Raw genomic sequence first — 113963 nt, forward strand, 5'->3', positions numbered from 1 at the left:
CACCGCCGGTCACATTGCCTACTTCGCAGCGCAGGTGCCCGGCAGCGATCCGCTGCTGTTCTGCGGCGACACCCTCTTCAGCGGCGGCTGTGGCCGTCTGTTCGAAGGCTCGCCGGCGCAGATGCACGCCTCGCTGCAGTCCCTGGCGGCGCTGCCGGGCCGGACACGCGTCTGCTGCGCCCACGAGTACACGCTGTCCAACCTGCGCTTCGCGCGTGAGGTGGACCCGTACAACACGGCGCTCGCCACCTACAGCGCCTGGTGCGAGGCCGAGCGCGCCGCCGGCCGGCCGACGCTGCCGGGCCGCATCGGCACCGAGGTCCACATCAACCCTTTCCTGCGCTGCACCGAACCCGCGCTGCGCGACGCCGCCCGGCGCCACGCGCCCACCCAACTCCCGACCGCGCCCAGCCCGGTCGATGTCTTCGCCGCCTTGCGCGAATGGAAGAACGGATTCCGATGACGCTCTCAAGCCTTTCACGCCTTTCTCCCCTGCTGCTGGCCGCCTTGCTCGCCGCCTGCGCCACCACCACCCCACCCATGGAAGCCCCCGCTTCCGACACCCCGCCCTCCCCGCCCCCTGTCGCCACCGAAGCTGCGCCCGCCGCCGCGCCTGCCGTGGCCACGGCGCCCGTGCGGGTCATGGCCGCCGAGCTGCTGGAAGACAACCTGCGCCCCGGCGAGAAGATCGACCTCGACGCGCCGGACGCCAGCGCCGACCTGTGGGTCCGCCTGCGCCAGGGCTTCCAGCTGCAGGACCTCGACGACGACTGGGTGCGCAAGGCGGAGGCCTGGTACAGCGCGCGGCCCGACTACGTCGAGCGCATGACGACGCGCGGCAGCCGCTACCTGTTCCATATCGTCGACGAGGTCGAGAAGCGCGGCATGCCGGCCGAGCTGGCGCTGCTGCCCTTCATCGAGAGCGCCTTCGTCACGCACGCGGTGTCCACGGCCAAAGCCACCGGCATGTGGCAGTTCATGCCCGCCACCGGCCGCGACTTCGACCTCAAGCAGAACATCTTCCGCGACGACCGCCGCGACGTGCTGGCCTCCACCCGCGCCGCGCTCGACTACCTGGGCCGGCTGCACAAGCAATTCGGCGACTGGCACCTGGCGCTGGCCGCCTACAACTGGGGCCAGGGCAACGTGCAGAAGGCCATCGCGCGCAATCAGAAGGCCGGCCTGCCGACCGACTACGCCAGCCTGAAGATGCCCGACGAGACGCGCTACTACGTGCCCAAGCTGCAGGCGGTGAAGAACATCGTCCTCAACCCCGACCGCTATGCGCTGTCGCTGCCGGCCGTGGCGAACCACCCGTACTTCCTGAGCGTCAAGATCGAACGCGACATCGACGTCGCGCTGGCCGCGCAGCTCGCCGGCCTGACGCTGGACACCTTCCAGCAGTTCAACCCGCAGATGAACAAGCCGGTCATCCTGGCCGCCGCCACGCAGCAGGTTCTGCTGCCCTACGACCAAGCCAGCGCCTTCGCCGAGAACCTGGCCCGCCACACCGGCCCATTGGCCACGTGGACCGCCTGGGTCGTGCCCAAGACGATGAGCCCGGCCGACGCCGCCAAGCGCACCGGCATGGCCGAATCGGCGCTGCGCGAGATCAACCGCATTCCGCCCAAGATGCTGGTCAAGGCCGGCTCGACGCTGCTGGTGCCGCGCGCGCCGCATGTGCATGACGACGTCTCCGAGCGGCTGGCCGACTCCGCGAGCCTCAGCCTCGCACCCGACGCGCCGCCACTGCGCCGCGTCACGCTGAAGGCCGGCAAGGGCGACACGGTCGCCGCCATCGCGGCGCGCTACAAGGTGCGCAGCGAGCAGGTCGCGCAGTGGAACAAGGTCGGCAGCTCGGCCCGCTTCAAGCCGGGCCAGGCGGTGGTCGTCTACACGGCGTTCAAGCCGACGGCTGCGCCGGCCAAGACGACCGTCGCGACACGCGCCGTCGCCAAGAACGGCAAGGCCACGGTCCGCGCCGCCAAGCCGGCCGTGCCACGCAACCTGGCGAAGGACCGCGGCGGCAAGGGCCGCAACGTCGTCGCGTCCGCCGCCCCGTGAACGTTCAGCCGACGAAGAACAGGGCTGCGCTCACACCCAGGCCGGCGATCCACAGCAGCGAACGCAGCGAGGCCTGGTCGGCAAGATACAGGCCGATGTAGGCCAGCCGCGCGGCGATGAAGCCCATCGCCAGCGCGTCCACCGTGGCCTGCGCGGCCTGGTGCTGGTGGGCGACGAACAGGCCGGCCAGGAAGATGGGCAAGGCCTCCCAGCTGTTGGCCTGCGCGGCGTTGGCGCGCGCCTGCCAGCCCTGCTGCCTGGCCAACCATTCGCGCGGCGCGTGATTGTCGAAACCGCCGTCACGGCGCCGTTTGCCGAAGCCCTTGGACTTGGCCAGGCCGGCGCACACGATGGGCAGCACGCAGGCCACGAGCAGGCAGAGTTGGGCGATCGTCATCGGCGGGTTTCCTTCAGCGCCTGTCGCTGAGTGCATGGGCGATGGTGCCCAGGTCCACGTATTCGAGCTCGCTGCCCACCGGCACGCCGCGCGCCAGCCGGGTGGACTTGATGCCACGCGCGCGCAGCGCTTCGCCCAGCACATGCGCCGTGGCTTCGCCCTCGGCGGTGAAGCTGGTGGCCAGGATGACCTCCTCGACGCCCTGCTCGCCGGCCCGCGCGAGCAACTCGGCCGCGCCGATCTCGCGCGTGCCGACACCGTCCAGCGGGCTCAGCCGGCCCAGCAGTACGAAGTAATAGCCGCGGTAGGAGGCGGTGCGCTCCAGCGCCGCCTGGTCGGCCGGCGTCTCGACGACGCACAGCAGGCCGGCGTCACGCTCGGGGTCGGCGCAGACGCTGCAGACCGGCGTCTCGCTGAAAGTGTGGCAGCGCTCGCAATGCTTGATGCGCTCAGCCGCCGCCGTCAGCGCCTCGGCCAGCCGCGGCAAGGCGAGGCGGTCGTGCTGCAGCAGGTGGTAGGCCATGCGCTGCGCCGACTTCTGGCCCACGCCGGGCAGGCGCTTGAGCGCCTCGATGAGCGCATCAAGAGCGGTCAAAACGGAAATTTCATGCCCGGTGGCATGGGCATGCCAGCCGTCAGCTTGCCCATCTTCTCGGCACTGGTCGCCTCGGCGCGGCGGGCCGCGTCGTTGAAGGCGGCGGCGACGAGGTCCTCCAGCATGTCCTTGTCATCGGCCAGCAGGCTGGGGTCGATGGTCACGCGGCGGACCTCGTTCTTGCAGGTCATGACGACCTTGACGAGGCCGGCGCCGCTCTGGCCTTCGACCTCGATGGTGGCGAGTTCTTCCTGCGCCTTCTTCAGGTTGTCCTGCATCGCCTGGGCCTGCTTCATCAGACCGGCGAGTTGGCCTTTCATCATGATCGTGTCCTTGTCTAGGGAGAGGGAGTCAGCGGCTGCACGGAGCCCGGCAGGATGCGCGCCGACGGGAATTGGGAAAGCAGCGTCCGCGTCATCGGATGCTGTGCGGCCAGGTCCTCGGCCGCGCGCTGCTGCGCTTCGGCGCGCGCCACCGTGCGCAGCGCGATGGAGTCTTCGGCCACGCCGGCCTGGATGTCCAGCCGCGCGCCCAGCGCCGCTTCGAGCTTGGCGACGAGCGCCGGCTGGCGCAGCGATTCGCGCTCGACGCGCAGCGTCCAGACCTCGCGGCCGTCCTCACGGCGGCACGACAGCGCCTGGGCCTGGCGCGCCAGTTCGCCGGTCATGCCCGGCAGGTTGAGCGCGGCGATGCGCTCGGCCCATTGCGCGCCCTCGGGCGTCTCGCGCAGCACGGCGCGACGCGGTGCCTCGGGCTCGCGGGCGGCGACAGCCGGGGCGGGCGCGTCGTCGGCGTCCATCCACGGCGGCGGCGCGTCGTCCGGCGGCGGGCCGTCGCCGAAGTCGGCGTCTTCCTCCGTCGCCGCGTGCTCCACGGGGCGGGGACGGAGGCGCTCGCTGAAGCTGGACGCAGCCGGCTCGGCCGCGCGCGGCGCAGGCGCCGGGGGCTTGGCGGCCGCGACCGGCGGCGCAACGGGCTGGGCCACCGGCGCCGCGACCACAGCGGCGGCGACCGGCGCGGGCGCCGGCACCGGCGGCGCCATCTTGGGCAGCGGCACGGCCACCACGGCCTTGGCCACGGCCTGGGGGCGCACCAGCGCCGCAGCCTTCACGGGCTTGGGCTGCGTGCCGGCCGGGCGAAAGGCCAGCATGCGCAGCAGCACCATCAGCAGGCCGGCGTATTCGTCCGGCGCCAGATGCAGCTCGGCCCGGCCGTGCAAGGCCATGCTGTACATCAGCTGGATCTCGTCGGCCGGCAGCTGCGTGGCCAGGCGCTTGATCTCGGCGGTCTCGGGGTCGGCGTCGTCCAGCGCGGCGGGCGCGGCCTGCGCCAGGGCCATCTGCTGGAGCAGCGTGGCCAGGTCCTCCAGCGTGCCCGCAGCCGACAGGCCCGCGCCGCGCAGCGCATCGGCCTGGGCGACGACGGCCTCGCCGCTGGCGGCGGACAACGCATCGACGATGGCGACGACATGGCCGCGGTCCACGCTGCCCAGCATCTGGCGCACGCCGGCCTCGGACAGCGAGCCCGCACCGAAGGCGATGGCCTGGTCGGTCAGCGACAACGCATCGCGCATCGAGCCGCGCGCCGCGCGCGACAGCAGCCGCAGCGCGCCGGGCTCGGCCGGCACGCTCTCGGCGCCCAGCACATTGCCCAGGTGCATCTGCACGTCGGCCGCCGCCATCGGCCGCAGGTTGAACTGCAGGCAGCGCGACAGCACGGTGACCGGCACCTTCTGCGGATCGGTCGTCGCGAGCACGAATTTCAGGTAATCGGGCGGCTCCTCCAGCGTCTTCAACATCGCGTTGAAGGCGGTGTTCGACAGCATGTGCACTTCGTCGATCATGTAGACCTTGAAGCGCCCGACGACCGGCTTGTAGACCGCCTGGTCCAGCAGCTGCGAGATCTCCTCGACACCGCGGTTGGACGCGGCGTCCAGCTCCACGTAGTCGACGAAGCGGCCGGAGTCGATGTCGCGGCAGGCGTTGCAGACGCCGCAGGGCTGGGCCGTGATGCCGCCCGTGCCGTCAGGCCCAACGCAGTTCAGGCTCTTGGCCAGGATGCGCGACACCGTCGTCTTGCCCACGCCACGCGTGCCGGTGAACAGGTAGGCGTGGTGCAGGCGGCCCTGCGTCAGCGCGTTGGCCAGCGCCTGCACGACATGCTCCTGGCCGACAAGCTGCTCGAAACTCTGCGGACGGTATTTGCGGGCCAGGACCTGGTAACTCATGGCCGGGATTCTATGGGCCGGCCTCCCACGGATAATCCCGCCCCATGACCTCGCAAGCACCCCTCACCTACGACCAGGCCGGCGTCAACTACGACCTGATCGACCCGCTGAAGATCACCGCCCAGCGCGCCGCCGCCGCCACCGCCTCCCACCTCGCCGGCCACGGCTTCAGCGAAGTGAAGGCCTCGCGCGGCGAGTCGGCCTATGTCGTGGACGTGGGGCCGTTCTACATCGCCTCCATCGTCGAATGCCTGGGCACCAAGACCCTCGTGGCCGACGAGATGGCCAAGCTGACCGGCAAGAGCTTCTTCGCCGGCATCGCCCAGGACACCATCGCGATGGCCGTGAATGACCTCATCACCGTCGGCGCGACGCCGCTGGTCGTGCAGGCCTACTGGGCCGCGGGCGGCAGCGACTGGTTCGGCGACGCCCAGCGTGCGCAGGCCCTCGTGGCCGGCTGGAAGGCCGCCTGCGACACCTGCCAGGTCGCCTGGGGCGGCGGCGAGACACCGGCGCTCGCGGGCATCGTCGAGGACGGCCGCATCGACCTGGCCGCGTCCTGCACCGGCCTCATCAACCCCAAGGAACGCCTGTCCGTCGGCGACAAACTCGGCGCCGGTGACGCCATCGTGCTGCTGGCCTCCAGCGGCATCCACGCCAACGGCCTGAGCCTGGCGCGCAAGCTGGCCGAGCGCCTGCCCCAGGGCTACCTGACCGAGATCGAGCCGGGCGTGACGTATGGCGAAGCCCTGCTGGCGCCGACCGCGCTGTACTCGCCGGTGACAGAGGCGCTGTGGAAGGCCGGCATCGCACCGCACTACTGCGCCAACATCACCGGCCACGGCTGGCGCAAGCTGCTGCGCCACCCGAGCGCGCTGACCTACCGAATCCACACCGTCCCGCCCACGACGCCGGTGCTGGCCTTCATCCAGAAGGAAGCCGGCCAGGACGATCGCGAGGCCTATTCGACGCTGAACATGGGCGCCGGCTTTGCCATCTTCGTCAAGGCCGAGGATGCCGAGCGCACCGCGCAGGTGGCACGCGACTGCGGCGTTGAAGCCTGGGTGGCCGGCACCGTCGAGGCGGGCGAGAAGCAACTGCTGATCGAGCCGCTGGGCATCCGTTTCAGCGAAGACGACTTGGCCTTGCGCTGAAATGTCCGGCTCGCACGTCCTGCGGGCCGAGCGCCGGGCCGCTCCCAAGCCGGCCCGCCATGGCGATGTGCTTGCCGGTCAATCCGGCAAGCATCGCCGTCCCCTCGGGGGACCGACCGGGATCACCCGCGTTCAGCGCGGCGAGACCGGGCGAGGGGCTTAAATGACGTGGTTCTACACGCAGATGGTCCAGTGGCACGTGCTGCTGGCCTGGTGCAGTGTGGCGCTGTTCTTCACGCGTGGTCTGCTGTTCCAGTTCGGCACGCCGCGCCTGCAGGAGATCGCCAAAGACGCGCGGCTGATGGTGCTCGTCTTCGGCGTCAACGCCTGCCTGGTCGTCACGGGCCTGAGCCTGTGGGGCTCCATCGGCTACCACCCGGTGCGTGACAGCTGGCTGGGCATCAAGCTGGTCGCGCTGGTCGGCTACATGGCCTGCGGCCACTGGGCGATGACCCAGGCACGCCTGCATCTGCTGGGGTATTTCACGGCACTTGCGCTGCTGGGCCTTGCGATGGACCTGTCCTACAGCCGCAGCTTCCTGGGCGGTTAGAATCACGCTCGACGGGCCTCCCCGCATGGAAGCGCGCCCAACCGGGTCAGGTGGGGAACCAAGCAGCCCTAAGCGTTGCAACCAGTGCCGGGGGTAAGGCTCGTCACCCTCCCCTCACTACAGGCCACCGGCCGGTCGCGGGATCGCTCCCGAGCCGGCCCGCCTGGCGATGTGCTCGGGGCTCAATGCCCTCACCACCGCCTTCGCCTGGGGACCGGCCACGGTACTGCTTGGACGCGGCGCCTTACCCGCCCGGTGATTTCGGGATGTCGGTCGAGCGCACCGTCAGCGTCTTCAGCTGGCCACCGCCTCCCACGCTGCCTTCCACCACGCCTTCACGCACGCGGCGTTCGCACAGCGCGCGGTCTTCGCCGTTCTGTGCTTCGCAGCGCTTGAGCGCGTTGGCTGCCCATTGCTCGGACCGGTCACCCGGCGAGACCAGCTTGCCCTGCCGCGCCTGCGCATAGGCGGCACCGGCTTCACGCAGGCAGACGTTGCGCGGCTGGTTGGACTTGCCGGTCATGCAGTCGGCCTTCTCACGCTCGTACTGCAGGCGCAGCGGGTCGACATTCTTGGCGGCCGGGGCCGCCTGGGCGCTGCTCAAGGCGAGCAAGGCGGTGCCAAGCAAGGCGGCAATGCGACATCGATGGCTGTTCATGGCGATCTCCTTCATGGATGCGGCTTCAGCCGCGGGCCCGGACAGGCTGGTTGTCGTTCGAGATGTAGACCTCGACGCGGCGGTTCATTGCGCGGTCTGACGTGCTCGAGTTGCTGGCCACCGGATATTGCTCGCCGTAGCCGCGCGTCTCGACGCGGGCGAGGTCGACACCACGGGCGCGCAGCGCTTCGGCCACCGCCTGCGAGCGTCGCTGCGAGAGCGTCAGGTTGGCCTGGTCGCTGCCGACGCTGTCGGTGAAGCCCTCGATCAGCACACGGCGGTCGGGGTGCTGGTTCAGGTAGTTGGCGAGCTTGCCGATGGCGTTCTGCGCGGCGGGCTTGATCTCGGCGCGGCCAAACTCGAACAGCACGTCACCCAGCGTGACCAGCATGCCGCGGTCGGTCTGGCGGGCCTGCAGATCGGCCAGTTCCCTTTGCAACGCGGCGGCCTGGGCCTGCGCTTGCGCAGCGTCGGCCTGGGCGGCGGAGGCCTGCGCGCGTGCCGCGTTGGCATCGGCGCTGGCATTGGCGGCCTGGGCCTGGGCGGAGCTCGCGCGTGCTGCGGCAGCATCAGCGCGGGCGCGTTCGCGGTCCGCCTCGGCGGCCTTGATGGCGTCCTCATCCGTCTGCGCCTTGGCCAGGGCCAGCGCGGTGCGTGCCTGCGTCGATGCGATGTAGGCGGCCGAGTCGATGTCGGCGGGGGACTCGCGCTTGGCGCTCAGCTCTTCGGCGCGTCGCAGCGAGTCCGCGGCTTTCTTCACTTCGAGCGAGGCGTACTTCAGCGCGCCGGGGTCGGCCTCGGCGCTGCGCACGGTGGCGCGCGCCTGCTGCAACGCGGGCGTGACAGTGGGCGCGCTGGCGCAGCCCGCCATCAGGGCAGCGGCGGCAGCAAGCGCGGTCAGGGAGGAGGCGATTCGGATGGAAGGCATGGCAGTCGGTCCTTTCGATCGAGGATCAGGAACGGTTCAGCTGGGTCTGCAGCTGCTGGATGCTCTGGCGCACCTCGGCCAGCGCGCGGCTGGAGCGCGCCGAGCGCGCGGTCGCCTGAGCCAGCGCCGCGTCGGCGGCCGCTTCGTCGGCCAGCTGGCGCGCCTGCACGTAGTCCTTGCGGGCCATGGCCTGGTTGGCGCGGGTCAGCTTGTCGCGCGCCGTGGCCAATTCGGCCGGCGCCTCTGCGGCGTTGCCGGTGGCCTGGTCGACGGCGGAGTTGGCCACGGCCATCTGCTCCTTGGGCGCATCCGGCGAGGCACATGCCGCCAGGGCCAAGGCAGCGGCGATGGAAAGGACGGTCCTGCCGTTGAACGAATCAGAATTCATACGAACTCCTGTGGTTTGGTGGGCCTCGACGGCGCAGGGGCGCCACGGCGAGCCCGGGTTTATTCAGGATGCCAAACCAGTATTCGCCACGGGGGTCGCAAGCCCAGTCGGAGGGCCGGTGCGGCTGCGGTCAGCGTGCCGCCTCAACGGTTGTCGGAGACGCCCTACACCCTGCAGCGGCGTGCTCGCCGGGTCAGCCGGCGGCCTGGCGGAAGGCCATCACGGCCTGGTTGCGCAGCGTGCGCAGCAGCGAAAGCTGCCTGTCGTCGAGCTGCACGGCGCCGGCCTCGGCGTGGTCGGCGTATATGAGGCCGAGCGGCGCGCCCTTGAGCATCAGCGGCAGCAGCAGGAAGCTGCGCGCCTGCATCTCGCCCTTGAACCATGCCGGCAGCCGCGCGGTGATGTTGGCGGCGCGGGCGTCCTGGATCAGCGTGTCGGCGCCCTTCAGGCAGACGGCCGCGAGCAGGTCGGGCGGCTGGCCGGTCAGGTCCACGCGCAGCAGCGGCGCGAGGCGCTCGATGTCGTCGCCCACGCCCAGGCGGCCGGTCAACGTCTGGCCGCGCGCGTCGCGCAGGCAGAAGATGACGCGGCGCAGGCCCAGCGCGCGGTAGATGGTCTCGAGGATCATGCGCAGCACGGCGTTGAGCTGGAAGCTGTTGACCATCGCGTCGGTGATCTCCTGGATGCCGGCGGCCAGCAACTCGCTGGCCTGTGCCGCGTTGGGCGGCGCGCCGGCTTCGGTGCGTTCCAGCACCTGTGTGGGCGCCAGCTCGTGCGCCGTCAGCGAGTCGTGCACCGACGGTGTCAGCGGCGCCAGCAGGCGCTGGGCGCGCGAGTTCTGCGGCAGATTCAGGTCCAGCGCGACCGTCATCTGGGCGAGATGCTGGCGCGCGGTGTCGGCGGCCTGCTCGAAGGTCTCGGCCGAAACGCCCAGCGCCCGCGCATGCCGCTGCGCCAGCGCGCGCACCTTGGCATGGGCCTGCTCGGGCGGCGTATGCAGGATGAGGTCGGCCATGTCGTTGCTCGCGCGGGCCAGCCAGCGCTGGCGCTCGGCGCCGTCCTCGATGCGCTTGGGCGGCGCCTCGCCGACGGGGCGGCGCATGGCGCGCTGCAGGCTTTCCGGCAGGCCCCATTGGCGCGCAACGCCCAGGCCCAGCGCCTCGTAACTCATGCCCAGCACCTGCGCCGAGGCAGCCGCCTCGCTCAGCGGCGGCGGGCCGTCCTCGACCACGCTGGCCAGGCGCCGCACAGCCTCGGCTTCCTCGGGGAAGTAGAACTCGGTCAGCGTGCGGCCGAGGTGGTGCAGCATCGCGCCGAGGAACGCCTCCTCGGCGTCGCGCGCATTCGCGCACAGCTCGCGCGCCAGCGACGCCGCCATCAGCGAGCGCAGGAAATCCTCGCGCAGCCGCTGGGCATGGCCCTTGTTCTCCATGCGCTCCAGCAGCACCAGCGACAGCGCGAGGTTGCGGATGCCGGCAAAGCCGATCAGCGCCACCGCGCGCGAGATGGTGCTGATGCCACCCCCGCCGGCATGCCGGTAGGCGGCGGTGTTGACCAGGCGCAGCAGCTTCTGCGTCAGCGCCACGTCCTTCAGGATCTCGTTGGACAGGCTGGCCAGGCTCTCGTTCTCGGAGTGCGTCAGGCGCTGGATGCGGCCGATGGCGTCGGACAGCGCCGGGAAGTCGCTCTTGTGGCGCATGCGGCGCAGCAGGAAGTCCAGCACCGGCGCGTCCTGCGCCTGCGCATCGGGCAACGCGACAGGGCGCAGCCAGGCGGCCAGCGCGTCGCGCATGAGCACGGCGCTGGGCCAGCGGGCGGCAGGCTCGCGGGCCAGGCCGCGCTGCACGATGGCGCGCAGCGCGTCGTCGACGGACGCGTCCAGGCCCGAGGGCAACACCAAGTCGGTCGTCTGCACTCGCTGGACGGCGCGCCAGGGGTCGGGGTCGTGGTTCAGGCGCTGGCCGGACAGCATCTCCGCCAGCATGACGGCGGCGGCGAACACGTCCATCTGCGGATGCGCCGGCGCGCCGCGGGCGGCCTCGGGCGAGATGTAGCCGGGCGTGCCGACGATGCGCTCCGGCGCCTGGCTGCCGGGCGACACGCGCGCGGCGATGCCGAAGTCCATCACACGGGCCCGGCCGCGGGCGTCGAGCAGGATGTTGCTGGGCTTGAGGTCGCGGTGCACCAGGCCCGCGGCATGCGCGGCGACGAGCCCGTCGAGCACGTTCAGCATCAGCGTCACCGCCTCGGCCGCGGTCGGCTTCGGGGCGGCACGCAGGCGCTGGCTCAACGTGCCGCCGCTGACGTACTCGAAGACGAGATAGGAGTGGCCGCCCTGCGTGTCGGCCTCGAAGACCGGCACGATGTTCGGGTGGGTCAGCCGGCTGACGGCGCGGGCTTCGTGCAGCCATTCGTCGACGCTGCCGGGTTCGGCCGCGGCCTTCAGCAGCTTGACGGCGACTTCGCGGTCCAGCAGCGGGTCATGGGCCAGCCAGACGGTCGCCTGCGCGCCCTCGCCGAGGCGCTGGAGCAGGCGGAAGCGGCCGAGCTGGGGAGGCAGGTCTTCGGCCATGGTCAGGAACCACTGCGTCCGGAAAGGCGCTCGCGCAGCGAGCCGGGCGAGGTGGGCGCCGCATCGGTGCGTTCTGGCGCGGTCGCCGGCCGCTGGGCGCCCGGGTTGAGCGCCTCCGTGACGTCGCGCAGGCCGATGCCCAGCGCCTTGGCATAACGCCGCGTCGCGGCCTCGACGCCCTGGCGGCGTTTGGCTTCGGGCAGCGCCAGCGCGTCGATGAGCTCGTTGGCCAGGCTGCAGGTCAGGCGGATGGCATCCGCGTCGCTGCGCGCGGCATGCACGACGGCGTCCAGAGGCTGGCGGCGGATCATCTGCAGTAGCTCGTCGCCCAGGCCCCAGTGGCGTGCCACGGCCGCGCCCAGCGCGTCGAGGTCGCAGCCCAGCACCGCGTAGGCAGCCGCCTGCTCGCTCATCGCGGCGGGGTTGGGCAGCTCCTCGGTGGGTTCAGGCGGCAGCATCAGCTGGCGGATCTGCTGCGCGTCGTCAGGGAAGTGGTACTGCAGCAGCAGCCGGCCGAGGTTCTGCATCACCGTGATGAGCTGCACGACCTCGGCGTCATAGCCCGCGGGGCGCAGCGCCTGCGCGACCTGGCCCGCCTTGGTCACGCGCGCCATCAGCTGTCGCAGCATCTCGGCCGCCATGGGCTGCAGCGGCCCGGGCCAGGGCTTGAGCCCGTTGGCAGCCAGCTGCACGCCATCCAGGCCCAGCATCTGGATGGCACGCTGCATGTTCAGCACGGTCCCGCCGCCATCCGCGGAATGATGGCCGCTCTGCCGCAGCGCGTTGTTGACGCGGCGCACCAGCTCCAGGCTGAGGGCCATGTCCTTGAGCACCAGCTCCGACAGCGCACTGGCATGCTGGGCTTCCAGGCCGGAGCCGGCCGTGAAGCGGTGGATGCCGGTCGCCATGGTCGGCAGGTGGCCGATGCGCTGCAGCTTGTCCAGCAGCAGCACGATGGGGCCGCCGTCGTCCTGGGAAGCGGCCTGGCGCCAGCCGTCCAGCGCGCGCAGGAAGCTGCGCGCGAGGTGATAGCGCTGGCGGGCCTGGCGATCGGTGGCGCGGTTGCAAATGGCGCGCAGCGGGTCGGCGATGGGGTGTGGCGTCTCCCACCCCAGGCGCACGATCTCGCGGCCGATGGGTTGCATCTGCTGCACGACGGCCTGCAGGTCGCTCTCGTCCAGCACCAGCCTGCCGCTGAGGACGCGGTTGAGGAGCAGTCCGACGCACAGCACGTCCTCTTCGGCCGATTCGCGCACCGCGCGGCGTGTCACGGCGTTGTAGTCGACGGTGGCCGGGAAGACCTCCTGCGCCACTTCCAGGCCGATCAGCCGCACCTTGTCGCCCGCGTCGATGACGAGGCTGGTGGCCTGCAGGTCGCGGTGGGCATGGCCGGCCTCGTGCGCGAAGGCCAGGCCTTCGAGCAGCTGGGCCACCCAGCCGGCGGCGTCCAGCGGCAGCGGCGCGGGCTGGCGCGCCAGGCGCTCGTCCAGCGTCTCGCCGAGGCTGCGGTCATAGGCCACGTACGGCCAGCTTTCGACCTGGCCGACCTCGAACACCGGCGCAAGGTTGGGATGCTGCACCCGCGCGCCGGCCTGCGCCATGCGCAGCCAGTGCTCCAGCGCCGGCGCGCTGTTGGGCTTGTCGCGCGGCATGCACAGCATCAGCTCCTGGCCATGGCGCGCATCGAAAACGCGCCAGATCAGGCTGCGTGCGCTCTTGGACAGCAGCGAGCGCAGCTCGAAGCGGCCGAAGCTTCTCAGCGGCGTGGCGGTGGGCGGGGTTTCGGGCACGGTGCGGGCGAGGTCGGCGCAGTTACAGATGTAATCCGCATTGGACTCCACGCCGGCACCCCGCAAAGGGCGGTGCAGACCCTTAATTGCGAGGGATTTCGCCGCAATCCAGGTCTTGCGTGGAGCAGCTCACGGTCTGGCCGGTGTCAGCCGGGCCGGTTGGCCCTGGACGGCTTCAACCCGTCAGCTGACTCCACACTTTGTCGAGCCGCTTCACGCTCACCGGCTGCGGCGTGCGCAGCTCCTGGGCGAACAGGCTGACCCGCAACTCCTCGAGCTGCCACCGGAAGTCGTCCAGCCGGGCATCCCGCACCCCCTTGAGCTCGGCCAGCCGGCGTGTGTAACGCTGCTCCAGCGGCCTGATCTCGCCCATCAGCTTGGCGTCGCGGGCCGGGTCGGCGCGCAGCTTGTCCAGCCGCGCGGTGACGGCCTTCAGGTAGCGCGGCAGGTGTTGCAACTGGGCCCAGGGCGTGTCGAGCGCGAAGCGCTTGGGCACCAGGCGTTGCAGCTGCGCGGCGATGTCGTCGGACACGTCCTTGGCCGGGCGCGCGTCCTTCAGCTTGCGGGTCGCATGCGCCAGTTCCTGCAGCACGGCGTGCACCGCACGGGCCACCTCCTGCGCGATGAGGTTGAGCCGGCTGCGGCCTTCCTCGATGCGCTTCCTGAAGGAGATCGGGTCGGTCGGCAGCGGGTCGCCCAGGAAGGCACGCTCCAGGGCCACGCCGATGATCTGGTCGCGCAGGTCCTCGGCCGTGCCCAGCGCCATGAACAGCACCGACATGCGCTGCAGGTCGGGGATGTTCTTCTCCAGGAACTTGAGCGGCTCCTTGAGCTGCAACGCGATCAGCCGGCGCAGGCCGGCGCGGTGCTTGGCGGCGGCCACCTCGGGCTCGTCGAACACCTCGATCTCGACATGCGCGCCCTTGTCGATCAGCGCGGGGAAGCCGATCAGCGTCTGGCCGCCCTTGCGCACTTCCAGCAGCTCGGGCAGTTCGCCGAAGGTCCAGTCGGTGTAGGCCTGGCTGGCGTCGCGCGCCGGCTCGGGCTTCTTGACGACCTCGGCCCGCACACCCTTCCCTGCCACCGGCGCGGGTCCCGGCTGGGGTGCTTCGGCGGCCGGCAGCTTCAGCGCCGAGTCATTGGCAGTTGGCAGCCTGAGGGCTGCCAAGGCCTGGAAGGCCGAGCGCGCCTGCCCGCCCAGCTCCGCCTTCAGTGCCGCGAGCTGCCGGCCCTGGCCCAGCTGGCGGCCATGCTCGTCGACGACGCGGAAGTTCATGAACAGGTGCGGCGGCAGCTGCTCCAGCTTGAAGTCGTTGCGCTGCACGGCAAGCTGGCTGCGGTCCTTCACGGCCCTGAGCAGCGTGTCCACCAGCCCCCCCTGGCAGAACGGCTGCAGCTCGACGAACTCGGCGACGAAGTCCGGCAGCGGCGTCAGCCGGGCGCGCGGCTTCTGGTGCAGGCTCTTCAGCAGCGCCGTCACCTTGGCCGCCAGCATGCCGGGCACCAGCCACTCGGCGCGTTCCTCGCTGACCTGGTTGAGCGCAAAGATCGGCACGGTCACCGTCAGGCCGTCGCGCGCGTCGCCGGGCTGGTGCAGGTAGGTCGCAGCGCAGTCCACGCCGCCCAGGCGGATGACCTTGGGAAAGGCCTCGCTGGTGACGCCCGACGCCTCGTGGCGCATCAGCTCGTCCTGGCTGAGCTGCAGCAACTTGTCGTCGCTCTTGCTGGCCTCGCGCCACCACTTCAACAACGTGGCGCCGGAGAACACGTGCGCCGGCAGCTTGTCGTCGTAGAAGGCGTAGATCAGCTCGTCGTCCACCAGCACGTCCTGGCGGCGCGACTTGTGCTCCAGCGCCTCGACCTTGGCGATCTGGCGGCGGTTGTGGCCGATGAAGGGCAGCTGTCTGACGAGGTCTTCCGGCAGCTCGTCGTCGACCAGGCCCTCGCGGATGAAGATCTCGCGCGCCGCCTTCGGGTCCACGCGACCGAAGTTCACGCGCTTGTTGCTGTACAGCACGATGCCGTACAGCGTCGCGCGCTCCAGCGCCACGACCTCGGCGGCCTTCTTCTCCCAGTGCGGCTCCAGCAGCTGGGTCTTGATCAGGTGGCCGGCGATCGGCGGCAGCCACTGCGGCTCGATGTTGGCGATGCCGCGGCCGTACAGGCGCGAGGTGTCCACCAGCTCGGCCGCGACGATCCAGCGGCCCGGCTTCTTGCTCAGGTGTGCGCCGGGGTGGCGGTAGAACTTGATGCCGCGCGCGCCGAGGTACCAGTCCTCGTCGTCGCTCTTCTGGCCAATGTTGCCCAGCAGGCCGGCGAGCATGGAGAGGTGGATCTGCTCGTAGGTCGCGTCGCTCTGGTTCAGACGCCAGCCCAGCTCCGCCACCACCGTGTGCAGCTGCGAATGCACGTCGCGCCACTCGCGCACGCGGCGAGGGCTGACGAAGTTCTCACGCAGCAACTGCTCGTGCTTGCGGCTCGAAATCTTGTGTTCACCGTCACCGCCCCGGCTCTCGCCCAGCCACTTCCACAGCTTCAGGTAGCCCATGAACTCCGACTTCTCGTCGTCGAACTTCTTGTGCTTTTCGTCGGCGGCCTGTGCCTGCTCCTGCGGGCGGTCGCGCACGTCCTGGCCGCTCAGCGCCGATGCGATCACCAGCACCTCCGTCAGCGCGTCGCGAGTGCGCGCCTCCAGGATCATGCGGCCCACGCGCGGGTCCAGCGGCAGCCGCGACAGCTCGCGGCCCAACGGTGTCAGTTCGTTGTTGTCGTCGGTCGCGCCAAGCTCGGCCAGCAGCTGGTAGCCATCGGCGATCGCCTTGGGCCGGGGCGGCTCCAGGAAGGGAAAGCGCTCGACCTCGCCCAGGTGCAGCGCCTTCATGCGCAGGATCACACCCGCCAGCGACGACCGCAGGATCTCCGGGTCGGTGAACTTCGGGCGCTCGTTGAATTCCTTCTCGCTGAACAGGCGTATGCAGATGCCGTTGCTGACCCGCCCGCAGCGGCCCGCGCGCTGGTTGGACGCCGCCTGGCTGACGTTCTCGATCAGCAGCTGCTCGACCTTGTTGCGGTAGCTGTAGCGCTTCACGCGCGCCAGGCCGGGGTCGATGACGTAGCGGATGCCCGGCACCGTCAGCGACGTCTCGGCCACGTTGGTCGCCAGCACGATGCGGCGCTGGCCATGCGGCTCGAACACCTTGTCCTGCTCGGCCTGCGACAGCCGCGCGAACAGCGGCAGCACCTCCACGCCGGGTGGGTGGTGCTTGCGCAGCGCCTCGGCCGCCTCGCGGATCTCCCGTTCGCCAGGCAGGAAGACCAGCACGTCCCCGCCACCCTCGCGCCACAGCTCGTCCACCGCGTCGGTGATGGCGTTGTTCAGGTCGTACTCGCGGCTTTCCTCGAAGGGCCGGTAGCGCTGCTCGACCGGGTACAGCCGGCCGCTCACCATCAGCACCGGCGCCGGGCCCTTGGCCGACTCGAAGTGCTTGGCGAAGCGGTCCGCGTCGATGGTGGCCGACGTGACGACGATCTTCAGATCGGGCCGGCGCGGCAGCAGCTCGCGCAGATAGCCGAGGAGGAAGTCGATGTTGAGGCTGCGCTCGTGGGCCTCGTCGATGATGATGGTGTCGTAGGCGCGCAGCAGCGGGTCGCTCTGCGTCTCGGCCAGCAGGATGCCGTCCGTCATCAGCTTGACCGACGCGGTCTTGGCCAGCCGGTCCTGGAAGCGAACCTTGTAGCCCACCACATCACCCAGCGGCGTCTTCAGCTCCTCGGCGATGCGCTTGGCCACGCTGCTGGCGGCGATGCGCCGGGGCTGCGTGTGACCGATCAGCCCGCCGCCATTGACGCGGCCACGGCCCATCGCCAGCGCGATCTTGGGCAGCTGGGTGGTCTTGCCGGAGCCGGTCTCGCCGCAGACGATGACGACCTGATGCTCGGCCATCGCCTGCATGATTTCGTCACGGCGCGACGAGACCGGCAGCGATTCCGGAAAGGAAATGGAAAGAGCCGGCTGAACCGGCCGGCTCTCAAGGGATTCGGAATTCATTGGGGCTGGATTGTCCCGCAGCCATGGACAATCCGTTCCATGACCGGCCTCGTCTTCCCACACACCTTCGTGCCCTGGTTCCGCTCGGTGGCGCCGTACATCCACGCCTACCGGGGCGAGACCTTCGTCGTCGGCATGCCGGGCGAGCTGGTTGCCGCCGGCAAGCTGAACGCCTTCGTGCAGGACCTGGCCATCCTGCACGCGATGGGCATCAAGATCGTGCTGGTCCACGGCTTCCGCCCGCAAGTCAACGAGCAGCTCATCGCCAAGGGCCAGACGCCCCGCTACAGCCATGGCCGTCGCATCACCGATGCCGTCGCACTCGACTGCGCCCAGGAAGCCGCCGGCCAGCTGCGCTTCGAGATCGAGGCCGCGTTCAGCCAGGGCCTGCCCAACACGCCGATGGCCAACGCGACGGTGCGCGTGTTCTCCGGCAACTTCTTGACCGCCCGCCCGGTCGGCATCGTCGACGGTGTGGACTTCCAGCACTCGGGCCTGGTGCGCAAGGTCGATGCGGCCGCCATCCAGCGCGCCATCGACATCGGCGCCATCGTGCTGCTGTCGCCCTTCGGCTTCTCCCCCACCGGCGAGGCCTTCAACCTGAGCATGGAAGACGTCGCCACGTCGACCGCCATCGCGCTGCAGGCCGACAAGCTGCTGTTCGTCTGCGAAGTGCCCGGCGTGCCCGAAGACCCGACCGACCCGGAAAGCCCCATCGACACCGAGCTGGCGCTGGCAGACGCCGACCGCATGCTCGCCAAGGCGGGCCCGGCGCCCGAGCCGACCGACGTGGCCTTCTACCTGCGCCACTGCGCCGAAGCCTGCCGCGCCGGCGTCGAGCGCACGCACATCATCCCGTTCGCGGTCGACGGCGCGCTGCTGCAGGAGGTCTACACCCACGACGGCATCGGCACCATGGTCGTCGACGAGAAGCTGGAGAGCCTGCGCGAGGCCAGCTCGGACGACGTGGCCGGCATCATCCAGCTCATCGAGCCCTTCGAGCGCGACGGCACGCTGGTCAAGCGCAGCCGCACCGAGATCGAACGCGACATCGAGGCTTACACGGTCATCGAACACGACGGCGTCATCTTCGGCTGCGTGGCCCTGTACCCGTATGTCGAGGCCCGCACTGCCGAAATGGCGGCGCTGACCGTCTCCGCGGAGGTGCAGGGCCAGGGCGATGGCGACCGGCTTCTGAAGAGAATCGAACAACGCGCCAAGGCCATGGGGCTGGACAGCATCTTCGTGCTGACGACGCGCACCATGCACTGGTTCATCAAGCGCGGTTTCCAGCAGGTCGACCCGGAATGGCTGCCGGAGGAACGCAAGCGCAAATACAACTGGGACCGCCGCTCGCAAGTGCTGGTCAAGAGATTCAATTGAGCCGATACCCCCGCCGCGCTAAAGTGCCGGCCGATTTTTCGTTTTTGTGATCCAGGAGAGCCGTCATGCCCCGCATCGTCCAATGCGCCTATCTGAAGAAGGAAGCCGAAGGGCTGGACTTCCCCCCCTACCCGGTGCATACCGAACTCGGCAAACGAGTCTGGGAAAACGTCAGCAAGGAAGCCTGGGCTGCCTGGATGAAGCACCAAACCATGCTGGTCAACGAAAACCGCCTCAACCTCGCCGACCAGCGCGCCCGCCAATACCTGATGCGCCAGGCCGAACAGTTTTTCTTCGGCACGGGTGCCGAAGCGGTGGCGGGCTACGTCCCGCCGGCGAACTGAGCGGAGCTCGGTGAAAAACTTGGGGAGCGCTCATTTGCGCACAGCGCAAGTGATGCGATCACAACAATTCTTCTTCGGCACCAGCGCCGAAGCGGTGGCGGGCTACGCCCCACCACCGGCCTGAAATAACGCCGCCGCCAGCACGTTTCGCGCTGAATACTGCAAGGGCCGGGACGTGCGTCGCCGGCCCTTGCAGTATCTGCACGCCGCAGCGCGCCGTGCGCCGGGCAAGCGCGAAGGCAGCGGGCCGAATAGTCAAATGGCCGCAGCCCAAAGGAAACTCGTCGCAGCCGGCCAACGAAAACTCTTGCATTTACCCCCTCCGTCGCGATTTAATTCAGCCACGGAGATATTCGAGGCATCCCGCCCGAAGCCTCCAAGGCCGCGGCGGCAATGCCGCGCGTCTCCCAGCTCAAATCGCACGAGGAATCGCAGCATGTCCAATCTCAAGGAACTTCTGGCCCAACGCGCCGCGCTGGATGAACAGATCAATCAAACCAAGGAGAGGGAACGCAGCGAGGCCATTGCCAAGGTCAAAACCCTGATGAGCGAATATGGCCTGTCGGTCGCCGACCTCAGCGTGCGCACACCCAAGCCGGCCAAGGTCTCCAAGGTTGCTGCCAAGTATCGCAACCAGGCCACCGGTGAAACCTGGAGCGGCCGCGGCCTGCAACCCAAATGGCTGAAGGCGGCGATCGCCGGCGGTGCCAAGCTGACCGATTTCTCGGTCTAATCCTTCCGCTCAAATCGGCGCGCGTTTCGGCGGGCGCCCCCCACAAATCAGGGCCATCTTCGGGATGGCCCCTTTCGTTTCTGGCGAGGCCGCCGCCTAAACTCGGCCGCATGCCTTTCGTCATGCCGTCCGAACCGCTCGCCGCCGAGTTTTGCGGGGATCGGGTTGCGCGCAAGGGAGACGAAATTCCGGCCGTGGCGACCCGCTTCGCCCGTCCGCCGCAGCCGTGCCGCGTGTCGTTCAATGCACACGGGCTCGGCTGAGCGATGGATCTGCACTCCAGCATCGGCGACACGCCGGAAGCCCGCACCTCCACCAGCCTGGTCGCCGGTCCGCCGCCGTCGACAACGCTGCCGCCCGGCCCGCGGCGCATCCGGCACCGCCAGCAGTGGCGCCGGCTGCGCCGTGTCGGCCTGGGGGCGCTGGCTGGGCTTGGCAGTGGGCTGGTCGCCGCCTGGACGCTGGCGGCCGACGCCCTGCCGCCCACATGGCGGCTGCCCCAACCCCTTAGCGCGGCGCCGGCGACCGATCTGTTCGTTCCGCTGCTGCTGGCCGCCCTGGGCCTGCTCGCGTTGTGGCGGCTCAGCACCTGGGTGCTGCCGCTCGTCATGGCCGGCATGCTGCTGGGCTGCGGGATCGCGCTGGTGGTCGACGCCCGCCTCGGCGCACTGGATCTGCTGGCGTCCGCCCCGCTGCTGAGCGCCCTGGCGCTGCCGCTGCTGGGCGGCGTGCTGAATCGCGGCCTGCTGCGCCGCCTCGCATTGAGCGGGCGGCTCGCCAACCGGCGCGAGATCGCCGGCTTCGCCCTGCTTGCCGGCCTGGTGGCGCCGTTGCTCGCCGGCCTGAGCGCGTTCGCCGTTCTGCTGGCCATCGGCTCCACCCCGGCCGGTGCATGGGCCGGCGCGCTGGGGCTGGCCGGCGCCTGGGCCCTGGGCCTGGTCAGCGCCGGCACCGCCTTGCAAGCCAGCTCGCAGCGCCCACGCCGCGGCGAGCGCTGGGCCGCCCGCATGCTGGCGGTGGCGGCCCTGGCAGCCCAGGCGGGCCTGACCTGGATGCCAGACGCCGCGGCCGCGCTGCTGGCGCCGCACCTGTTGCTCTGCCTTCACGCGCTGCAAGCCTCACCGCGCCACAACGCCCGCCTGGGCGTGGGCCTGCTGGCGCTGTGGGCGCTGTGCACGCCAGCCACGCTTCAGGGTTACGCCGTGGGTGCGCTGCTGGCGCTGCTGCCGCTGGCCGTCATCGCGCTGAGCCGCCATCGGCTGCGCGACCGCGACGGCTGGCGCAGCGCCGTCGACGCGCAAGGCCTGGCCCTGGCCGAGTGGCGCCTGCCCGAGGGCCGCATCCATGCCTCGGCCCGCTGGGTGGCACTGACGACGCCCATCGACCCGCATGCCGAAGCCGGCAGCGGCCCGCTGGACTGGCTGCGCTTGGCCCACCCGCGCGACCGCGAGGCCGCACGGCGCACGCTGCGCGAGTTCCTCGGCGCGCCGGGGCGCAGCCAGCTCGGCCTGTCGCTGCGCCTGGCGGCCGACGGCGGCGACTGGCGCTGGCACGAGCTGCAAGCCCATGTGCCGCAGCGCGACCGCAAGGGCCGCGCGCGTGTCCTCATCACGACGTTGGCCGACATCAGCTGGCGCCACATGGCCGAGGAACGCGAGCGCATGTCGGCCACGCTCTTCCAGCAGGCCATCGAGGGCCTGGCCGTGGTCGACGTGCAATGGCGCATCGTCGAGGTCAACCCGGCCTATTGCGAGATCCTGCACACGTCGCGCGAGAGCCTCATCGGCCGACTGGCCGCGCCGCTCAGCGTCGCCAACCTGCAGCGCAGCGGGCATGACCCGGCCGCGCTGCAGGCCGACGTCAATGCCGGCCTGGCCTGGAGCGGCGAGTTGCAGGCCGAACTGGAGGACGGCGGCCGCCACGTCTTCGCCGCCCGGCTCAGCCCCGTGCCGGAACCCGACGGCGCCGCCCCGCGCTGGCGGCTGCTGGGCATCACCGACCTGGGCGAGAGCCTGCGCCAGCAGGAGCTGCTGCGGCGCAGCCTGCGCTACGACGCCGCGACCGGCCTGCCCAACCGCGACGAGTTCATGCGCCAGATGCCCCATGCCCTCGGCGCCGCCAACCGCGATGGCTTCAAGCTGGTCGTCGCCGTCATCGACCTGGACGATTTCGCGCGCGTCAACGCCGAGCACGGCCAGCTCGTGGCCGATGCCGTGCTGCTGCAGCTCAGCGGCCGGCTGCAGGCCACGCTGCGCGGCGCCCGCGGCGCGTGGCCCGACACCGCCGACCACCTCGCCCGCCTGCACGGCGACGAGTTCGCCGTGCTGATGCGGGTGCAGACGCCTGCGGAGGCCCAGCGCGCGGTCGACCGCCTGCTGTCCGTGCTGTCCATGCCCGTGGCCGTGCGCGAGAGCCGCATCGGCGACGGCCTGGCGCTGGAGATCAGCGCCAGCATGGGCGCCACGCTCTACCCCCAGGACGACGCCGACCCGGAGACGCTGCTGCGCCATGCCGGCCACGCGCTCTACCGCGCCAAGCACGCCGGCCGCGGCCGCATCCAGTTCCACGACCCGACGCTGGACCAGCGCGACGAGGCCGGCCTGATCGCGCTGGCGCGCCTGCAGCAGGCCCTGGACGGCGATGAGCTGCTGCTGCATTACCAGCCGCAGATCGACCTGCGCACCGGTCAGGTCATGGGCGTGGAGGCCTTGCTGCGCTGGCAGCATCCCGAGCGCGGCCTGCTGGCGCCCGCGCACTTCCTGCCGCTGATCGAGAACAGCGGGCTGGCGGTGCAGATCGGCGACTGGGTCATCGAGCGCACGCTGGCGCAGGCCGCGGCGTGGCGGCGCGAGGGCCTCAACGGCGGCCGCGGGCTGCCGGTCAGCGTCAACGTCGGCGCGCGCCAGCTGAGCCGCCACGATTTCCCGCAACGCCTGCAGGAACTCATCCAGCGCCAGCCGCCCGAGATCGCGCACCTGCTGCACCTGGACGTGCTCGAAGCCGATGCGCTGGTCGAGACCGCCGCCACGCAGTCGTTGATCCAGCGCTGCCTGTTCCTCGGCGTCGGCATCGCGCTGGATGACTTCGGCGCCGGCTATTCGCGGCTGTCGTCGCTGAAGCGGCTGCAGGTCGACACCCTCAAGCTGGACCGCAGCTACGTGCAAGGCATGCTGGGCGACGCGCAGGATCTGTCGCTGGTCGAGAGCGTCATCGGCCTGGCCCGCAACATCGGCTGCGCCGTGCTGGCCAAGGGCGTCGAAAGCCGCGCCCACGCCCGCGAGCTGTTGCGCCTGGGCTGCCGCCTCGGCCAGGGCAACGGCATCGCCGCGGCCATGCACCCGATGGCCCTGCCGGGCTGGGCGGAAACCTTCGCCCACAGCGACTGGGTGGGCCAGTTGCGCAGCCCCTCACAGGCGCCTCTTTAAACTGCGCGGGTGATCCCACCCGGCTTTATCCATGACCTGCTCGCCCGCGTCGACATCGTCGAGGTGGTCGGCCGCCATGTCGAGCTGAAGAAGGCGGGCATCAACCACAAGGGGCTGTGCCCCTTCCACGGCGAGAAATCGCCCAGCTTCATCGTCAGCCCCAGCCGCCAGACCTACCACTGCTTCGGCTGCGGCGTGCACGGCAACGCCATCGGCTTCCTGATGGAGCACACCGCGGCGACCTTCGTGGAGGCGGTCGAGGACCTGGCCCAGCAGGTCGGCATGCAGGTGCCTCAAGACGAACGCAGCCCCGAGCAGCGCGAGCGCGCCAAGGCCGAGAAGCAAAAACAGCAGAGCCTGACCGACGTGCTGGCACGCGCGGCGGACTTCTACAAGGCCCAGCTGCGCAAATCACCGCGCGCGGTCGAGTACCTGAAGGGCCGCGGCCTGACGGGGCAGATCGCCGCCCGTTTCGGCCTGGGCTATGCACCGGAAGGCTGGCGGTCGCTGGCCAGCGGTTTCCCGTCCTACGACGACCCGCAGCTGGTCGAGTCGGGCCTGGTCATCACGCCCGACGTCGAGCCGGGCGAGGATGCGAAGCGATATGACCGCTTTCGCGACCGGATCATGTTCCCGATCCGCAACGTGCAGGGCGAGGTCATCGGCTTCGGCGGCCGCGTGCTCGACAAGGGCGAGCCCAAGTACCTGAACTCACCCGAGACACCGGTCTTCAGCAAGGGCCGGGAGCTGTACGGGCTGTTCGAGGGCCGCCAGGCGATGCGCCAGCGCGGCTATGCGCTGGTCGTCGAGGGCTACATGGACGTCGTCGCACTGGCCCAGCATGGCTTCGGCAATGCCGTCGCGACGCTGGGCACGGCCTGCACCGCCGAGCATGTGCACAAGCTGTTCCGCTTCACCGAATCGGTCGTCTTCAGCTTCGACGGCGATGCCGCCGGCCGCCGCGCCGCCGTGCGTGCGCTGGAAGCCGCCCTGCCCCATGCCACCGAGACGCGCACCGTCAAGTTCCTCTTCCTGCCGACCGAGCACGACCCGGACTCCTACGTCCGCGAGCTGGGCGCCGACGCCTTCGAGCGCTGCGTCGAAACCGCCGTGCCGCTGTCGCGCCAGCTGACCAACGTGGCCGCCGACGGCTGCGACCTCGGCACCCCGGAAGGCCGGGCTCGCATGCTCAACCAGGCCCGGCCGTTGTGGGCGCTGCTGCCCGAGGGCCTGCTGCGCCGCCAGCTGCTGGGCGAGATCGCGCGCCAGGGGCAATTGCCCGAGGCCGAACTGCAGTCGCTGTGGCTGGGCGAGCCCGCCGCCGCACCGGCCGCGGCTGCGCCCGCCGCACCCAAAGAGCGGCCGCGCTGGCAGCCCAAGGCCGAATGGAAGGGCAGCAAGGGCGACTGGAAAGGCAAGCGGCGCGACGAGGAGCCCCGCCCTGTCGGCCCGCGGGCGGCGCCGTCGACGCCCACCGACAATGCCGTGCGCCTGCTGCTTCAGCACAACGAGCTGTGGGAAACGCTCACCGACGAGGATCGGGGCTTGTTGCACGAATTGCCCGGCGTGCACGGCGAACTGGTCCACTGGCTGGAACGCCAGCTGACCCATCACGGCGTGACGCCCTGGGCCGCAGTGGAAGCCGGGCTGGCCGCGGCAGGGCTGGCCGGCGCCGCTGCGCAGGTCATGCGCTCGGCCCGCGAGCTGGGCGCCGAGGCCGACCCCGCCCAGGAGCTTGCCGCGCTGCTGGTGAATCTTTGGATCGCCCAGATCGAGGCCGAGATCGCGGCGCTTCTGGCCCAGTCGCCGCTGAACGATGCCGATTTGCTCCGCTACCGCCAGCTGCGCACCCGGGCCGACGCCCTCAAGGGACGACCGGGCGCCAAAGCAGCCTGAAGGGATTTCCTGAAGCCGATTTTTGACCTCTCGATGAAACTGGCAGATAATCTGCCGTTTTCCGCGCGCGTCAACAAGAGTGACGGCAGAGAGATGCCGGACCCGGCCACCCAGCGACACTGGGCAACTCGTTCAAGAGTTTTGATGGCCAAAACATCCGCCAGCTCTGCATACCAAACGATCACGCCAGCTTGTTCGCGCCACGCCAGGGTCCCTCGCTCGAATTTGGAGTGATACCCGGTGACGAAAGCCACCGCCCCCAAGCCCCGCCGGTTTTTGCAATCGAGCCCGGGCTGGCCGCGGTGGCTGCTGCATTTCTGAATTGACCGCGCAAACCCTCGAAGGACCTGCATGACCGCCAAGAAGACCGCGACCGCGACCAAGGCAAGCCCCGCTCCGACCGAAGAGCTCAAGAAGAAGACCGCCGTGAAGGCTGCAGCCGAAGCGCCCGCCAAGACCGCCAAGGCGGCGGCCAAGCCGGCCGCGAAGACGGCCAAGGCGGCCGTGGCCGAGGACGACAAGCCCAAGCGCGGTCGCAAGCCCAAGGCCGAGACCGAGTCCAAGAAGGGCGGCAAGAAGGACGTCGAGGAAGACGTCGACCTGTCCGACGTCGACGCCGAACTGGAGGGCGAGGAGCCCGAAGTCGAGGAGGTGGCCGCGGTCGAAGAGGAAACCGTCAAGGCCAAGCCGCTGCGGATGAAGGTCAGCCGCGCCAAGGAGCGCGCACTGATGCGCGAGTTCGGCCTGGAAGAAACGGCGCTGACCGAAGAGGAAGCCCTCAAGCGCCGCACCGAGCTGAAGACCCTCATCAAGATGGGCAAGACGCGCGGTTTCCTGACGCACCAGGAAATCAACGACCACTTGCCCGAGAAGCTGGTCAGCGAGGAAATCCTCGAGGCCATCATCTCCATGCTCAACGACATGGGCATCGCGGTCTACGAGCAGGCGCCCGACGCCGCCACCCTGCTGATCCAGGGCAACACGACCGCCACGTCGACCGAGGAAGAAGCCGAAGAAGCCGCGGAAGCCGCGCTGTCGACGGTGGACTCGGAGTTCGGCCGCACGACCGACCCGGTGCGCATGTACATGCGCGAAATGGGCACCGTCGAGCTGCTGACGCGTGAAGGCGAAATCGAGATCGCCAAGCGCATCGAAGGTGGCCTGCAGGCCATGATGCTGGCGATCTCGGCCTCGCCGACGACCATCGCCCACATCCTTGAGTTCGCGACCAAGATCCGCGCCGGCGAGATGCAGATCTCCGACGTCGTCGACGGCTTCGTGGCCGAGGACGAGGCCGACGACTACGTGGCCGAGGAGGACTTCGACGAGTTCGACGAGGAAGACGACGACGACGGCAACGGCGGCTCCAAGGCGCTGACCAAGAAGCTCGAAGAGCTGAAGAACGCCGCGCTGGTGAAGCTTGACTCGATGTCCGCCGCCTTCGACAAGATGCGCAAGGCCTTCGAGAAGGAAGGCTACAAGTCGCCGGCCTACAACAAGGCCCAGCAGGCGATCAGCGCCGAGCTGATGACCATCCGCTTCACCGTCAAGACGATCGAGAAGCTGTGCGACATCCTGCGCAGCCAGGTGGACGACGTGCGCCGCTACGAGCGCGAGCTGCGCAAGATCGTGGTGGACAAGTGCGGCATGCCGCAGGAACACTTCATCAAGACCTTCCCGCCCAACGCGCTGAACCTGAAGTGGGCCGAGAAGGAAGTCGCCGCCGGCAAGCCGTACAGCGCCATCCTGGCGCGCAACCTGCCGCCCGTGCAGGAGCTGCAGCAGAAGCTGACCGACATCCAGGCCAAGGCCGTGGTGCCGCTGGACGACCTGAAGGACATCAACAAGAAGATGAACGAGGGCGAGAAGGCCTCTCGTGACGCGAAGAAGGAAATGATCGAGGCCAACCTGCGCCTCGTGATCTCCATCGCCAAGAAGTACACCAACCGCGGCCTGCAGTTCCTGGACCTGATCCAGGAAGGCAACATCGGCCTGATGAAGGCGGTGGACAAGTTCGAATACCGTCGCGGCTACAAGTTCTCGACCTATGCGACGTGGTGGATTCGCCAGGCCATCACGAGGAGCATTGCCGACCAGGCCCGCACCATCCGCATCCCGGTTCACATGATCGAGACGATCAACAAGATGAACCGCATCTCGCGCCAGCACTTGCAGGAGTTCGGCTTCGAGCCGGACGCGCCGACGCTGGCCGAGAAGATGGAGATCCCGGAAGACAAGATCCGCAAGATCATGAAGATCGCCAAGGAGCCGATCTCCATGGAGACGCCGATCGGCGACGACGACGACAGCCATCTGGGCGACTTCATCGAGGACACCAACAACACGGCGCCCATCGAGGCGGCGATGCAGGCCGGCCTGCGCGACGTGGTGAAGGACATCCTCGACTCGCTGACGCCGCGCGAAGCCAAGGTGCTGCGCATGCGCTTCGGCATCGAGATGCAGAGCGACCACACGCTGGAGGAAGTCGGCAAGCAGTTCGACGTGACCCGCGAGCGCATCCGCCAGATCGAGGCCAAGGCGATCCGCAAGCTGAAGCACCCGAGCCGTTCGGACAAACTCCGCACGTACTTGGACAACCTGTAAAGGTTGGACAAGGACGTGGCCGCCGAAGGCGGTGCGGGCTGCACTGCAGCCCGCACGGAGTTTGCGCCATGGCTCGCGCAGCGAGGCGTGGCACAAGCTGCGCGCGAACCGATACAGAGGCCGGCTCAACCCGGCCTTTTTTACGCCGATAAACTTCTGACATGACCGCGATCCGCGAGCGCACCGTCCTCTTTGCCGACCTGCGCGGCAGCACCGGCCTCTACGAGTCCCTCGGCAATGCCGAGGCCAGCGCCATGGTCACGCAGACCGTCGGGCAGATCAGCGAGGCCGTGCTGGAAGGCGGCGGCCAGCTCATCAAGACGCTGGGCGACGGCCTGATGGCCGCCTTCGAGGCGCCGCGCGACGGCGTGCGCGCCGCGCAGCGCATGCAGGAGATGCTGGAACGCACCGTGCAGCGAGCCCGCCGCCAGAGCAACCCGGCCATGCTGGCCCTGCGCCTGCAGGTGGCGCTGGCGCGTGGCGAGGTGGTGGAACTCAACGGCGATTGCTTCGGCGACGCCGTCAATGTCGCGGCCCGCTTGATCGACCATGCCGGCGACGGCGAGATCCTCATCACCGCCGAGGTGCTGGCCGGGCTGCACCACGCGTCCAAGGGGCGCTTTCGCAGCCTGGACCGCATCTCCGTGCGCGGCCGCGTCGAGCCGGTGCATGTCTACCGCATGGACGCCGCGCCGCTCGTCGGCGCGGACGCCACGGCGACGCAGTTCGGCGAGCCGATGCGCTCGGTCGAACCCGACGGCATGCGCCTGATCTGGCAAGACCTGGACCGCGTGTTCGACATCGACGCCATGCCCATCGTGCTGGGCCGCAGCGTGCAGGCCACCTACTGCATCACCGACGCTCGCGTATCGCGCTCGCATGCCCGCATCGACTGGCAAGGCAGCAGCTTCGAGCTGACGGACCTCTCATACAACGGCACCTATGTGCGCTTCGGCGATTCGGGCGAGTTGCTGAGCCTCAAGCGCGGCAGTTGCACGCTGCATGGCTCGGGCGTCATTGGCCTGGGCGGGCTGCCGACGGACGAGCAATCGCCGATCGTGCGGTTCGAGGTGCTGCACTTCGCCGACACCGAGCCGCAGCCCTTCGGCGGCCCGCGCTCCCGCCGCTAGGAATGGAGCCCCTCGTCCAAGGAGTACCTTGGCCGGTCCCCGACAGGGACGGCAATGCCGGCCAGGTTGACTGGCAAGCACATCGCCATCCCGGGCCGGCTTGGGAGCAGCCCGGCGCTCGGCCCGCAAATCTCAGGCACCGCCGCTGACATGCCCTTTCTTCCCGAACCGCCGCATCGCCACGGCGCCGCGCCCGCTGGCCCGGACACCGCCGTGCTGCTGTGCAACCTCGGCACGCCCGACGCCCCCACGGCCGCGGCCTTGCGCCGCTACCTGGCCCAGTTCCTGGCCGACCCACGCGTCGTCGAGATCCCCAAGCTGGTCTGGCTGGCCATCCTGCACGGCATCATCCTGCGCGTGCGGCCGGCCAAGTCGGCCGCCAAGTACGCCACCGTCTGGACGCCCGACGGTTCGCCGCTGAAGGTGTGGACCGAGAAACAGGCCAAGCTGTTGCAGGGCTACCTCGGCGAGCGCGGGCTGCGCGTGCGCGTGGCCATGGCCATGCGCTATGGCCAGCCGGCCATAGCCGCGACGCTGGATGCGCTCAAGCGCGAAGGCGTGCGCCGCGTGCTGGTGCTGCCGGCCTACCCGCAGTACTCCGGCGCGACGACGGCCAGCGTCATCGACGACGTGGCGCGCTGGGCGCTCCAGACCCGCCACCTGCCGGAACTGCGCTTCATCAACCGCTATCACGACGACACGGGCCACATCGCCGCCCTCGCCCAGAGCGTGCGTGAACACTGGCAGCGCGAAGGGCGCGGCGACAAGCTGGTCATGAGCTTCCACGGCATGCCCGAGCGCACGCTGCACCTGGGCGATCCCTATCACTGCGAATGTCTGAAGACCGGCCGCCTGCTGGCCGAGGCGCTGGGCCTGAAGGACGGCGAGTGGCTCGTCACCTTCCAGAGCCGCTTCGGCAAGGCCAAGTGGCTCACGCCCTATACCGAACCCAGCCTCGTCAAGCTCGCCCAGGGCGGCCTGAAGAGCGTCGACGTCATCTGCCCCGGCTTCGCGGCCGACTGCCTGGAGACGCTGGAAGAAATCAACCAGGAAGCGCGCGCCGCCTTCCTGGGTGCGGGCGGGCCGCGTTTCGGCTACATCCCCTGCCTGAACGACCACCCGGCTGGCATGCGCGCCCTCGCGGCCCTCGCCGAACGCCATCTGCAGGGCTGGCCGACGGACGCGCCCCACCCCGACACGCTGGCGCTGCAACGCCAGCGTGCCATGGCAGCGGGTGCGAAGGAATGAGCGAGGCCCCGGCCAGCATGCGGCTGGATAAATGGCTGTGGGCCGCGCGCTTCTACAAGACCCGCGCGCTGGCCGTCGAGGCGATCAACCTCGGCCGCGTTCGCGTCGGCGGCCAACCGGTCAAGCCGGCGCGGGATGTGAAGGTGGGCGACGTGTTGAGCATTCGCGTCGGTACGCTGGCGCGCGAGGTCTCGGTCCTCGGCCTGTCCAACCAGCGCGGGCCGGCACCCCAGGCCCAGGCGCTCTATGCCGAGACCCAGGCCAGCATCACCGCCCGCGAGGCCGCCGCCGAGGCGCGCCGCCTGGCCCCGGAGCCGGCGGACAGCATCGAGCAGGGCCGCCCCACCAAGCAGGATCGCCGCCGTCTGGCCGAGTGGGACCGCTGGTCGGCGTCGCTCGACGATGAAGACCCGGGTTGACCCGGATAATTCGTTTCCCAATCCCCCTCTTGAAACCGGGACATCGCGCCCCACGTCGACGCGATCCTGCCCATTCATGCCATGACGACCGAAAACTCCCTGCCCCCTGATGCGGCCGGCGCCACCGAGCCCACGGCCGCCGAACTGAACCCCGAAAACAAGATCGCCGAGCTGGAAGGCCGCCTTGCCGAGATGAGCGACGCCTACCTGCGCGCCAAGGCCGAGGTCGAGAACGTGCGCCGCCGTGCCGATGAAGACATCGCCAAGGCCCGCAAGTTCGCGGTCGAGAGCTTTGCCGAAGCCATGCTGCCGGTGATGGACAGCATGGAGGCGGCCATCGCGACGCCCGACGCCAAGGTCGAGACGGTGCTGGAAGGCGTGCACGCCACGCGCCGCCAGCTGGCCAGCGCGCTGGAGCGCAACAAGGTGGTCGAGATCAACCCGTCCGCCGGCACCAAGTTCGACCCGCACCAGCACCAGGCCATCTCCGTGGTGCCGGCCGAGCAGGACGCCAACACCGTGGTCACGGTGCTGCAGAAGGGCTTCCTGATCGCCGACCGCGTGCTGCGGCCCGCGCTCGTGACGGTTGCCGCGCCGAAGTAATGCACATGGCGCCGCGCCCTTGAAACGGCGCCAGTTATCCACAACTCGAACACATCCAACAAATTCTTCAGGAGTTCCAAATGGGAAAGATCATCGGCATTGACCTGGGCACCACGAACTCGTGCGTGGCCGTCATGGAAGGCAACACCACCCGCGTCATCGAGAACGCCGAGGGTGCCCGCACCACGCCGTCCATCATTGCCTACCAGGAAGACGGCGAGATCCTCGTCGGCGCCTCGGCCAAGCGCCAGTCGGTGACCAACCCGAAGAACACGCTGTACGCCGTCAAGCGCCTGATCGGCCGCAAGTTCTCCGAGAAGGAAGTGCAGAAGGACATCGACCTGATGCCCTACACCATCGCCGCCGCCGACAACGGCGACGCCTGGGTGGAAGTGCGCGGCAAGAAGTTCGCGCCGCCCCAGGTCTCGGCCGAAGTGCTGCGCAAGATGAAGAAGACCGCCGAGGACTACCTCGGCGAGGAAGTGACCGAGGCCGTCATCACGGTGCCGGCCTACTTCAACGACGCCCAGCGCCAGGCGACCAAGGACGCCGGTCGCATCGCCGGCTTGGACGTCAAGCGCATCATCAACGAGCCCACCGCTGCGGCGCTGGCCTTCGGCCTGGACAAGCACGGCAAGGGCGACCGCAAGATCGCCGTCTATGACCTCGGCGGCGGCACGTTCGACGTGTCCATCATCGAGATCGCCGACGTCGACGGCGAGATGCAGTTCGAAGTGCTGTCGACCAACGGCGACACCTTCCTGGGCGGCGAGGACTTCGACCAGCGCATCATCGACTACATCATTGCCGAGTTCAAAAAGGACCAGGGCGTCGACCTGACCAAGGACGTGCTGGCCCTGCAGCGCCTGAAGGAAGCCGCCGAGAAGGCCAAGATCGAGCTGTCCAACTCGTCGCAGACCGACGTCAACCTGCCCTACATCACGGCAGACGCGACCGGCCCCAAGCACCTGAACGTCAAGCTGACCCGCGCCAAGCTGGAGTCGCTGGTGGACGAGCTGATCGAGCGCACCATCGCCCCCTGCCGCACGGCCGTCAAGGACGCCGGCGTGGCGCTCTCCGACATCGACGACGTCATCCTGGTCGGCGGCATGACCCGCATGCCCAAGGTGCAGGACAAGGTCAAGGAGTTCTTCGGCAAGGAGCCGCGCCGTGACGTGAACCCCGACGAGGCCGTGGCCGTCGGTGCTGCCATCCAGGGCCAGGTCCTGGGCGGCGAGCGCAAGGACGTCCTGCTGCTGGACGTCACACCGCTTTCCCTGGGCATCGAGACCCTGGGCGGCGTGATGACGAAGATGATCAAGAAGAACACGACCATCCCGACCAAGTTCAGCCAGACCTTCTCCACCGCCGACGACAACCAGCCGGCCGTGACGATCAAGGTCTACCAGGGCGAGCGCGAGCTGGCCCAGGCCAACAAGTCGCTGGGCGAGTTCAACCTCGAAGGCATCCCGCCGGCACCGCGCGGCGTGCCGCAGATCGAGGTCAGCTTTGACATCGACGCCAACGGCATCCTGCACGTCGGCGCCAAGGACAAGGGCACCGGCAAGGAAAACAAGATCACCATCAAGGCCAACTCGGGCCTGAGCGAGGCCGAGATCGAGAAGATGGTGAAGGACGCCGAGGCCAACGCGGCCGAGGACAAGAAGAAGGTCGAGCTGGTGCAGGCCCGCAACCAGGCCGACGGCATGGTGCATAGCGTGCGCAAGTCGCTCTCCGAGCACGGCGACAAGCTGGAGGCCGACGAGAAGGAGAAGATCGAAGCCGCCGCCAAGGACCTGGAAGAAGCGATCAAGGGCGACGACCAGGCCGCCATCGAGGCCAAGACCGAGGCGCTGATGACCGCCAGCCAGAAGCTGGGCGAAAAGATCTACGCCGACCAGCAAGGCGCCCAGGCCGCTGCCGCAGCGGCGGCAGGAGCCGGGGGTGCCGAGCAGCCCCAGGCGGCGCCGCAAGGCGAAGCCAAGCGCCCGGCCGATGACAACGTCGTGGATGCCGAGTTCAAGGAAGTCAAGGACAGCAAGTAAGTCCTCCATGACCCCAGCCCGGGACCGCATCCGCGCGCCCGGGCTTTTCCCTTGAAAGACGATCATGGCTTCCACGAAGCGCGATTACTACGAAGTCCTCGGCGTCGCGAAGAACGCGTCCGACGAAGACATCAAGAAGGCCTACCGCAAGCTGGCCATGAAGCACCACCCCGACCGCAACCAGGGCGACGGGGCGAAGAAGGCTGAGGAAAGTTTCAAGGAGGCCAAGGAGGCCTACGAGATGCTGTCCGATGCGCAGAAGCGCGCGGCCTACGACCAGTACGGCCACGCCGGCGTCGACCCCAACATGGGCGCCGGCCGCGGCGCGGGCCCCGAGGGCTTCGGCGGCTTTGCCGAGGCCTTCGGCGACATCTTTGGCGACATCTTCGGCGGCCAGGGCGGGCAGCGCCGCGGCGGCGGCCAGCAGGTCTACCGCGGCAGCGACCTCAGCTACGCGATGGAGATCACGCTGGAAGAGGCCGCGCGCGGCAAGGAAACGCAGATCCGCATCCCGAGCTGGGAGAACTGCGAGACCTGCAGCGGCACCGGCGCCAAGCCCGGCACCAGTGCCAAGACCTGCGGGTCATGTGGCGGCTCGGGCACGGTGCACATGCGCCAGGGCTTCTTCAGCATCCAGCAGACCTGCCCGCATTGCCACGGCAGCGGCAAGATCATTCCGGACCCCTGCATGACCTGCAACGGCCAGGGCAAGGTCAAGAAGCAGAAGACGCTGGAGGTCAAGATCCCCGCCGGCATCAACGAGGGCATGCGCATCCGCTCCGCGGGCAACGGCGAGCCTGGCGTGAACGGCGGCCCGGCGGGTGATCTCTACATCGAGATCCGCATCAAGCAGCACGACCTCTTCGAGCGCGACGGCGACGATCTGCATTGCACGATGCCGGTCTCCATGGTCACCGCCACGCTGGGCGGCAACATCGAGGTGCCCACGCTGGGCGGCAAGGCCGAGATCGAGCTGCCCGAGGGCACGCAGCACGGCAAGACCTTCCGCCTGCGCGGCAAGGGCATCAAGGGTGTGCGCTCCAGCTATCCCGGCGACCTGTACTGCCACATCGCGATCGAGACGCCGGTCAAGCTCACCGAGCATCAGAAGAAGCTGCTCAAGGAGTTGGACGAGTCGCTGAAGAAGGGCGGCGAGCGCCATTCGCCCAACGCGAAGAGCTGGACCGACCGGGTCAAGGACCTGTTCAAGTAAGGCCCTCCTCCGCTCACAGCCGAGCCGCGGCGCCCGCAAGGGGCCGCGGCTTTTCTGCGTTTGGCGTGCCCGGTAGGAAAGGCGCCTGCGTCACAAATCACGGAAAGCGTCGCCACCGCGCGTCAAACCGCGCACCATTCTGGACTGTGCCGCCCTAAAGTCCGCCGACTGTCACACCGATGACTCATAAGTGATTGACTCCATCAGCCTCCAGATCAGAGTTCACGACATCGCGTCGGAATGGGAGGCTGCATGTACCTGATGGATCCCACCATCCAGGACGCGTCGGCGTTGATCATCGACTGCAATGCCACCTCGCGCAGCCTGATGTCTGCGCAGCTGCGCGACCTCGGCGTCGGCACGGTGCGCCAGACGCCGCGCGTGAAGGACGCGCGCGTGATGCTGGAGCACCAGACCTTCGACATCGTGCTGTGCGACTACCACTTCGACGCCAGCGACAGCTCGGGCCAGGACCTGCTGGATGAGCTGCGCCGCGAAGGCCTGCTGCCCTACGCCACCGTGTTCGTCATGGTGACCAGCGAGGCCACCTACGCCAAGGTCGCCGAGGCCGCCGAGGCGGCGCTGGATGCCTACCTGGTCAAGCCCTACACCAGCGCCAGCCTGGCCGAGCGGCTGGCCAGCGCGCGCCAGCGCAAGCGCGTGCTGAAGGAGATCTTCGAGGCCATCGAGGCGCAGGATTTCGAGACCGCCGCCAACCTCTGCATGGCGCGCTTCGAGGCCAAGGACAGGTACTGGCTCTACGCCGCCCGCATCGGTGCCGAACTGCTGCTGCGCCTGAAGCGCTTCGGCGATGCCAAGGTGCTGTATGAAGCCATCATCGCCGCCAAGACCGTGCCGTGGGCGCGGCTCGGCGTGGCCCGTACCGAGGTGGCCAGCGGCAACCTGCAGGGCGCGCGGCGCACGCTGGAGAACCTGATCGGCGAGCTGCCCGACTACGCCGACTCGCACGATCTGATGGGCCATGTGCAGATGGAGCAGGGCGAGCTCCGCGAGGCCCTCAAGACCTACCAGACCGCCGCGACACTGACGCCCGGCTGCCTGCTGCGCCTGCAGCGCTGCGGGTCGCTGGGCTTTTACGCTGGCGAGCGGGCCGAGGCGCTGAAGATGCTGGAGCGCGCCATGTCGCAGGGGCTGCGCTCCAAGCTGTTCGACATGCTCAGCGTCGTGCTGATCGGCCTGATGCGCTTCGACAACAAGGACCACAAAGGCTTCAAGTACGCGCACGACGCGCTCATCGCGACGCTGGAGCGCACGCCAGGGTCGATCCGGCTGCAGCGTTTCGACCTCGTCTTCCGCGGCCTGGCCTTCCTGCTGGAGCGGCGCGTCGGCCAGGCGCTCGTTGTGGCACGCGAGTTCACCGAGCACGCCGGCAGCGGCAGCTTCGACCTGGAAGCCGCCTCGCTGCTGACGGCGCTGTGGCTGCGCCTGTCCAGCCAGGAGGTCGAGCTCGACGAGATGATGCCCGTGCTGCGCGAGCTGGGCATGCGCCACTGTGCGACCAAGGCCAGCACCGAGATCCTCGTCGCGATGACCGAAGGCCACGCCGGCGCGGCCGAGCAGTTCCGCGACTGCCATCAGCAGGTCTTCAGCGTGGCCGAGACGGCGATGCGCCACTCCATGCGCGGCAGCGCCAGGACCGCCGTGGAACTGCTGATCCAGCAGGGCGAGCGCACGCGCAACGCCAAGCTCATCGACATGGCCGGCCTGGTACTCAAACGCCATGCGGAGAAGATCGACGGTGCCCAGGCGCTGGCCGAGCAGATCGAAGTGCTGCATGGCCGCTACGTGAAGCCGATGACGGGCGCACCGGGCAAGGCCCGCGCGACCGGTGGCGTCGCGCTGCGTGCCGCGGCACCGGCGGGCGCCGAAACCGCCTGAGCGACTGCGCCACACCGCGCCGCGCCAGCGGCGCGACGACAATGCGGGCCGCCGCCCTCGCCTCTTTTTTTCTCGATCCCATGCCCCTGTTCAAGCGCTTGCTGGCCTGGTTCCAGCCCGACACCTCGCGGCCCCTGACCCAGGCCTGGCTGGCCGCCTTGTGGATGGGCCTGCTGGCCAACTGGCCGCTGTGGAAGCAGCTGCACTCCCTGCCCGGCGTGGGCCTGGGCTTCATGCTGGCCTTCGCGGGCATGGTCACGGCGGCCACGGGAGCGGTCCTGAGCCTGCTGGCCTGGCCGCGCGTCATCAAGGGGGTGCTGGCCTTCCTGCTGATGGCCGGCGCCGCGCTGGCTTACTTCATCGGCACCTACGGCATCGTCTTCGACCCCACGATGGTCACGAACATGGTGCAGACCGACGTGCGCGAGACGCGCGACCTGCTGAGCTGGCGGCTGCTCGCCAGCCTGCTGCTGCTGGGCGCCTTGCCCGCCGGCTGGCTGCTGCGCCGGCCGCGGGCACCGGCCCAGGACGTCGCGAGGCGGCTGGGCGGCAACCTGGCGTCGTTCAGCCTTGCGGTCGTCGCGATGGTGTTGCTGGCGCTCAGTGTCTTCGCCACGCTGTCGTCGACGATGCGCAACCAGAAAAGCCTGCGCTACATGGTCACGCCGTTGAACGCGGTCTACTCGGTCAGCGCCGTCGCCGCGCGCAGCCTCGCCGGGCCCAAGGGCCCGCCGGCCGTGCTGGGCGCAGACGCCCACCTGCTGCCGCGCGCCGACGGCGGCAAGCCGCCGCTGCTGCTGCTGGTCGTCGGCGAGACGGCGCGCGCGATGAACTTCAGCCTGAACGGTTATGCGCGGCCCACCAACCCGGAGTTGGCCAAGCTGCCCGTCACCAGCCTGTTCAGCCTGCGCCAGGTCACGTCCTGCGGCACCGCCACGGCGGCGTCGCTGCCCTGCATGTTCGCGCCCCAGGGCCGCTCCGCCTTCGACGCCGACAAGCCGCAGGAAAACCTGCTGGATGTGCTGCAGCGCGCCGGCCTGGCGGTGCTGTGGCTGGACAACCAGAGCGGTTGCAAGGGCTTGTGCGACCGCGTGCCCCACAGCTTCACGGCCAAGCTGCCCGAGGGCGCCGCGCCAATGCCGGCAGGCCTGTGCAGCGGCGAGGAATGCTTCGACGAAGCGCTGCTGCATGAACTCGACAAGCGCATCGCCGCGCTCGACGCCCAGCGCCTCCAGCGCGGCCTGGTGCTGGTGATGCACCAGATGGGCAGCCATGGCCCGGCCTACTTCAAGCGCTCGCCGCCCGACCTGAAGCCCTTCCAGCCCGAATGCCGCAGCAACGAGCTGCAGCAGTGCCCGCGCGAACAGGTCGTCAACGGCTACGACAACACCCTCGTGACGACCGACCGGCTGCTGGCGCGCAGCATCGCGTGGCTGCAGGCGCAGGCCACGCACTTCGACACCGGCATGCTTTATGTGTCGGACCATGGCGAATCGCTGGGCGAGAACGGCCTCTACCTCCACGGCATGCCCTATGCGCTGGCGCCGCGCGAGCAGACGCATGTGCCGATGATCCTGTGGCTGCCCGAGGGCGGTGCGCTCGCCGCGTCGCTGAAACCCGGTTGCCTGGCTGGATTGCGCGACAAGCCGGCGTCCCACGACAACCTCTTCCACACCGCGATGGGATGGGTGGGCGCACGGGCGGACGTCTACAGGCCTGAATGGGACCTGCTGGCGGGCTGCCGGCGCTAGTTCCTGCGCCGCCTGTTTGCGCGCAGATGTCGGGTTATGGCGGGTTCCCACGTTTCAAAGGAAGGGGCATGGACCCGGGCAGACAGCCGCGGGCCGTGGCCCTCGCTGCCTTTCCATCCGCCGTGAGCACCCGACGCTGACCTCCTGGAGGGCGGCGCATCAGGAGAACTGATATGGACAGCACTTCCGATCACGCGTCATCGTCCTCCAGTGACAGCCGCCGTCTTGCGCAGGCGATGGGGCCCGCCTTCGGCCCCATGGACTCCCTCAACCCGGGCTCCCATGCTGACGGCCGGGTCACCCTGCCGAGGGGCCTGGACGCCAGCCGGTTCGGTGAACGGCTGATCGCCGCCATGCAGTTGCGCGGCAACTTCAAGGCCACGGCGCTTGCCTGTGCGCTGGCGGTGAACGAGGCCGCCATCAGCCGCTGGAAGCGGGGCGGCCCCATCACGCTGCACCATGCCATCCGCCTGTGCGACACGCTCGACATCTCGATGGACTGGCTGATCCGGGGAATCGGCCACCCGGCGGTGCACCACCGGCCCGACGGCGGGCAACCGCCGCCGCTGGTCAGCGAGCGCACGGTCGACGAGGTGCGTGCGCTCCTGAGCTTCATCGAACGCCGCACGGAGATCCGGCTTGCACAGGATGCAAGTGGTCAGTCCTGCGGCGCAAGAGCCACCTGAACACCTGACGGGCGATCGCCGCCATGCTTGTGCAGCACCGATGGACGGTGCCACATCGCGGTCTTTTCCTTCACTTCAACAGGAGAGCGGTCATGGCTGAATCGAGCGAACAAGGTTTTCAAGTCCTCACCCAACCCAGCGGGCTTGCCGAAGACGGCGGCACCGCCTGGAACGTGCAGCTGACCCGGCTGCTGCGCAACACGGATCGGTTCGCCTGGGGCAACTGGACGCTCGATCCGACCATCAGGGTCGGGGCGCTGGGCTGGTTCAATCCGACCGACAGCCAGTTCCAAGGGGCGCAGACGGGCATCGCCGTCCCCGCCCTGACCGCCGTCTCCGGCACCGACTGGCACATCGAGCAGGGCGACGTGAAGCAGACGACGGTCGGTGTGAAGTTCGACGTGCCGTACAAGGACCCGACCACCGGCACCGAGGTCACCGTCGGCCTGCAGAGCAGCTGGGACTTCGGCACCAAGGGCTCTCTGACGTCGACGGGCTCGACCTACGGCGTCGAGTTCGTCGAAGACCCCGCCAAGGTCATGCTGGAGCGGTACGACGAGATCCTTCAGGTGGCCAAGAAATACAACAAGGCCACGGGCGACAAGATCGACCAAGGCTTCGGGATGATCACCAAGGTCTGGCTCACCGACGGCTGCGTGAACATCGGCTCGCGCCAGGACAAGGCCGAGTTCAGCATCACCGGCTCGGTCGACGGTGTCGCCGCGATGACGGGCAGCGACCAGTCCGCCTCGCTGAAGGGCTCCTACAAGAACACCTCCTCGACGGACAACATCGAGAAGCGGCTATTCCCCAGCAAGACGAATGTGGTCGATCGCGAGCCGGTGGCCTACGCCTACGAATTCACGTCCTTTGCGGGCCGGGTCATCATCCCTCGCTGGGTGGGCGACATCCCCTACCTCAACCTGTGGCTGGACAACGGCGGCTCCTACATCGTCAACGCCACGGTGACGTACTGGCTGAACGGCGACAAGGTGACCCGCACGGCTCGCGTCTCGGGCGGGATGGACACCCAGATCACGGGCATCCCGCTGGAGGCGACCGACTTCGACATCCGCATGGATTTCACCGCAGGCGCCACGCAATTCCTGCGCGTTGCCAATCCGCTCAACACCTGGGAACTCGGCCGCGGGCACATCAAGCTGACTGGCTGGTGGCCGGGACGCTCCGGCGCGGCCTGGATCTGACCTTCGCCAGCGACGCGGCCCGTCGAGCCGCGTCCGGTGCCGACGCAGGGCGTGGGGAAGGGCTGTCGCCGAGATTCGGTGGCGGCCAGCCTGCGCTCGATGTCATGCCTCTGAGTACAAGGATCCACCGCCATGAGCAAAGCGCTTCTCACCCTCCTGTCGACGATGGTGCTCGCGTCCTGCGCGCAACTGCCACCGACGCCGACACCTCAGCCCCAGCAGCCTCGGCAAACCGCCGATGTGGCCTGGTATCCCACCCATCTCTACCGCGGTTTGAGGGTCGTTGCGGGAACGGTGAACCAGATCGACTGGTCCCGGGCCAGCTTCGGCGTGTCGGGCAACCCCGCGACCTTGTCCCTGTTCAACAACATGGCCCACGCCGCCGCCTTTCCCTGCTGGTTGAGGATCTCGGTCGATGTGCCCGGCAATCCACCGCCGCCGCCTCTGGTCGTCGGAGACCTGACCATACCCAACCCGCCACCCGGCGGCGCCAACGCGGGGCCGTGGCCCGTGGTGTTCGACAATGTGCCGCCCGGTCATTGGTCCATCGCGAGGGCCACGATAGGCGGTGCCAGCAACAACGCGGCAAGCGACCGCGCCGCAGCCGTCTTCACGGCCATGGCGCATGCGCCGCTGCCCACTGCGCTGGTCAGGGACGGGAGCGCCGTGGGTTGCCATTGACGGGACGCAAACCGGGCCCACCGGCAGGGCTGCAACAGGAGCGCTGAGTGGCCTTCATGGTTCACTGTGGTCGATGCAGGCTGTCGCCAGTACGCTGCAGCTTGCTGCTCGCGCAATGGCGGCTGGCCACAGGCGGTCAGGGCGCAAGCGCCCGTCAACAGGCCGTCGGCCGTCTGCATGCCTTGACGCCGCATCAACTGGCATGCCTCGGTCTGCAGGACGATGCCTATGCGCGCGGTTGGCTGGCGTCCGGCCCTGCCGGCATGAGCATGGCGCTGTCATTGCAGATGCTCGAATGGACCACGCTTGTACCTGCGCTGCCCCCACAGCTTTGGCATGCCATGTTCCACGATGCAAGCGCCTTGGCACTGCCCCGTGGCCTGGCTCGACGCGTGGCGGCAGGCGCCACGCTGGCGCATTGGCTGGGCGCGCTGACCGGCCGCCGCTTGTCCTCCCCACCGGATGCTCACCTGGGCCGCTGGGTGCCGGGCCGGACGGCGCTGCGGTTGCGGCGCTGCCTGCGAGCGCCCGGCGCGGATGCACACCACGACGCCATCCGCAGCACGCTGGACAGCCTGACGGCAGACGATTGGCTCCTCGTCAACACCCTCTGGTAGGCATTGGGGCGGCGCCCGCAGCGGTGGCCGCTGCGGCCTTGATCGCTAGAACAAATCGCCCTGTGCCGACGGCTTGCGCGGCCGGTTGAACAGCGCCAGTTGCACCGGCCGCCGTTTGTTGCGCAGCCCCAGCTTCGCAACGGCCCGTTGGAAGCGCGCCTGCAGCAACTGGGCCCACACCCCCTCGCCGGTGAAACGCGTGCCGAAGCGCGGGTCGTTGTCCTTGCCACCGCGCATCTCGCGAATGCGCGCCATCACACGCTCTGCCCGGTCGGGAAAGTGGCGGTCCAGCCAGTCCTGGAACAGCGGGTTCACCTCCCAAGGCAGGCGCACCGGGATGCTGAAGGCGCTGCTGGCGCCCGCCTCTGCGGCGGCGGCCAAAATGCGCTCCAGCTCCGGTTCGTTGATGAAGGGAATGATGGGCGACACGCTGACGCCCACCGGCACGCCGGCGTCCGCCAACGCCTGGATCGTGCGCAGGCGCCGCGCCGGTGCCGCGGCGCGCGGTTCCAGGATGCGGGCGAGGTCGTTGTCCAGCGTCGTCACCGACAGGTAGACCGACACCAGCCCCTGCGCCGCCATCGGCGCGATCAGGTCCAGCTCGCGTTCGATGCCGCTGCTCTTGGTGACGACCGAGAACGGGTGGCTGCATTCCGCCAGCACCTCGACGATGCGCCGCGTGATGCCCAGCTTGCGCTCGACCGGCTGGTAAGCATCGGTGGCCGTGCCGAGCACCAGCGAGCGCGGCTCGTAGCGCGGCGAGGCCAGCGTCTCGCGCAGCCGCTCGGCCGCGTTGACCTTGGCCACGATGCGCGTTTCGAAATCCAGCCCCGGCGAGAGGTTCAGGTAGCTGTGGGTCGGCCGCGCGAAGCAATAGATGCAGCCATGCTCGCAACCGCGGTACGGGTTGATCGAGTAGTCGAAGTTGATGTCGGGCGACTGGTTGGCCGTGACGATCTTCTTGGCCATCTCCTCGATGACCTGGGTCGCCGGCGGCAGATGCTCCTCGGCAGCTTCCTGGTCCAACGACCCCCAGCCGTCGTCGTACTGTTCGCGCTTACGCTGCTCGAAGCGATGCGGCATCGCGGTGGCCGTGCCGCGGCCCTTGATCGAGTCCAGCGGGACGAGTGCAGGTTGGGCGGCGGCGATGCGGGTGGGAGCGGAAGTCATACTGTGAATATATACAGCTTTTGACCACGCACCACGGCGAGAGTGTTTCAGGCCCGCAATGGCCGGGCACGTTGAACGCTGCCATGGCCCCGCGAAGAAAAGGCCACTGATGCGCTGCATCGGTGGCCTTCTGTAAATTGCGCCGGTGGACCGCTAGTACTCGTCCCGCTCCACGCCCACGTACCCCGGCGCGAGGTTCTCGAACTTGGTGTGCATGCGCTGGAACATCAGCTTCACCGTGCCCACCGGGCCGTTACGCTGTTTCGCAATGATGATCTCCGCGACCCCAGGCTCCTTGCACTCGTCCTTCGTGTAGTACTCGTCCCGGTAGATGAACATGATGATGTCCGCGTCCTGCTCGATGGCGCCGGACTCGCGCAGGTCGGACATCATGGGCCGCTTGTCGGGCCGCTGCTCCACCGAGCGGTTCAGCTGCGACAGCGCGATGACGGGGCAGCGCAGTTCCTTGGCCAGCGCCTTCAGGCCGCGCGAGATCTCGCCCAGCACGGTGGCACGGTTCTCCTCGCTGCCACCGCCGCTGCCACTCATCAGCTGCAGGTAGTCGATGACGATGAGTCCGAGCTGGCCACTGATGCGGGCCTGTCGACGGGCACGGGCACGCACCTCGCTTGGCGACAAGCCGGGGCTCTCGTCAATATAGATGGCGGCTTTGCCAAGCTTGTCGACCGCCTCCGACAGCCGGCCCCACTCGTCGTCAGCCAGCTTGCCGGTACGCAGGTGGCTCTGGTCGATGCGGCCGATGGAGCCCACCATCCGCAGCGCCAGCTGCGCGGCGCCCATTTCCATCGAGTAGATGACGACCGGCAGGCCTTCGTTGATCGCGACGTTCTCGGCAATGTTGACGGCGAAGGCGGTCTTGCCCATGGATGGCCGCGCGGCCAGCACGATCAGGTCGCCGGGCTGCAGGCCGGCGGTCTGCTTGTCCAGGTCGTAGAAACCGGTGCGCACGCCGGTCACGTCCTGGGCGCCACTCTCGGCCAGTTCGTTGACGCGGTCGATCAGCGCGACGACCAGGTTGTCCATGCTCTGGAAGCCCTGGCGGCTGCGCGAGCCCTCCTCGCCGATGCGGAAGATCTTGCCCTCGGCCTCGTCGAGGATCTGCGTGACCGCGCGGCCCTGCGGGTTCATCGCCGCGGTGGCGATCTCGTCACTCGTGGCCACCAGCTTGCGCAGGATGGCGCGCTCCCGAACGATCTCGGCATAACGCCGCAAGTTGGCGGCACTCGGCACGCTCTGGGCGATCGAATTCAGGTAGGCCAGGCCACCGCATTCCTCGGCGCGGCCCAGCGACGTCAGGTCGTCGAAGACGGTGACGACGTCGGCCGGCTTGCCCGCGTTGATGAGCTTGCCGATCGACGCAAAGATGTGCTTGTGCTCGAAGCGGTAGAAGTCGCTGTCGGTCAGCAGGTCGGCGGCGCGGTCCCAGGCCGAGTTGTCGATCAGCAGGCCGCCGAGCACGCTGTACTCGGCCTCGACCGAGTGCGGCGGCACGCGCAGGCGCGCGACCTCGTCGTCATGCGGCGCGGTGGAGGAGGAACCAGGAAAGATCGCGGACATGCCTGTGGATAAAGCTGTGAACGACTTGGGAGCAGCCGGTGGACCGGGCGGGAAAACTCGGTCCTCAAAGACAGAAGGCCGAAACCCTGAGGTTTCGGCCTTCGTTGTGTCGCAGCCCGGTGGGGCCGCTTCACCATTAGAGGGCGATTACTCGGCCTCGGCAACTACCTGAACGCTGATCTCGACGACGACGTCCGTGTGGGCAGCGACGCTGACCGGGAATTCGCCGACGGTCTTCAGCGGGCCGTTCGGCAGACGCACTTGCGACTTGGCGATCGGCGAGCCGGCCTTGGTCAGCGCATCGGCGATGTCGGCGTTGGTGACGGAGCCGAACAGGCGGCCGTCCACACCGGCCTTCTGGGCGATGCGCACGGTCTTGCCGGCCAGGGCTTCACCCAGCTTCTGGGCTTCGGCCAGCTTGGCGGCGGCGGCCTTTTCGAGTTCGGCGCGCTTGGCTTCGAATTCCTTGATCGCGACTTCGGTGGCGCGGCGCGCCTGCTTGGTCGGGATCAGGAAGTTGCGGGCATAACCGTCCTTGACCTTGACGACGTCGCCGAGGTTGCCGAGGTTGGCCACTTTTTCGAGCAGGATCACTTGCATGTCGTCAGCTCCTTAGACCTTGTGCTGGTCGCTGTACGGCAGGAAGGCCAGGAAGCGCGCGCGCTTGATGGACACCGTCAGCTGACGCTGGAAGAAGGCACGCGTGCCGGTCAGGCGAGCGGGCGTGATCTTGCCGTTCTCGGAGATGAAATCGCGCAGCGTGTCGATGTCCTTGTAGTCGATCTTTTCGACACCGGCGACGGTGAAGCGGCAGAAACGCTTGCGACGGAACAGCAACGATTGTTGGTTGCGCTTGGGCTTCTTGTCTTTGGAGAAGCGACCTTTACCACGTGGCGGGGGCATAGAGGACCTCTGTTAAATCTATCCGGATTCAAATATTTCCGGGTTCAGCAGCAGCGGGTTCGATCACGGTGACGTGGGCGATGAAGCCCCGGCCGTTGCGCTGGTGGGTCAGGAAACCGCGGAACACCGCGACGCCACCAACTCCCAGCGCCTGCAACTGCTTGGCCACCTCGCCCACCGCAACCGCCTTGATCTCCAGGGAGACCTTGCGCGGCTTGCCGGCTTCGATGACTTCGGACTCGGCCTTGAGGCTTGCGTCCAGGGCCATCAGCCCGGCGGGTGTGTAGCGAACTTGACCGAGTTGCTGGATCTGCGCCTTCAGGTGAAGCTGGTTCACGCCGTCGGCACGCTGCTTGAAAAACCTGGTTCTTTAGCGATGACCTGCGCTCAGGCCGCTTCTTGCTGCGGCGCCTTGCGGGCTTCTTCGCGCTCGACGGCCTTCATCATGACCGAAGGGGTCGTGATGGCCTTGTCCTGGACCACGGTGAGGTGGCGCAGCACGGCGTCGTTGAAGCGGAAGCCGGTCTCGAGCTCACCCAGGATTTCCTTGGTGACTTCGATGTTCAGGCACAGGTAATGAGCCTTGCCGAGCTTCTGGATCTGGTACGCCAGTTGACGGCGACCCCAGTCTTCGACCCGGTGCACGACACCACCACCGGCGGTGATCAGGCCCTTGTAGCGCTCCAGCATGGCCGGAACCTGTTCGCTTTGATCCGGATGGATCAGCAGAACGATTTCATAGTGACGCATGAATACTCCTTGTGGATTCCAGCGCCGGCTTGTCGGAATGACTCCCGGGCTGTGGAAGCCGCACCACGGCGTCTACTCGTGGCCCGGCAAGGGGGAACCCGCAATTCTAGCCTGCTGCGGCGGAATGTCCAAAGCGGGTGGGTGTCAAGGCGCGGGCGGGGCACGCAGCGCGTCGACAAACTCACGCTGCCGCGCGTCCGGCGCAGGCGTCAGCAGGCTGACGAGAAAGAGCACGAGCGCGCCGGCCGGCACGCCGAAGATTCCTGCCGAGGCGGGTTGTATGCCCCAGAGCAGCGTCGCCGGCCCGGGCAGGCCGATGACCGCACGCAGCATCGGATGGGCGATGAAGAGATAGACCAGGCAGACCGCCAGCCCCGCCAGCATGCCGGCCAGCGCGCCGGCGCGGTTGGCGCGGCGCCAGAACACGCCGGCCACCAACGCGGGGAAGAAGGTCGAGCCGGCAATGGAGAACGCCGCCGTGACGACGGCCAGGATGTCCGCCGGCCGGCTGGAGGCCACGGCCGCCGCAGCGAGCGCCGCGGCCAGCAGCAGCGCCTTGGACAGCGTGACCCGCCGCGTGCGCGATGCCTCGGGATTGATGGCCTTGTAGTAGATGTCGTGCGACAGCGCGCTGGAGATGGCCAGCAGCAGCCCGTCGGCGGTCGACAGCGCCGCCGCCAGGCCGCCAGCCGCCACCATGCCGGAGATGACATAAGGCAGGCCGCCCAGCTCGGGCATGACGAGCATGACCAGATCCGGATGCAGCCGCAGTTCGCCGAGCTGCAGCCGGCCGTCGCCGTTGAGGTCGACCGCCGACAGCAGGCCCGGGTCGACGCGCTGCCACTGGCGCATCCAGGCCGGCAACTGGTCGAAGGGGGTGCCGACGAGGCTGTTGAAGACCTCGGTCTTGACCATCACGGCCAGCGCCGGCGCCGTGAGGTAGAGCAAGCAGATGAAGACCAGCGACCAGGCCACGGACTCGCGCGCCTTGGCGACCGAGCTTGTCGTGTAGTAGCGCGTCAGCAGATGCGGCAGGCCCGCCGTGCCGACCATCAGGCACAGCGCCAGCGCGATGAAGTTGCGGCGCGCGGTGCCGGCCTGCTCGCGCTCGGCGGCGCTGCCGTCGGGGTTGCCGGCCGACATGGCGAAGGGCTGGGTGTGCGGCACCAGTCCGGACAGCGGCTGGGCGAGGCGGGCCTCGCTGGCCTGTTCGCGCCGCCATTGGTCCTCGGCCTCCGCGGCCGTGCGTGGCAGCGCGGCGCGCTGTTTCTCGGCCGCCTGGATCTGAGCCAGCGGCGCGTCCGCCGCCTTCAGCGCGCTGACGCTGGCCGCGGCCTTCGCCTGCTCATCGCTGAGCGCGGCGGGCACATCGGCCAGCCGGACGGTGGCGGCATCGGCGCGCTGCTGGTGGATGGCGCGCACCTGCAGTTCGGCCGGGTCGCGCATCAGCTCGCGCTCGCGCTCGGCCAGCTGGTGCAGTTGCTGGCCGTAGACCAGCTGCGGCAGCGGCCAGCCGGTCTGCTTGACGCTCAGCCAGATGACCGGCACCAGGTAGGCCAGGATCATGATGAGGTACTGGGCCACCTGCGTCCACGTGACGGCGCGCATGCCGCCCAGGAAGGAGCAGACCAGCACGCCGCCCAGGCCGACGAAGACACCGACCTCGAAGCCCAGCCCGGTCAGCCGCGTGGTGATGAGGCCCACGCCGTAGATCTGCGCCACCAGGTAGACGAACGACACCAGGATGGCCGCGCCGGCGCCGACCAGGCGCAGCGCGCGGCTGTCGAAGCGCTCGGCGAGGAAGTCGGGCAGCGTGTATTGGCCGAAGCGGCGCAGGTAGGGCGCGATGCACAGCGCGACGAGGACGAAGCCGCCCGTCCAGCCCAGCACATAGGCCAGGCCCGCGTAGCCGCTGGCGTACAGCGTGCCGGCCAGGCCGATGAAGCTCGCGGCGCTCATCCAGTCCGCGCCGGCGGCCATGCCGTTGTACAGCGGCGGCACGCGGCGGCCGGCGACGAAGTACTCCGCCGGGTCGGTGGTGCGGCACAGGATGCCGATCACGGCATAGACGGCCACCGTGGCGCCGAGGAAGGTGTAGCCGATCCAGGCCTTGGGCAGACCGCGCTGTTCGCCCACGCCGAGCGCCAGCACGAGCGCGATGAAGCTCAGCGCGAACAGCGCATAACGGCGATGAAGGTGGCGGGCTGGCACGGCCGCCATCATCGGGCAACAAAAAGCCCGGGCTCCCCTCAGGAGAACCCGGGCTGCACAGACGCGAAGGCGGCTTACTTGGCCGCGAGGCGCTGCCAGGTTTCGATGACAGTGTCCGGGTTCAGCGAGATCGACACGATGCCCTCCTCCGCCAGCCAGTCGGCGAAGTCCGGGTGGTCGCTGGGGCCCTGGCCGCAGATGCCGATGTACTTGCCGGTGGCGCGGCAGGCGCGGATGGCGCGCGAGATCATGGCCTTGACGGCCGGGTCGCGCTCGTCGAAGTCACCGGCCAGTTGCTCCAGGCCCGAATCGCGGTCCAGGCCGAGTGTGAGCTGTGTCAGGTCGTTGGAGCCGATGGACATGCCGTCGAAATGCTCCAGGAACTGCTCGGCCAGGATGGCGTTGCTCGGCACCTCGCACATCATGATGATGCGCAGGCCGTCGACGCCGCGCTTCAGGCCGCGCTCGGCCAGCATCTCGACCACGCGCGAGGCCTGCTTCACGGTCCGCACGAAGGGCACCATGATCTCGATGTTGGTCAGGCCCATCTCCTTGCGCACGCGCTTGAGCGCCTCGCACTCCATCGCGAAGGCGTCCTGGAACTCGCCGCTGATGTAGCGCGACGCGCCGCGGAAGCCCAGCATCGGGTTCTCTTCGTCCGGCTCGTAGCGGCTACCGCCGATGAGCTTGCGGTACTCGTTGCTCTTGAAGTCCGAGAGGCGAACGATGACCGGGCGCGGGAAGAAGGCGGCGGCGATGGTCGCGATGCCTTCAGCCAGCTTGTCCACGTAGAAGGCACGCGGCGAGGCGTGGCCACGGGCCACCGACTCAACGGCCTTCTTCAGGTCGGCGTCGATGTTCGGATAGTCCAGGATGGCCTTGGGATGGACGCCGATGTTGTTGTTGATGATGAACTCGAGCCGCGCCAGGCCCACGCCACCCGACGGCATCTGCGCGAAGTTGAAGGCCAGTTGCGGGTTGCCGACGTTCATCATGATCTTGATGGGGCAGTACGGCAGCTCGCCGCGGTGCACCTCGCTGACCTCGGTCTCCAGCAGGCCGTCGTAGATGTAGCCGGTGTCACCCTCGGAGCAGGCCACCGTGACCAGCTGGCCGTCCTTGAGCTTGTCCGTCGCGTCACCGCAGCCGACGACCGCCGGGATGCCCAGTTCGCGCGCAATGATGGCCGCGTGGCAGGTGCGGCCGCCGCGGTTCGTCACGATGGCGCTGGCGCGCTTCATGACCGGCTCCCAGTTCGGGTCGGTCATGTCGGTGACGAGCACGTCGCCCGGCTGCACCCGCTCCATCTCGGCGACGCTGTCGACCAGGCGGACCGGGCCGGTGCCGATCTTCTGGCCGATGGCGCGTCCCTCGGCCAGCACGGCGCTGTGCGCCTTGAGCTTGTAGTGGTGCTCGACCTGGCCGGCCATCTGGCTCTTCACCGTCTCGGGGCGTGCCTGCAGGATGTAGATCTTGCCGTCGACGCCGTCGCGGCCCCATTCGATGTCCATCGCGCGGCCGTAGTGCTGCTCGATGATCAGCGCGTACTGCGCCAGCTCGGTCACCTCGGCGTCGTTCAACGAGTAGCGGTTGCGGTGCTCGGGCACGGTGTCCACCGTCTTCACCAGCTTGCCGGACGCGGCCTTCTCCTCTGGCGACGCGAACTCCATGCGCAACAGCTTGGAGCCCAGGTTGCGGCGGATGATGGCCAGCTTGCCGGCCTTCAGCGCGGGCTTGTGGACGTAGAACTCGTCCGGGTTCACGGCGCCCTGCACCACCGTCTCGCCCAAGCCATAGCTGGACGTGATGAAAACGACTTCCTGGAAGCCGCTCTCGGTGTCGATGGTGAACATGACGCCGGCCGAGCCGAGGTCGCTGCGCACCATGCGCTGCACGCCGGCGGACAGCGCCACATCGTTGTGGGCGAAGCCCTTGTGGACGCGGTAGCTGATGGCGCGGTCGTTGTAGAGCGACGCGAACACCTCGCGCATCTTGTGCAGCACCTCGTCGATGCCGTGCACGTTCAGGAAGGTTTCCTGCTGGCCGGCGAAAGACGCGTCGGGCAGGTCCTCGGCCGTGGCAGAGGAGCGCACGGCGAAGGTGGCGTCCGGGTTGTCGGCCGTCAGCTGGGCGTAGGCGGCGCGCACGCCGGCCTCCAAGTCGGCCGGGAAGGGTTGGTTCTCGATCCAGCCGCGGATCTCCGCGCCGGCCTCGGCCAGTGCGCGCACGTCGTCGGTATTGAGCGAGCTCAACCGCGCCGCGATGCGCGCGTCCAGTCCCTCGTGCTTGAGGAACTGCCGGAAGGCATGCGCCGTGGTGGCGAACCCGCCGGGGACGCGCACGCCGCTGGCGGCGAGCTGCGAGATCATTTCGCCGAGGCTGGCGTTCTTGCCGCCAACTGCCTCGACATCGCTCATCCTCAGGTTCTCAAACGGTACGACCAGGGCGGTCGCCTCGAACAGGGTGGACATGGGGAAACTCCGGGAGGTTGAAAAACCGGTGTCGTCGCGTCGTCCGGGCCGTCCATGTGTGTCACCGCCGAGCAGAGGTGCTCAAGGCAGGCGCGGCTCCCTCCATTTCTGGATTCTTCTGGGAGGAAGGAGGCGCGCATGGGGCTGATCGCGAGGAATTGCGGCGGATTCTAGGCGCTGCGTACCTGGCCTGTAACCGCCCGGCCTGCAGGGGTGCACGGCCACAGCCGCGCGCAAGGCGCTGGCTATCATGGCCGCGCCTTGAACTCCGCGAGCCACTGCCATGACCGCCAGAACCGTCTACTTCGTCTCTGACGGCACCGGCATCACCGCCGAGACCTTCGGCAATTCCATCCTGGCGCAGTTCTCGTTGAAGGCGCGCCACGTGCGCCGGCCCTTCGTCGACACGGCCGAGAAGGCCCATGCGGTCGTCGCCGAGATCAACGAGGTCGCCATGCGCGAGGGCCAGCGGCCCATCGTCTTCGCGACGCTGGTGGACCGCGACGTGCTCAAGGTCGTGCGCGAGCACTGCCAGGGCCGCGTCATGGACATGTTCGGCACCTTCATCGAGCCGCTGGAGGACGAGTTCGGCATCAAGAGCAACCACCGCGTCGGCCGTTTCTCCGACGTGGCCGAGAGCCAGGAATACCACGACCGCATCGAGGCGATCAACTTCTCGCTGGCGCACGACGACGGCCAGAGCAGCAAGAACCTCGACGTGGCCGACGTCATCCTGGTCGGTGTGTCGCGCTCAGGAAAAACGCCGACGTCCCTCTACCTCGCCATGCAGCACGGCATCAAGGCCGCCAACTACCCGCTCATCCCCGAGGACTTCGAGCGCCGCAAGCTGCCGCCGTCGCTGGTGCCGCACCGGCGCAAATGCTTCGGCCTGACCATCGACCCCGAGCGCCTGTCGTCCATCCGCAACGAGCGCCGGCCCGGCAGCAAGTACGCCGACCTGCTGAACTGCCGCTACGAGGTCAACGAGGCCGAAGCCATGATGAAGCGCGAGGGCATCTCATGGCTGTCGTCCACGCACAAGTCCATCGAGGAGATCGCGACGACCATCCTGCGCGACATCCGGCCGGACCGGCTGATGTACTGATGCCCCTTCACGCGCTCGCCCTCGTCCTCACCGCCGCCCTCCTCCACGCGCTCTGGAACCTCGCCGCCAAGAAATGGGGCGGCGGGCCGCATTTCGTGTTCGCCTGCGCCGTCGGCGTCGTGCTGTTCTGGTTGCCCGCGGTGCTCTGGATCGGCCTCGGGGAGCTGCCGGGCTGGACGCCGCTGGTCTGGGGCTTCGTCGTCGCCAGCGCCGTCGTCCACCTGCTGTACTTCAACTGCCTGATCGCGGGCTACAAGGCCAGCGACCTCACCGTCGTCTATCCCGTGGCGCGCGGCAGCGGGCCGCTGCTGTCGGCGACCGCGGCCGTGCTGCTGCTGGACGAGCACCTGGGCCTGCTCGGCATGCTGGGGCTGGCCGGCGTGGTGGGCGGCATCCTGCTGATCACGATGGGGCCGCGCCTGCTGGGCCGTGGCGTGGACCCGGAGGTCACCGCCACCCTGCGGCGGCGCCGCGGCGTGTACTGGGGCATGGCCACCGGTGCGCTGATCGCCGGCTACACGGTGCTGGACGGCTATGCGGTCAAGGTGCTGGCGGTGTCGCCGCTGCTGCTGGACTACTGCGGCAACGTGCTGCGCGTGCCGATGCAACTGCCCGTCGTGCTGCGCAACCGGCACAGCTTCAAGGCCGAGATGCGCCGCACCTGGAAGGGCGTGCTGGCGGTCGCCGTCATCAGCCCGCTGGCCTATGTGCTGGTGCTGCTGGCCGTGCGCGACGCGCCGCTGTCGCGCGTGGCGCCGGCGCGCGAGGTGTCCATGCTGTTCGCGGCGCTGCTGGGTGGGCAGTTGCTGGGCGAGGGCGAACGCGGCTGGCGGATCGCCGGCGCGGCGTTGATCGGGGCCGGCGTCATTGCGCTAGCGCTGTGACAGTGCCTCGTAGATGTCGACGTAGCGCTTTGCCGCGGCATCCCAACCGAAGCACTGGCGCATCGCCGTGCCCCGCACGGCCGCCCAGTAATCCTGCCGGTTCCACAGCGCAAACGCCCGCCGCAGCGCCCGGCGGTAGGCGTCTGCCGTGAAGGCGTTGAAGACGAAGCCGGTCGCCGTTCCCGCTGCCAGGTCTTCCAACGAGCAGTCGACCACCGTGTCGGCCAGGCCGCCGACGCGGTGCACCAGCGGCAGCGCGCCGTAGCTCAGGCCGTAGAGCTGCGTCAGCCCGCAGGGCTCGAAGCGGCTGGGCACGAGCACGACGTCGCTGCCGGCATAGATGCGGTGGGCCAGGCCCTCGTCCATGCCGGTGCGGCGGGCGACCTGGGTGGGATGCCGTGTCGCAGCGGCGGCGAACTCGGCTTCGAGCCGGGCATCGCCGGCACCGAGGATGACCAGCTGGCCGCCGGCATCGATCAGGTCGTCCAGCGCCTCTAGCACCAGCGGCAAGCCCTTCTGCTCGGTCAAGCGGCTGACGATGCCGAAGAGCGGCGCGTCGGGCGTCACGGCCAGGCCGCACTCGCGCTGCAGCGCGGCCTTGCAGGCGGCTTTGCCGGACACGTCGCCGGCACCGTAGCGGGCCGCGATGGCGTCATCCTGCGCGGGTGACCAGACGCCGTAGTCCACGCCGTTCAGGATGCCGTGCAGCACATCCGCGCGGTGGCGCAGCAGGCCGTCGAGGCCGCAGCCCTGCTCGGGGGTCTGGATCTCCTTCGCATACGACGGGCTGACCGTCGTGATCGCGTCGGCGAAATGCAGGCCGGCCTTCATGAAGCTCAGCTGGCCGTAGAACTCGACGCCCTCCACGGCGTAATGCGGCGGCGGCAGGCCCAGGTCGCTGAAATGGTCGGCCGGGAACAGGCCCTGGTAGGCCAGGTTGTGGATGGTGAAGACGGTGCGCGCGTCGGTGCGTCGGCGCGAACGGCTGGCGGCGATGTGCGCGCAGGCCAGGCCCGCATGCCAGTCGTGCGCGTGCACGACCTGCGGCCGCCACGCGCCGTCCACACCCTCGGCCAGCCGCGCGGCGGCCAGGCCCAGCAGCGCGAAGCGGCGGTGGTTGTCGGCATAGGCGATGCCGCCGGCATCCGCATACGGGTTGCCCGGCCGGTCGAACAGGCCGGGCGCGTCCAGCACATAGACGGGCATGTCGAAGCCCGGCAGCCGGCCGCGCAGCAACGCCGCCCTGCCCTCGCTCCACGGCAGCGCGACGGGCGCGACGGCGCATTCCTGGCTCAGTGCGTCGCGGATGGCCGGGAAGCCGGGCACCAGCAGGCGGGGCTCGGCGCCGGCCGCGGCCAGCGCGGCAGGCAGCGCACCGGCCACATCAGCGAGGCCGCCGGTCTTCAGCAGCGGGAACAGCTCCGCGCTGACCTGCAGGACCCGCGTCACAGCTTGGCCAACATCTGCCGCGTGATCAGCACGACGCCGTTCTCGGTGCGCTCGAAGCGGGCCGCGTCCAGCGCCGCGTCCTCGCCGACCACCAGGCCGTCGGGGATCGCGCAGCCACGGTCGACGATGACCTTGGTCAGGCGGCAATGGCGCCCGATCTCCACGCCCGGCAGCAGCACGCACTGGTGGATGTTGCAGAACGAGCGGATGCGCACGTTGTTGAACAGCACCGACTGCACGACGTGCGAGCCCGACACGATGCAGCCGGCGCTGACGATGGTGTTGACCGTCATGCCGTGCATGCCGTTGTGGTCGGGGATGAACTTGGCCGGCGGCAGCTGGCGCTGGTAAGTCCAGATCGGCCAGTCGGTGTCGTAGATGTCCAGCTCGGGGCTGATGGAGGCGAGGTCGAGGTTGGCGGCCCAGAAGGCGTCCAGCGTGCCGACGTCGCGCCAGTACGGCGTCGCGCCGTTGGGGTTCATGATGCAGCTCATGCCGAAGGGATGGGCCACGGCGCGGTCTTCGCCGACGATCTTCGGGATCACGTCCTTGCCGAAGTCGTGGCTGGAGCTGGGGTCGGCCAGGTCCTCGGCCAGCAGGCGGTAGAGGTAGTCGGCGTTGAAGACATAGATGCCCATGCTGGCCAGGCACGCGTCGTCGCGGCCGGGCATGCAGGGCGGGTCGGCCGGCTTCTCCAGGAAGCTGGTGATGCGCCGCTCGCCGTCCACGGCCATGACGCCAAAGGCGCTGGCCTCGGCCTTGGCCACCTCGATGCAGCCGACCGTGCAGCCGGCACCTGTTTTTGCGACGTTCTCGACGTGGTCCGCCAGCATGGCGGAGTAGTCCATCTTGTAGATGTGGTCGCCGGCCAGCACGACGATGTAGTCGGCGCCGGTGCTCTGGATGATGTCCAGGTTCTGGAACACTGCATCGGCCGTGCCGCGGTACCAGCTCTCCTCGTCGACGCGCTGCTGGGCGGGCATCAGGTCGACCGTCTCGTTGAGCTCGGCGCGCAGGAAGCTCCAGCCGCGCTGGATGTGGCGCAGCAGCGAATGGCTCTTGTACTGCGTGACGACGCCGATGCGGCGGATGCCGCTGTTGACGCAGTTGCTCAGCGCGAAATCGATGATGCGGAACTTGCCGCCGAAGTAGACGGCCGGCTTGGCGCGCGAATCGGTGAGCTGCTTCAGGCGCGAGCCGCGGCCGCCGGCCAGGACGAGGGCGATGGCGCGGCGTGCGAGCTGGTGGGGTGAGGCGACGGGGGGCATGGCCAATCTCCGCAAGGCTGCAAACGCTTGCAGTTTGCGGCCAGTGTCTCACCGCCTCGCTGCGGGCTTCCCCTCAGGCGGGCCGTGGCGCCAACGGCCACAGCGCGTTGACCGGGCGTTCCAGCACGCGCGCGGCGACCGGGTGGAACACCGCCGCGTCGAGCCGGCCGGCCGCAGTGGCCGCGGCGAGCCATCGCTCGAGCGAGCCGCCCGCCTCGGTCCAGCGGTCCTGGCGCAGCAGCCCGTACAGCCCGGCCGCAATGACGTGCATGCCGTCGTCCGCCTTGCGCCAGCGGTCCGCGGGGTTGCGGGCCACGCCCAGCGCCTCGCTGATCAACTGGTCCAGCGCCTGCACCAGGTCCTCGTCCACCAGGCCCTTCAGCGTCGTGTAGCCCCACTTGGGGTCGTGGTCGCGCACGATCTTCATGACCAGCGGGTCGCGCTCCAAAGCAGCGAGCGCCGCGGTCGCGGCCGGCCCGTCCATAGGCACGGGCGGGTGCAGCATCTCGTGGGCGGCGATGCGCACGGTCGTCGCGGTGTCGTAGTCGGCCGCCTGCAGGAAGGTCTGCCCCTGCACCTTGATGCCATGCGGCTTGGAGAACTGCAGCAGGACGACCTGGATCTCGGGGTCGAAGCTCCGGCCGGTCAGTTTCTCCTGCCAGGTGATCACGTCGAAGCCGGCCAGCGCGCGGCCCACCTCGGCGATGCGGCGGTCCAGGTCGCTGCCGATGCGGTCCTTGCGGAACGCGCTGAAGCCGGCGCGCTGCATGGCGCTGAAGATCGCGTCCAGCCGCGGCGCCGCCTTGTCGAACCAGGCCCAGTCGGCCTCGCTCCAATAGCTGCTGGCCTGGTAGCTCGGCAGGATGGCCGTCTGCCGCGAGCGCAGCGCGGCCAGCAGCGTGGCCAGCGTCGCGTCGTTGCCGTGGGCCGAGAACAGCACCTGCAGGTTGGGGCCCAACAGGCCGAAGCCGTCCTTGGTGGCGTCGGCCCACAGCCGCGCCACGTCGCTGCGCACCGCCTCGGGCAGGCGCGGCGCGAACGCGGCGGCATCCGCGGCATAGAAGTCGAGGTAAAGCGGCGTGCCCGACAGGGGGCCGAGGAAGGCGATCGCATCGAACCCCTCGGAGGCGCGCACCTGCCAGCGGGTGCGCGAGGGCCGCGCCTGCGCGACGGCCGGCCCCTGGGCAAGCAGGGTGGCCACCCCCGCGATCAACGGGCCCGACATGAAGGTTCGGCGATGCATGCGCGGATGCTAGGTCGACGCCGACGCCACCTCTTGAACGGACTTAACCCGTCAGGCGCTTCGGCGTGCGCCCCGTCAGCGCGACGATGGCGCGCGTCAGGTGGGCCTGGTCGGCAAAGCCCGTCTCCGCGGCCAGCATCGCCATCGACCCCGGCCAGGCCGGCAGCCGGCGCAGCGCCTGCAGCGCCCGCAGCTCCAACCGGTAGCGCTTGGGGCTCACGCCGTAGGCCTGGCGAAAACCGCGGCTGAGCGACTGCGGCGCGATGCCCATGGCGGCGGCCCATTCGGCCAGGCCGAGGTTAGGGTCCGCCGCCAGCGCGGCGGCCAGCAGGTCCGGCCAGTCGTTCAGCCGGGCGGCCGAAGGCCGGAACGTCTGCCGCAGCAGTTCTGCGGCCTGGCCCACATCGCGCTCGGCGAGGCGGGCGATCGCGTCGGCGTCATCGACATGCCCCAACGGCCCTCCGGCCGCGGCGCCGATCACCGGCAGGTTCAGCACCCGCGCACCGGCGCCGCTGAACGCGTTGCCATGCGATTCGTAGGCGCCATGGACGACCGCCTGGCCGGCCTCGACGCGCAGCCGGCCGCGGTCGCCCGCTTCCACATAACCGCCGGCGAGCACCAGCGCCACATAGCCTTCGCCATGGCGGTGGCGCGGCATGCGCTCGAACGCGCGGTGAAGGGAGATCGCGGGCATCACCGGGCCGACTTTATCGCTGCGCCGATACAGGCCTGCAACTGCGTCGTTAGCCCGCAGGGCGCTGTGCGCCGTGAAGCGCCGGCTCCGCAGCCGCCTCTTCCCCTTCCAGCGACACCAGCGCCCTGCGCAGGCTGCTCGCACTCGGCTTGTCGACGAAGACGCAGCGTTTGTGATGGCGCTTGCAATGGTCCTTCACGCGCCAGTAGGCGTCGTGGCTGATGCAGCCGGTCTGGCAGATGACCAGGTCGGCCGCGGCGAGCTGGGGCTCCAGCTGGGCCGGCTTGTGCTCCTCGCCGCCGTCGTGGTGCAGGAACTGCGCGCCGCAGCCCTCCACCGCCTGGCGGTATTGCGGCACGCTGCCGCCCCGGCCGCCGACGCACAGCACGACGCGGTGCTCCAGCCTCGTCGGCAGGGCCGGCAACACCGCCGGGGCCGGCGGCGGCACCGGTTCGGCCGCAGCCTCGGTGGCCGGCGCGTTGCGCGACGCCAGCCGGTTGACCTCGCGTTGCAGCGCCTGGTTGCGCTCCACCTGCTCCGCGAGCCGCTCGCGCAGCTGCTCGCGCTCGGGCAGATCGGGCTGGGCCGCCCGCCAGTGCTGCAGCTGCTCCTGCGCCTGGGCCAGTTGGGTCTGCAGCGCGATCAACGCGGCGCGCTGCTGCATGCGCTCCCGCTCCCAGGCCTGCTGCTCGCGGGCGCGCTCCAGGCTCCAGGCCGTCACGCGCTGCTGCACCTCGGCGTAGTCGCGCGCCAGCGCCTGGTGCTCCGCCGCCAGCTCGCGGTGGGCAACCAAGTCCACGCGCTGCGCCGCGCCGACCTGGTGCTGCAGCATGTGCACCTGGCCCAGCACGCGCATTTCCAGCCACTCATCGCAGCGCGCGTGCGTCAGCGTGGCCCACAGCGCGCCGGCGATCTCGCCCTGCGCCGCGCGGCCGCGCCACCAGGCCATCAGGCTGTCGCGGCACTTGGCCTGGGCGGCCGCGCGGACATCCAGCGTGAAGCGCTGCTCCAGGTCCTTCTGCAGCGCCTCGGCCACCGCGTTGCGGCGCGCGGCCGCGGTGACGAGGCTGCAGTGCAGCGTGTAGTCGTCCTCGTCGCCCTGCAGCACCAGCAGCTTCTTCGCGAGCACGCGCACGCGCTCCAGCGGCACGCAGACGCCGATGACGGGGCAGTGCGCATGGCTGCCCAGCTCCCACAGGCGGCGGCGGCGCGAGCCGGTGGTGACGGGGGCGGCGGCATGCGCCGCGCAGCAGGCTTCAGCCATTTGATGAACTCTCCAAGGCAAAGCGGACAGGGAACTCCACCCAGCTGCCGACCGGCTCGCTGCCGCGCTGCGCGGGGTGGAAGGGGCAGCGGCGGGCCTGGGCCATCGCCGCGTCGTCGAGAAGCCGCCAGCCGCTGCTGGCGGCCAGCAAGACCTGGCCCGCGCGGCCCAGCTCGTCGACCCACACACGCAGGCGCACGACGCCTTCGATGCCACGGTCGCGCAGGGTCGGCGGATGGGGTGCGGGCGCGCAGGCGGCGCGGCGGGCGGATTGCAGCGACACCGGCTCGGCCGGTGGGGCCGGCGCGGCGATGGGCTGCGGGGCCGGCGCCGGTGCAGCCGCAACGAGGGCGGCAACCGCGGGTTCGGCCAGGCGGCGTGCCTCGGCCTGCACCACCTCGAAGGCCGGCGGAGCGATGACGGCGACGTCGGGCAGCCGCAAGGCCGGGGCCGCGGCATGCAGCGGCGCGGGCGCCACGGCGGGCCGTGGCTGCACGGACAGCAGCTTCACCGCGAGCTCGTGCCGCATCGCCGGGGTCGCCGGCATGGCCGCATGACGCGCCGTCCACACCGCCGCCAGCGCGACGCCGTGCAGCGCCACGACGGCGAGCAGCGCACCGATGCGCGACCTCACGCTGCGGCCTCCATGCGGCGCGCGGCCAGCGCCCAGTCGCCGTCCGGCGTTGCCAGCGCCCGCAGGCGCAGGCCAAACAGCGCCTCCAGCGCCGGCAGTGCCGCGGCGCCGGCGGGCACATCGGCCTGCACCTGGCCGCGGCGCACGAGGACCAGGCGCTCGAAGCCGTTCAGCGCCTGCTGGATGTCGTGCAACACGGCCACCAGCGCATGGCCACGCTCGCGGCAGAAGCCGCCCAGCGTGTCCAGCAGCTCCAGTTGCAGGCCCGGGTCCAGCGACGCGAGCGGCTCGTCCACCAGCAGCAGGCCGCGCTCGACGTCGGCGAGTTGCGCCAGCACGCGGGCCAGCTGCACGCGCGCCTGCTCGCCGCCGGACAACTGGTCATAGCGCCGGCCGTACAGGTGGCCGGCGCTGGCCCAGGCGAGCGCCTGGCGCACCCAGCGGCCATCACCCTCACCGGCCCAGCGGCCCAGGCTGACGACCAGTTCCACCGGCAGGCCGAAGGCCACCTGGTGCGACTGCGGCAGCACCGCACGGCGGCGGGCGCGCTGGCGCGCGTCCATGGCGGCGACGGGCTCGCCGTCCAGCAGCACGTGGCCATCCGTCGGCGCAAGGTCGCCGGACATCAGCTTCAGCAGCGTCGACTTGCCCGCGCCGCTGGGGCCCAGCAGCGCCACGCGCTCGCCGGGGTCCACGCGCAGGCCGAAGGGGCCGAAGCGCTGGCCATGCCGGTCCAGCGTCGCGTCGTCCAACAGCAGCATGTGATGCGTCACCAGCCGCCCCCGATCTCGCGTTGCGCGCGCTTGAGCAGCACGAACAGCACCGGCGCGCCGAGCAGCGCGGTCAGGATGCCCACCGGCAGCTCGGCCGGCACGGCCAGCGTGCGCGCGGCGGTGTCGGCCAGCAGCATCAGCAGCGCGCCGAACCAGGCGGCGAGCGGGAGCACGCGGCGCGCATCCGCACCGACGATGCCGCGCGCCGCATGCGGTGCCAGCAGGCCGATGAAGCCGATGAGCCCGCACCAGGCGACCGCCAGGCCGCTCAGCAACGCCAGGGCCAGCACCAGCACGCGCCGCAGCCGCGCCACCGGCACGCCGACCTGGGCGGCGACCGCCTCGCCCAGCGCCAGCGCATTGAGCGCCTGGCCCCAGCGGCGCGACAAGGCCAGCACGGCCGCCACCGCGACGCCCAGCACCGCGACGATGGGCCAGCTGGCCATCGCGAGCGAGCCGAGCTGCCAGAAGGTCAGGTTGCGCAGCTGCTCGTCGGTGGCGAGATAGGTGCACAGGCCGACGAGGGCCATGGCGAGCGCGTTCAGTGCCAGGCCGGCCAGCAGCAGGCCGGCCACCGCGCCAGGCACCAGCAGCCGCGCCAGGCCTTGCAGCAGGCCGCACATGACCCAGGCGCCAGCCAGGGCCGCCAGCGGCACCGCGAACGGCCGCCAGGCGGCGGGCAGGCCACCGGCCCAGGCCGCGAACACGGTCAGCATCAGCGCCACCGCGCAGACTGCGCCGCCCGGGATGCCCAGCAGCGAGGGCTCGGCCAGCGGGTTGCGGAACACGCCCTGCGACAGCGCACCGGCCAGGCCCAGCGCCGCACCGACGACCACGGCGAAGGCCACGCGCGGCAGGCGCAGCTGGGCCAGCACCATCGCGCCCTGCGTCGGCTCGCCGCGGATCAGCGCCCGCCAGTCGGCCAGCCCGAGGCTGAGGGCGCCGCTGTTGGCCGCGACGACGACGGCCGCGGCCAGCAGCGCGAACGCGAGCGGCCAGCCCGGCAGCGCGGGCCAGCGCAGGCCCATCCGCTCAAGCGGCGCGTCCACGCAGCTTTCCCGTCAGCTCGGTCACGGCCTGCGGCAGGCGCGGGCCGAAGCCCAGCAGCAGCAGCGCCTCCATGCTGGCCACGCGGCGCGCGCCGCCGGCGGGCGTCAGCGCCAGGCCGGGCGCCTTCAGCAGGCCGTCGGCGCCGCCCTGCGCCTGCAGGCCCTGGTCGGTGCACAGGATGACGTCCGGCGCGGCCTGCAACGCGGCCTCGGCCGTCAACGGCTTGTAACCCTGCACGCCCGCGAAGGCGTTGCGCGCGCCGGCCAGTGCCAGCATGGCGTCCGCGCCGGTGCCCTCGCCCGCCACGCGCAACTGGCCCGCGGCATGGGCCAGCACGAACAACACGCGCGGCACGCTGCCGGCCGGCGGCTTGGGACGCGCCGCCCAGTCCTGCTGCAGGCGGGCGACGAGCTGAGCCGCCTCACGCTCGCGGCCGCAGAGCTGGCCGATGCGGGTCGTGCGCGTGAGGATGCCGTCGAAGCGGTGCTGCTCGTCCAGCACCTCCACGCGCACGCCGGCGCGCTGCAGCTGCGCCAGCACCTGCGGCGGGCCGGCCTCGCCGCTGGCCAGCAGCAGCTGCGGCAGCAACGCGAGCACGCCCTCGGCCGACAACGTGCGGGCATAGCCCACCTGCGGCAGCCGGGTCGCGTCGGCGGGGAACAGCGAGGTCGTGTCGACGCCGACGAGCTGGCCTTGCGCGCCGAGCGCGAACACGGTCTCGGTGACTGCGCCGCCGACGCTGACGATGCGCGGCTGGGCCTGCGCTAAACCAAGACCAGGCAGGAGCCCCGCAAGCATCAGATTTCTGCGCTTCATTTCAGCGGCGCCATCTTGAATTTGCGGGCCGAGCGCCGGGCCGCTCCCAAGCCGGACCGCGTTGGGCGATGTGCTTGGCGGTCAATCCGGCAAGCATCGCCGTCCCCCCGGGGGCTGAGGCCGGACACGGCAAGTCCAGTGGACTTGTCGTGCCTGCCGAAGAGCGGCCGCTCCGTCGGCTGCGCGGTCTGCAAGACCGACCGGGATGGCCCGCGTTCAGCGCGGCCAGACTGGGCGAGGGGCTCGTTCATGCCGCACACCCGGCGGTCTCTTCGCTCCACACGGGGTCGTCAACGAGGCCGTCCAGCAGCTGGCGCCACGCGCAGCGCTCGGGCTGGCCGGGCTTGCGCTGGCCGAAGAACTGCGCGATCAGCTCGCCGTCCGGCGCGTACAGCTCCAGCGAGCTGACCAGGCCGTCGACGGTCGGCTTGCGCACCGCCCAGGCCTCCGCGATGGCGTCCTCCCGCAGGTGCAGGTTGAAGCGCGGGTCCAGCACGTTGAGCCAGGGGCCCAGCATGGCGACGCGCTTGATGGGGCCGCCGTGGATCTGGATGACGCCGGGGTTGCCGACGAAGACCATGATGGGCGTGCCGTTGGCCGCGGCGCCTTCGAGCAGCACGCGGGCGGCATGCCGGTCCACGCGCTGCGCGAACTGCGGTGCGGCCAGGTGCATCGCGGTGCGGCGCGTCAAACCGTGCCGGCGCAGCAGGCCGAAGAACTCGTGCGTGTCGCGCAGCGCGGCCCAGCCGGCGCGGAAGCCATGGGCGTCCACGTCCGGCGCATCGGTGGCCGCGGGCGGTGCTTCGGTCCGCCACCAGGGCGGCGCGGCGCCGGGGTCGGTCCAGCGCAGCCGCAGCGCCTGCCAGGCGGCGAACTGCGTGGCCGGCCGCGTGAAGACCTTGTGCACGGCCACGCCGCGCGCGTCGAAGAACTGCAGGCTCTGCTGCTCGCCCTCCCTCACCGCGTAGCCCTGCGCCCAGTGGCTGTAGAAGAGGCGCAGGTCGATGTCCTCGCCCAGCGCCATGCCCATCTCGCGGCCGGGCTCGCCCTGCACGCTCAGGTGCTCGTAGACGCCGGTGCGCTCGTGCACGCAATGCGCGTTGCGCGTCAGCGCCATCAGCTCGCCGGCGCGGCTCAGCTCGGACAGCAGGCGCGGGAAATCGCGCCGCAGCCGCTGGGCCTGCAGGCCGCCGTCGGGGGCGCCGACATGCGCATCGATCAGCATGCCTTCGGTGACGCCCAGCGACAGGGCGATGTCGCGGTGGCGGGTGGCGCCGGCGGCGCGGGCGTCGGCATAGGCTTGGCGGAGATCCATCATCAACAGCGCTCCTTCAGAGTTGGGCTTGCAGCACCAGGCCGAACTGACGGCCGGGCGCGGTGTAGGCGTCCAGCGCGGCGCTCGCCGTCGTCAGGCCGCGCACGTCGGTCCAGCGCCAGTACTTGCGGTCGGTCACGTTGTCGATGCGTGCGGACAGCGACCACACCGGCGTGATCTGCCAGCCGGCGGCCAGGTCCAGCACCGTGTAGCCGGCCGGCACGAAGGGGTTGGCCGCAAAGATGCGGCTGGGCTGCTTGCCCGAGGCGCGCAGCATCGTGGCCTCCCAGTGCCAGGCCGGCAGCTGCTGGCGCAGGCTGGCCGAGGCCTTGGTGGGCTCGACGGTGTCCAGCGGCCAGCGCACGCCGTTGCGTTCGGCGCTGCCGTGCGCGCGCGCATAGGCCAGGCCCAGGCGCCACTGCCGGTCGATCTGGCCGTTCAGCCTGACCTCGACGCCGCGGATGCGCGCCTCGTCGAGGTTGATGGACTTGAAGACGATCTTGCTGCCGGGCGCGCCGCCGGAGACGATCTCCTGGCTGATGAAGTCGTCGTAGCGGTTGTCGAACGCGGCCATCTGCCAGCGCCAGCCGCCCCACGCGCCGCGCAGGCCCAGCTCGATGCTGTCGGCGCGCTCGGCCTTCAGGTCGGGGTTGCCGATGGTCTCGTAGTTCTGCACCGGATTGGCAAAGCCGTTGTTCACCTGCGCGGGCGTCGGCGCCTTGAAACCCCTGGCCCATTGCGCATAGGACGTGAGGCCGGGCGCGGCCTGCCACAGCAGGCCCAGGCGCGGCGTCACGGCGCTGTCCCTGAGGTTGACGATGGGTGCGCTGTAGCCGCTGGCCGAGGGCTTGAGCGAGAAGCGCTCGTAGCGCAGCGCCGGCACGAGCTGCCAGTCGCCCTGCGTGAACTCGCCCTGCACGAAGGCGCCGACGAGGCGGTAGTCGGCATCGGGGAAGGGCTTGGCCGGGAAGGTCTCGCCAGCGGCCGGCGTGACGCCGTCGCGCACGCCGCTGACCTGGTTGCGGCTGGCGTCCAGGCCCAGCGTGACGCGCTGCGCGCCCCAGCCGATCTGGCCTTGCGCGGCCAGGCCGGTCAGCGTCTCGTCGTAGTGGTTGTCGCGCACGCGGTCGGTCGTCGTGCGGTCCTCCGCGGCGAACTGGGCGATGCGTGAGTCCTGGTGGTAGAGCTGCACGCTGGCCTGCTGCAGCCATGCAGCGTTGGGGTCGTCCAGCGTCCACGCCAGCGAGGAACGCCAGCGGCGGCTCTCGTCGTCGGCGCGCAGGTCCAGCGTCGTCGCATTGCGGGCGGACAGCATGTCGTAGCGGTCGCGCTGCCTGACGCCCTCCAGCGTCAGCTCCAGGCGCTGCTGGCCGGACAGCGCCAGGCCGGCCTTGCCGAGCAGCGTGTGGCGTTCGCGGTCCAGCGGGTCGGGCTCGGTGCGGTTGACGCCGTCGCCGCCGACCGTGCCCTGGTTGGCCAGCTCGTGCGAGCGGCGCGTGGCGCCCTGCAGCAGCCAGTCCCAGGCACCGCCGCGCCACGCGCCGGCGAGGTTGAGGCCCACCCCGTCGTCACCGCTGTAGCCCGAGGCCTGGGCGCGCAGGGCGACGTCCTTGCCGGGCCTGAGCAGGTCGCTGGCGCGCAGCGTGCGCAGCGCCAGCGCGCCGGCCAGGCCGTCGCTGCCGAACTGCGTAGACGCCGGGCCGCGCAGCACTTCCAGCTGCTGGGCGCCCTCGAGGTTGAGCAGGCCGAGGCGGCCGGTCGTGAAGGGGCCAAAGCTGAAGCTCTGCGGCGCGCGGATGCCGTCAACCAGCACCAGCACCTGGTTGCCTTCAAGCCCACGGATGTTGAGGCCCTCGTTGCCGGCGCGGCCGGCGGTGGTGCTCGCAAGGCCGAAGCGCGGGTTCGGCGCCCGCACGGCGAGGTCCACCTCGTTCTTCAGCAGCTCGCGCAGGTCCCGCGCGCCTGGGGCGGGCTTGAACACGCTGACCGTCGCAGGCACCTCGTCGACGCGGCGGTCGGCGCGGGTGGCGGTGTTGGTCAGCTCGGGCAGCTCGGTGGCGGCGCCGGCGGAGGTCTGGGCCAGGGCAGGGTCGGCAAGGCAGGCGCAGGCGGCAGCCAGCGCAACGGCAGTCTTCAGCACGGGAGCTCCGAAAAGGAAGCGCGGGCTGGCGACTGCTGGCTTGCGCGAAAGGTATCAACCGAGGAAAGGGGACTACTTGGTCAGGATCAGCTTGCCCTGAGAGGTCAGCCGCAGCCGGTAGACCTGCTGCTGGTGATGGATGAACAGCTCGCCGCCAGGGCCGAGCAGCGTGACGCTGTCGATGCTGCGCTGGCCGGCGGCCGGTGCGGCTGCGGCGGCTTGCGCCGGCGGCCTCAGCGCGGTCTTGGGCGGAAGGGTCTCACCAAACATGCAGGCACTGTAATGAGAATCATTCTCGATTGCAAGCCTGTGCTGTCCCGTTTGGACGCGACGGCGTTCAGCCGCGCTGGCGTTCGCTTTCGTAGAGGCAGATGGCTGCGGCCGCTGCGACGTTCAGCGATTCCTCGCCACCCGGCTGCGGGATGCCGACGGTGAGCGCACAGCGGGCCATCAGCTCGGGCGACACGCCCTGGCCCTCGTGGCCCATGACCCAGGCACAGGGCGACGGCAGCGCGACGCGATGCAGCACATGCTCGGTGTGCGAGCTGGTCGCGATCAGCGGCACGGTGAGCTGCGCCAAGTCGTCCGCCGCAAGTCCTTCGACCAGCCGCAGCCCGAAATGGGCGCCCTGCCCCGCGCGCAGCACCTTGGGCGACCACAGCGCCGCCGTGCCCTTGAGCGCCAGCACCTGCCGCACGCCGAAGGCCGCCGCGCTGCGCAGGATGGCGCCGACGTTGCCGGCGTCCTGCAGGCGGTCCAGCACGACGCTGGCAGCGGCGGGGTCGATGGCGGGCGCGGCCGGCAGCGTCAGCTCGGCGCCGATCTGCGCCGGCGATTCCAGCCCGCTCAGGCCCTTGAACAATGCCATCGGCACGACCAATGCGCGCGGCGCCGATCCGGCCAGCGCGGCCAGCGCGGCGTCCTGCATCGCGCCCTCGGTCAGCACGACGAGCGCCGGCTGCCAACCGCGCTGCAGCGCCGCGCGCAGCAAGTGGTCGCCCTCGATCCACAGGCTGCCGGTCTTGCGGTAGCCGCCGGCATCCGCGGTCAGCTTGCGCAGCCGCACCAGCGCCGGGTTGTCGCGCGACGTGATGTGGTCGAGCTTCATGCCAGCGTGTTGGTCGTCACGTCGATGCAGACCTCGCGAACGGGCGCAAAGCTGCGGCGGTGCCAGGGGCTGGCGCCATGTTGCTTGAGCGCGGCCAGGTGCTCGGGCGTCGAGTAGCCTTTGTGCGTCGCGAAGCCGTACTGCGGATGGCTGTCGTGCATCTGCTCGCAGAACAGGTCGCGCGCCACCTTGGCGAGGATGCTGGCGGCCGAGATGGCCTGCACGGTGGCGTCGCCCTTCACGATGGCCTCGGCCGGCACGGCCAGCACCGGCAGGCGGTTGCCGTCGACACGCACCAGCGCGGGCTTCAGGCGCAGCCCCGTCACCGCACGCTGCATGGCCAGCATCGTGGCCTGCAGGATGTTGATGCGGTCGATCTCCTCGTGCGTGGCATGCGCGATGCAGCAGCACAGCGCCTTGGCGCGGATCTCGTCGTACAGGCGTGCGCGCTTGGCCGGCGTCAGCACCTTGGAGTCGGCCAGGCCCTTGATGGGCTGCAGGTCGTCGAGGATGACGGCGGCCGCGAACACCGGTCCGGCCAGCGGCCCGCGGCCGGCCTCGTCCACGCCGGCGATGAGGCCGGGCGGCGTCCAGTCGAGCGCGACCTGCTCAGGCCTGGATGAGCGTCGCGATGGCATCGGCGGCCTGCTTGGCGGTGTCTTGCCGCAGCAGCTCGTGGAGTTGGACGAAGCGCTGATGCAGCGCGGCGCGCCGCGGCGTGTCGGCCAGCAGGCCTTCCGCCTCGCGCGCGAGGTTCTCGGGCGTGCAGGCGTGCTGGATCAGCTCCGGCACCAGGAACTCGCGCGCCAGGATGTTGGGCAGGCCCACCCAGGGCAGCAGGCCCTTGTCCTTCATGCGCCACCAGTTCAGGCGGTTCATGCGGTAGGCGATGACCATGGGGCGCTTGAACAGCGCCGCCTCCAGCGTGGCGGTGCCGCTGGCCACCAGCGTCAGGTCGCAGGCCGCCAGCGCGGCGTGCGACTGGCCATCGACGAGCTGGATGTCCACGCCGTCCAGCATCGGTTCGATGAGGCCGCGCAGCCCCGGCACGACCGGCATGACGAAGCGCCGGCCCGGCCTGGCCAGCAGCTTCGCGGCGCCGATCAAGGCCGGCGCGATGTAGTTGATCTCGCTCTTGCGGCTGCCGGGCAGCAGCGCGATGACGGTGTCGCCTTCAGGCAGCTTCAGGGCCTCGCGTGCCGAAGCACGCGGCGGCTCCATCGGGATGGCATCGGCCAGCGGATGGCCGACGTAGGTCGCGCCGATGCCGGCCTTGTGCAGGATCTCGGGCTCGAACGGGAACAGGCACAACACGTGGTCGGCCGCGCGCTTGATGGTCTGGACGCGCTCGGGCCGCCAGGCCCAGATGGACGGGCAGACGAAATGGACCGTCTTGATGCCGGCCTCGCGCAAGCGCGTCTCCAGGCCGAAGTTGAAGTCGGGTGCATCGACGCCGATGAAGACGTCGGGCCGGTTCGAAATGAGGCGCGTGCCCAGCTGCTTGCGGATGGACAGCAGCTCGCGGATGTTCAGCAGCGCGTCCACGTAGCCGAAGATGGACAGCTTGCTGTGCGGCCACCAGGTCTCGAAGCCCTGGGCGCTCATCTTCGGGCCGCCGATGCCCTGCGAGGTCAGCCCCGGCCAGCGCGCGCGCAGGCCCTGCAGCAGCAGGCCGGCCAGCAGGTCGCCGCTGGCCTCGCCGGCCACCATGCCGAGGCGGGGCGCTGTCTGCATCAGCTCAGCGCACGATGCCGCGCGTGGACGCGGCGAGGAAGTTCAGCATCAGGTCGATGTCGCCATCGGCCGCACCGCCTTCCGTGCCGCGCAGCGCTTCGATGCCGGCCTTGGCCTCGTCCAGCGTGTGGCCGCTGCGGTACAGCAGCTTGTAGATCTGGCGGATGACGCCGATGCGCTCGGCACTGAAATCGCGGCGCTTCAGGCCCACGACATTGACGGCGCGGGCCGCGAGCGGATTGCCGTCCACCGTCATGAAGGGCGGCACGTCGTTCGCAACGTGAGCCTGGAAGCCGATCATCGCGTGGTCGCCGATGCGCATGCGTTGCAGGATGCCGGTCAGGCCGCCGATGGTGACGTGGTCGCCCACGCGCACATGGCCTGCAAGCGTGGCGTTATTGGCCAGCACGCATTCGTTGCCGATGACCACGTCGTGGGCCAGGTGGCAGTAGGCCATGATCCAGTTGTCGTTGCCCACCGTCGTCTCGCCGCGGTCCTGCACCGTGCCGACGTTCAGCGTGCAGAACTCGCGGATGGTGTTGCGGTCGCCGATGACCAGCGTGGTTGGTTCACCGGCGTACTTCTTGTCCTGGTTGGCCGCGCCGATGGAGCTGAACTGGAAGAAGGTGTTGTCGCGCCCGATGGTGGTGTGGCCTTCGATGACCACATGCGGGCCGACCTTGGTGCCCGCACCGATCTTCACGTGCGGGCCGATCAGAGAGTAGGCGCCGACCGCCACCGACGAGTCCAGCTCGGCGGCCGGATCAATCAACGCTGTGGGATGAATCAAAGCCATGCCTGCTCCAGAGAGGCACGCGCGAAACGCGTGCTCGACTTCTCCAGCTGCACCCGTGGAACTGGCTTTGCCAGGCCACTGGGTGCGCCCCCTTGAGGGGGAGCGCCGGAGGCGCTACGGGGGTGGGTCATCCTTCGATGCGGCGCATCGTGCACATCAGCTCGGCTTCGGCGGCGAGGTTCTCGCCGACCAGGGCCCGCGCCGTGAACTTATAGATGCCGGCCTTGGCGCGCCCCAGCGTCACCTCCAGCACGAGCTGGTCGCCCGGCTCGACGGGACGCTTGAAGCGCGCGCCGTCGATACCGGCGAAGTAGACGACCGACTTCTCGTCCAGTGTGATGCCCACGCTCTCGATGGCCAGCAGCGTCGCCGCCTGGGCCAGGGCTTCCAGGATGAGCACGCCCGGCATCACGGGCCGGTGCGGGAAGTGGCCGAGGAAGAAGGGCTCGTTGATGGAGACGTTCTTGATCGCGCGGATGCGCTCGCCCTTGACCAGCTCCACGACGCGGTCCACCAGCAGGATGGGGTAGCGGTGCGGCAGGCGCTTCAGGATGTCGTGGATGTCCATCGTGATCGGGGTCGTCGTCTCAGTCATTTCTTTTCCAGATCGCGCACGCGCTCGCGCAGGGTCGAGAGCTGGCGCAGCGTGGCCGCGTTCTTCTGCCAGCTCGAATTTTCTTCGAAGGGATAGGGGCCGCTGTACACGCCCGGCGCGCTGATGCTGCGCGTCACGGTCGTGGCAGCCGAGATGTGCACGCCGTCCACGATCGTCAGGTGGCCAACGATGTTGGCCGCACCACCGATGGTGCAGTTCGCACCGATGCGCGTGGAGCCGGCCACCGCCGCGCAGCCGGCCATCGCCGTGTTGCGGCCGATGTGCACGTTGTGGGCGATCTGGATCTGGTTGTCGAGCTTGACGCCGTCCTCGATGACGGTGTCGCTCAAGGCGCCGCGGTCGATGCAGGTGTTGGCGCCTATCTCGACGTCGTCGCCGATGGCGACTGCCCCGAGCTGCTCGATCTTCACGTAACCGTTCTTGCTCGGCGCAAAGCCGAAGCCGTCAGCGCCGATGACGACGCCGCTGTGCACGATGCCGCGCCTGCCGATGCGGCAGCCATGGCCCAGCACGACGCGCGGTGCCAGGCGGGTCTGGTCACCCACGACCGCATCGCGCTCGATGACGCAATGCGCGCCGATGCGGGCATGGTCGCCGATGACGGCGCCGGCCTCGACGACCGCCAGCGGGCCGATCTCGACACCCTGGCCCAGCTTCGCATCGTGCGACACGATGGCGCTGGCATGCACGCCGGCCACGGCGCGCGGCCGCACACGCGCCGCCCACCATTGCGTGAGCCGCGCGAAATACAGGTAGGGGTCGGGCGTGACGATGGCCGCGCCGCGCGCGGCGGCGACCTCGGCCAGGGACGGCGCCACGATGACGCAGGCCGCCGCGGTCGTGCCAAGCTGCGCCTGGTAGCGCGGGTTGGCGAGGAAGCTGATGGCGTCGGCACCCGCCTCGTCCAGCGGCGCGATGCGTGCGATACGGATGTCGGGCTCACCAAGCAAATCGCCGCCCAAGGCGGCGATCAGTTCGGCGAGCGCGACGGGAGTCGGGCTCATGGGGTGCCCGGTCTACTTCTGCGCGTTCAGCGCATCGATCACCTTCTTGGTGATGTCCACGCGAGGGCTGAAGTGGATCGCGTCCTGCAGGATCAGGTCGTACTTCTCGGCGTCGAAGATCTGCTTGATGACCTTGTTGGCCCTCTCGACCACCGAGGACAGTTCCTCGTTCTTGCGCTGCGTCAGGTCTTCCTGCCACTCGCGGCGCTTGCGCTGCAGGTCGCGTTCCTGCTCGACGACATCGCGCTGGCGACGGCCACGCTCGGCCTCGGACAGCGTGGGCGCGTCCTTCTCGAGTTTCTCGGCGGCGCCGCGCAGCTTGGTTTCCAGATCGCGCAGTTCCTTCTCGCGCTTGCCGAACTCGGCTTCCAGCTTGGACTGTGCGACCTTGGCCAGGTTGGCCTCGCGCAGCACGCGCTCGCTGTTGACGTAGCCGATCTTCAGTTCCTGGGCTTGCACGGCCGAGGCGGCCACCATCATCGACGTGGCCAGGGCCACCGATTGCAAGAGCTTGCTCATCATCAGAATGCAGTCCCGATCTGGAATTGGAATTTCTCGATTCTATCCGTGCGTTCTTTGCGGATAGGTTTGCCGTAGCTGAGGCGCAGCGGGCCCATCGGCGAGATCCAGGACAGGCCCAGACCGACCGACGCACGCACGCTGTCGAGCTTGAGTTTCTCGTGCGAACCCCAGACGTTGCCGGCGTCGCCAAACAGGAAGATGCGGAAGCTCTTGTCGTTGCCGCTGCCGGGCACCGGCAGGTAGAGCTCGGCATTGAGGTTGAAGCGGCGGTTGCCGCCGCTGTAGGAGCCGGTGTTGTCGACCGGGCCCAGCGAGCCGGCCTCGAACACCCGCACCGAACCCAGGCCACCGCCGTAGAAGTTCTTGAAGATGGGATAGGGCTTGCTGCCCAGGCCCTCGCCCCAGCCGAGTTCGCTGTTCAGGCCCAGCGTGATCTTGTTGGTGATCTCGAAGTACTGCTGGTACTGCAGGTTCAGGCGCGCGAACTGCGCGTCGCCGACCGGGCTGAGTTCGAAGTTGACGCGCTGGTAGCGGCCCTTCATCGGGGAGATGACGCTGTCGCGGCTGTCGCGCTGCCAGCCGATGGTCAGCGGCACGGAGTTGCTGCGCTGGCCGAACTGGTTGACGAAGAGCAGGTAGCTGTTGGGCAGGCCCTTGGACGTCGTGATGTCGGTCTGCTCGTAGCCGATGCCGAAGAAGACGGTGTCGACCTCGGAGAACGGCACGCCGAAGCGGATCGCGCCGCCCTTGGTGACGTACTGGTACTCCTCGCCCAGCGTGTTGATCGGGCGGGTCGTCCGGTAGAACAGGTCGATGGCGCGCGACACGCCGTCGACCGTGAAATACGGGTCGACGGTGCTGATCTGCAGCTGGCGGCCGGTGCGGGCCGTGGCCACGTCGATGCCCAGGTAGTTGCCCGAGCCGAAGACGTTGTCCTGCCGGATGGAGCCGGTGAAGGACAGCTTGGTCTGGCTGGAGTAGCCGGCGCCGACGGTGATGGCGCCGGTGGGGCGCTCGACGACGGTGAGGATGACGTCGACCTGGTCCTGGGCGCCCGGCACCTCCTGCGTGTCGATGCTGACTTCCTTGTCCTTGAAGTAGCCCAGGCGTTCAACGCGGTCGCGCGAGGCCTTGATCTTCTGGCCGTCGTACCACGCCGCCTCGAACTGGCGGAACTCGCGGCGGATGACCTCGTCGCGGGTGCGCGAGTTGCCGGAGATGATGACCTTGCGCACGTAGACGCGGCGCTGCGGCTCGGCCACGAAGGTGACGACCACCTGGCCGGTGGCGCGGTCGATGTCGGGCCGGCTGTCGACGCGGGCGAAAGCGTAGCCATAGGTGCCGAACAGGTCACTGAAGGCACGCGTCGTCTGCGCCACCGCTTCGCCCTGGTAGGCCTGGCCGGGCTTGAGGTAGACGAGGTGCTTGAAGTCCTCCTCGCGGCCGAGGAAGTCGCCTTCGAGCTTCACGCCGGTGACGGTGTAGGGCTGGCCCTCGCTGACCGTGATGGCGATGCTGATGCTCTGCTTGTCCGGCGAGATCGTCACCTGCGTGGAGGTGACGTTGAACTCCAGGTAGCCACGGTTCAGGTAGTAGCTGCGGATGGTCTCCAGGTCCGCGTTCAGCTTGGCGCGCGAGTAGCGGTCGGTCTTGGTGTACCAGGTCAGCCAGCCGCTGCTCGTCTGTTCGAGCAGGCCCAGCAGCGTGCTCTCGGAGAACACCTTGGTGCCGAGGATGCGGATCTCGGCGATCTTGGCCGGCTCGCCCTCGGTCACGTTGAAGCTGACGTTGACGCGGTTGCGCTCGATCGGCGTGATGGTCGTCGTGACCTCGGCGCCGTACAGGCTGCGGGTCAGGTACTGGCGCTTGAGTTCCTGCTCGGCGCGGTCGGCCAGCGCCTTGTCGAAGGGCTTGCCCTCGCCGATGCCGACGTCCTTCAGCGACTTGGTCAGGGCCTCGTTGTCGAACTCCTTCAAGCCGACGAAGTTGACGTTGGCGATGATGGGACGCTCGTCGATGATGACGACGACCGCGTCGCCCTCGATGCTGATGCGCACGTCCTTGAAGAGGCCTGTGGCGAACAGCGCGCGCAGTGCGGCGGCGCCCTTTTCATCGTTGTAGGTGTCGCCGATGCGAAAGGGCAGCGACGCGAACACGGTGCCGGGGTCGGTCCGCTGCAGGCCTTCGACGCGGATGTCCCGGAGCACGAAGGGATCGGCCGCCCAGGCCAGCCCCGACTGGAACATCCCCGTGACAGCCAGAGCCAGCAAGCCGAGGCGGAAGGGGCGACGCTTCGCTCCCGAACTGAAAGAAAAGGACATGGGGACCGGGGGGTTCAGTGCCAACCCGCGAGGCGGGAGACGTCGTTGGAAAGGGCCAAGGCCATCATCAGCATCAGGATCAGCGCACCAGCGCGCTGCAGTTGCCGTTGCCACCATTCGGAGACGGGGCGGCCACTCAAACCCTCGAAAAGATGATACATGAGGTGCCCGCCATCGAGCATGGGCAGCGGCAGCAGGTTCAGCACCGCGAGGCTGAGGGAGATCTTGGCGAGGAAATCGAGATAGGGCGAGAGCCCGGCGCGCGCCGACTGGCCCGCGTAATCGGCGATGGTCAACGGGCCGCTGAGGTTCTTGGGCGAGGCCTGGCCGGTCACGATCTTGCCCATCAGGCGCACCGTCGTGACCGCCATGTCCCAGCTTTGCTCGACGCCGCGCCACAGGCCGTCGACGACGCCATGGCTGACGAAGACGCGCTCGGGTGGCGAGCCGACGCTGACCTGCAGCCGCGCGATGCGCTGGCCGCCCTCCTCGACGATGCGGGGCGTCGCATTCAACTCCACCGTCTGGCCGGCCCGCTCGACGCGCCAGACCATGGCGCGCGGCTGCTCGCCGTCACGGGCGCGGCGGATGGCGTCGCGCAGGAAGCCGGCATCGGGCACGGTCTGGCCGTCGATGCTCAGCACGCGGTCCCCGGCCATCACGCCGGCGGCCGCAGCGGCGCCGGCCGGGGTGACGTCGCGGATCAACGGCTCGGCCAGCGGCGCGAGGCCGATCTCGTTGAGCATCTGCACGTCGGGCGCACGCCCGGCAAGGCGCTCGGTCTCCAGCCGCAAGCTGCGGCGAGCGTGGCCCTGGGCGTCGCTGACGGACAGGTGCAGCGACTCGCCAAGCGCCTGGGCGCGCGCGATGGCACCCTGCAGGTCGGGCAGTGATTCGACGTCCTGCCACTGCTGGCCGTCGGACGAGACCGCCTTCACCCAGTCGCCCGCACGCACGCCGGCGCGTTCGGCGAGCGACCCGGCCGGCGGCGTGCCCAGCACGGCCTTGGGCACCTCGCTGCCCAGCCAGGCCACCATGGCGAACAGCAGCACCGCCAGCACCCAATTGGCCGCGGGGCCGGCCGCGACGATGGCAGCACGCTGGCGCAGCGGACGCTGGTTGAAGGCCTGCTCGCGCTCATGCGGCGCAACGACACCGTCGCGCTCGTCCAGCATGCGCACATAGCCGCCGAGCGGCAGCGCGCTGAGCGTGAACTCGGTGCCGTCGCGGCCGACGCGGCGCCAGATCACGCGGCCGAAACCGATGGAGAAGCGCAGCACCTTGACGCCGCAGGCGCGCGCGACGCGATAGTGGCCCCATTCATGGACCGCGATCAGCAGGGCCAGCGCGACGAGGAAGGCGACGAGGGTGGTCACGGCAGTTGGCGGGCCAGTTCACGGGCATGCACGCGCACGCGGGCGTCGAGGTCGAGCAGCGCCTCGATGCTGGCGCAGTCGCCGGGCTGAACGTCGGCCAGGCATTGCGAGTTGACCGCGTGGATGCGATCGAAGCGCAGCCGGCCGTTCAGGAAGGCGTCGACTGCGATCTCGTTGGCGGCGTTCAGCACGGTCGTGCTGCCCTCCGCGCCGCGCAGCGCCTGCCAGGACAGGTGCAGCCCGGGGAAGCGCGCGGCGTCCGCCTCCTCGAAGCTCAGGCTGGGCGTCGCCAGCAGGTCCAGCCGGCTGGCACCCGAGGTGATGCGCTCGGGGAAGGACAGGCCGTAGGCGATGGGCACGCGCATGTCGGGCGTGCCCAGCTGTGCCAGCACCGACTGGTCGCAGCAGACCACCATCGAATGGATGATGCTCTGCGGGTGGATCAGCACCTTGATCTGCTCCGGCGCGAGGTTGAACAGCCAGCGCGCCTCGATGACCTCGAGCGCCTTGTTCATCATGGTCGCCGAGTCGACCGAGATCTTGCGGCCCATCACCCAGTTCGGATGGGCGCAAGCCTGGTCCGGCGTCACGTCGGCGAGCGTCTTGGGGTCGCGGCTGCGGAAGGGGCCGCCCGACGCCGTCAGCACGATGTGATCGATGCGCTGCTGCCAGGTCGTGCGGTCCTCGGGCAGGCACTGGAAGATGGCCGAGTGCTCGCTGTCGATGGGCAGCAGCGTGGCGCCGCCCTGCTCCACCGCGTGCATGAACAAGGCGCCGCCGACGACGATGGCCTCCTTGTTGGCCAGCAGCAGGCGCTTGCCGGCGCGCGCCGCCGCGATGGCGGGCGCCAGGCCGGCGGCGCCGACGATGGACGCCATGACGGTGTCGACATCCGGGTGGGCGGCGATGTCGGCCAGCGCCGGGGCGCCGTCCAGCACCTCGGTGCGGCTGCCGGCCTCGCGCAGGCGTTCGCGCAGGCGGGCGGCGGCGGCGCGCTCGGGCATGACGGCAAAGCGCGGCTGCCAGGCCAGGCACTGCGCCAGCAGCTCGTCGACGCGGCTCATGGCGCTCAACGCGACGACCTCGTAGCGCTCGGGGTGGCGCGCAATGACGTCCAGCGTGTTGACGCCGATGGAGCCGGTGGAGCCGAGGACGCAGACGCGTTGGCGATTCATGGGGGCCTCTACAGACTGATCAACGCGAGCGCCAACGGGAACACCGGCAGCAGCGCGTCGATGCGGTCCAGCACGCCGCCATGGCCAGGCAGCAGGTTGCTGCTGTCCTTGGCACCGGTGGCGCGCTTGACGAGGGACTCGAACAGGTCGCCCACGACACTCATCGCGGCGAGGAAGACCAGCGCGAGCAGCGAGACGATGCCGTGTCGTTGCACCAGCAAGGTGTAGAGGCTGGGCGAGTCGACGCCGACGCGCACGTCGATGACATGCACCCACAGGAAGCCCAGCAGGATGACGCCGACGAGGCCGCTCCAGACGCCTTCCCAGCTCTTGCCCGGGCTGATGGCCGGCGCGAGCTTGCGCTTGCCGAAGGCGCGGCCACCGAAGTAGGCCGCGATGTCGGCCGCCCAGACCAGGCAGAACACCGACAGGATGAAGTTGATGCCATGTACCTTGGCCTGAACGATGGCCAGCCAGGCGCCCCACAGCAGCAGCGCGCCCAGCGCCAGGCGGCCGCCGCGCGCGATGCGCGGCCAGCCTGTCGGACCGGCGCGCAAGGCGTAGGCCCCGCCCAGCACCCAGACGCCGGTCGCCAGCCACCAGACCCAGGGCGGCGGGGCATTCAGGCCGCCGATCAGCAGCGTCCACACGCAGACCAGCGCCAGCGCCACGCCGGCCGCGATCGCGCCCGTGCCGGGCAAGCCATTGAGCCGCGCCCATTCCCAGCCCGCCGCGCCGATCATCAGCACGCTGACCCAGGCAAACGGCCAAGGCGAGGCCTGGAACAGCACCGGCAGCAGGATGGCCAGCAGCACGACGGCGGTGATGACGCGGGTCTTGAGCATGGGGGTCTCCGACCTCAGGCGGTGGCGGGCGCTTCCTTGACACCGCCGAAGCGGCGGTCGCGCTCGTGGAAGGCGGCAATGGCCGCATCCAGTTCGCGCTCGCCGAACTCCGGCCACAGGCAGTCCGAGAACACGAACTCGGTATACGCCGCCTGCCAGAGCAGGAAGTTGCTGATACGCACTTCGCCGCCGGTGCGGATGAAGAGGTCGGGGTCGGGCGCATAGCTCATGGCCATGAACTCCGAAAGCCTGGCTTCGGTCAGTTCATGCGCCGGCACGCCGGCCTCGATGGCCTTGCGGCAGGCCTGCACGATGTCCCAGCGGCCGCCGTAGTTGAAGGCCACGTTCAGCGTCAGCTTGGTGTTGTGCGCCGTCGTCGTCTCGGCCTCGTTCCAGGCGTTGCGCAGCTTGTCGGACACCGCGTCGCGGTCGCCGACGATGCGGATGCGCACGCCCATCGCGCCCATCTTGGCCAGGTAGCGGCTGACGGCGGCCAGCACCAGGCCCATCAGGCCGGAGACCTCGTCGCTCGGCCGCTTCCAGTTCTCGCTGGAGAAGGCGAACACGGTGACGTATTCGATGTCGCGGTCGATGCAGGCCTGCACGACCTTGACCAGCGCATCCACGCCCGCCTTGTGGCCGAAGAAGCGCGGCAGGAAGCGCTTCTTGGCCCAGCGGCCATTGCCATCCATGACGATGGCCACGTGGCGCGGCGGCGCCGGGCGGTCTTGCGCCACGATAGGGAGCGCGCTCAAACCGCCAGGATCTCGGCTTCCTTGCCAGAGATCAGCTTGTCGATCTCCGCAATCACGCGGTCGGTGAGCTTCTGCACTTCATCGAGGCTGCGACGCTCGTCGTCCTCGCCGATTTCCTTGTCCTTGAGCAGCTTCTTGGCCTGCTCGTTGGCGTCACGGCGCAGGTTGCGCACGGCCACCTTGGCGTCTTCGCCCGCGTTGCGCACGACCTTGGTCAGGTCCTTGCGGCGCTCTTCGGTCAGCGGCGGCATCGGCACGCGGATCAGGTCGCCCTGCGAAGCCGGATTCAGGCCCAGGTCGCTTTCGCGGATGGCCTTCTCGATCTTGGCACCCATGCCCTTTTCCCAGGGCTGGACGGAGATGGTGCGCGCGTCGAGCAGCGTCACGTTGGCCACCTGGCTGATGGGCACCATGGAGCCGTAGTAGTCGACGCTGACCTGGTCCAGGATGCCGGGGTGCGCGCGGCCGGTGCGGATCTTGTGCAGTTCGTTCTTCAGCGCCTCGATCGACTTGGCCATCTTGGCTTCGGCGTTCTTCTTGATGTCGGCAATGCTCATGATCTGTCTCTCGTGAGAATGATTAGACGTGCACCAAGGTGCCCTCGTCCTCGCCCTGCACCACGCGCTTCAGCGCGCCGGGCTTGAAGATGCTGAACACCTTGATCGGCAGTTTCTGGTCGCGGCACAACGCGAAGGCCGCGCCGTCCATGACCTGCAGATTGCGGGAGATGACCTCGTCGAAGCTGATGCGCGAATAGCGCGTCGCGGACGGGTCCTTCTTCGGGTCGGCCGAGTAGACGCCGTCGACCTTGGTGGCCTTCAGCACGATCTCGGCGCCGATCTCGGCACCGCGCAATGCGGCTGCCGTGTCGGTCGTGAAGAAGGGGTTGCCCGTGCCGGCGGCGAAGACGACGATCTTGCCCTCTTCGAGGTATTGCAGCGCCTTCGGGCGCACGTACGGCTCGACGACCTGCTCGATGGCGATGGCGGACATCACGCGGGCGGTCATGCCTTCCTGGCGCATCGTGTCGGCCAGGGCCAGCGAGTTCATCACCGTGGCGAGCATGCCCATGTAGTCGGCGGTCGCGCGGTCCATGCCGACCGAGCCGCCGGCCACGCCGCGGAAGATGTTGCCGCCGCCGATGACGACGGCCACTTCGACGCCCATCTGCGTCACCTCGCGGACTTCCTGCACCATGCGGACGATGGTCGCGCGATTGATGCCGTAGGCATCGTCGCCCATCAGGGCTTCACCGGAGAGTTTGAGCAGGATGCGCTTGTACGCGGGCATGGTGTCCTCAGAATCGGGGGGGCTGTTCTCTGGCCCGGAAGTTTAAAGGGCGCCAACTTGGCGCCCCTTCATTTCATTCTCTTCGCAATCGTCTTTACTGACCCTTGGCAGCCGCCACCTGGGCAGCCACCTCGGCGGCAAAGTCGTCGACCTTCTTCTCGATGCCTTCACCGACCACGTAGAGCGTGAAGCCCTTGACGGTGGTGTTGGCAGCCTTCAGATGGGCGCCCACGGTCTGCTTGCCGTCAGCGGCCTTGACGAAGACCTGGTCCAGCAGGCTGACTTCCTTCAGGAACTTCTGCACCGAGCCTTCGACCATCTTGGCGACGATGTCGGCCGGCTTGCCGGATTCGGCCGCCTTCTCGGTGGCAATCTTGCGTTCCTTCTCGACCAGCTCGGCCGAGACGTCGGCACCCGACAGCGCCGCCGGCTTCATGGCCGCGATGTGCATGGCCACGTCCTTGGCGGCCACGTCGTCACCTTCGAACTCGACGACCACGCCGATGCGCGTGCCGTGCAGGTAAGTGGCCAGCTTGCTGCCGCTGTAGCGCTGGAAGCGGCGGATCGTCATGTTCTCGCCGATCTTGCCGATCAGGCCCTTGCGCACGTCCTCCACGGTCGGGCCGAAGCCTTCTTGCGACAGCGGCAGCGCCGACAGCGCAGCCACGTCGGCCGGGTTGTGCTCGGCAACCAGGCCGGCCAGCGCGTTCACGAAGGCCAGGAAGGCCTCGTTCTTCGAGACGAAGTCGGTCTCGCAGTTCACTTCGATCAGCGCGCCATTGCCGCCGACGACAGCCGCGGCGACAACGCCTTCGGCGGTGATGCGCGAGGCGGCCTTGCCGGCCTTGTTGCCCAGCTTGACGCGCAGGATCTCTTCAGCGCGGCCCAGGTCGCCGTCGGCCTCGGTCAGCGCCTTCTTGCACTCCATCATCGGGGCGTCGGTGCGGGCACGCAGTTCGCCCACCATGCTTGCGGTGATAGCAGCCATATCTCTTCTCCAGATTTCGGTTGGCAAAAGGGGCCTCGCGGCCCCTTTCGATACAGGGTCGAAAGGCGATCAGGCCTCTTCGGAAACCTCGACGAACTCGTCGCCGGCGGGCGCAACCGCGGCCAGCACTTCGTTCGTGGCGTTGGCCTTGCCTTCCAGCACGGCGTCAGCGACGGCGCGGGCATACAGCGCCACGGCCTTGGCCGAGTCGTCGTTGCCGGGGATGACGTAGTCGATGCCGATGGGCGAGTGGTTGGTGTCCACCACGCCGATGACGGGGATGCCGAGCTTCTTGGCTTCGGCAACGGCAATCTTGTGATAGCCGACGTCGATGACGAAGATGGCGTCGGGCAGCGCGGTCATGTCCTGGATGCCGCCGATGTTCTTCTCGAGCTTGGCGATGTCGCGTTGGAACAGCAGGGCTTCCTTCTTGATCGCGGGCTGGGTGCCGGCGTCGATCTGGGCCTGCATGTCCTTCAGGTTCTTCAGCGAGGTCTTGACCGTCTTGAAGTTGGTCATCATGCCGCCCAGCCAACGCGAGTCGACGTAGGGCATGCCGGCGCGCTGGGCTTCAGCGGCGATGAACTCACGGGCCTGGCGCTTGGTGCCGATCATCAGGATCGTGCCGCGCTTGGCCGCCAGCGAGCGGATGAACTTCATCGCATCGTTGAACGCGGGCAGCGTCTTCTCGAGGTTGATGATGTGGATCTTGTTGCGATGGCCGTAGATATACGGTGCCATCTTGGGATTCCAGAAGCGGGTTTGGTGGCCGAAATGGACGCCGGCTTCCAGCATCTCGCGCATCGTGACAGACATGGGTCTTACTCCGAAGGTTGTGTCTAAAATCCGGCCCGAATTGCGTTGCAGCATCTGGAAACAAGCGTTTCCTTCAGCGGCAAGCCGCAACACCTTTGGTGGCCGGTTTGCGATTTGTTGCGACGAATGGCGCTGACCGATTCAGCAGCGCACCCCTCACAACCGTTCTGCCCGCGAGGCCCTGCGCTGCAAGCGCAAAGTCCCTCCGGCAAAACCCGCAGAGTATACACATCTTCATGGCCTTTCCCCGCCGACCCCGAGCAGCGGCCGCGTCCACGCCCTTGCGCGTTCCTTGCCGCCAGGTGTGCGCGTGAGCCGCCGCGTCGCCGTGGTGGGTGCAGGGCTCGCGGGCGTTGCCACGGCCTTCGAATTGGCGGCGCTGGGCCTGCAGGTGCAGGTGTTCGAACGCGGCGGCAGCGTCGCGGAGCAGGCCAGCTTTGCGGGCAGCGCGCTGCTGTCGCCCTTCGTGCCTGACCTGAACGAGGACGCGCCGGCGCCGCTGTCGTGGCGCTGGCGGCGCTGGCGCGCAGGCCACCGTGGTGGCGACGCCCACGCCGCGCTGGTTTCTTTGAGTCTGCTGAGCCTTGCGCGCACCGCCGAGCTGCGGCACAGCCTCGGGCTGGACGACGAGGCGGCCGAAGGCCTGCTGATCGCACTGACCGATGCCCGCCGCCTGGCAGCGGCCGAGGCCAAGCTCGAGGCCTGGCGCGCACTGGGCCTGGCGGTCGAACTGCTGGACGCCGAGCAGGCCCGGCGACGCGAGCCGGGCCTGAATGCGGACGTTCCACTCGCCGCCGCGCTTGCTTTTGAAGGCGCCGGCGCCGGCAATGCCCGCCTGTTCGCGCAGCAGTTGCGCCATCAGGCCCAGCGTCTGGGCGCGGGCTTTCGCTTTCACACGACGGTGCGCGCCATCGGCACGGCGGGCAGCGGCCTGACGCTGCGCCACGAATACACCCCGCCGCCGGAGGCGCCGACCCGCACCCACGGCGGCGAGCGCGAGGCCGGCGACACGCTGCCCCAGCCGCCGGGACCACAGGAGGAGCACTTCGACGCCGTCGTGCTGTGCAATGGCCTGGACGCCGAAGCGCTGGCCGGCCGACGCCTGCGCCTCGCGGCCCAGCACGAAGCTAGCGTGACCGCGCCGCTGCGCGTGCTCGAAGCCCACCCTCACCTCGGCCCCAGGGCCGGCTGGATCGACACGTCACGCGGCCTGGCCGTCGCCCGCATCGGCCAGCGCGTGCGCGTGACCGGCGGCCTTGCCGTGACCGGCGCCCGCGACCGGCATGCGGCGGACTTCGAGGCCTTGCATCGTGGGCTGCAGCATTGGTTCCCGGGCTCGGTGCTGCACCAGCAGGTGCAGCAGGGCCAGAGCCGGCGTTCGCTGGCGACCGACGGCCTGCCACTGATCGGCGCCGGTGCGCGCAGCGGGCTGTGGCTCAACCTGGCGCCATGCGGCGGCTGGGGCCTGGCCTGCGGCGCGGCCCAGGTACTGGCGCAGCAGATCGCAAGGCAGACCCCGGCCATCGACATCAACCTGCTGGGCCCGCAACGCCTGGCCTAAGCTCACGGGCATGCATGCGCTGCTGCCCACCACCGCCCCGCTGCCGCTGTTCGACGTCGCCGCCAGCCGGCGCATCGAGTCACGCGCCCTCGCCCACTCCCCCGACCTGATGGAACGCGCCGGCCTGGCCGTCGCCAAGCTGGCATTGGCATTGCGACGTGGCGAGGGCCCGGTCTGGGTCGCCTGCGGGCCGGGCAACAACGGCGGCGACGGCCGGGTTGCGGCAAGGCGCCTGGCGCAGCGGGGCGTGCCCGTGCATGTCGGCCACGACACGCCCGAGCGCCCCGCCCTTGTCATCGACGCGCTGCTGGGCCTCGGCCTGAACCGCGCGCCGTCCGCCGACATGCTTGCGACGATGGTCGCGATGCAGTCCTGCGGCGCGCCCATCCTGGCCGTCGACCTCCCCAGCGGCTTGCTGGCCGACACCGGCCAGGCGGCGGGCGAACGCGCAGTCCGTGCCGACCACACGTTGACACTGTTGACGCTCAAGCCGGGGCTCTTCACCGGCGAGGGCCGCGCGCACGCGGGACGGATCTGGTTCGACGACCTGGGCATCGCGCCGGACGAGGCGGCCACGGCAACGCTGCTCGGCCCGGCACCGCTGCCGGAGCGCAGCGCCACCAGCCACAAGGGCAGCCACGGCCAGGTGCTGGTGGTCGGCGGCGCGCCCGGCTTGCAGGGCGCGGCCCGGCTGGCGGCGCGCGCAGCGCTGGCCTGCGGCGCCGGGCGTGTCTATCTCGACCTGTTGGGCCAGTCCGCTGGGGAACCGGCAGACCCGGCGTGGGCGGAGTTGATGCGCGGCAGCCTGGCGGCGCTGCCACAGGCGGTCGGTGTCATCGGCTGCGGCGGCGGGGCGGCGATCGCGCAGGCGCTGCCCGACTTGCTGCAGCGGCTGCAGCACCTGGTCGTCGATGCCGACGCACTGAATGCACTTGCCGCCGACCCGGGCTTGCAGGCGCTGCTGCGTTCGCGGCCGGCCGGTTCGACGCTGTTGACGCCCCATCCCCTCGAAGCCGCCCGCCTGCTCGGCCGCGACACGCGAAACCTGCAGGCCGATCGCCTTGCCGCCGCTCGCGAGCTGGCGGCGCGATGCAACGCGACCGTCGTGCTGAAGGGATCGGGCAGCATCATCGCCTCGCCCGGCGAACGGCCGGCCCTGTGCGCCAGCGGCGGGCCGGCGCTGGGGACTGCCGGCAGCGGCGATGTGCTGGCGGGCTGGCTGGGCGGCCTGTGGGCACAGCAGCCGACGCACAGCGCACATGCCATCGCCTGCGCCGGCGTCGATGCGCACGGCCGTGCCGTCGAGGCGGGTGGCGTGTGGCGCGCGGGCGATCTCATCGATCGTCTCGCCGCGCGCCGCTGACGCTCAGCGGCGCTTGCGCGTCGTCGGCTTGGCCGCCGTCTTCTTGGCCGCCTTGTTCGCCGCCTTGCGCGCGGTCCTCACCGGTTGCAGCGCGGCGACGACGGCCTTGCGGCTCTGCTTCACGTCGCGGTCGGTCTGGCGGACATCCTCGAGCGCCTCCACCGCAGTCTTGGGGGCGCGCTTCTTGGCGGGCGTCTTGCCCGCGCTCCTGCCAGCGCCCTTGCCGGTGGGCTTGGCAGCGGCGCCGCGGCTCGTGGCGCGCGCTTCATCGGCATCGCGCACCAGGCGGAAGTCGATGCGGCGCCCGTCCAGGTCCACGCGGCTGACCTGCACCTGCACCCGCGCGCCGGTGGCGTAGCGGATGCCGGTGCGCTCGCCCCGCAGTTCCTGGCGCACGTCGTCGAAGCGGTAGTACTCGCCGCCCAGCTCGGTGATATGCACCAGGCCTTCGACATAGAGCGCATCCAGTTGCACGAACAGGCCGAACGACGTGACGGCCGAGACGGTGCCGGCGAACTCCTCGCCGAGGCGGTCGCGCATGTAACGGCACTTCAGCCAGGCCTCGACGTCGCGGCTGGCTTCGTCGGCGCGCCGCTCGTTGGCGCTGCAGTGCGCGCCGACGACCTCCCAGCGCTCGGCCTCGTTACGGGCCTCCGCCGGGTTGGGTGGCGCCGCGCGGCCGGGGCGCTTGGGCGCCTGCGGCACGTTCATCTTGCTGGCATCCAGCGTGTAGCGCTTGTTGGCCAGCAGGCACTTGATGACACGGTGGACCAGCAGGTCCGGATAGCGCCGGATCGGGCTCGTGAAGTGGGTGTACGCCGGATACGCCAGGCCGAAGTGGCCGGAGTTCACGCCGGTGTAGATGGCCTGTTGCATGGAGCGCAGCAGCATGGTGTGGATCTGCTGGGCATCGACGCGGTCCTTCGTGGCCTCGGCCAGTTGCTGGAACTCGCGTGGCGACGGGTCGTCCGAGATGCCCATGCCGATACCCAGCGAGCGCAGGTAGTTCTGCAGCGTCTGGCGCTTCTCGGGCGTGGGGCCTTCGTGCACGCGGTAGAGCGCGTGGTGCTTGTTCGTGTGGATGAAGTCCGCCGAGCAGGTGTTGGCGGCCAGCATCGCCTCTTCGATCAACCGATGCGCATCGTTGCGGGTGCGCGGGATGATCTTCTCGATGCGGCCGTTGTCGTCGCAGACGATCTGCGTCTCGGTCGTCTCGAAGTCGATGGCGCCGCGGCGCTGGCGCTCGGCCAGCAGCGCGCGGTAGACCTCGTGCAGGTGCAGCAGGTGCGGCACCAGCTCGCGGCGCTTGGCGGCCTCCGGCCCATGCGTGTTGGCGAGGATGGCTGCCACCTCGGTGTAGGTGAAGCGCGCGTGCGAGCAGATCACCGCCGGATAGAACTGGTAAGCCGTGACCGTGCCGTCAGTGGACACCAGCATGTCGCAGACCATGCTGAGCCGGTCTTCGTAGGGGTTCAGCGAGCACAGGCCGTTGGAGAGCTTCTCCGGCAGCATGGGGATCACGCGGCGCGGGAAGTACACCGATGTGGCGCGCTCGTAGGCGTCGGCGTCCAGCGGCTCGCCCGGCTTCACGTAGTGCGATACGTCGGCGATCGCCACCAGCAGGCGCCAGCCCTCGAAGGCCTTCTTGCCGCGCCCCTGCTTGAAGGGCTCGCAGTAGACGGCGTCGTCGAAGTCGCGCGCGTCCTCGCCGTCGATGGTGACCAGGGGCACGTCGCGCAGGTCGACGCGGTTCTTCAGGTCGGCGGCGCGCAGCTTTTCCGGCAGCTTGGCACTCTGCGCGAGCGTGTCCGGGCTGAAGCGGTGGGGCACGTCGTACTTGCGCACGGCGATCTCGATTTCCATGCCGGGATCGTCGATCTCGCCCAGCACCTCGACGACGCGGCCGACGGGCTGTGAGTACAACGACGGCGGCTCGGTCAGCTCGACCGCGACGACCTGCCCCGCGGTGGCGTTGGCAATGCCGTTCTTGGGGATGAGGATGTCCTGCCCCATGCGGCGGTCCTCGGGCGCGACCAGCCAGATGCCCGATTCGAGCAGCAGGCGGCCGATGAGAGGCCGCTTCTTGCGTTCGAGGATCTCCAGCACGCGGCCCTCGGGCCGGCCGCGCTTGTCGAAGCGCACGACGCGCACCCGCAGCCGGTCGCCGTGCATGACGGCGTGGGTCTCTTGCGAGGACAGATAGATGTCGGCCGAGCCGTCATCGGGGATGAGAAAGCCGTGCCCGTCGCGATGGCCTTGCAGCGTGCCTTCGACTTCGCCGAGCAGGCCGGCGCCGTCGGCACCAGAGGTGTGAGTTGTGTTCTTCAATTTTTTGATGCTATAGTCCGCGCTTTCCTGAAACGGCCAAGCCTTCGGTTTATACGAAAAGCTTGAGCACCTTGCCCAGGTGGCGGAATTGGTAGACGCACTAGTTTCAGGTACTAGCGGGTAACTCCGTGGAGGTTCGAGTCCTCTCCTGGGCACCAAATCTAATGCAAAAGGCCAGCACGCAAGTGCTGGCCTTTTGTTTTTGGCGCACGGGAGAAAACCCGGCAGCTTTGGCGCGATGCGCCCGCGACGCCCCGGCATGCCGGGGCCCCGCCTTCGATGGGCGCTTCGGCGAGCTGTGCCGGACACCCATCCTTGACCTCAAACGACGAACTTCTTCGCCAGTTGCTCCGGCCCCATGCCGTCGTACTCCTCGAACGGCTGATGGATCCACGGCGAGGTCTCGAGCAGTTCGACGTGGTAGTCCGGCACGTAAGCCGATACCTTCTTGGTCCAGATGACTGCCGAGCGCAGCTCGGTGATGGACGGCATGCCGCGCAGGCGCTCCACCACGGCCTTCAGCGTCACGCCGGAGTCTGCCAGGTCATCGACCAGCAGCACACGGCCGGCCAGTTCGCCCTTGGGCATGGTGATGTACTTGGCCATGTCGAGCCGGCCCTGGATGGTGCCGGCCTCGGCGCGGTAGGAGCTGGTGGACATGATGCCCAGCGGCTTGTCGAACACGCGCGACAGCACGTCGCCAGGGCGCATGCCGCCGCGGGCCAGACAAAGGATCTGATCGAACTGCCAGCCCGAGGCATGCACCTTGAGCGCGAGCCGCTCGGTCAGCAGGTGGTACTCGTCCCAGGACACGTAGAGGTGTTTGCCGTCGTCGGTCAGCATGGTGCGCAAGTCTCCGTGGTCGGATGTGGGTTTCAGGCGGAATAAGGGTGGCGCAGCACGATGGTGTGCTCGCGGTCGGGGCCGGTGGAGACCATGTCGATCGGCGTGCCGATGACCTCCTCGACGCGCTTCAGATAGCTGCGCGCGTTGGCCGGCAGCGCCTCGAACGCGGTGATGCCGAAGGTGGTCTCGGTCCAGCCCGGGAAGGTCTCGAACACCGGCGTGCAGGCTTCGATCTCGTCGGCATCGAGCGGCAGGATGTCGAGCCGGCGGCCGTTCAGCTCGTAGCCCACGCACATCTTGATCTCGGCCAGACCGTCCAGCACGTCGAGCTTGGTCAGGCACAGGCCGGTGATGCCGTTGATGATCATCGAGCGCTTCAGTGCGGCAGCGTCCAGCCAGCCGCAGCGGCGCGCGCGACCGGTGACGGTGCCGCGCTCCTGGCCGACGGTGGAAAGGTGGTAGCCGACCGTGCCGGGCACCTCCCAGTCCAGTTCCGTCGGGAAGGGACCGGAGCCGACGCGGGTCGTGTAGGCCTTGGTGATGCCCAGCATGTAGTGCAGCATCTGCGGACCCACGCCGGCACCGGCGGCGGCATTGCCGGCCACGCAGTTGCTCGACGTGACGTAGGGGTAGGTGCCGTGGTCGATGTCCAGCAGCGTGCCCTGCGCACCTTCGAACAGGATGTTGGCGCCGGCCTTGTGGGCCTTGTGGATCAGGTAGCCGACGTCGGCCAGCATGGGCTTGATCTGCTCGGCCATCTTCATCGCCTGCTCGAAGATCGGCTCGAAGGCCAGCTCTTCGCCCTTCAGGTAGCCGCGCAGCGCGAAGTTGTGCAGCTCCAGCAGCTCGCGCAGCTTCTTGGCGAAACGCTCGGGGTGCTTCAGGTCCTGGGCACGCAGCGCGCGGCGGGCGACCTTGTCTTCGTAGGCCGGGCCTATGCCCTTGCCGGTCGTGCCGATCTTGCCGCTGCCGCTGGTCTCGCGCAGCTGTTCACGCGCCTTGTCCACGGCCACATGGAAGGGCAGGATCAGCGGGCAGCTCTCGCTGATGAACAGGCGCGAGCGCACCTCGACGCCGGCCGCCTCCAGGCGCTCGATCTCGCTCAGCAGATGGGTCGGGTCCAGCACCACGCCGTTGCCGATGTAGCAGGCCACGCCGTCGCGCATGATGCCGCTGGGGATGAGCTGGAGTGCGGTCTTCACGCCCTTGATGACCAGGGTGTGGCCGGCGTTGTGGCCGCCCTGGAAACGCACGACGCCCTGGGCGTGATCGGTCATCCAGTCCACGACCTTGCCCTTGCCCTCGTCACCCCACTGGGTGCCGACGACGACCACATTGCGTCCGCGCGCGGTTTGGCTTTGCATCTTGTTTGCCTGCTTGCTTGGGATTGGGAAGGGCGCCCGCGCCTTACAGCGGCCGGACGACCCAGTCAGTGTGCTCGCGAACCAGTTCGCGGTCACAGTCGAATTCATCGGCCTCGTGCTCATGGCCGGGCAGCACGCAGACCACCGTCTCGCCCTGCTCACGCAAGGCGCGCACGGCCTGGCGCAGCGAGGCGTCTTCGCCCCATGGCGCACGCACCACGGCGCGCAACGGCGTGGCGGGCACCAGGGCCACCAGCGTCTTCAGGTCCAGGCTGAAGCCCGCCGCCGGACGACGGCGGCCGAAGGCGGCGCCGACCTCGTCGTAGCGACCGCCGCGCAGCACCGCGTCGGAGCAACCCGATGCATAGGCCGCGAAGCGGATGCCGGTGTAGTAGGCATAGCCCTGCAGGTCGGCCAGGTCGAAGCCCAGGCTGACCTCTGGGTGGACGGCGGCCAGGTGGCCAGCGAGCCAGTCCAGGTCGGCCAGCGCCGCCTTGACGAGCGGATGATCGGGCAGGCGGCGTGCAGCCTCTGCCAGCACCTCGCGGCCGCCGAACAGGCTGGGCAGCGCCAGCAATGCGTCGCGCGTGACGGCTGGCATGTCGGCGCCGAGGGCAGCCAACGCGGAAAGATCCTTGGCGGCCAGCGCCGCGGTCAGCGCCTCCAAGGCTTCGGGCGCCAGCTTGACGCCGTCCAGCACGCCCTGCAGCAAGCGCGCGTCGCCCAGATCCAGCATCACGTCGCGCAGGCCGCCGCGGCGCAGCGCGTCCAGGGCCAGGTCTTGCACTTCGAGGTCGGCTTCGAGGCCGGCATGGCCGTAGATCTCGACGCCGAACTGCAGCGGCTCGCGGCTGGTGTTGAGGCCGTCGGGCCGCGTGTGCGCGACCGGGCCGCAGTAGCACAGGCGGGTGACGCCCTGGCGGTTCAGCAGATGCGCGTCGATGCGGGCGACCTGCGGCGTCGTGTCGGCACGCAGGCCCAGCGAGCGGCCGGAGAGCTGGTCGACCAGCTTGAAGAGCTTGATGTCGGAGCCGCTGCCGGTACCCGACAGCAGCGAGTCGAGATGCTCCAGCAGCGGCGGGATGACGAGCTCGCAGCCATAGCTGCGGGCCATGTCGAGCAGTTCTCTACGCAGCTCTTCGATGCGGCGCGCCTGCGAAGGCAGGACATCGGCAATGTGCTCGGGCAGCAGCCAAGCAGAGGACATGGGCGCGGGGAGGCGGTTAAAAACGGCATTGTACCGGCGCCCTCCCCGCCCCAAGCCTCAGAGGAGCGTTCGGATCAGCGCAACCAGAGCAGTCCGAACAGGCCCATCACGATGCTGATGAGGCCGACAAAACGGATCTGGCCGTCGCTCAACGCCAGGATGCGGCTGAAGACGTCCCGCCAGCGCGCCGGGCTGATGAAGGGCATCAGCCCTTCGATGACCATCACCAGCGCGAGCGCGGTCAGCAGCTCGGTCACTTGCGCGCTGGGGCGGCGGCGGGCGCGGAGCCGGAGCCCCGCATGGCTTTGAAGAAGTCGCTGCCCGGGTCGACGACCATCACGTCGCTCTTGCTGCGGAAGCTGGAGCGATAGGCCTCCAGCGAACGGTAGAACTGGGCGAACTGCGGGTCGCGGCCGAAGGCCTCGGCGTACAGGGCCGACGCCTTGGCATCGCCCTCGCCCATGACCTTCTGCGCGTCTCGGTAGGCCTCGGCGACGATGACCTCGCGCTGGCGGTCGGCATCGGCCTTGATCTTCTCGCCCTCCGCGGCACCGGTGGAGCGCGCCTCGGCGGCCACGCGCTTGCGCTCCGAATCCATGCGGCGGTAGACCGAATCGGTGATGCTGGAAGCGAAGTCCACCCGCTTGATGCGCACGTCGACCACCTCGATGCCGAACTGCTTGGCTTCGTCGGCCAGGCGCTTGCGCACGTCCTGCATGATCTTCTCGCGCTCGGTGGCGAGCACGGCGATGACGGTGCGCTTGGTGACCTCTTCGTTGAACGCCGCCTGCACGACCGGCGCCAGCCGGTTCTCGACGTTGCGCACGTCGGAGCCGCTGTTGCGGATGAACTGGCGCGGCTCGGTGATGCGCCACTTGATGAGCCAGTCGATGACAAGGCTCTTCTTCTCGGCGGTGAAGATGGCGCGAGATTCGGGGCTGTCCAGCGTCTGCACGCGGCGGTCGAGCAGCACGACGTTCTGCAGCGGCGGCGGCAGCTTGAACTTCAGGCCCGGCTCGGTGATGACTTCCTTGATCTCACCCAGTGCATAGACGGCAGCGAACTGGCGCTGGTCGACGATGAAGAGCATCGACGACAGCAGCATCAGGATGACGAGGGCGCCGGCGACGATGGCGGCAATACGGTTCATGGCTGGGATCCTCGATCAGCGGCCGTCACGGCTGCGCTGGTTGTCACGGCTGCGCAGGTCGCTGCCTGGCACCGACTGCGGCTCCGGCACGCTGGTCGGCTGCGGCGTGGAGACCGTCACGCTGCCGCTGCCGCCCTGCTGCAGCAGCTTGTCCAGCGGCAGGTAGAGCAGGTTGGAACCGCTCTTGCTGTCGACCATGACCTTGCTGACGTTGCTGTAGACCTGGCGCATCGTGTCGATGTAGATGCGGTCACGCGTGACCTGCGGCGCCTTCTGGTACTCGCTCAGCACGCTCTTGAAGCGCTCCGCATCGCCTTCCGCCGTCGCGATGACGCGGGCCTTGTAGCCCTCGGCCTGCTCGCGCAGCTTGGCGGCCTCGCCCTGCGCGCTCGGGATCTTGTCGTTGGCGTACGCCTGCGCGTCGTTCTTGGCCTGCTCGCGGTTGGCATTGGCCTTCTGCACGTCGTCGAACGCCGCCTGCACCTGCTCGGGCGGCTGCACGGCCTGCACGTTGACGTTCTTGATCTGGATGCCGGCCTTGAGCCGGTCCAGCTGCGCCTGGATGGACTTCACCAGGTCGGTGGCAATGGCGTCGCGCTGCTCGTAGAGCACCGAGTCCATCGTGCTCTTGCCGACGATCTCGCGCACGGCCGATTCGGCGGCCAGCGTGACGGCATCGCGGGGCTCGCGGTTCTCGAACAGGAAGTCGCGTGCGTCCTTGATCGTGTACTGCACGGTGAAGCGGATGTCGACGATGTTCTCGTCCTGCGTCAGCATCGACGAGTCGCGCAGGCCAGTGGCGGCGACGACCGAGTTGCGGCCGACCTCGACCTGCTGCAGTTGCGTGACCGACACGACCTCGTGCTGCTGCAGCGGGTACGGCAGGCGCCACTGGAAGCCGGCCTCGACGGTCTTGCTGTACTTGCCGAACGACGTCACGACACCTTGCTGGCCTTCCTGCACGATGAAGAAGCCGCTGAACAGCCAGCCGATGACGACCACCCCGGCGATCAGGCCGATGCCGATGCCGGCCCCCTTCATGTCGGGCGTGCCGCCCGAGCCGCTGGGGCCCGTGGGGCCACCCGAGCGACCGCCGAACATGCCCGAGAGTTTGCGGTTGAAGTCGCGCCAGAGTTCGTCGAGGTCGGGCGGGCCGTCGTTGCGGCCGTTGCTCAGCAGCCGGCCCATCGCATGGGTCGCGCGGGCAATCGGCGTCATGAGGCGGCGCGCCCATGGGCTGCGGGGCGGGGTATGGGAAGTGCTGCTCATGCCTGGGAAGGGTCTTCTGAGGAAGAGGGCTCGGAGTCCGGGGGGCCAGCGTCGAAACGTGGGTCCCGCTCGTCGGGAATCAAGGGCTGGGTCTGCATGGCCGTCGCAATCAGCTGTCGCAGTTCAGCCAGGCCGCCGCCGTCGATGGCGCTGACGAAGACGCGCGGCGTGGGCCCGGTGCCGCCCGCGTTGCGCAGCACCGCGTCGACGATCTCGCGCGGGCGCTGGTCGTCGGCGAGCAGGTCCTGCTTGTTGTAGACGAGGATCTGCGGCACGTCGGCCGCACCGATCTCGGCCAGCACGCGCTCGACTTCGATCATCTGCTCCTCCAGCACGGGGCTGGCGGCGTCGACGACATGCAGCAACAGGTCCGCATCGGCCGCCTCCTGCAGCGTGGCACGGAAGGCTTCGACAAGCTTGTGCGGCAGGTCGCGGATGAAGCCTACCGTGTCCGACAGCGACACGCTGGCACCGGCCTGCTCCAGATAGAGCGAGCGGGTCGTCGTGTCCAGCGTCGCGAACAGCTGGTTGGCCGCATAGGCACGAGCTTTGGTCAACGCGTTGAACAGGGTGCTCTTGCCGGCGTTCGTGTAGCCGACCAGCGAGACCTTGAACACGCCGTTGCGCGAGCGCGAGCGGCGCTGCGTGCTGCGCTGCTTCTGCACCTGCTTCAGGCGTTCCTTCGTCTTCTTGATGCGGTCGTCGATCATGCGCCGGTCCAGCTCGATCTGGGCCTCGCCCGGGCCGCCGCGCATGCCGATGCCGCCACTCTGGCGCTCCAGGTGGCTCCAGCGCCGCACCAGGCGCGTGGCCAGGTACTGCAGCCGGGCCAGCTCGACCTGCAGCTTGCCTTCGTGGCTCTGCGCACGGGCGGCGAAGATCTCGAGGATCAGCGCGGTGCGGTCGGCCACGGGCACGCCGAGGACGCGCTCGAGGTTGCGCTGCTGGGCCGGCGAGATGGCCTGGTCGAACAGCACCGTGTGGGCCTGGTGGGCCTGCACGAGCAGTTTGATCTCGTCGGCCTTGCCGGAGCCGACGAACAGCGCGGCGTCGGGCGCGGCACGGCGCGCAATGACCTTGGCCACCGGCGTGTCGCCGGCGGACTCGGCCAGCAGGGCCAGTTCGTCCAGGCTTTCGTCGAAGCCCTGTTTGGCGGACTGCCGACCGAAATCGACGCCCACAAGAATGGCGCGCGCCGCCTCGGAGGGCGGCGTCGCGCTGTGGGTCGAGGTCGAGGACAAGGGGTGGGGATCAGGCGTCCGCGGGGGCGTCGCCGGCGTGGAAGTTGACGGCGCGGCCGGGCACGACGGTGGAGATCGCGTGCTTGTAGACCATCTGGGTCACGGTGTTGCGAAGGAGCACGACGTACTGGTCAAAGGATTCGATATGGCCTTGCAGCTTGATGCCGTTGACCAGGTAGATCGAGACCGGCACATGCTCTTTGCGCAGCAGGTTCAAAAAGGGGTCCTGCAAAAGTTGGCCTTTGTTGCTCATCGGTATGCTCCGAGTTATCGGGGGGTGGGGGACTACGGGTAAGACCTTAACACAGCGTCCCGACGGTGCCGGGCGTCACCCTAGGTCTTTTCGTCGAAGGGATTCTTCGAGGAACGCAGCTCTATCTTCAGCGGCGTGCCGACCAGTTTGTAGTGCGCGCGGATGCGGCCTTCCAGGTAGCGCTTGTAGACCTCGGTGACGCCTTCGAGCGCATTGCCGTGGATGACGACGATGGGCGGGTTCTGGCCGCCCTGGTGGGCATAGCGCAGCTTGGGGCGCGACAGGCCCGCGCGCTTGGGCTGCTGATGCTCGACCGCCTCTTGCACGAGGCGGGTCAGCACCGGGGTCGTCAACTTGCGATAGGCCGACGCATAGGCATCGGCCAGCGAGTTCCAAACCGCCGACAGGCCCTGGCGCTTGAGCGCCGAGATATGGTGCATGGGCGCGAACTTCAGGAACGCAAGCCGCTGCTCGATCTGGCGCTGCAGCGTCTCGCGCTGGTAGCTGTCGACGGCGTCCCACTTGTTGATGGCCAGCACCACGGCGCGACCGCTGTCGAGGATGTAGCCGGCGATGTGGGCGTCCTGGTCCGTCACACCTTGCGTCGCGTCCAGCAGCAGCAGCACGACGTGTGCATCAGCGATGGCCTGCAGCGTCTTGACGACCGAGAACTTCTCGATGGCCTCGAACACGCGCCCCTTGCGGCGCAGGCCGGCGGTATCGATCAGCTTGAACTTCTGGCCGTTGCGCTCGAAGTCCACCGCGATCGCATCGCGCGTCGTGCCCGGCATGTCGAAGGCGACGAGGCGCTCCTCGCCGAGCCAGGTGTTGATCAGCGTGCTTTTGCCGACGTTGGGCCGGCCGGCCACCGCCAGGCGGATGACGCCGTCCTGCTGGGGCCCGGCGCCGAACTCCTCGCTGGTGTCCTCGAACGGCTCCAGCACGGCGTCCAGCAGGCTGCGGATGCCCTGCCCGTGCGCCGACGAGATGGGGTGCGGCTCGCCCATGCCCAGCTCGTGGAACTCGGCCAGCAGCGGCGACTCGCTCATGCCCTCGGCCTTGTTGACGGCCAGGTGCACGCGCTTGTTGACGCTGCGCAGGTAGCGTGCAATCTCGCTGTCGTGTGCCGATAGGCCCAGGCGGATGTCGACGACGAAGATGACCGCATCGGCCTCGGCGACGGCCTGCTTGGTCTGCTTGGCCATCTCCTTGACGATGCCGGTCGTCGAGTCGGGCTCGAAGCCGCCGGTGTCGATGCAGATGAACTCGCGGTCGCCCAGGCGGCCATCGCCGTAGTGGCGGTCGCGCGTCAGGCCAGCGAAGTCGGCCACGATGGCGTCGCGCGACTTGGTCAGGCGGTTGAACAGCGTCGATTTGCCCACGTTGGGGCGGCCGACCAAGGCAATGACGGGTTTCATTCGCCCTTGATCGCGAACAGGCCGCCGCTCTTGGTGGCGACGAGGGCCGTGTCGTTCAGCAGCGCGACGGCGACGACCTGTGAGCCATCGGTGGCCAGGCGCGAGCGCGTCTTGCCGGTGTCGCGGTCCAGCAGGTGGACCTGGCCCTCGTAATCGCCGACCAGCACCTGCTTGCCGACCAGCACAGGCTCGGACAGCTTGCGGTGCTGGAACTGGTCGCCCGACCAGGCCAGGTCGCCGTTGGCCAGCTTCCAGGCTGACAGGCGGTCCGACGCATCACCGGCGACGACGACCTGATCGTCTGCGCCGATGCCATTGGTGCCACCCACGACCCGGTTCCACAGCGCGCTGCCGCGCTCGGCGTTGACGCAGCCCACCGAGGACTGGAAGGCGCGGGCACAGATCACATCGCCCTGGCGCACGGCCGGGCCGACCAGATCCGCCAGACGCTCCACCTCGTTGGTGCCACGCGGCGTGGCCACGCTGGCCTCCCAGCGCAACTGGCCCTTCAACGGGTCGACGCCCGCCAGGCGCGAGCCCTGGCCGACGATCAGCGTGTCCTTGTAGGCCATCAGCACGCCGGCCTTGGCCAGCGTCAGCGGCTCGCCGGGGCGGCGCAGTTCCCAGATCTTGCGGCCGTCCAGCGCGTCGAAGGCCAGCACCTGGCGGTCCAGCGTCAGCGCGAAGATGCGCTCGCCGGCCACCAGCGGCGCGGCGATGACGGGAGTCGGCAGCGCCTTCTTCCAGACGACCTTGCCGGCATCCAGCACGACCAGTTCGTTGTCGCGGTTGACGACCGCGGCGAAGCGGCCGTCGCTGCCGATGCCCGCAAGCAGCTTGCCGCCCGCGTCGCCGCGCCACAGCTCGCTGCCGTCGGCTGCGGCCAGCGCGCGCACCGTGCCGTCGCTGCTGGCGACGACGAAGCGGTCAGCCGGTGTCGCGATGCTGAGCGGGAAATTGATGTTGTCGCCCTTGGCGCTCCAGACGACGCGGCCAGTGGCCGGGCCGGACAGCGTCTCCAGCGCGGCCGGCTTGCCCTTGTCGCTGCCGAACCAGGAGTTCCAGACCGAGCTGACGGTGGAGCAGCCGGACAGCGAGGCCGCGGCCAGGGAGATCAACGCGATCGAGGCAAGGCGCTTCATTGCGCGGCTCCGGTGGTTTCGACGGCGGCCGGCACGCCCAGCGTCGCCAGCTTGGCTTCGACGATGCGGCGGTAGTCCTGGGTCTTCTCCAGGCCGGCCAGCGCCTTCTGGTACTCGGCCTTGGCAGCGTCGCGCTTGTCCTGCAGCAGCAGCGCGTCGCCGCGGCGGTCGGCCACCAGCGCGGTGAATTCGGGCGACTTGATCGCGTCCAGCGTCTTGCCGGCTTCGTCGAAGGCCTTGGCATCGATCTGCAGGCCGGCCAGGCGCAGGCGGGCGATGTCACGGTAAGGGCCTTCGGAGCCATGCTCCGCGACCCAGGCGAGGGCCTTGCGGGCGTCGTCGGCCTTTTCCTTGTCGAGCTGCAGCTTGGCGACTTGCAGGCCGGCCTGGGCGGCGTACGCGGTGCCGGCATAGCGCGCCTGCAGGTCGCCCGCGGCGGCGGCGGCCTTGTCGAGATCCTGCGCGTTGTAGGCGCGGTCGAACTCGTCGTACATGGCCGCGGCCTTGGCGGCCTGGTCGCGCTGGTACCAGTTCCAGCCCTGCCATGCGGCAAATGCGGCGAGGACGGCCGTCAGCACCCAGGTGATGAGGTTGCCCCAGCGCTTCCAGAAGGCCTTGAGCTGGTCGAGTTGTTCTTGTTCTTCGAGATCGAGATGCGATGCCATGAGGGGAATACAGCGTGTGCGGGCGAAGGCCCGGGATTATGCGGTGCGCAGTTCGGCGGCCCAGGAGGCCACGTCGGCGAGGGGGCGGGCCGTCTGTTCGGTACCGTCGCGAAGCGGCTTGACGGCCACTTCGCCGCGCGCGAGTTCATCGGCGCCGAAGACCAGCGCGAAGCGGGCGCCCGAGGCGTCAGCCTTCTTGAATTGCGATTTGAACGAGCCGCCGCCGGCATGCATCTGCACGGCGATGCCGGCGGCACGCAGCGCTTCCAGCGTGGGCAGGATGCGCGGCAGGTCGGCCGGCTCGGGCACGACGGCATAGGCATCCACGGCCGCCGCCGGCGACTGCAGGCCCAGCGTCTCCAGCAGCAGCAGCAGGCGTTCCAGGCCCATGCCGAAGCCGACGGCCGGCGTGGGTTTGCCACCCAGCTGCTCGACGAGGCCATCATAGCGGCCGCCGGCGCAGACCGTGCCCTGGGCACCGAGCTTGTCGGTCACCCATTCGAAGACGGTGAGGTTGTAGTAGTCCAGCCCGCGCACGAGGCGGGGGTTGATGCGGTAGGCCAGGCCGACCGCGTCCAGCAGCGCGCGCACGCCGTTGAAGTGCGCCAGCGAGGCTTCACCGAGGAAGTCCAGCAGCTTGGGCGCGCCCTCGGCCATGGCCTGCATCGCGGGGTTCTTCGTGTCCAGCACGCGCAGCGGGTTGGCGTACATGCGGCGTTTCGCCTCCTCGTCCAGCACGTCCTGATGCTGTTCGAGATATGCGATCAGCGCCTCGCGGTGGGCGCGGCGCTCGTCGGGCTGGCCCAGGCAGTTGATCTCCAGCGTGACATCCTCGCCCTCCTTCAGGCCCAGCTCACGCCACAGCGTGCGGGCCAGCAGGATGACTTCGGCATCCACGTCCGGGCCGGCGAAGCCGAGCGCCTCGATGCCCATCTGGTGGAACTGCCTGTAGCGGCCCTTCTGCGGCTTCTCGCGGCGGAACATGGGGCCGACGTAGTACAGGCGCCGCGGGCTGTCGCGCAGGTAGCTGTGCTCGATCATGGCGCGCACGACGCCGGCCGTGCCCTCGGGGCGCAGCGCCAGGTGCTCGGCCTGGCCATGCTTGTCGGCGCGGTCCTCGAAGGCGTACATCTCCTTCTCGACGATGTCGGTCACTTCGCCGATGCCGCGCACGAACAGCGCGGTCGGCTCGACGATGGGCACGCGCACGTTGCTGTAGCCGTAGCGCTGCAGCACGCTGCGCATCGTGGCCTCCAGCGACTCCCAGCGCGCCGACTCGGGCGGCAGGATGTCGTTCATGCCCTTCACCGCTTGCAGCGGCTGGACCTTCTTGCTTTCACTCATGCAGTAGCCGTCGCGCCGAAGCGCTTCTCGATGTAGTTCTCGACCAGCGCGTGGAACTCCTGCGCGATGTTGTCGCCGCGCAGCGTCAGCGCCTTCTGGCCGTCGATGAAGACGGGAGCGGCCGGCGCCTCGCCGGTGCCCGGCAGGCTGATGCCGATGTCGGCATGCTTGCTTTCGCCGGGGCCGTTGACGATGCAGCCCATGACGGCCACCTTCATCTCCTCGACGCCGGGGTACTTGTTGCGCCAGACCGGCATCTGCAGGCGCAGGAAGTCGTCGATCTGCTTGGCCAGTTCCTGGAAGGTCGTGCTGGTGGTGCGGCCGCAACCGGGGCAGGCGGTCACGCTGGGGTTGAAGTGGCGCAGGCCCAGCGCCTGCAGGATCTCCAGCGCGACGACGACCTCCTGCGTGCGCGCCTCGCCGGGCTGGGGCGTGAGGCTGACGCGGATGGTGTCGCCGATGCCCTCCTGCGCCAGGATGCCCAGTGCCACCGACGAAGCGACGGTGCCCTTGGTGCCCATGCCGGCTTCGGTCAGGCCCAGGTGGAGCGCGTAGTCGCAGCGGCGGGCGAGCTCGCGGTAGACCGAGATCAGGTCCTGCACGCCGCTGACCTTGCAGCTGATGATGATGTTGTCCGGGTTCAGGCCGAGCTCGGCGGCATAGGCGGCCGACGTCAGCGCCGACTCGACCAGCGCCTGGTACATGACCGGCTTGGCGCCCCAGGGCTGCGCGCGCTTGGCGTTCTCGTCCATGAACTGCGCGAGCAGCTCCTGGTCCAGGCTGCCCCAGTTGACGCCGATGCGCACGACCTTGTCGTACTTCGCGGCGGCCTCGACCATCATCGCGAACTGGCGGTCCTTCTTGTCGCCCTTGCCGACGTTGCCGGGGTTGATGCGGTACTTGGACAACGCCTGCGCCATCGCCGGATACTCGGTCAGCAGGCGGTGGCCGTTGTAGTGGAAGTCGCCCACCAGCGGCACGTCGATGCCCATGCGGTCCAGCTGCTCGCGGATGTAGGGCACCTGTTCGGCGGCCTCCGGCGTGTTGACGGTGATGCGCACCATCTCCGAGCCGGCGATCGCCAGCTCCTTGACCTGGATGGCCGTGCCGATGGCGTCCACCGTGTCGGTGTTCGTCATGGACTGCACGCGCACCGGTGCGTCACCGCCGACGGTGACGACACGGTTGCCCCAGACGACGCGCGCCTGACGGCTGCGGCGCGGGGCCGGCATGGCTTCGGGAATGATCAGTTCGCTCATCAGTTCAACTCCACTCGAGCGACGTTGTTGGTGGCGCGGGCGCCCAGGTCGTAGGCACTGCCGCGCCACTCGACCTTCGTGCCGCTCACGTTGCCGACGCGCAGCCTGTAGGGTGCCGCGCCGCCGAACTCCTGCTGCTCGCCGGCGCGCAGCACGCGCGACAGCAGCGTCTGGCCTTTGGCGTCGACAACCTCGATCCAGCTGTCGGCCGTGGCCGTGAGGCGCAGCGCCTGGCCCGCGGGCACGGCAGCCACGGCAGGCGCCGACGCGGGTTGCGCGACCACCTGCAGCGGCGCGGAAGCCACGGCCACCGGGGTGGATGCGGCCACCGCCACCGGCTCGGAGGCCGCCGGCGCGGCAATGAACTCGACCGGCGCGCTGGGCGTGGCGACGATGCCCGACGCGGCCGCGGGCGGGGCTGCCTGGTCGCGTTCGGGCAGCCAGCCGGCAGGGATCCAGTAGACGGCCGCAGCCGCCGCCAGCAGCAGCACTGGGCCCCAGATGATGGGCCGCAGGACGGTGGCCAATGCCTGGCCGTCACCGGCGCCAGCGCCGCGCTCGCGGAAGGGCTGGTTCAGGCCTGGCCGCACGTCGAAGTCCTGCCCGGTGCGAGGCAGCAGCGCCAGCACCGGCGCGGGGTCGACCTTGAGCGCTCGGCACATGGCCGTGGCCAGCGCGCGGGCGAAGGTGGCGTCGGGCAGCTCCGCGAAGCGGTCGGCCTCCAATGCCTCCAGCTTGGCTTGGGGCACCTTGAGCATGACGGCCAGTGCCGCGATGTGCAGGCCGCGCTGCTGGCGCGCATTCCTGAGCCAGGCGCCGGCGGTGATGGGCTCTTGGGCTCGTCCCTCGGGGATGGGTTGCATCGTCTTGTTCTTGTAAAGGCCGTGGCTCTCAGTCTTCGTAACGACCGGCGTCCAGCGCCTGGGTCTCGGGCGACTGGGGGTATTTGCGGCGCAGTTGCTGGGCGAGGTCTTCCGTCTGGGCGGTGTTGCCGAGCTTGCGTTCGATGCGCAACTGCAGCCACAGGCTCTGCGCATTGGCCTGCTCCGGCTGGCCGTTGACGCGCCTCACGTAGAAGCGCGCCCGCTCCAGCTCGCGGTTGCGGTACAGCACCTCGGACAGGTTGACCGCGACTGCTGGGCTGCCAGGGTCCAGCTCGAAGGCGCGCGACAGCGTCTTCTCGGCCACCAGCATGCGGCCGGCCCGCGCTTCGCAGACACCCTTGGCCAGCAGCGTGCGTGCCGGTGCCCGGTAGGTGGACTGCGCCAGGGCCTGGTCGAACAGTGCATCGGCCGTCTCCCAGCGCTGCTGCTGGCACAGGAACCAGCCATAGTTGTGCAGCGTGTCGGGGTCGCTGGGGTAGACGGCCAGCGCGCGGCGGAAGGTTTCCTCGGCCAGCGGGTGGTCGCCCATGGCGGCATAGATGAGGCCGCGCAGGTTGACGGCCTCGCGCATGTCGGGCTTGACCTGCAGCGCCAGCTTGAGCTCGTCGAGCGCGGTGTTGAACTGGCCGCGCGAGAAGTAGCCCTGGGCCAGCTCCAACCGGATGCTGGCGCGGCGGTCGTTGTCGGTCTGGTCGGAGTCGGTCTTGATCTCGCGATCCGCGGCGGGTGCGGTGCCCGTCCCGGTACCGGCGCAGGCGGCGAGCAGGGCGGCAGTCAGGACGGTCAGCAGTCGCTTCATCGGATCCTCGAGGTTGGGCACGGGTCGTGTCAGGTGGATTTGGCCACCGTGATGGGTGCCCTGACCATGCGGATATGCGCGCGGGTGCGGTCCTGCACCTCGCCAGCGAGTTGGCCGCAGGCGGCGTCGATGTCGTCGCCGCGCGTCTTGCGCACCGTCGTGACGATACCGGCCTGGATCAGCACTTCGGCAAAGGCCTGCACGCGCGCGTTCGTGCTGCGCGTGAGGCCCGAGGCCGGGAAGGGATTGAAGGGGATCAGGTTGATCTTGCAACTGACCCGGTTTTTGAGCAGCTTGACCAGCGCATGCGCCAGCTCGGGCGTGTCGTTCACCTCCTGCAGCATGCAGTACTCGAAGGTGATGAAGTCGCGCGGCGCCTTCTCGAGATAGCGGTTGCAGGCGTCCAGCAGCTCGGCGACCGGGTACTTCTTGTTCAGCGGCACGAGCTGGTCGCGCAGCGGGTCGGTCGGCGCATGCAGGCTGACGGCCAGCGCGACCGGGCAGTCCTCGCGCAGCCGGTCGATCATCGGCACGACGCCGGAGGTCGACACGGTGACGCGGCGGCGGCTCAGGCCGTAGCCATGGTCGTCCAGCATGGTCTTGAGCGTCGGCACGAGCTGGTCGTAGTTCTGCAGCGGCTCGCCCATGCCCATCATGACGACGTTGGAGATCACGCGCTCGGTCGTGTTCTGGCGCTGGCGTAGCGCGTGCTCGGCGAACCACAGCTGGGCCGTGATCTCGGCCGTCGACAGGTTGCGGCTGAAGCCCTGGTGGCCGGTCGAGCAGAAGCGGCAGCCGACCGCGCAACCCGCCTGGCTGGAGACGCAAAGCGTGCCACGATCGTCTTCCGGGATGAACACGGCCTCGACCGCATTGCCGGCGCCGACGTCGAACAGCCACTTGATGGTGCCGTCCGTCGAGACATGCTCGGAGATCACCGGCAGCGCGGTGACATGGGCGCGGCCCTTGAGCTTGTCGCGCAAGGACTTGGCGAGGTCGGACATCTGTTCGAAGTCCGACTCGCCTTTCTGGTGGATCCAGCGGAACAGCTGGGTCGCACGGAACTTCTTTTCGCCCAGTTGCTCGCAGTAGGCGGCCAAGCCTGGTAGATCGAATCCGAGCAGGTTGACCGCGTCCATTGCGAGCTCCCGGGCCGGGGTCACCGACCCCGTTGGGGGTTTAGCGGCTGTAGACGTTCATGCCGGGGAAGAAGAACGCCACTTCGACGGCGGCCGTCTCGGCGGCGTCGGAGCCGTGCACGGCGTTGGCGTCGATGCTGTCGGCGAAGTCGGCGCGGATGGTGCCCTTCTCAGCCTTCTTCGGGTCGGTGGCGCCCATCAGCTCACGGTTCTTCAGGATGGCGTTCTCGCCTTCCAGCGCCTGGATCATCACCGGACCGGAGATCATGAAGTTCACCAGGTCGTTGAAGAAGGGGCGAGCCTTGTGGACCGCGTAGAACTGCTCGGCTTCGCCGCGCGACAGCTGGACCAGCTTGGCCGCGACGATCTTCAGGCCGGCGCCTTCGAAGCGGGCGTAGATCTGGCCGATGACGTTCTTCGCCACGGCATCGGGCTTGATGATGGACAGGGTGCGTTCGATTGCCATGGAGTTCTCCTGATGGGGCGTGTTGGACAAAGCCTGCGATTGTAGCCGCTAGGGATGACCCTAATGGGTCAGCCCTGAGCACTCAACGGTGCCGGCCGCCGAAACCGCCACCCGAGCGGCCACCGCCACCGCCACCGCCGCCACCCTTGCCGCCACGGCCACCACCGCCGCCGCCGCGGCGCAGGAAGGCGTCGCCACCGATGTAGCCCACCGCGGTCTGCAGCGGGTCGGGCTCACGCGGGCCGTTGCCCTTGTTGCCGCCGCCCTTGCCGGGCCGGTTGCCCTGCTGGCTGCCGCCGGCACCAAAGCCCTGCGGGATGCCGCGCTTGCCGCTGGTGGCATGACGGCGATCGAAGGTCTGCTCCAGCGGATTGACGTGATGCGGGATGAAGTCGTCGTCCTCGCGCTCGTCGCCGTCCTCGCGGCGTTGGGCACGTTCCTCGCGCGGCGGGCGCGGCTGCTGCGGCTCCGGCGGGCGGCTGGGGCGCGGGCCGACGCCACCGTGGCGGTCGTCGGAGCGGCGCTTGTTGCGGTCGTGCTTGTTGCCCTGCAGCGGCGGTTGCTGGCCCTTGCCTGGGCCGCCTTGGCCGCCTTGGCTCAGGCCCTGCCCCTGGCCGGCGTTGGAGGTGTGGCCGGCCAGGCGGCGGATGACGCGCACGTCGTCGTCGCCCAGTTCCACCCACACGCCGCGCTTGAGGCCGCGGGGCAGCACCACCGTGCCGTAGCGGATGCGGATCAGCCGGCTGACGACCATGCCGACCGCCTCGAAGAGCTTGCGCACCTCGCGGTTGCGGCCTTCGGTGATGACGACGCGGTACCAGCGGTTGGCGCCTTCGCCGCCGCCGTCCTCGATGCTCTTGAACGACGCCACCTGGCCCTCGACGTTGACGCCCTGCAGCAGCTTGGCGCGCTGCTCGTCGCTGAGCGAACCCAGCACGCGGGCCGCGTACTCGCGCTCGACGCCGAAACGCGGGTGCATCAGCTGGTTGGCCAGCTCGCCGGAGTTGGTGAACAGCAGCAGGCCTTCGGTGTTGATGTCCAGGCGGCCGACGGACTGCCACTTCTGGCCTTGCACGCGCGGCAGCGTGCGGAACACGGTCGGGCGTCCTTCGGGGTCGTTGAAGGTCGAGACCTCGCCGGTGGGCTTGTGATAAGCCAGGATGCGCGGGTTGGGCGGCGAGATGCGCACGCGCACGTCCTTCCCATTGACACGCACACGGTCGCCGAAGGAGATGCGCTGGCCGACATGGGCGACCTCGCCGTTCACCTCGATCTTGCCCTCGGCGATCCACTCCTCGATGTCGCGGCGCGAGCCGATGCCGGACTGCGCCAGCACCTTCTGCAGCTTGGGCGCGTCGGCGTCCGCTGCCAGCACGCGCTTGCTCTCGCCCTCGCCCACCTCGTCGCCCTCGGTCGTCTCCGGCCGCAGCGTCGGCAGTTCACCGACCGGACCTTCGGACTCCGCATCCAGATTCCCCGACAGCACATCGGCGAAGCGCGCCCCCGCGGCCTCGACGAGTTCCGGCGCCAGCACCGGACCGGGGAGGTCGTCAGCACCCCCAGCAGCCACAGACGCGGCACCCTGGCGCTCGGCGCGCTCCTTGCGGTTGCGCCGACGGTTGCGGCCGCGGCCGCTACGCTCACCGTCTTCGCCCTCGCCTTCCCCCTCCTCGCCATCATCCGCATCACCGCCCGCATCGACCGCGGCCGGGGCGTCCTCGGCCAGCGTGAAGATCGGCGCAGGCGCCGCGACGGGCACCGATGCCGGCGCCTCGGCGACGACCGCCGGCACGGCCTCCTCGGCTGCGACGGCGACCGCGGTCTTGCGCGGCGCACGCTTGCGGGCCGGCGCCGGTGCGTCCTCGGCCGGCGCGGCCACCGGCGCTGCGGCGGCCTCGTCCGCGTCGGCCTTGCGGCGCGTGCGCTTCACCGGCGCGGCGGCTTCGGCCACCGCGGGCGCGGCTTCGGGCGCGGCTTCGGGGGCGGTGTCCACCGCGGCCTTGGCCGTCGTGCGGCGCCGCTTGGGCGCGGGCGCCTCGGCGTCGGCGGCGGGAGGCAGGGGCTTGTCTTGATCGGCAGCGTCGTTCATGCGGATTCGGGCTGGGGTTGGGGGGGCGGATCGTTGGGGTCGGGATTGGGAAGCGCGGGCGTGCCGTCGTCGCCGAACAGGCTTTGCGACGGTGCGGGCGCCTCGGCGGGGGTTTCGGTGGGCACTTCGGCAGGCAATTCAGCCGGCACGTCGGGCGCCGGCTCGGCGGCCGCGGCTTCGGCGGTGTCGTCCAGCAGCCGGCCCTGCAACGCCTCGAAGGCGGGGGGCTCGGTGCCGACGTCCAGCGCCGGCAGCTGTTCCAGGCTGGCCAGGCCCAGGTCGTCCAGGAAAGCCTTGGTCGTCGCGTACAGCGCCGGGCGGCCCGGCGTCTCGCGGTGGCCGATGGCCTCGATCCAGCCGCGGTCCTCGAGCTGCTTGACGATCTGGCTCGCGACCACGACACCGCGGATGTCCTCGATGTCGCCGCGCGTGACCGGCTGGCGATAGGCAATGATAGCCAGCGTCTCCAGCACCGCACGCGAATAGCGCGGCGGCTTCTCGGGATGCAGCCGGTCGAGGTACTCGCGCAGCTCGGGCCGGCTCTGGAAGCGCCAGCCGGAGGCCAGCGCGACGAGTTCCACGCCCTTGCCTTCCCAGTCGCGCGTCAGTTCGTCGAGCAGGCTGCGCACGCTGTCGGCGCCGAGTTCGTCGGCGAACAGGCTGCGCATCTCGCGCAGCGTCAGCGGTTGCGAGGCACAGATCAGCGCGGTCTCGAGGACGCGCTTGGCATCCTGGGTGTTCATGAACGCAAATGCGCCCTCATCAAGCCAAGTCTGGCAATCCGTCCCGGCCTGGGCGCTGGCAGCGTTCCTCAGGCACAAGCGGACGGGGTCTGTCCGGGCGCCACCGGGGGACTCAACAGCCTTCCAGCGGGGCGCATGCGGGGTGGTTGACCGGCGGGCGGATGGACTGCTGACCGCGCGGGTCGCGCCCGTCTGGTCGACTTCAGGGCGCGCTGGCTGCCACGACAACCGGGTTGCATTGTAGCCACGTCAATCCGGCAGCCCGTCCGCGCCGATTTCCGCCCATGCGGCGGCGAGGTCCGCGGGCAGCGGCGCACGCAGCGTGAGCGCTTCATGGGTGATCGGATGCGTGAAGCCCAGGCGCGCCGCGTGCAGCGCCTGCCGGCTCATGCCCAGGGCCGGCACGCCGCCGTACAACGCGTCCGCCACGAGGGGATGGCCGCTGTGCGTCAGGTGCACGCGGATCTGGTGGGTGCGGCCCGTGTGCAGCACGCAATGGACGGCACTGACCGGCCGCCCTTGCACCTCGCCCACGCCGAGCGGGAAGACGTCGGTACGCGCCGGCTTGCCAAGGTTGGCCGGTGCGACGGCCATCTTCACGCGCGACACCGGGTCGCGGCGCAGCGCCTGCTCGACGACGAAGGCCTCCTCGACGCGGCCCCAGGCCAATGCGAGGTACTCGCGGTGCACCTCGCGCGCGGCGATCTGGCGGCTCAGCGCGGTGACGGCCTCCAGCGTCTTGCCGACAACCATCAGGCCGCTGGTGTCCTTGTCCAGGCGATGCACGATGCCGGCACGCGGCAACGTGGCGGCCAGCGGGTGGCGCGCCAGCAGGCCGTTCATCAGCGTGCCCGACCAGTTGCCCGGTGCCGGATGCACGACCAGGCCGGCCGGCTTGTCGACGACCAGCAGGTGCTCGTCCTCGTAGGTGCAGTCCAGCGCCATCACCTCGGCGCGGAAGGCGCGGCTCTCGTCGGTCGGCTGCAGTTCGATCTCGACGCGCTGGCCGGCGCGCAGCTTGTGCGCGGGCTTGGTGACGGGCTTGCCGTCCGTCACGACGCAGCCGCGCTCGATGAGCGCCTGCAGGTGATTGCGCGAGAACTCGGGCGCCAGGCCGGTCAGCCAGCGGTCCAGCCGCTCGCCATGGCCGGCCGCATCGACCTCGGCGCCGCGCCGTTCGGCGTCGCTGGTTTCTTCAGCCTCCGGCTCGAAGTCGTCCTGACCCCCCACCCTATACTCCGCGTCCATTGTTCCTTGCGACCAGCCGGCAGCATCGCCGTCGACTTCAGACATGTTTGTTGAGAAATTCAAGGCCGCCCGCGTCGTCGCCGGCACTGTCCTGATGGCGTTCGCGCTTGGCATGAGCGGCTGCGGCTCCACGGCCAAGGAGGACCCGAACTCCCAGGCGGCGCTGGACAAATTGTATGCAGACGCCAAGGACGACCTGAACTCCGGCAGCTACGACCGGGCCATCAAGTCGCTGGAACGGATCGAAGGCCGCGCCGCCGGCACCACCATGGGCCAGCAGGCCACGCTGGATCTGGCCTGGGCCTACTACCGCACCGCCGAGCGCGCCCAGGCGATCGCGACGTTGGACCGCTTCATCAAGCTGAACCCGTCCAGCCCGGCGCTGGACTACGCGCTCTACATGAAGGGCGTCGTCAACTTCAACGAGGACCTGGGCCTGTTCGGCCGCCTGGCCAACCAGGACGTGTCCGAGCGCGACCAGCAGGCCTCGCGCGAGGCGCTGCTGGCGTTCCAGCAACTCGTCGAGCAGTTCCCCGAGTCCAAGTACGCCGCCGAGGCGACGACGCGGATCAACTTCATCACCAACACGCTGGCGGCCTACGAGATCCACGTGGCGCGCTACTACTACAACCGCAAGGCGTATGTGGCTGCGGCCAACCGCGCGCAATCGGCGGTGGCCGAGTTCCAGCACGCACCTGGCATCGAGGAAGCGCTGTTCATCATGGGCGAGAGCTACGACAAGCTCGGCCTCACCCAGTTGCGCGACGACGCGCGCCGCGTGCTGGACAAGAACTTCCCCGACAGCAAGTACGCCAGCGGCGGCGCCAATCGCAAGAAGCCCTGGTGGCAGCTGTGGTAGCCCCTCGCCTGGTCTTGCCGCGCTGAACGCGGGCAAGCCCAGTCTGTCCCCCTAGGGGGCGGCGATGCATGCGGCATCGAGCCGCATGCACATCGCCAGCGCGGGCCGGCTTGGGGCGGCCCGGCGCTCGGCCCGCAAACTCGGAACGACTGTCAGGTCCGCCCTTCGTTGAGCAATTGCAGCCAGGCCAGCGCCTCGGCCTCGTTGGCCACCGCCGTCATCGGCGGCAACGCGGCGCGCAGGCGACGGCCGTAGTTCATGCCGGCCATGCGCGGGTCGCACACCACCAGCAGGCCGCGGTCGGTCTCGGTGCGGATCAGCCGCCCGGCGCCCTGCTTGAGCGCGATGGCCGCCTCGGCGACGAAGTACTCCGAGAAGGCATTGCGCCCCTGCGCCTCCAGCCGCTTCACGCGCGCTTCCACCAGCGGGTCGTTGGGCGGCGGGAACGGCAGCTTGTCGATGACGACGCATTGCAGCGCATCGCCCGGCACGTCGATGCCTTCCCAGAAACTGGCCGAGCCGACGAGGACGGACGCCGGGTTGTCGATGAAGCGTTGCAGCAGCACGCGCTTGGGCGCCGCACCCTGTTGCAGCACGGCGATGGCGGCGCCCGCGGCTTCGAAGCGCTCGCGCAGCGCGTCAGCTACGGTCTGCAGATTGCGCAGCGTGGTCGTCAGCACGAAGGTGCGGCCCCCGAGCGCTCCGGCCAGCCGCGAGGCCAGCAGCGCGACGCTGGCCGGGTGCGTCGGCTCGCTGGGCTTGGGGAACCCCCTCGGCACGTATAGGCGCGCATGGGCCGGGTAGTCGAACGGGCTGCCGACGCGCAGCGTCTCGGCCTCGGTCAGCCCGGCGGGCTCCGTGAACCACGTCAGGCCTTCGTCGTCGCCCAGCGTCGCCGATGTGAAGACCCAGGCCTTGGGCGCGCCTTCGAGCTGCTGCTGCATGGCCTCGCGGATGTCCAGCGGCGACTCGACGAGGCGCGCTGCATGCGGGCTGATGTCGATCCAGCGCACGTCGCCCGGGTCCGGCTCGGCGGCGAATTGCCTGGCCAGGTCGCGCAGCTGCTGGGCGCGCTCGCACAGCCGCGCGAAGTCGGGCGCGGCTTCGCGCACCGCGGTCAACGCCTCCAGGGCCTGCACGCAGGCCTGCTCGACACCGGCCAGCGCCGCGCCGAAGCCCGGGGCGCCAGCCCGTTCGCGCCAGCCGAGCTTGAGCGTGCCGCGCAGCTCCCGCCCCGCAGTGGCGAGCGGGCCGGCCGCAGCCAGGCGCAGCTCGCGCGCCGCCTTCTCGACGCCGGCATGCAGGGCCTGCCAGTCGTGCACACCGCGCGCATGCGCCAGGCCCTGGGCCAGCACGTCGCGGGCGAAGTCGATCAACGACGCCGTGCCCAGCAGCGTGCCCAGGAATTGCACGCCGGCCTCCGCCAGCTGGTGGGCCTCGTCGAAGATGGCGATCTCGACGCTGGGCAGCAGCTCGGCGACGCCGGTGTCGCGCAGTGTCACGTCGGCGAAGAAGAGGTGGTGGTTGACGACGACGACGTCGGCCTCCATCGCCTCGCGCCTGGCCTTGACGACGTAGCAGCTCTTCCAGTCGGGGCAGTCCTGGCCCAGGCAGTTCTCGCGGCTGGAGCTGACGATGGGGATGATGGGCGAGCGCTCGTCCAGGCCGTCGATCTCGGCGAAGTCCCCGGTCGCGGTGCCCAGGGCCCAGCGTTCGATGCGGGCCAGCGACAGCGCGGTCCGGCGGTCCGGGAACTCGCCGGAGACGCGCGCCTCCTTCATGCGGTGCAGGCACAGGTAGCTGCCGCGGCCCTTCAGCAGCGCCAGGCGCACGGGCGTGTTCAGCGCCTTCGTCAGCCGCGGCAGGTCGCGCAGGAAGAGCTGGTCCTGCAGGCTCTTGGTGGCAGTGCTGATCAGGGCGCGGCTGCCGGCCAGCAGCGCCGGCACGAGGTAGGCGAAGGTCTTGCCGACGCCAGTGCCGGCTTCGACGACCAGGGCTTGCCGGCGGCCCAGTGCCCGGGCGACCGCGCGGCTCATCTGCAGCTGCTGCTCGCGCGGCTTGTAACCAGGGTCCAGCCGCGCCAGCGGGCCGCCCATATCGAAGGCCGCCTCGACGGCCTGCTCCAGCTCATCGGTGGCCAGCGGCGCAGGCGGCGTCGCGCCGTCCAGGGCGTCCAGCCAGTCATCGAGGTCGTGATCGGTCGAGGCCGATTCAGGCGAGGTCATCGGGCTCGGTGGTGGCCTCAAGCCGCGCAATCATGTCGCGCAGCGCCAGGCGGCGCTTCTTCAGCCGCTGCAGTGCCAACTCGTCCACGGGCGACTGCCCGGTGAGCCGGTCGATCATCGCGTCGAGGTCGGCATGCTCGATGCGCAACTCGATGAGCCGCCGCGGCAACGAGTGAAGTTGTTCATCCATCCGAGGGTTTATGGCGCAGGGGAAAGCGGGGCGGAAGCTCACCGGCCAGTATAGTTTTCGACATGCCCGCCACCACCGCCGTCGGATTCCGACTCACCGCCGCCACAGGCACCCATCGCGGGGACCGGGCTTACCAGCAGGACCAGGTGGCCGTCATCGCCCACCCTCGCATCGAGGGCTGCATGATGGGCATCGTGGCCGACGGCATGGGGGGCAAGAGCGGCGGCCGCAAGGCGGCGGACCAGGTCATCCTGACCGCGCAACAGCTGTTCGAGCGCTACTCCACCCAGGACGAATCGCCGGCCGAGCTGCTGGGCCAGATCACGTCCGAGGCGCACCTGATGATCAAGCTGACGGCCATCTCCGCCGAGGAGGAGCCGCACAGCACCATCGCCGGTTTCGTCGTCACCAGCGACCGCTGCGTGCACTGGATCCACTCCGGCGACTCGCGCATCTACTGGTTCCGCGGCGCGCGCCTGGTCAAGCGCTCCATGGACCATTCCTACGTCCAGCGCCTCGTCGACGAGGGGCAACTGAGCGAGGCCGAGGCCAGCGCGCACCCGCAGAGCAACCTGCTGACCGCCTGCCTGGGCACGGTGCAGGACCCGACGTCGACCGCGGAGCGCTTCGAGGGGCTGGAGGTCGGCGACACGCTGATGTGCTGCAGCGACGGCCTGTGGCACTACTTCACCGCCCAGGAGCTCGGCAGCGTGCTCTACAGCCTGCCCCCGCGCGAAGCGGCGGAACTGCTGGTCAGCAAGGCGCGCCAGCGTGCCCGCGGCGGCGGCGACAACCTGTCGCTCGCCATCGTCAAGCTCGAGAACCTCGACTGATCATCTCGCTGCCGATGCCGCCGATGCGCCCGGCAAGGGCAGCGGCGCGGCCGGCGGCTTGCTGCGGTTCTTCTGCCGCGCCTCGTGTTCGGCGATGCGCTGCTGCATGCGCTGCTCGCGCTCCTGAGCTCGCTCGCGCCGTTTCGCCGCATCCGCCTCGGCCTTGTCGGCGGCCTGGCGGCGGCGGCGCTCCGCCTCCTCGGGGCTGCGCGCCCGAGTGGCATGGGAAGCAGGTGTCGACGGCGGCAACGGGGGCGGCGCGACGAGCAGGCGCTCGCGGCGCTGGCCTTCGTCCTGGGCCGCGGCCAGTTCGCGTTCGGTCACGCGCTGCTTCTGCGCGGCCGCGCGGGCACGGCGCTCCTCGGCGGCGAGTTCATGCTCGTGGCGGGTCAGCGGCGCCAACGCGTCCTGGCGGCGTTTGCGCAGGTCCTCCAGGCAGGGGCTGACCGCAAAGCGCTGTTCGCATTCGGCCTTCTCGCGCGCGAAGCGCTGCTCGACCGCGGCACGCTGGGCGGCAACCTCCGCGCGTGTCGCGGGCTGGCTCATGGGTGCAGATGCCGCGGCGGCGGCGAGCAGGATCAGCAAGGTGGTCATCAGGTCAGCGAGGTGTCGACTTCACGGCGGGCCAGCGCAAGGTACTCCGCCGAACGCATTTCCTGCAAGCGTGACACGGTGCGCGGGAACTCATGCGCCAACGGGCCCTCGGTGTAGAGCTGCTCGGCCGGCACGGCGGCCGAGATGATGAGCTTCACACGGCGGTCGTAGAGCACGTCCACCAGCCACGTGAAGCGGCGCGCCTCGCTGGCCAGGCGCACCGGCATCTCCGGCACGTCGGACAGGATGACGGTGTGGAACTGGCTGGCCAGCTCGAGGTAGTCGTTCTGCGAGCGCGGACCGCCGCAGAGCGTCTGGAAGTCGAACCAGACGACGCCGCCGGCGCGGCGCTTCGCGTAGATCGCGCGGTGCTCGATCATCAGCTTGCGATCCTCGTCCTGGGCTTCGGCGAGCGACTCGAAGGCCTTCGTGAGGGCCGCCCCGGTCGCGTCGTTCAATGGCGTCAGGTAGAGGTTCATGTCCTCCAGCGTGCGGCGCCGGTAGTCGGTGCCGGCATCGACATTGATGACCTCCAGCTGGGCCTTCAGCAGCTCGATGGCCGGCAGGATGCGGTCGCGGTGCAGGCCGTTGGGGTACAGCTCGTCGGGGTGGAAGTTGGACGTCGTGACGATGCTCACGCGGTTGCGGAACAGCGCGTCCAGCAGCCGGTGCAGGATCATCGCGTCGGTCACGTCGGCGACGTGGAACTCGTCGAAGCAGATCAGCCGGAAGCGCCGCGCGATGCGCTTGCCGAGCTCCTCCAGCGGGTCGGCGATGCCCTTGAGCTCCTGCAGCTCGCGGTGCACCTCGCGCATGAATTCGTGGAAATGCAGCCGCGTCTTGCGCGTGAGCGGCACGGCCTGGAAGAAGCAGTCCATCAGGAAGCTCTTGCCGCGGCCCACGCCACCGTACATGTAGACGCCCCGCGGGATGGGCGGGCGCACCAGCAGTTTGGTCACCGCATTGGCGCGGCGGGCCTTGTAGCTGGCCCATTCGTCCTGGCAGCGCTGCAGCGCTTCGATGGCGCGCAGCTGCGCGGCGTCGGCCTGGTAGCCGCGCTCGGCGAGGGTCTGCTGGTAAAGCTCGGTGACGCTGGTCATGGAAGAAAAAGGGGCGACTGTCTGGCCGCCCCTTGTTGCTTGCGCTGCTGGATCAGAAATTCAGCGTGCGCTTGTCGACGGCCAGCGCGGCTTCCTTGGTCGCCTCACTCAGCGACGGGTGCGCGTGGCAGATGCGGGCGATGTCCTCGGCCGAGGCCTTGAACTCCATCGCGACGACGGCCTCGGAGATCAGCTCCGACGCGAACGGGCCGATGATGTGCACGCCCAGGATCTCGTCGGTCTTGGCGTCGGCCAGGAACTTGACGAAGCCGGTCGTGTCGCCCAGCGCCCGCGCGCGGCCGTTGGCCAGGAAGGGGAACTGGCCGGCCTTGTAGGCCACGCCTTCGGCCTTCAACTGCTGCTCGGTCTTGCCGACCCAGGCGATCTCGGGGCTGGTGTAGATGACCCAGGGGATGGTGTTGAAGTTGACGTGCCCGTGCTGGCCGGCCATGCGCTCGGCCACCGCCACGCCCTCTTCCTCGGCCTTGTGCGCCAGCATGGGGCCGCGCACGACGTCGCCGATGGCCCAGACGCCCGGCAGGTTGGTCTTGCACTCGTCGTCCACGACGATGGCGCCACGCTCGTCGAGCTTCAGGCCCACCGCGTCGGCCCCAAGGCCGATGGTGTTCGGCACGCGGCCGATGGAGACGATGAGCTTGTCGACGTCCAGCGTCTTGGCCTCGCCCTTGGCGTCGGCGTAGGCGACGCTGACGCCCTTCTTGGACGTCTTGACCTCGCCGACCTTCACGCCGAGCTGGATGTCCAGGCCCTGCTTCTTGAAGACCTTGGCGGCTTCCTTGGCGACGGACTCATCGACCGCGCCCAGGAAGGCCGGCAGGCCTTCCAGCACGGTGACCTCCGCGCCCAGGCGGCGCCAGACCGAGCCCATCTCCAGGCCGATGACGCCGGCGCCGATCAGGCCCAGCTTCTTGGGCGTCGCGCCGACGCGCAGCGCGCCGTCGTTGGACAGGATGTTCTCTTCGTCGAACGGCACGCCGGGCAGCGCGCGGGCGTTGGAGCCGGTGGCGACGACGACCTGCTTGGCCTGGATCGTTTCCTCGCCGGCCTTGAGTTCATAACCGCCATCCTTGGCGGCGACGAACGAACCACGCCCGTGGAAGAACGTGACCTTGTTCTTCTTGAACAGGTAGACGATGCCGTCGTTGTTCTGCTTCACGACCTGGTCCTTGCGGGCCAGCATCTTGGCGACGTCGATCTTGACGTTGTCCGCCGTGATGCCGTGGTCGGCGAAGTGGTGGTTCAGGTGCTCGTAGTGCTCGCTGGACTGCAGCAGCGCCTTGGACGGGATGCAGCCGACGTTGGTGCAGGTGCCGCCGAGGGCGGGACCGCCCTTGTCGTTCTTCCACTCGTCGATACAGGCCACGTTCATGCCCAGCTGGGCCGCGCGGATGGCGGCGATGTAGCCGCCAGGGCCGCCGCCGATGACGACGACGTCGAATTGCTTGGTGCTCATGCTGATCGTTCCTTCGCTTAGATGTCGAACAGCAGACGAGCGGGATCCTCGAGCGCTTCCTTCATCGTCACCAGGCCCAGCACGGCCTCGCGGCCGTCGATGATGCGGTGGTCATACGACATGGCGAGATAGTTGATCGGGCGCACGACGACCTGGCCGTTCTCGACCACCGCGCGGTCCTTGGTGGCGTGCACGCCCAGGATGGCCGACTGCGGCGGGTTGATGATGGGCGTGGACAGCATCGAACCGAAGGTGCCGCCGTTCGAGATGGAGAAGGTGCCGCCGGTCAGCTCGTCGATGGACAGCTTGCCTTCCTTGGCCTTGGCGCCGAACTCGGCGATCTTCTTCTCGATGTCGGCGAAGCTCATCTGGTCGACGTTGCGCAGCACGGGCACGACCAGGCCGCGCGGCGAGCCGACGGCGATGCCGATGTCGAAGTAGCCGTGGTAGACGATGTCGTTGCCATCGACGGACGCGTTGATGATCGGGTACTTCTTCAGCGCCGCGACGGCCGCCTTGACGAAGAAGCTCATGAAGCCCAGCTTCACGCCGTGTTCCTTCTCGAACTTCTCCTGGAACTTCTTGCGCATCTC

At 69.3% G+C, this 113963-nt stretch carries 103 protein-coding genes, 1 tRNA gene and 1 other RNA gene (2 of these 105 only partly in view); 31 read left to right on the forward strand and 74 right to left on the reverse strand.

The window, feature by feature from the left end; all coding sequences use genetic code 11:
• Positions 1-463, forward strand: partial view of a hydroxyacylglutathione hydrolase gene (gloB, locus tag ASD35_RS05080; RefSeq protein ID WP_056873805.1) — the 3' portion only. The gene continues 323 nt to the left of window position 1, outside the view; the window shows 463 of its 786 coding nt (coding positions 324-786); the start codon falls outside the window, past its left edge; it ends in the stop codon at positions 461-463.
• Positions 460-2064, forward strand: a complete 1605-nt coding sequence (locus tag ASD35_RS05085; protein WP_056873806.1) for a transglycosylase SLT domain-containing protein — start codon at positions 460-462, stop codon at positions 2062-2064. The genes gloB and ASD35_RS05085 overlap by 4 nt, the downstream gene beginning before the upstream one ends.
• Before the next feature lie 4 nt (positions 2065-2068).
• On the opposite strand, the gene ASD35_RS05090 is transcribed toward ASD35_RS05085, so the two are convergent.
• The 4 genes from ASD35_RS05090 to dnaX are packed head-to-tail and all read right to left on the reverse strand — an operon-like array spanning position 2069 to position 5283.
• Positions 2069-2461, reverse strand: a complete 393-nt coding sequence (locus ASD35_RS05090; protein WP_056873807.1) for an MAPEG family protein — start codon at positions 2459-2461, stop codon at positions 2069-2071.
• 13 nt (positions 2462-2474) lie between these two features.
• Positions 2475-3065 carry a recombination mediator RecR gene (gene recR, locus ASD35_RS05095; RefSeq protein ID WP_056873808.1) on the reverse strand — a complete coding sequence of 197 codons (591 nt, stop codon included), beginning with the start codon at positions 3063-3065 and terminating at the stop codon, positions 2475-2477.
• A complete protein-coding gene (locus ASD35_RS05100) occupies positions 3053-3379 on the reverse strand; it encodes a YbaB/EbfC family nucleoid-associated protein (protein WP_056873809.1) in 327 nt (108 codons plus the stop codon). Before ASD35_RS05100 ends, recR begins: the two co-directional genes overlap by 13 nt.
• A gap of 14 nt (positions 3380-3393) precedes the next feature.
• Positions 3394-5283, reverse strand: a complete 1890-nt coding sequence (gene dnaX / locus ASD35_RS05105; protein ID WP_056873810.1) for a DNA polymerase III subunit gamma/tau — start codon at positions 5281-5283, stop codon at positions 3394-3396.
• 44 nt (positions 5284-5327) lie between these two features.
• Here dnaX and ASD35_RS05110 point away from each other — a divergent pair, with 44 nt between their 5' ends.
• The 3 genes from ASD35_RS05110 (at position 5328) to ffs (ending at position 7095) form a co-directional block, all read left to right on the forward strand.
• A complete protein-coding gene (locus ASD35_RS05110; RefSeq protein WP_056873811.1) occupies positions 5328-6437 on the forward strand; it encodes an AIR synthase-related protein in 1110 nt (369 codons plus the stop codon).
• A 163-nt stretch (positions 6438-6600) separates the two neighbouring features.
• Entirely contained in the window at positions 6601-6987 is a 387-nt protein-coding gene (locus ASD35_RS05115) for a SirB2 family protein (RefSeq protein WP_056873812.1), read from the forward strand.
• Between the two features lie 10 nt (positions 6988-6997).
• Positions 6998-7095, forward strand: an RNA gene (gene ffs / locus ASD35_RS26460) — signal recognition particle sRNA small type.
• 136 nt (positions 7096-7231) lie between these two features.
• Here ffs and ASD35_RS05120 read toward each other — a convergent pair.
• From ASD35_RS05120 to hrpA, 6 genes are all read right to left on the reverse strand, one after another.
• Entirely contained in the window at positions 7232-7645 is a 414-nt protein-coding gene (locus tag ASD35_RS05120) for a hypothetical protein (RefSeq protein WP_157275386.1), read from the reverse strand.
• Between the two features lie 25 nt (positions 7646-7670).
• Positions 7671-8573 carry an OmpA family protein gene (locus ASD35_RS05125; RefSeq protein WP_056873814.1) on the reverse strand — a complete coding sequence of 301 codons (903 nt, stop codon included), beginning with the start codon at positions 8571-8573 and terminating at the stop codon, positions 7671-7673.
• A gap of 25 nt (positions 8574-8598) precedes the next feature.
• Positions 8599-8961 (reverse strand): DUF4398 domain-containing protein, encoded by a 363-nt coding sequence (locus tag ASD35_RS05130; RefSeq protein ID WP_056873815.1) that lies wholly within the window; start codon positions 8959-8961, stop codon positions 8599-8601.
• A gap of 193 nt (positions 8962-9154) precedes the next feature.
• Entirely contained in the window at positions 9155-11533 is a 2379-nt protein-coding gene (locus ASD35_RS05135) for a serine/threonine protein kinase (RefSeq protein WP_056873816.1), read from the reverse strand.
• A gap of 2 nt (positions 11534-11535) precedes the next feature.
• Entirely contained in the window at positions 11536-13323 is a 1788-nt protein-coding gene (locus ASD35_RS05140) for an HDOD domain-containing protein (protein WP_157275387.1), read from the reverse strand.
• A gap of 175 nt (positions 13324-13498) precedes the next feature.
• Positions 13499-17371: an ATP-dependent RNA helicase HrpA gene (hrpA, locus tag ASD35_RS05145; protein ID WP_056873818.1), complete on the reverse strand. Its 3873-nt coding sequence runs from the start codon at positions 17369-17371 to the stop codon at positions 13499-13501.
• A 39-nt stretch (positions 17372-17410) separates the two neighbouring features.
• Here hrpA and argA point away from each other — a divergent pair, with 39 nt between their 5' ends.
• Positions 17411-18754, forward strand: coding sequence for an amino-acid N-acetyltransferase (gene argA, locus ASD35_RS05150; protein WP_056873819.1), 1344 nt, complete (start codon positions 17411-17413; stop codon positions 18752-18754).
• Positions 18755-18819: 65 nt separating this feature from the next.
• On the forward strand, positions 18820-19098 hold the full coding sequence (locus tag ASD35_RS05155; RefSeq protein ID WP_056873820.1) for an oxidative damage protection protein: 279 nt from the start codon (positions 18820-18822) through the stop codon (positions 19096-19098).
• Between the two features lie 58 nt (positions 19099-19156).
• Here ASD35_RS05155 and ASD35_RS27015 read toward each other — a convergent pair whose 3' ends face one another.
• Positions 19157-19411: a hypothetical protein gene (locus ASD35_RS27015; protein WP_157275388.1), complete on the reverse strand. Its 255-nt coding sequence runs from the start codon at positions 19409-19411 to the stop codon at positions 19157-19159.
• Between the two features lie 123 nt (positions 19412-19534).
• On the opposite strand from ASD35_RS27015, the gene ASD35_RS05160 reads away from it, so the two are divergent.
• The 17 genes from ASD35_RS05160 (at position 19535) to ASD35_RS05235 (ending at position 41253) form a co-directional block, all read left to right on the forward strand.
• Positions 19535-19831 (forward strand): H-NS family nucleoid-associated regulatory protein, encoded by a 297-nt coding sequence (locus ASD35_RS05160; protein ID WP_056873821.1) that lies wholly within the window; start codon positions 19535-19537, stop codon positions 19829-19831.
• Positions 19832-19941: 110 nt separating this feature from the next.
• Positions 19942-20094 (forward strand): hypothetical protein, encoded by a 153-nt coding sequence (locus ASD35_RS27020; RefSeq protein WP_157275389.1) that lies wholly within the window; start codon positions 19942-19944, stop codon positions 20092-20094.
• Positions 20095-20097: 3 nt separating this feature from the next.
• Positions 20098-23256, forward strand: coding sequence for a bifunctional diguanylate cyclase/phosphodiesterase (locus tag ASD35_RS05165; protein ID WP_056873822.1), 3159 nt, complete (start codon positions 20098-20100; stop codon positions 23254-23256).
• A 9-nt stretch (positions 23257-23265) separates the two neighbouring features.
• A complete protein-coding gene (dnaG, locus tag ASD35_RS05170; protein ID WP_056873823.1) occupies positions 23266-25152 on the forward strand; it encodes a DNA primase in 1887 nt (628 codons plus the stop codon).
• 351 nt (positions 25153-25503) lie between these two features.
• Entirely contained in the window at positions 25504-27756 is a 2253-nt protein-coding gene (rpoD, locus tag ASD35_RS05175; protein WP_056873824.1) for an RNA polymerase sigma factor RpoD, read from the forward strand.
• Positions 27757-27917: 161 nt separating this feature from the next.
• Positions 27918-28886, forward strand: a complete 969-nt coding sequence (locus ASD35_RS05180; protein WP_056873825.1) for an adenylate/guanylate cyclase domain-containing protein — start codon at positions 27918-27920, stop codon at positions 28884-28886.
• A 150-nt stretch (positions 28887-29036) separates the two neighbouring features.
• Positions 29037-30134 (forward strand): ferrochelatase, encoded by a 1098-nt coding sequence (hemH, locus tag ASD35_RS05185; RefSeq protein WP_056873826.1) that lies wholly within the window; start codon positions 29037-29039, stop codon positions 30132-30134.
• Positions 30131-30553, forward strand: coding sequence for an RNA-binding S4 domain-containing protein (locus ASD35_RS05190; protein WP_056873827.1), 423 nt, complete (start codon positions 30131-30133; stop codon positions 30551-30553). Before hemH ends, ASD35_RS05190 begins: the two co-directional genes overlap by 4 nt.
• An 81-nt stretch (positions 30554-30634) precedes the next feature.
• Complete coding sequence (gene grpE, locus ASD35_RS05195) at positions 30635-31156, forward strand: nucleotide exchange factor GrpE (RefSeq protein WP_056873828.1); 522 nt, start codon at positions 30635-30637, stop codon at positions 31154-31156.
• A gap of 62 nt (positions 31157-31218) precedes the next feature.
• A complete protein-coding gene (gene dnaK, locus ASD35_RS05200; protein ID WP_255354508.1) occupies positions 31219-33201 on the forward strand; it encodes a molecular chaperone DnaK in 1983 nt (660 codons plus the stop codon).
• 64 nt (positions 33202-33265) lie between these two features.
• The gene (gene dnaJ / locus ASD35_RS05205; protein ID WP_056873830.1) at positions 33266-34414 is read left to right on the forward strand and encodes a molecular chaperone DnaJ; all 1149 of its coding nucleotides are present in this window, start codon (positions 33266-33268) and stop codon (positions 34412-34414) included.
• A gap of 261 nt (positions 34415-34675) precedes the next feature.
• Positions 34676-36313 carry a response regulator gene (locus ASD35_RS05210; RefSeq protein ID WP_162254427.1) on the forward strand — a complete coding sequence of 546 codons (1638 nt, stop codon included), beginning with the start codon at positions 34676-34678 and terminating at the stop codon, positions 36311-36313.
• A gap of 80 nt (positions 36314-36393) precedes the next feature.
• Entirely contained in the window at positions 36394-38064 is a 1671-nt protein-coding gene (locus tag ASD35_RS05215; protein WP_162254428.1) for a phosphoethanolamine transferase, read from the forward strand.
• A gap of 173 nt (positions 38065-38237) precedes the next feature.
• Entirely contained in the window at positions 38238-38750 is a 513-nt protein-coding gene (locus tag ASD35_RS05220; protein WP_157275390.1) for a helix-turn-helix transcriptional regulator, read from the forward strand.
• 92 nt (positions 38751-38842) lie between these two features.
• On the forward strand, positions 38843-39955 hold the full coding sequence (locus ASD35_RS05225) for a hypothetical protein (protein ID WP_056873833.1): 1113 nt from the start codon (positions 38843-38845) through the stop codon (positions 39953-39955).
• A gap of 132 nt (positions 39956-40087) precedes the next feature.
• Complete coding sequence (locus tag ASD35_RS05230) at positions 40088-40636, forward strand: hypothetical protein (RefSeq protein ID WP_157275391.1); 549 nt, start codon at positions 40088-40090, stop codon at positions 40634-40636.
• Positions 40637-40683: 47 nt separating this feature from the next.
• On the forward strand, positions 40684-41253 hold the full coding sequence (locus tag ASD35_RS05235; protein ID WP_235538244.1) for a hypothetical protein: 570 nt from the start codon (positions 40684-40686) through the stop codon (positions 41251-41253).
• Between the two features lie 45 nt (positions 41254-41298).
• Here the strand turns inward: ASD35_RS05235 and ASD35_RS05240 are convergent, their stop codons facing one another.
• The 8 genes from ASD35_RS05240 to ppsA form a co-directional block, all read right to left on the reverse strand.
• Complete coding sequence (locus ASD35_RS05240) at positions 41299-42423, reverse strand: PA0069 family radical SAM protein (protein WP_056873836.1); 1125 nt, start codon at positions 42421-42423, stop codon at positions 41299-41301.
• Positions 42424-42576: 153 nt separating this feature from the next.
• The gene (gene dnaB, locus ASD35_RS05245) at positions 42577-44001 is read right to left on the reverse strand and encodes a replicative DNA helicase (protein ID WP_056873837.1); all 1425 of its coding nucleotides are present in this window, start codon (positions 43999-44001) and stop codon (positions 42577-42579) included.
• 147 nt (positions 44002-44148) lie between these two features.
• Positions 44149-44601, reverse strand: coding sequence for a 50S ribosomal protein L9 (gene rplI / locus ASD35_RS05250; protein ID WP_056873838.1), 453 nt, complete (start codon positions 44599-44601; stop codon positions 44149-44151).
• Between the two features lie 12 nt (positions 44602-44613).
• Entirely contained in the window at positions 44614-44904 is a 291-nt protein-coding gene (gene rpsR, locus ASD35_RS05255; RefSeq protein WP_056873839.1) for a 30S ribosomal protein S18, read from the reverse strand.
• Between the two features lie 28 nt (positions 44905-44932).
• Positions 44933-45241 carry a primosomal replication protein N gene (priB, locus tag ASD35_RS05260; RefSeq protein ID WP_056873840.1) on the reverse strand — a complete coding sequence of 103 codons (309 nt, stop codon included), beginning with the start codon at positions 45239-45241 and terminating at the stop codon, positions 44933-44935.
• Positions 45242-45291: 50 nt separating this feature from the next.
• Positions 45292-45654 carry a 30S ribosomal protein S6 gene (gene rpsF / locus ASD35_RS05265; RefSeq protein WP_056873841.1) on the reverse strand — a complete coding sequence of 121 codons (363 nt, stop codon included), beginning with the start codon at positions 45652-45654 and terminating at the stop codon, positions 45292-45294.
• Between the two features lie 144 nt (positions 45655-45798).
• On the reverse strand, positions 45799-47865 hold the full coding sequence (locus tag ASD35_RS05270) for a VC_2705 family sodium/solute symporter (RefSeq protein WP_235538245.1): 2067 nt from the start codon (positions 47863-47865) through the stop codon (positions 45799-45801).
• A gap of 74 nt (positions 47866-47939) precedes the next feature.
• Positions 47940-50336 (reverse strand): phosphoenolpyruvate synthase, encoded by a 2397-nt coding sequence (gene ppsA, locus ASD35_RS05275; protein ID WP_056873843.1) that lies wholly within the window; start codon positions 50334-50336, stop codon positions 47940-47942.
• A gap of 283 nt (positions 50337-50619) precedes the next feature.
• Here ppsA and ASD35_RS05280 point away from each other — a divergent pair, with 283 nt between their 5' ends.
• Positions 50620-51441, forward strand: coding sequence for a pyruvate, water dikinase regulatory protein (locus ASD35_RS05280; RefSeq protein WP_056873844.1), 822 nt, complete (start codon positions 50620-50622; stop codon positions 51439-51441).
• Positions 51441-52325 carry an EamA family transporter gene (locus ASD35_RS05285; protein WP_056873845.1) on the forward strand — a complete coding sequence of 295 codons (885 nt, stop codon included), beginning with the start codon at positions 51441-51443 and terminating at the stop codon, positions 52323-52325. Before ASD35_RS05280 ends, ASD35_RS05285 begins: the two co-directional genes overlap by 1 nt.
• Here ASD35_RS05285 and glgA read toward each other — a convergent pair.
• The 28 genes from glgA to rpsB all read right to left on the reverse strand — a co-directional run bounded on the left by glgA (position 52314) and on the right by rpsB (position 80317).
• On the reverse strand, positions 52314-53774 hold the full coding sequence (gene glgA / locus ASD35_RS05290) for a glycogen synthase GlgA (RefSeq protein WP_056873846.1): 1461 nt from the start codon (positions 53772-53774) through the stop codon (positions 52314-52316). The two genes, ASD35_RS05285 and glgA, sit on opposite strands and share 12 nt — an antisense overlap.
• Positions 53771-55042 carry a glucose-1-phosphate adenylyltransferase gene (gene glgC, locus ASD35_RS05295; RefSeq protein ID WP_056873847.1) on the reverse strand — a complete coding sequence of 424 codons (1272 nt, stop codon included), beginning with the start codon at positions 55040-55042 and terminating at the stop codon, positions 53771-53773. The genes glgA and glgC overlap by 4 nt, the downstream gene beginning before the upstream one ends.
• A gap of 73 nt (positions 55043-55115) precedes the next feature.
• Entirely contained in the window at positions 55116-56285 is a 1170-nt protein-coding gene (locus ASD35_RS05300) for a hypothetical protein (protein WP_056873848.1), read from the reverse strand.
• A 43-nt stretch (positions 56286-56328) separates the two neighbouring features.
• Entirely contained in the window at positions 56329-56979 is a 651-nt protein-coding gene (locus ASD35_RS05305; protein WP_056873849.1) for a helix-turn-helix domain-containing protein, read from the reverse strand.
• 49 nt (positions 56980-57028) lie between these two features.
• Complete coding sequence (locus tag ASD35_RS05310) at positions 57029-58243, reverse strand: DUF2325 domain-containing protein (RefSeq protein WP_056873850.1); 1215 nt, start codon at positions 58241-58243, stop codon at positions 57029-57031.
• Positions 58236-58877: an energy transducer TonB gene (locus ASD35_RS05315; protein WP_056873851.1), complete on the reverse strand. Its 642-nt coding sequence runs from the start codon at positions 58875-58877 to the stop codon at positions 58236-58238. The genes ASD35_RS05310 and ASD35_RS05315 overlap by 8 nt, the downstream gene beginning before the upstream one ends.
• On the reverse strand, positions 58874-59638 hold the full coding sequence (locus ASD35_RS05320) for an ABC transporter ATP-binding protein (RefSeq protein WP_056873852.1): 765 nt from the start codon (positions 59636-59638) through the stop codon (positions 58874-58876). The genes ASD35_RS05315 and ASD35_RS05320 overlap by 4 nt, the downstream gene beginning before the upstream one ends.
• Before the next feature lie 8 nt (positions 59639-59646).
• Positions 59647-60699: an iron ABC transporter permease gene (locus ASD35_RS05325; protein WP_157275392.1), complete on the reverse strand. Its 1053-nt coding sequence runs from the start codon at positions 60697-60699 to the stop codon at positions 59647-59649.
• The gene (locus ASD35_RS05330; RefSeq protein ID WP_235538247.1) at positions 60683-61498 is read right to left on the reverse strand and encodes a hemin ABC transporter substrate-binding protein; all 816 of its coding nucleotides are present in this window, start codon (positions 61496-61498) and stop codon (positions 60683-60685) included. The genes ASD35_RS05325 and ASD35_RS05330 overlap by 17 nt, the downstream gene beginning before the upstream one ends.
• A 265-nt stretch (positions 61499-61763) precedes the next feature.
• Positions 61764-62831 carry a hemin-degrading factor gene (locus tag ASD35_RS05335; RefSeq protein ID WP_056874602.1) on the reverse strand — a complete coding sequence of 356 codons (1068 nt, stop codon included), beginning with the start codon at positions 62829-62831 and terminating at the stop codon, positions 61764-61766.
• A 16-nt stretch (positions 62832-62847) separates the two neighbouring features.
• Complete coding sequence (locus ASD35_RS05340; protein ID WP_056873855.1) at positions 62848-64971, reverse strand: TonB-dependent receptor domain-containing protein; 2124 nt, start codon at positions 64969-64971, stop codon at positions 62848-62850.
• 72 nt (positions 64972-65043) lie between these two features.
• Positions 65044-65241: a hemin uptake protein HemP gene (gene hemP, locus ASD35_RS05345; protein ID WP_056873856.1), complete on the reverse strand. Its 198-nt coding sequence runs from the start codon at positions 65239-65241 to the stop codon at positions 65044-65046.
• Positions 65242-65308: 67 nt separating this feature from the next.
• Positions 65309-66079 (reverse strand): RNA methyltransferase, encoded by a 771-nt coding sequence (locus tag ASD35_RS05350; protein WP_056873857.1) that lies wholly within the window; start codon positions 66077-66079, stop codon positions 65309-65311.
• Positions 66076-66717, reverse strand: coding sequence for a ribonuclease HII (gene rnhB / locus ASD35_RS05355; protein WP_056873858.1), 642 nt, complete (start codon positions 66715-66717; stop codon positions 66076-66078). The genes ASD35_RS05350 and rnhB overlap by 4 nt, the downstream gene beginning before the upstream one ends.
• Entirely contained in the window at positions 66689-67813 is a 1125-nt protein-coding gene (gene lpxB, locus ASD35_RS05360; protein ID WP_056873859.1) for a lipid-A-disaccharide synthase, read from the reverse strand. The genes rnhB and lpxB overlap by 29 nt, the downstream gene beginning before the upstream one ends.
• Before the next feature lie 4 nt (positions 67814-67817).
• Complete coding sequence (gene lpxA, locus ASD35_RS05365) at positions 67818-68609, reverse strand: acyl-ACP--UDP-N-acetylglucosamine O-acyltransferase (protein ID WP_056873860.1); 792 nt, start codon at positions 68607-68609, stop codon at positions 67818-67820.
• Between the two features lie 127 nt (positions 68610-68736).
• On the reverse strand, positions 68737-69204 hold the full coding sequence (gene fabZ / locus ASD35_RS05370; RefSeq protein WP_235538248.1) for a 3-hydroxyacyl-ACP dehydratase FabZ: 468 nt from the start codon (positions 69202-69204) through the stop codon (positions 68737-68739).
• Positions 69201-70229: a UDP-3-O-(3-hydroxymyristoyl)glucosamine N-acyltransferase gene (lpxD, locus tag ASD35_RS05375; protein ID WP_056873862.1), complete on the reverse strand. Its 1029-nt coding sequence runs from the start codon at positions 70227-70229 to the stop codon at positions 69201-69203. The genes fabZ and lpxD overlap by 4 nt, the downstream gene beginning before the upstream one ends.
• Positions 70230-70241: 12 nt before the next feature.
• The gene (locus ASD35_RS05380) at positions 70242-70751 is read right to left on the reverse strand and encodes an OmpH family outer membrane protein (protein ID WP_157275393.1); all 510 of its coding nucleotides are present in this window, start codon (positions 70749-70751) and stop codon (positions 70242-70244) included.
• Positions 70751-73072 carry an outer membrane protein assembly factor BamA gene (gene bamA / locus ASD35_RS05385; RefSeq protein ID WP_056873864.1) on the reverse strand — a complete coding sequence of 774 codons (2322 nt, stop codon included), beginning with the start codon at positions 73070-73072 and terminating at the stop codon, positions 70751-70753. The genes ASD35_RS05380 and bamA overlap by 1 nt, the downstream gene beginning before the upstream one ends.
• 14 nt (positions 73073-73086) lie before the next feature.
• Complete coding sequence (rseP, locus tag ASD35_RS05390) at positions 73087-74448, reverse strand: RIP metalloprotease RseP (RefSeq protein ID WP_056873865.1); 1362 nt, start codon at positions 74446-74448, stop codon at positions 73087-73089.
• A complete protein-coding gene (ispC, locus tag ASD35_RS05395) occupies positions 74445-75623 on the reverse strand; it encodes a 1-deoxy-D-xylulose-5-phosphate reductoisomerase (protein ID WP_056873866.1) in 1179 nt (392 codons plus the stop codon). Before ispC ends, rseP begins: the two co-directional genes overlap by 4 nt.
• Before the next feature lie 8 nt (positions 75624-75631).
• Positions 75632-76468: a phosphatidate cytidylyltransferase gene (locus ASD35_RS05400; RefSeq protein WP_056873867.1), complete on the reverse strand. Its 837-nt coding sequence runs from the start codon at positions 76466-76468 to the stop codon at positions 75632-75634.
• 14 nt (positions 76469-76482) lie between these two features.
• A complete protein-coding gene (gene uppS / locus ASD35_RS05405; RefSeq protein ID WP_056874603.1) occupies positions 76483-77208 on the reverse strand; it encodes a polyprenyl diphosphate synthase in 726 nt (241 codons plus the stop codon).
• Positions 77209-77219: 11 nt separating this feature from the next.
• Positions 77220-77780 carry a ribosome recycling factor gene (gene frr, locus ASD35_RS05410; RefSeq protein ID WP_056873868.1) on the reverse strand — a complete coding sequence of 187 codons (561 nt, stop codon included), beginning with the start codon at positions 77778-77780 and terminating at the stop codon, positions 77220-77222.
• Positions 77781-77802: 22 nt separating this feature from the next.
• On the reverse strand, positions 77803-78513 hold the full coding sequence (pyrH, locus tag ASD35_RS05415) for a UMP kinase (protein WP_056873869.1): 711 nt from the start codon (positions 78511-78513) through the stop codon (positions 77803-77805).
• 94 nt (positions 78514-78607) lie between these two features.
• Positions 78608-79501, reverse strand: a complete 894-nt coding sequence (tsf, locus tag ASD35_RS05420) for a translation elongation factor Ts (protein WP_056873870.1) — start codon at positions 79499-79501, stop codon at positions 78608-78610.
• A gap of 69 nt (positions 79502-79570) precedes the next feature.
• On the reverse strand, positions 79571-80317 hold the full coding sequence (gene rpsB, locus ASD35_RS05425; RefSeq protein ID WP_056873871.1) for a 30S ribosomal protein S2: 747 nt from the start codon (positions 80315-80317) through the stop codon (positions 79571-79573).
• 310 nt (positions 80318-80627) lie between these two features.
• On the opposite strand from rpsB, the gene ASD35_RS05430 reads away from it, so the two are divergent.
• The gene (locus tag ASD35_RS05430; protein WP_162254429.1) at positions 80628-81878 is read left to right on the forward strand and encodes an FAD-binding oxidoreductase; all 1251 of its coding nucleotides are present in this window, start codon (positions 80628-80630) and stop codon (positions 81876-81878) included.
• 10 nt (positions 81879-81888) lie between these two features.
• Entirely contained in the window at positions 81889-83241 is a 1353-nt protein-coding gene (locus ASD35_RS05435) for an NAD(P)H-hydrate dehydratase (protein WP_056873873.1), read from the forward strand.
• Positions 83242-83244: 3 nt separating this feature from the next.
• On the opposite strand, the gene rnr is transcribed toward ASD35_RS05435, so the two are convergent.
• Complete coding sequence (gene rnr, locus ASD35_RS05440; protein ID WP_157275394.1) at positions 83245-85569, reverse strand: ribonuclease R; 2325 nt, start codon at positions 85567-85569, stop codon at positions 83245-83247.
• 73 nt (positions 85570-85642) lie between these two features.
• Here rnr and ASD35_RS05445 point away from each other — a divergent pair.
• A tRNA-Leu gene (locus ASD35_RS05445) sits at positions 85643-85727 on the forward strand.
• Positions 85728-85890: 163 nt separating this feature from the next.
• Here ASD35_RS05445 and ASD35_RS05450 read toward each other — a convergent pair.
• The 20 genes from ASD35_RS05450 to ASD35_RS05545 form a co-directional block, all read right to left on the reverse strand.
• A complete protein-coding gene (locus ASD35_RS05450; RefSeq protein WP_056873874.1) occupies positions 85891-86412 on the reverse strand; it encodes a phosphoribosyltransferase in 522 nt (173 codons plus the stop codon).
• 32 nt (positions 86413-86444) lie between these two features.
• A complete protein-coding gene (locus ASD35_RS05455) occupies positions 86445-87779 on the reverse strand; it encodes an adenylosuccinate synthase (protein WP_056873875.1) in 1335 nt (444 codons plus the stop codon).
• 43 nt (positions 87780-87822) lie between these two features.
• A complete protein-coding gene (locus ASD35_RS05460; RefSeq protein WP_056873876.1) occupies positions 87823-88986 on the reverse strand; it encodes an ATP phosphoribosyltransferase regulatory subunit in 1164 nt (387 codons plus the stop codon).
• Between the two features lie 74 nt (positions 88987-89060).
• Positions 89061-89243, reverse strand: a complete 183-nt coding sequence (locus tag ASD35_RS05465) for a DUF2065 domain-containing protein (protein ID WP_056873877.1) — start codon at positions 89241-89243, stop codon at positions 89061-89063.
• Positions 89240-90136: a protease modulator HflC gene (hflC, locus tag ASD35_RS05470; RefSeq protein ID WP_056873878.1), complete on the reverse strand. Its 897-nt coding sequence runs from the start codon at positions 90134-90136 to the stop codon at positions 89240-89242. The genes ASD35_RS05465 and hflC overlap by 4 nt, the downstream gene beginning before the upstream one ends.
• Positions 90137-90151: 15 nt before the next feature.
• Complete coding sequence (gene hflK / locus ASD35_RS05475; RefSeq protein ID WP_056873879.1) at positions 90152-91354, reverse strand: FtsH protease activity modulator HflK; 1203 nt, start codon at positions 91352-91354, stop codon at positions 90152-90154.
• Positions 91355-91401: 47 nt separating this feature from the next.
• Positions 91402-92646 (reverse strand): GTPase HflX, encoded by a 1245-nt coding sequence (gene hflX, locus ASD35_RS05480; protein WP_157275395.1) that lies wholly within the window; start codon positions 92644-92646, stop codon positions 91402-91404.
• A 10-nt stretch (positions 92647-92656) separates the two neighbouring features.
• The gene (hfq, locus tag ASD35_RS05485; protein ID WP_056198163.1) at positions 92657-92899 is read right to left on the reverse strand and encodes an RNA chaperone Hfq; all 243 of its coding nucleotides are present in this window, start codon (positions 92897-92899) and stop codon (positions 92657-92659) included.
• An 80-nt stretch (positions 92900-92979) separates the two neighbouring features.
• Positions 92980-94317, reverse strand: coding sequence for a ribosome biogenesis GTPase Der (gene der, locus ASD35_RS05490; protein ID WP_056873881.1), 1338 nt, complete (start codon positions 94315-94317; stop codon positions 92980-92982).
• Positions 94314-95459 (reverse strand): outer membrane protein assembly factor BamB, encoded by a 1146-nt coding sequence (gene bamB, locus ASD35_RS05495; RefSeq protein WP_056873882.1) that lies wholly within the window; start codon positions 95457-95459, stop codon positions 94314-94316. The genes der and bamB overlap by 4 nt, the downstream gene beginning before the upstream one ends.
• Positions 95456-96124, reverse strand: a complete 669-nt coding sequence (locus tag ASD35_RS05500; RefSeq protein ID WP_056873883.1) for a tetratricopeptide repeat protein — start codon at positions 96122-96124, stop codon at positions 95456-95458. The genes bamB and ASD35_RS05500 overlap by 4 nt, the downstream gene beginning before the upstream one ends.
• 36 nt (positions 96125-96160) lie before the next feature.
• Positions 96161-97468 carry a histidine--tRNA ligase gene (hisS, locus tag ASD35_RS05505; protein WP_056873884.1) on the reverse strand — a complete coding sequence of 436 codons (1308 nt, stop codon included), beginning with the start codon at positions 97466-97468 and terminating at the stop codon, positions 96161-96163.
• Positions 97465-98727 carry a flavodoxin-dependent (E)-4-hydroxy-3-methylbut-2-enyl-diphosphate synthase gene (ispG, locus tag ASD35_RS05510; protein ID WP_056873885.1) on the reverse strand — a complete coding sequence of 421 codons (1263 nt, stop codon included), beginning with the start codon at positions 98725-98727 and terminating at the stop codon, positions 97465-97467. The genes hisS and ispG overlap by 4 nt, the downstream gene beginning before the upstream one ends.
• Positions 98727-99590, reverse strand: coding sequence for a RodZ domain-containing protein (locus ASD35_RS05515; protein ID WP_056873886.1), 864 nt, complete (start codon positions 99588-99590; stop codon positions 98727-98729). Before ASD35_RS05515 ends, ispG begins: the two co-directional genes overlap by 1 nt.
• Before the next feature lie 28 nt (positions 99591-99618).
• Entirely contained in the window at positions 99619-100410 is a 792-nt protein-coding gene (pilW, locus tag ASD35_RS05520) for a type IV pilus biogenesis/stability protein PilW (RefSeq protein ID WP_056873887.1), read from the reverse strand.
• A gap of 29 nt (positions 100411-100439) precedes the next feature.
• The gene (rlmN, locus tag ASD35_RS05525; RefSeq protein WP_082579933.1) at positions 100440-101549 is read right to left on the reverse strand and encodes a 23S rRNA (adenine(2503)-C(2))-methyltransferase RlmN; all 1110 of its coding nucleotides are present in this window, start codon (positions 101547-101549) and stop codon (positions 100440-100442) included.
• Positions 101550-101589: 40 nt separating this feature from the next.
• Complete coding sequence (ndk, locus tag ASD35_RS05530; protein WP_056874605.1) at positions 101590-102015, reverse strand: nucleoside-diphosphate kinase; 426 nt, start codon at positions 102013-102015, stop codon at positions 101590-101592.
• Between the two features lie 82 nt (positions 102016-102097).
• Positions 102098-104104: a pseudouridine synthase gene (locus ASD35_RS05535; protein ID WP_056873889.1), complete on the reverse strand. Its 2007-nt coding sequence runs from the start codon at positions 104102-104104 to the stop codon at positions 102098-102100.
• Positions 104101-104847, reverse strand: a complete 747-nt coding sequence (scpB, locus tag ASD35_RS05540; RefSeq protein WP_082579934.1) for an SMC-Scp complex subunit ScpB — start codon at positions 104845-104847, stop codon at positions 104101-104103. Before scpB ends, ASD35_RS05535 begins: the two co-directional genes overlap by 4 nt.
• A gap of 249 nt (positions 104848-105096) precedes the next feature.
• Positions 105097-106095, reverse strand: coding sequence for an RluA family pseudouridine synthase (locus ASD35_RS05545; protein WP_056873890.1), 999 nt, complete (start codon positions 106093-106095; stop codon positions 105097-105099).
• Positions 106096-106138: 43 nt separating this feature from the next.
• Here ASD35_RS05545 and ASD35_RS05550 point away from each other — a divergent pair, with 43 nt between their 5' ends.
• Positions 106139-106954 carry an outer membrane protein assembly factor BamD gene (locus tag ASD35_RS05550; RefSeq protein ID WP_056873891.1) on the forward strand — a complete coding sequence of 272 codons (816 nt, stop codon included), beginning with the start codon at positions 106139-106141 and terminating at the stop codon, positions 106952-106954.
• Positions 106955-107106: 152 nt separating this feature from the next.
• Here the strand turns inward: ASD35_RS05550 and ASD35_RS05555 are convergent, their stop codons facing one another.
• Together ASD35_RS05555 and ASD35_RS05560 are read right to left on the reverse strand one after the other, a co-directional pair.
• Positions 107107-109050: an ATP-dependent DNA helicase gene (locus ASD35_RS05555; protein WP_056874606.1), complete on the reverse strand. Its 1944-nt coding sequence runs from the start codon at positions 109048-109050 to the stop codon at positions 107107-107109.
• Between the two features lie 115 nt (positions 109051-109165).
• A complete protein-coding gene (locus ASD35_RS05560; protein WP_056873892.1) occupies positions 109166-109369 on the reverse strand; it encodes a YdcH family protein in 204 nt (67 codons plus the stop codon).
• 62 nt (positions 109370-109431) lie between these two features.
• On the opposite strand from ASD35_RS05560, the gene ASD35_RS05565 reads away from it, so the two are divergent.
• Entirely contained in the window at positions 109432-110202 is a 771-nt protein-coding gene (locus ASD35_RS05565) for a PP2C family serine/threonine-protein phosphatase (protein WP_056873893.1), read from the forward strand.
• Here the strand turns inward: ASD35_RS05565 and ASD35_RS05570 are convergent, their stop codons facing one another.
• The 4 genes in view from ASD35_RS05570 to odhB are tightly spaced (at most 52 nt apart) and all read right to left on the reverse strand, a layout consistent with a single transcriptional unit that may run on beyond the window.
• A complete protein-coding gene (locus ASD35_RS05570; RefSeq protein ID WP_056873894.1) occupies positions 110203-110796 on the reverse strand; it encodes a hypothetical protein in 594 nt (197 codons plus the stop codon).
• Positions 110796-111896, reverse strand: a complete 1101-nt coding sequence (gene zapE, locus ASD35_RS05575) for a cell division protein ZapE (RefSeq protein WP_056873895.1) — start codon at positions 111894-111896, stop codon at positions 110796-110798. The genes ASD35_RS05570 and zapE overlap by 1 nt, the downstream gene beginning before the upstream one ends.
• Before the next feature lie 52 nt (positions 111897-111948).
• Positions 111949-113370 carry a dihydrolipoyl dehydrogenase gene (gene lpdA / locus ASD35_RS05580; RefSeq protein WP_056873896.1) on the reverse strand — a complete coding sequence of 474 codons (1422 nt, stop codon included), beginning with the start codon at positions 113368-113370 and terminating at the stop codon, positions 111949-111951.
• 17 nt (positions 113371-113387) lie between these two features.
• A protein-coding gene (odhB, locus tag ASD35_RS05585; protein WP_056873897.1) for a 2-oxoglutarate dehydrogenase complex dihydrolipoyllysine-residue succinyltransferase crosses the window boundary here: on the reverse strand, positions 113388-113963 show its final stretch. It continues 669 nt past the right edge of the window; 576 of the gene's 1245 nt are visible here — the last part of the coding sequence; its start codon lies beyond the right edge, outside the window; its stop codon occupies positions 113388-113390.

The organism is Pelomonas sp. Root1444 (assembly GCF_001426885.1).
Taxonomy (GTDB): Bacteria; Pseudomonadota; Gammaproteobacteria; order Burkholderiales; family Burkholderiaceae_C; genus Pelomonas.

Bases quoted from the DNA above. Each gene is read 5' to 3' on its own strand.
- ASD35_RS05085 (WP_056873806.1), top strand. From the start codon at position 460: ATGACGCTCTCAAGCCTTTCACGCCTTTCTCCCCTGCTGCTGGCCGCC.
- ASD35_RS05090 (WP_056873807.1), bottom strand. From the start codon at position 2,461: ATGACGATCGCCCAACTCTGCCTGCTCGTGGCCTGCGTGCTGCCCATC.
- ASD35_RS05100 (WP_056873809.1), bottom strand. From the start codon at position 3,379: ATGATGAAAGGCCAACTCGCCGGTCTGATGAAGCAGGCCCAGGCGATG.
- dnaX (WP_056873810.1), bottom strand. From the start codon at position 5,283: ATGAGTTACCAGGTCCTGGCCCGCAAATACCGTCCGCAGAGTTTCGAG.
- ASD35_RS05110 (WP_056873811.1), top strand. From the start codon at position 5,328: ATGACCTCGCAAGCACCCCTCACCTACGACCAGGCCGGCGTCAACTAC.
- ASD35_RS05115 (WP_056873812.1), top strand. From the start codon at position 6,601: ATGACGTGGTTCTACACGCAGATGGTCCAGTGGCACGTGCTGCTGGCC.
- ASD35_RS05120 (WP_157275386.1), bottom strand. From the start codon at position 7,645: ATGAACAGCCATCGATGTCGCATTGCCGCCTTGCTTGGCACCGCCTTG.
- ASD35_RS05125 (WP_056873814.1), bottom strand. From the start codon at position 8,573: ATGCCTTCCATCCGAATCGCCTCCTCCCTGACCGCGCTTGCTGCCGCC.
- ASD35_RS05130 (WP_056873815.1), bottom strand. From the start codon at position 8,961: ATGAATTCTGATTCGTTCAACGGCAGGACCGTCCTTTCCATCGCCGCT.
- ASD35_RS05135 (WP_056873816.1), bottom strand. From the start codon at position 11,533: ATGGCCGAAGACCTGCCTCCCCAGCTCGGCCGCTTCCGCCTGCTCCAG.
- hrpA (WP_056873818.1), bottom strand. From the start codon at position 17,371: ATGAATTCCGAATCCCTTGAGAGCCGGCCGGTTCAGCCGGCTCTTTCC.
- argA (WP_056873819.1), top strand. From the start codon at position 17,411: ATGACCGGCCTCGTCTTCCCACACACCTTCGTGCCCTGGTTCCGCTCG.
- ASD35_RS05155 (WP_056873820.1), top strand. From the start codon at position 18,820: ATGCCCCGCATCGTCCAATGCGCCTATCTGAAGAAGGAAGCCGAAGGG.
- ASD35_RS27015 (WP_157275388.1), bottom strand. From the start codon at position 19,411: ATGCAAGAGTTTTCGTTGGCCGGCTGCGACGAGTTTCCTTTGGGCTGC.
- ASD35_RS05160 (WP_056873821.1), top strand. From the start codon at position 19,535: ATGTCCAATCTCAAGGAACTTCTGGCCCAACGCGCCGCGCTGGATGAA.
- ASD35_RS27020 (WP_157275389.1), top strand. From the start codon at position 19,942: ATGCCTTTCGTCATGCCGTCCGAACCGCTCGCCGCCGAGTTTTGCGGG.
- ASD35_RS05165 (WP_056873822.1), top strand. From the start codon at position 20,098: ATGGATCTGCACTCCAGCATCGGCGACACGCCGGAAGCCCGCACCTCC.
- rpoD (WP_056873824.1), top strand. From the start codon at position 25,504: ATGACCGCCAAGAAGACCGCGACCGCGACCAAGGCAAGCCCCGCTCCG.
- ASD35_RS05180 (WP_056873825.1), top strand. From the start codon at position 27,918: ATGACCGCGATCCGCGAGCGCACCGTCCTCTTTGCCGACCTGCGCGGC.
- hemH (WP_056873826.1), top strand. From the start codon at position 29,037: ATGCCCTTTCTTCCCGAACCGCCGCATCGCCACGGCGCCGCGCCCGCT.
- ASD35_RS05190 (WP_056873827.1), top strand. From the start codon at position 30,131: ATGAGCGAGGCCCCGGCCAGCATGCGGCTGGATAAATGGCTGTGGGCC.
- grpE (WP_056873828.1), top strand. From the start codon at position 30,635: ATGACGACCGAAAACTCCCTGCCCCCTGATGCGGCCGGCGCCACCGAG.
- dnaJ (WP_056873830.1), top strand. From the start codon at position 33,266: ATGGCTTCCACGAAGCGCGATTACTACGAAGTCCTCGGCGTCGCGAAG.
- ASD35_RS05210 (WP_162254427.1), top strand. From the start codon at position 34,676: ATGGATCCCACCATCCAGGACGCGTCGGCGTTGATCATCGACTGCAAT.
- ASD35_RS05215 (WP_162254428.1), top strand. From the start codon at position 36,394: ATGCCCCTGTTCAAGCGCTTGCTGGCCTGGTTCCAGCCCGACACCTCG.
- ASD35_RS05220 (WP_157275390.1), top strand. From the start codon at position 38,238: ATGGACAGCACTTCCGATCACGCGTCATCGTCCTCCAGTGACAGCCGC.
- ASD35_RS05225 (WP_056873833.1), top strand. From the start codon at position 38,843: ATGGCTGAATCGAGCGAACAAGGTTTTCAAGTCCTCACCCAACCCAGC.
- ASD35_RS05230 (WP_157275391.1), top strand. From the start codon at position 40,088: ATGAGCAAAGCGCTTCTCACCCTCCTGTCGACGATGGTGCTCGCGTCC.
- ASD35_RS05240 (WP_056873836.1), bottom strand. From the start codon at position 42,423: ATGACTTCCGCTCCCACCCGCATCGCCGCCGCCCAACCTGCACTCGTC.
- dnaB (WP_056873837.1), bottom strand. From the start codon at position 44,001: ATGTCCGCGATCTTTCCTGGTTCCTCCTCCACCGCGCCGCATGACGAC.
- rplI (WP_056873838.1), bottom strand. From the start codon at position 44,601: ATGCAAGTGATCCTGCTCGAAAAAGTGGCCAACCTCGGCAACCTCGGC.
- rpsR (WP_056873839.1), bottom strand. From the start codon at position 44,904: ATGCCCCCGCCACGTGGTAAAGGTCGCTTCTCCAAAGACAAGAAGCCC.
- rpsF (WP_056873841.1), bottom strand. From the start codon at position 45,654: ATGCGTCACTATGAAATCGTTCTGCTGATCCATCCGGATCAAAGCGAA.
- ppsA (WP_056873843.1), bottom strand. From the start codon at position 50,336: ATGTCCACCCTGTTCGAGGCGACCGCCCTGGTCGTACCGTTTGAGAAC.
- ASD35_RS05280 (WP_056873844.1), top strand. From the start codon at position 50,620: ATGACCGCCAGAACCGTCTACTTCGTCTCTGACGGCACCGGCATCACC.
- ASD35_RS05285 (WP_056873845.1), top strand. From the start codon at position 51,441: ATGCCCCTTCACGCGCTCGCCCTCGTCCTCACCGCCGCCCTCCTCCAC.
- glgC (WP_056873847.1), bottom strand. From the start codon at position 55,042: ATGCCCCCCGTCGCCTCACCCCACCAGCTCGCACGCCGCGCCATCGCC.
- ASD35_RS05300 (WP_056873848.1), bottom strand. From the start codon at position 56,285: ATGCATCGCCGAACCTTCATGTCGGGCCCGTTGATCGCGGGGGTGGCC.
- ASD35_RS05305 (WP_056873849.1), bottom strand. From the start codon at position 56,979: ATGCCCGCGATCTCCCTTCACCGCGCGTTCGAGCGCATGCCGCGCCAC.
- ASD35_RS05310 (WP_056873850.1), bottom strand. From the start codon at position 58,243: ATGGCTGAAGCCTGCTGCGCGGCGCATGCCGCCGCCCCCGTCACCACC.
- ASD35_RS05320 (WP_056873852.1), bottom strand. From the start codon at position 59,638: ATGCTGCTGTTGGACGACGCGACGCTGGACCGGCATGGCCAGCGCTTC.
- ASD35_RS05330 (WP_235538247.1), bottom strand. From the start codon at position 61,498: ATGCTTGCGGGGCTCCTGCCTGGTCTTGGTTTAGCGCAGGCCCAGCCG.
- ASD35_RS05335 (WP_056874602.1), bottom strand. From the start codon at position 62,831: ATGGATCTCCGCCAAGCCTATGCCGACGCCCGCGCCGCCGGCGCCACC.
- hemP (WP_056873856.1), bottom strand. From the start codon at position 65,241: ATGTTTGGTGAGACCCTTCCGCCCAAGACCGCGCTGAGGCCGCCGGCG.
- ASD35_RS05350 (WP_056873857.1), bottom strand. From the start codon at position 66,079: ATGAAGCTCGACCACATCACGTCGCGCGACAACCCGGCGCTGGTGCGG.
- rnhB (WP_056873858.1), bottom strand. From the start codon at position 66,717: ATGCCATCGCGACGCTCATCCAGGCCTGAGCAGGTCGCGCTCGACTGG.
- lpxB (WP_056873859.1), bottom strand. From the start codon at position 67,813: ATGCAGACAGCGCCCCGCCTCGGCATGGTGGCCGGCGAGGCCAGCGGC.
- lpxA (WP_056873860.1), bottom strand. From the start codon at position 68,609: ATGGCTTTGATTCATCCCACAGCGTTGATTGATCCGGCCGCCGAGCTG.
- fabZ (WP_235538248.1), bottom strand. From the start codon at position 69,204: ATGACTGAGACGACGACCCCGATCACGATGGACATCCACGACATCCTG.
- lpxD (WP_056873862.1), bottom strand. From the start codon at position 70,229: ATGAGCCCGACTCCCGTCGCGCTCGCCGAACTGATCGCCGCCTTGGGC.
- ASD35_RS05380 (WP_157275393.1), bottom strand. From the start codon at position 70,751: ATGATGAGCAAGCTCTTGCAATCGGTGGCCCTGGCCACGTCGATGATG.
- bamA (WP_056873864.1), bottom strand. From the start codon at position 73,072: ATGTCCTTTTCTTTCAGTTCGGGAGCGAAGCGTCGCCCCTTCCGCCTC.
- ispC (WP_056873866.1), bottom strand. From the start codon at position 75,623: ATGAATCGCCAACGCGTCTGCGTCCTCGGCTCCACCGGCTCCATCGGC.
- ASD35_RS05400 (WP_056873867.1), bottom strand. From the start codon at position 76,468: ATGCTCAAGACCCGCGTCATCACCGCCGTCGTGCTGCTGGCCATCCTG.
- frr (WP_056873868.1), bottom strand. From the start codon at position 77,780: ATGAGCATTGCCGACATCAAGAAGAACGCCGAAGCCAAGATGGCCAAG.
- pyrH (WP_056873869.1), bottom strand. From the start codon at position 78,513: ATGCCCGCGTACAAGCGCATCCTGCTCAAACTCTCCGGTGAAGCCCTG.
- tsf (WP_056873870.1), bottom strand. From the start codon at position 79,501: ATGGCTGCTATCACCGCAAGCATGGTGGGCGAACTGCGTGCCCGCACC.
- rpsB (WP_056873871.1), bottom strand. From the start codon at position 80,317: ATGTCTGTCACGATGCGCGAGATGCTGGAAGCCGGCGTCCATTTCGGC.
- ASD35_RS05435 (WP_056873873.1), top strand. From the start codon at position 81,889: ATGCATGCGCTGCTGCCCACCACCGCCCCGCTGCCGCTGTTCGACGTC.
- ASD35_RS05450 (WP_056873874.1), bottom strand. From the start codon at position 86,412: ATGCTGACCGACGACGGCAAACACCTCTACGTGTCCTGGGACGAGTAC.
- ASD35_RS05455 (WP_056873875.1), bottom strand. From the start codon at position 87,779: ATGCAAAGCCAAACCGCGCGCGGACGCAATGTGGTCGTCGTCGGCACC.
- ASD35_RS05460 (WP_056873876.1), bottom strand. From the start codon at position 88,986: ATGTCCTCTGCTTGGCTGCTGCCCGAGCACATTGCCGATGTCCTGCCT.
- hflC (WP_056873878.1), bottom strand. From the start codon at position 90,136: ATGAACCGTATTGCCGCCATCGTCGCCGGCGCCCTCGTCATCCTGATG.
- hflK (WP_056873879.1), bottom strand. From the start codon at position 91,354: ATGACGCCGATTGCCCGCGCGACCCATGCGATGGGCCGGCTGCTGAGC.
- hfq (WP_056198163.1), bottom strand. From the start codon at position 92,899: ATGAGCAACAAAGGCCAACTTTTGCAGGACCCCTTTTTGAACCTGCTG.
- der (WP_056873881.1), bottom strand. From the start codon at position 94,317: ATGAAACCCGTCATTGCCTTGGTCGGCCGCCCCAACGTGGGCAAATCG.
- bamB (WP_056873882.1), bottom strand. From the start codon at position 95,459: ATGAAGCGCCTTGCCTCGATCGCGTTGATCTCCCTGGCCGCGGCCTCG.
- ASD35_RS05500 (WP_056873883.1), bottom strand. From the start codon at position 96,124: ATGGCATCGCATCTCGATCTCGAAGAACAAGAACAACTCGACCAGCTC.
- hisS (WP_056873884.1), bottom strand. From the start codon at position 97,468: ATGAGTGAAAGCAAGAAGGTCCAGCCGCTGCAAGCGGTGAAGGGCATG.
- ispG (WP_056873885.1), bottom strand. From the start codon at position 98,727: ATGAGCGAACTGATCATTCCCGAAGCCATGCCGGCCCCGCGCCGCAGC.
- ASD35_RS05515 (WP_056873886.1), bottom strand. From the start codon at position 99,590: ATGCAACCCATCCCCGAGGGACGAGCCCAAGAGCCCATCACCGCCGGC.
- pilW (WP_056873887.1), bottom strand. From the start codon at position 100,410: ATGAAGCGACTGCTGACCGTCCTGACTGCCGCCCTGCTCGCCGCCTGC.
- rlmN (WP_082579933.1), bottom strand. From the start codon at position 101,549: ATGGACGCGGTCAACCTGCTCGGATTCGATCTACCAGGCTTGGCCGCC.
- ndk (WP_056874605.1), bottom strand. From the start codon at position 102,015: ATGGCAATCGAACGCACCCTGTCCATCATCAAGCCCGATGCCGTGGCG.
- ASD35_RS05535 (WP_056873889.1), bottom strand. From the start codon at position 104,104: ATGAACGACGCTGCCGATCAAGACAAGCCCCTGCCTCCCGCCGCCGAC.
- scpB (WP_082579934.1), bottom strand. From the start codon at position 104,847: ATGAACACCCAGGATGCCAAGCGCGTCCTCGAGACCGCGCTGATCTGT.
- ASD35_RS05545 (WP_056873890.1), bottom strand. From the start codon at position 106,095: ATGGACGCGGAGTATAGGGTGGGGGGTCAGGACGACTTCGAGCCGGAG.
- ASD35_RS05550 (WP_056873891.1), top strand. From the start codon at position 106,139: ATGTTTGTTGAGAAATTCAAGGCCGCCCGCGTCGTCGCCGGCACTGTC.
- ASD35_RS05555 (WP_056874606.1), bottom strand. From the start codon at position 109,050: ATGGGCGGCCCGCTGGCGCGGCTGGACCCTGGTTACAAGCCGCGCGAG.
- ASD35_RS05560 (WP_056873892.1), bottom strand. From the start codon at position 109,369: ATGGATGAACAACTTCACTCGTTGCCGCGGCGGCTCATCGAGTTGCGC.
- ASD35_RS05565 (WP_056873893.1), top strand. From the start codon at position 109,432: ATGCCCGCCACCACCGCCGTCGGATTCCGACTCACCGCCGCCACAGGC.
- ASD35_RS05570 (WP_056873894.1), bottom strand. From the start codon at position 110,796: ATGACCACCTTGCTGATCCTGCTCGCCGCCGCCGCGGCATCTGCACCC.
- zapE (WP_056873895.1), bottom strand. From the start codon at position 111,896: ATGACCAGCGTCACCGAGCTTTACCAGCAGACCCTCGCCGAGCGCGGC.
- lpdA (WP_056873896.1), bottom strand. From the start codon at position 113,370: ATGAGCACCAAGCAATTCGACGTCGTCGTCATCGGCGGCGGCCCTGGC.